The sequence below is a fragment of the Pseudoalteromonas sp. XI10 genome, from assembly GCF_001469895.1.
In the GTDB taxonomy this organism is placed as follows: Bacteria; Pseudomonadota; Gammaproteobacteria; order Enterobacterales; family Alteromonadaceae; genus Pseudoalteromonas.
The window spans coordinates 1-91,320 of sequence record NZ_LOPY01000008.1 but is presented as its reverse complement, the minus strand read 5'-3'; the positions used below and the strand labels follow the sequence as shown (position 1 = coordinate 91,320).

Genomic DNA, 91,320 nt, shown 5'->3' with positions numbered 1-91,320 from the left:
CTTTCACGGCGGTAACAGGGGTTCGAATCCCCTTGGGGACGCCACTTACTAAAAGTGTTGTGTTATTAAAAGCTCGTCTGAATCGAGTTTAACTATTCAGTTGTCCTAGTGACACAGAAACTTTCTGTTTAAGCTAAGGCCATTCGCCTCGCAGGCTCGGTCTCATCTTACGCAGAAATAGCAAATCAGTGATTTGCAAACCAATTTCTGCGTCCCCATCGTCTAGAGGCCTAGGACACCGCCCTTTCACGGCGGTAACAGGGGTTCGAATCCCCTTGGGGACGCCACATTACTTTAAGTAAGTAATGTGTTGGAAAGACTATCTATATATCATTTCAAATATAACTAAGATTTTTCAACTTAATATTCCTTATTCTCCATATATCTTTACGATATAGACTCCATATATTTCTAAAACTTTAATTCCTATAGATCACTTTTACAGATCATTTTAATACTTTATAGTATCTAGCAACTCATCAGCTAACCATAAGGAAATTAAAATGTTAGCTAAACGTGTTGTACTCATACTAATTTCTTTAGTCATTACTGCTTGTTCAGACTCAAATGAGGGAGTAGCGCTAGGAACGCTTGAGCGTGAGCGTGTGATCCATCCTGCAACGACTAACGAAATACTGATCGATTTACCCGTTTCAGCAGGCCAGTTGGTCGAAAAAGGGCAGGTGATTGCAAAGTTCGATGCCGAACTACAACAAGCGATTGTTGCTAAAGCACAAGCTCAACTAGCTCAAGCCACTGCATTTCTTGAAAAAACCTTGAATGGTGCTCGCCCCGAAGAAGTTGCTGCCGCATCAGCCAAAGTAGCAGCAGCTAATGCTGCATATACGCAAAGCGAAGCTAATTTTCGCCGTGCAAAAACCTTAGTTAAGGATAAACTCGCAAGCCAAGAAACCTTAGATAGTGCAACCGCTGCACGTGATGAGACTTTCGCTAATTTAGAATCAGCAAAGCAGAACTTAAATGAATTAACAAATGGTTCTCGCGTTGAAGATATTAATAGTGCGAAAGCGCAAGTTCAGGCGGCAGAAGCAGAACTAAAAGTACAGCAAAAATACCTCTCAGACCTGACAATTAAAGCGATGCGTGCTGGCAGGGTAGATAATTTACCTTGGCACGTAGGTGAGCGAGTTACCAAAGGCAGCCCAGTCGTTATCGTTCAAGCAAACAGCGCACCTTATGCGCGCGTATATATCCCTGAACCATATCGTGCCAAGCTCAATCAGGGCATGACACTTACGGTTCGTGTCGATGGCATAGATAAAGAAATACAGGGTGAACTGACCTGGATTGCCTCAGAGCCTGCGTTCACGCCTTTTTATGCCCTTAATCAGGAAGAGCGTGCGAGATTAATGTATCTTGCTGAGGTAACACTACCGGTAAGTGAAAATAATTTACCGACAGGCGTACCTGCTCAAGTGATTATGCCATGACTGAATCGGTGATCCATGCCAAAGGTTTGGTAAAACAATTTGGCGATTTAAAAGCGATTGATAACCTTGATCTAGACGTTGAGCAAGGGCAAATTTATGGCTTTTTGGGCCCTAATGGCTGTGGTAAAACGACTGCAATCCGTATGCTTACGGGTTTATTGAAGCCAACTTCTGGTGATATCAATGTGCTTGGCTTGAGTCTGCCAAAAGATGCTGAAAAGCTCAGAACGCAACTTGGTTATATGACGCAAAAGTTTTCACTTTATAGTGACCTGACCGTGCTTGAAAACCTAAAGTTCATGGCGGCGCTTTACCCGTTTAAAAAGCAACAAAAACAACAAAGAATTGACGAATTGCTCCATACTTATGGTCTTGATCAAAGAGTAGATCAAATGGCCGGAAGTATGAGTGGGGGCCAACGGCAGCGCTTAGCATTGGCTGCTGCAGTGATTAATAAACCGAAAATTTTATTTCTTGATGAACCAACATCGGCAGTCGATCCACAAAATCGCCGTGATTTTTGGGAAACACTGTTTGATTTAAGTAATGCCGGTACCACGATATTAGTCACCACCCATTACATGGATGAAGCTGAGCGTTGTCATCGTTTAGCCATTTTAGAATCAGGTATTAAACGCGCGGATGGCTCTCCAAAGCAATTAATGACAGACATGCACGCTCATGTTGTAGAAATCGCAGGGGCGCAAACCAGAGAATTAAAAACACAGCTCGCAACAATCGACCATGTTATCTCAGCCACTCAATTAGGTGCACAGCTGCGAGTATTAGTAAAAAAAGATCTTCAAGACCCCGTTGAGTTCATAAAGCAGCAATCATTTTGTCAGGATACGTGGCAAGTAAATAGTGTGCGCCCAAGCCTTGAAGACGTGTTTGTCACCTGCACAGGGCAGGGCAGACAATGAGTATTATGACTTCATTAAGCCGAATAAAAGCAATTGTAAGCAAAGAATTATTACAATTACGCCGCGATAGAATGACATTTGCGATGGTGGTGATGATCCCCCTTATCCAACTGATTCTATTTGGTTATGCTATTAACACTAACGTCAAAGATATCCCTGTTGCAGTGGTCGATCATAGTCAAACTGCGCTCAGTCGCATTTTAGTACAAACAGTATCGGCGACAAATGTGGTTAAAGTGACTGATTATTACGACAGTATAGAGCAGGCACAAACAGCAATCGCCAGTGCGAAAGTGCGTGCAGTGCTGTTTATACCCCACGATGTGGCAAACCGACTTGCTCAACACCCAACAGTGGGTTTTGGGTTACCTGATGGCAGTAATGAGTCGTTAGTCAGGCCAATTGCGCATTGGTTAGTTGATGGCTCAGATACAATGGTAGCGTCGAGTGTAAAATCGCTTCGCAATATGCCGCTTGCAGAGCTTCTCGATAAGCCTGCGAATAGAACTTACCCAACCTTTGAAACGACCTTATTTTATAACCCAGAACAACGCTCTGCGGTGAATATTGTGCCAGGTTTAGCTGCTGTTATTTTAACCATGACGATGATTATGTTTACCTCTGCTGCCATTGTTAAAGAGCAAGAGCGAGGAAATATGGAGCTCTTAATTACCTTACCGTTAAGCTCACTGGAATTAATGATTGGTAAAGTGGTGCCTTATATCTTTATTGGTTTTATTCAGTTATTTATTATATTAGGCATGGGTAAGCTCTTGTTTCACATTCCTTTTGGTGGCGGTTTAGTCGCGTTGGTTGTCGCAACCTTTGCTTTTATATGTGCCAGTTTAGTGCTTGGCTTAGTACTTTCAACAATCGCTAAAAACCAGCTTCAAGCAATGCAAATGACAATTTTCATTCTATTACCTTCTATTTTATTGTCAGGTTTTGTATTTCCCTATGAAGGTATGCCAAAAGCAGCGCAATGGCTTGCTGAGTGTTTACCCGCAACGCATTACCTAAGATTAATACGCGGAATTGTGCTAAAAGATGTCAATTTAATAAGTATGAGCAGTGACTTACTTTGGCTTTTAGCATTTACTATTTTGGGCTTGGCTGTGGCTGCATTTAGATTTAAGAAAACCCTTGATTAGGCTGGGCAATATAAGGCATATGTGCTTAACTAAAAAGTAATTTTAATTCATTTTGAGTAGACATTAGCGTGTGGCGAGTATTTTGGCTGGCGGTGCTATTAGTTACGTTTGATGGCTATGCAGCAACGATAAACCTAGCCCATACCATGAAGCATGAACATTTTAACCAATTGCTTAGTGAGTTTGCAGAGCAAAGCGGTTTAACAGTTAACTCTGTATTGGTTGACCAAAAGGCGCTAAAGGTAAGGTTGGTACAAAATACTAGTACCAGCACCTCAACAGACGTAATTATTGTTCCCGCTGATCACTTAGGGCTTGATAAATATGCCAACTACAGCACCATTCCAGACTCACTCATAGCTGATACCACAGACAAGCGAACCTTAGAAACTGCAAAGTTAAACAATAAGCTTTTAGGTATACCCATCATTCAAGGGAATCACTTGTTACTTTTTTATAATAAGCAGTTTGTTAAAGAGCCAATAGAAAATTGGCAGGATATATACCAAATTCAACCATCATTGCCTGAAAAAGTGAAACTCGTTACATGGAGTTTTATGGAAATGTATTGGTTTATCCCGTTCTTATCGGCTTTTAATGGCGACCTAATTGTAGATAATCAAGTTCAGCTAAATACACCAGCAATGCAATCGGCTCTCAAATTTGTTTGGGGTTTAAATAAACAAAACCTGGTTGATAGGCAGTGCGATTACACTTGCTCAAATAATGCATTTAAAGCGCAGCAAGCCGCTTTCACCATTGATGGTGCATGGGCATTAAAAACGTATGAAGAGGCATTGGGTAATAATTTAGGAATACAACAATTACCGAAACTCAATGGTGAGTATATGCAGCCTTACTACTCAACCTTTGTGCTGGCATTTCCAAACCATGCTTTAAATGGCGTTAATAAAGAAAGCTTGATCAAATTTGCTAAATTGGTTCAAGCAGAAAAATTCCAAACACTGGTTTGGCAAAAGCTTCAAGATATCCCAGTTAACACTGAGGTTTTAAATAACCTTAAAGCACAACAAGGCACTGAGTTATCAACCTTAATTGATGCCATACAATTCACAAAACCTATGCCTTCTACCGCATCTATGATCATCGTGTGGGAGGTATTAAATAAAGGCTTTATTCGCTATGGTAGCGGTGCCTTAACCGCTGAACAAGCGGGGCTTTTTATGCAAGGGTTGGCAGAGCGTTCGATTGCCAATGAAGGGGATGAATGAGTAGTCCACGCTTTAGTCGCGCCTTATTTATCAGTGTATTACTACTGGTCATTATTCCCCTGCTGATACTTGCAGGTTTGATGATAGGGCGATTCTATTTAAGCTCAATTGACCAAGCAAATACGAGTTTGCAATGGCAAGCTAGAAATAATGCGGCCAGTCTTGAACAACTATTATTTAAGCTTGAGAAAAACAGCCAATTGCTGAGTAGCACTAAAGCGATTACAGAGTTGCCAAATAAAGTGGTGTACTCACAGTTCGCGCTTGTGCAGCTACAAGAGTTTGTTGCCCAGAATCCACAGATAAAAGCATCGATTGTAATTGATAATCAAGGGTTTATAGTTGAGGGATACCCTATTACCTCTTTAAATTTGAACTATAAACTCACAAAAAGTATTCTCGACAGCGCCAAGGCATCAACACAGCAAAACACAGTTCAAATTATCGATAACCCCCAAGTTAGTGAATTATTTGCGCCTGCAGAGGCAAAACAAAATGCCTTACTGGCAATTACATCTAAGTTGTTACATGAGCAAGATTCTCTTAGTGAGCCAATAATCAAAACGGGCGTGTTAGTGTCTTTTGTGCCTTTATCAGAGGCGTTAAAGTGGCTTGCAATTCATAATGAACAACCGGTTTATCAAGCGGGTAAGCAGGTACAAATTACTGCACAAGATAACATTTTATATAGCGTGGGCGATGCTGGCGATCACGGCAAATTAATGGAGCAAGCCTCAATCAGTACTGTTTATTTTCAAGGTAAGCCAACCCGTTTACAGTTCCAAATTAATGAAGCAAAAACCACATACACCGGCGCTGTAAAGCAAACGGCCATATTAGCAGGGTTGCTAATTGTAGGACTTTCTATTTTTTCATTTATATTAGTGCGCTGGCTGACTGCACGGCTCCATAACCCGCTAAATCGCATTACTGCTCTTAGTCGTGAATACGCGTTAGGTAATTACAAACAAGATACAGACGATTTTCATTATCAAGAGTTTAAAGATATTGCTGATTCGCTCAGCAGCATGGCCGATACCATTGATATACAAATTACTTCATTGCAATTAGAAAAACTTCGCGCTGAGCGCTCTGAGCAAGTTAAAAGCCAGTTCTTAGCCAATATGAGCCATGAAATACGAACACCGATGAATGGTATTGTGGGCTTTTTACAGCTACTTAATAAAAGCACGCTAACACAAGAGCAAGCAGAGTTTGTAAGGCAAATAAATAACTGTAGTGATGTGTTATTGACCGTGATTAACGATATTCTCGATTTTTCAAAAATAGAGGCCAATAAAATAGAGCTCGAGTCACGACAATGTGATTTAGTCGCGCTTTGCCATGACCTTATCTTACTATTTAAACCGAGCTGTGATGCCAAAGGGGTTGGCTGCCGGCTTGATGTCTCCTCATTACAATCGCTGAATGTAAAATGTGATGAAATACGCGTTAAACAAGTGCTGATTAACTTGCTCTCTAACGCCGTTAAGTTCACCAATCAAGGAGAGATCGTTCTTTCGCTTACTCTGCAAAGCCGAGATGAACACCAGACAGCCGTCGTGTTATCGGTAAAAGATACGGGCATAGGTATCGCTGAAGATAAAGTAACATCTCTGTTTAATCCCTTTGTACAAGCGCAAAGTAACACCACTCGTAAATATGGAGGGACCGGTCTTGGACTTGCCATTAGTAAGGGGATGATTGATTTGATGGGAGGTACTATTGCTATCGACAGTGAGCTTGGAAAAGGCACTGAGTTTACTATTAATGTTAATTTTAAATCACTAAACCCACAGGACGCTAGCGCAAAAGTACACCAACTTGATGAAAACATTCAGTTCGATTTTAAAGCCATCGACAAGCCAATATTAATTGCTGAAGACAACCCGATTAACCAAATTGTTATCACTAAGTATTTAACTCAATTAGGTCTAAATTATGAATTGGCAGAAAATGGACAAATTGCCTGTGAGAAAACCCTAACACAAGATTACGCATTGATTTTAATGGATATCCAAATGCCGGTGATGGATGGATTAACTGCCAGCGAAAACTTACTTGCAAGGCCAGATTTTGGTACGCCGATTATTGCCATCAGTGCTAATGCAATGAAAGATGACATCGAAAAAAGTGCAAAAATTGGTATCAGTGACCATATCGCAAAGCCAATTAATTTTGCTGAACTTGAAAAAGCACTCGCAAAGTGGCTATCTCAGCAATCGCTGAAATAGCCGGTATGAATCAAAAAGTGTTGTTATCTTTTTTCTGAATTAACTCAATCGCATAACCATCTGGGTCTTTAACAAATGCAATTTCAGTTGTGCCGCCTTTGACAGGACCCGGCTCGCGGCTCACATTACCGCCAGCAGCTTTAATGTCTTCGCAGGCTTTATAAATATCATCAAACTCGATAGCAATATGGCCGTATGCATTACCCAAATCATAGCTATCAGTATCCCAGTTATAAGTAAGCTCAAGCACAGTCGAATCTTTTTCGTCACCATAACCGACAAAAGCAAGGGTGTAGCGGTACTCTTCGTTGTCTGCACGGCGCAGCTCTTTCATACCTAATACCTGCGTATAAAATTCAATTGATTTATCTAAATCAGCAACGCGAAGCATTGTGTGTAATAAGCGCATTTTAAGCATCCTCTTTTTTGTCTTTAAATTCACACAACTTTAATAGCACAGCATGGTATGGGCTGCGTATTAAAATTATTAAAAGAAAATTATAAGTTATTTCGATTACTTGCACAGTAAGATTGAGATAAACCGTAAACACTATGCTGTTAAATTAACAATTAAGCTCATGATTTGGAGATATAATCAGGCCCTTGCAATTTTGCAATAGGATAGAGTACTACAGCACCTTTGTCGCAGACAGTTGAAATTACATCTTCTTACTGTAAAGGTAATAGGTGAATAACATAAAACTTGAAAAATAGGCTGACAAAGCATTCAAGACATAAATAGCAACGCTCTATTATCAAGCCCGATAAAGCTAAGCCTCCGAGGGAGAATAAAACATGGCGTATGTTGCCAATTTCAAAACTGTAGTCATCTCTACATTGTTTGCGTTTTGTACAAATGCGGTTAATGCAGATGAAACTTCAGAATCAAACAACAGTAAGAAGCTGATACCCGAAGCCACTAAATTTGTGACCCAGCATAAAGGTACTTTTAATGACAAAAGGCTGAAATACAAAGCTGTAGCCGGTGAAACCTATTTATTAAACAAAAACGAAGAGCCAACTGCTGCTATCTTTTCGTTTGATTACATAGCTGCAAGCGATAACAAAAACAGACCCGTTACATTTATTTGGAACGGTGGCCCAGGCTCATCGTCTAATTGGTTACATATGGGCGCCTATGGTCCTAAACGAGTTGTTGTACCAAGCGATGCTGCACATCCAGGAATGGCTCCTTACGAATTAAAAGATGCGCCTGAGACGATACTTGATGTGACTGATATGGTGTTTGTGGACCCTGTTGGCACAGGTTACTCGCGCGCCTTAGGTGACACTGAAAGCAAGGCGTTTTGGGGCTTAAATCAAGATGCAGCCTCTATCGCTGATTTTATTGCCCAGTGGCTAACAAAAGAAAACCGCTGGAATGCGCCAATATTTTTATTGGGAGAGAGCTATGGGACAACTCGAGCAGCAGCGGTTTCTAAAGTGCTTATGGATAAACACCTGATTAATGTAAATGGCATTATTTTTGTGTCACAAGCTTTAGACTATCAAGGTTCAAGCCCTTATGTTGATGACAACATCATTTCTTACATCACTTACATACCCACACTTGCTGCAACCGCTTGGTATCATAAAAAAGTAGACACATCTGGAGATTTTGAAGCATTTATAGATGCGAGCCGACAATTTGCAGTTGATGAATTACTACCAGCATTATTTAAGGGTAATACCCTTAGTAAAGCTGACAGAAAACAAGTTGTTGACGGCCTGCACCGTTATACAGGGCTAAGCAAACAATATATTGAGCAGGTTGATTTACGCATTAACGCCTTTAGATTCGCTAAGGAGTTATTGCGTGATGAGGGCGTCGCAGTAGGCTTTCTTGATGGACGCTATAAGCTTGATGAACGAGACGATTTAACAGCAGCTCCTAAGCAAGACGCGTCAAAAGTGATAGGGCCGGCATATAAAGCAGCACTAATGAAATACATGCGCACAGATTTAAACGTACAGTGGAAAAGAAAATACTTAAACCCTGGCGATCCTGATTTATCAGATAACTGGCGCTGGCGCACTGCTCCTGATGGACAAGGCTGGGAGCCAAGATACGTCAATACAGCGCCAGATTTATCTTATGTGCTTCGCAGCAATCCGCAAATGAAAGTGATGGTCGCCTCTGGTTATTACGATATTGTCACGCCATTTTTTGATGCTGAATACACCTTAAATAGACACGGTATATACGCTGATAAAATTGACTATCACTATTATCACGGCGGTCACATGATGTATGTTCACGAACCAGCAAGAGTAGCGCTGTTAAGAGATACGCGAGAATTTATTAAAAAGCAGGTGAGCCAAAACCAGCGATAATGGCTAGGCTATGTGTGCCAAACTCTGTGTTTGGCACATTTAGAAAATGAGATTATGGTGTGATGGGGGAAGGTGAAGAGCATCACCTTTAGATTTTAACTACTCAGTCTTTTCCTTAAACTCACACAAATCTTCGATAATACAACTGCCGCATTTAGGTTTACGAGCAGTACACACATAGCGACCATGCAGAATTAACCAGTGGTGTACATCGACCTTAAACTCTTTAGGTACCACTTTTTCTAATTTTTGTTCTACAGCAACTACATCTTTACCCATAGCAAACTTAGTGCGGTTAGATACGCGGAAAATATGCGTGTCTACGGCAATTGTTGGCCAGCCAAAGGCACAGTTTAAAACAACATTCGCGGTCTTTCTGCCAACACCCGGTAATGCTTCGAGCGCTTCACGATTCTCTGGTACTTCTGAGTTATGTTTATTGACCAGAATCTCACACATTTTATAGACATTATTGGCTTTAGAATTAAACAAACCAATGGTCTTGATGTAATCGCGAAGGCCTTCAAGGCCTAAATCAAGAATCGCTTGAGGCGTGTTAGCAACAGGGAATAGCTTACGGGTTGCTTTATTAACACCCACATCTGTTGCTTGTGCTGATAAGGTAACCGCAACTAATAATTCAAACGGGCTTGTATATTCAAGCTCTGTTTCTGGGTGCGGGTTTTGCTCACGTAAACGAGATAAGATCTCATAGCGCTTTTCTTTATTCATGGTGGCGTAAAGCACGCAGTGACGGTGCGTGCTCTCCTTTAAGTTAAACTTGTCACTCGGGCTCTAGGGCCTTTTTCTGCTTCTGGAGTAACAACTTGCTTAGATTTTATTTGTGTATCAATGACATTTTTTGCAGCAATCAATAAACCAAGCCCTAAAAAGGCACCCGGTGGTAAAATTGCCAATAAAAATTGGTTATCAAAACTGAATACTTCAATTCGAAGTGCAGCAGCCCATGGCCCTAATAATAAATCGGCGCCATCAAACAGCGTACCTTGACCAATAAGCTCTCGCATAGCCCCTAGCACCACTAAAACTAACATAAAGCCAAGTCCCATCATCAGGCCGTCAAAGGCTGAAAGTGGCACCGTATTTTTAGAAGCGAATGCTTCTGCGCGACCGATAATGGCACAGTTGGTAACAATCAGTGGAATAAAAATCCCCAGTGATTGATAAAGGCCAAATGTATAGGCATTCATCATTAGCTGCACGATGGTTACAAAGCCTGCGATGATCATCACAAAAACAGGAATACGAATATCTTTAGGTACCCAGTTACGCACAATCGATACGGTGACGTTAGAACCAACCAGAACCAATAAAGTTGCTAAACCTAGGCCTAATGCATTGGTAATCGTAGAGGTAACGGCAAGTAGCGGGCACAAGCCTAATAACTGCACAAGGGCAGGGTTATTGGCCCACATGCCATCTTTAAATAAAGTTTTAACTTGGCTCATTACTTGGCTCCTTGACAGATGTTTGGCGCAGCAAACAAGTTATCAAATTCAGCTTGGGCAAACAGCACAGCTTGTTTTACTGAGCCGACAACGGCACGCGGTGTAATGGTTGCTCCAGTAAACTGATCAAATTGGCCACCATCTTTTTTAACAGCCCAGCGGCTATCATCTTCACCCAGTACATGTTGGCCTTTGAAAAGGGTGATCCAGTCTGATTTTTTGACCTCAACTTTATCGCCAAGGCCCGGTGTTTCTTCGTGCTTAGTGACACGAACACCCGCTATTTCACCATTGGCAAAAACCGCCGTTAATAAGTTGATATCGCCGCTATAACCACTTGGTGTTACATGGCGCATCACTAAAGCGTAAGGCTTATTGTCTTTGTAAGCGCGATAAATAACTTGCTCTGGGCGTGGACCTAAGCGCTCATCGGTGATCACAACACAATCTTTGTACAGTTGATTGTCGTAATGATGGGCATCAAGTACTTGTTGAAGTTGCTCTGCAAGCTGTTGCTTTTCTTGCTCTTCAATACGCTCAGCAGTCAGGCTATGAGTCAGGGCCACAGTGCCTGTGGTAATGAGCGCAAATGCTGTAAGAATAGCGCCGTTTTTAGTCATTGAGGAAAGGATCATTATTTCACCCCATGGCCGTAAGTACGTGGTTGCGTGTAGTAATCAATTAAAGGCACCGCCATATTTAACAGCAATACACTAAATGCCATAGCATCAGGGTAACCACCGAAAGTACGAATTAAGTAAACAAGTAGACCAATTAACGCACCGTAAATTAAACGGCCTCTATTCGTTGTTGATGCAGAAACTGGATCGGTAGCAATAAAGAATGCCCCTAACATTGTTGCACCACTGAATAAATGAAATACCACGCCCGGCTCTGTGCCAGGAGCTGCAATATAACCTATACCACTGCACACGGCTAATGAGGCTAAAAAGCTAACAGGGATATGCCAATTAATGATTTTAGCTTTTAATAAATAAAGCCCCCCGATTAAAAAGCCGAGGTTAACCCAGCCCCAGCCAAGACCAAACCAGTCATTAAAAAGAGGCTTACTCATACTCTCAGCCACCGTTAAGTGATGGGCTACATCTGTTTTAACGGTATCAAGTGGTGTTGCCATGGTTGTTCCATCAATTGCTACACGTAATTGATCGACACTAAACCCAGCGCTGGTAAAACCATTGAAAATAACAGACAGCTGTTGTGAGAAGCTGATCGGAGATGCAAGTAAATCACTAACAGGTAACCAACTGGTCATTTGCACCGGAAACGATACAAGTAGTAATACATAAGCTGCCATAGCAGGGTTAAATAAGTTAAAGCCAAGGCCGCCATAAAGCTGTTTTACAATAATAATTGCAAACATACAGCCAATTACGATGATCCACCAAGGCGCTAAAGGCGGAATACTCAACGCCAGTAATACGCCCGTTAACCAAGCACTGCCATCACTAAGTGTTGGCCAAACTTTGCGTTTACGAAGTAGTAAAACAGCAGCTTCACAGGCGCTAACAGTAATAAGTGCGAGAACAAGCTGAATTAACACAGCGCTACCAAAAAAGAAAACTTGCGCGATTAAGCCTGGAATACACGCAGCAATCACTGTCATCATTAATCGGCTTAATGATTTATGGCTATGATTATGCGGCGAACTCGCCATGGTTAGTTTCATGACTTATCGTTTCCTTCTTGTTGTAACTTTTTGGCTTTAGCTCTTGCAATGGCACGAGCGACCGCTGCTTTTTTCTTATCTTCGCTAGATTCAGGAGCATCAGACTGCGGCTTGGCATCAGCCTCATCATTTGAATCATTTATTTGCTCTGAAGAATCGTCACTCTGTGCTTGCTCTTTAGCGGCTTTTTTCGCTTTGGCTCGAGCTATGGCAGCTGCAACAGCTGCTTTTTTCTTATCTTCGCTAGATTCAGGAGCATCAGACTGCGGCTGGGCATCTGCCTCAGTACTTGAATCATTAGTTTGTTGTGAAGAGTCGTCACTCTGCGTTTGCTCTTTAGCTGCTTTTTTTGCTTTAGCACGGGCGATAGCAGCTGCAACAGCAGCTTTTTTGTCATCAACTGGCGCGCTATCTTCTTCAGCTTCAGTTTGATTCTCAGCAGCTTGCGCTGCTTTTTTGGCTTTAGCACGGGCGATAGCAGCTGCAACAGCAGCTTTTTTGTCATCAACAGGTGCACTTTCTGCTTCAGCTTCAGTTTGATTCTCAGCAGCTTGCGCTGCTTTTTTCGCTTTAGCACGAGCGATTGCAGCAGCAACAGCAGCTTTTTTGTCATCAACTGGTGCACTATCAGCTTCAGTCTGATGTTCAGCAGCTTGCGCCGCTTTTTTCGCTTTGGCTCGAGCGATTGCAGCTGCAACAGCAGCTTTTTTGTCATCTTTTGGCGCAGCCTCAGTTTCAGCAGAAGCGTTTTCTTCTGTAGCTTGTGCGGCTTTTTTCGCTTTTGCGCGGGCAATAGCGGCAGCAACAGCAGACTTTTTATCGTCTTTATCGACGCCTTCTTCACCTTGCTCTAGTGCTTTTTGCTCTTTGTATTTACGTGCTTGTTCTTTACGTGCTGCACGTTCTTTAGCCACTTCAGAGTTATCAGGCTCAATCTCTGCACCTTGCTTTTTCGCTTTCGCACGGGCAATAGCTGCAGCGACAGCTGACTTACTGTCTTTATCATCAGATTTAGATTTAACACGCGCGAGTGCATCGGCCACTTTTTGTTTTTCGCCATCTGACTTAGCAGCCGGCTTACGTTTATGGCGGTTTTGACGCTCTTCTTGTTCGCGCTCTAAGCGCTCTTTACGTGCTTCAAAACGTTCTTTTGCTCGTTCTGCTTTAATTTGCTCTGCTTGCTGCTCTTTGATTTCAGCCTTAGCAACACGATAGTACTGCACCAAGGGGATTTCGCTTGGGCAAACATAAGCACAGGCGCCACATTCAATGCAATCGAATAAATTGTGCTCGTTGAGTTTGTCGTATTCTTTAGACTTAGCAAACCATTGTAATTGCTGAGGTAACAATGAAGCAGGGCAGGCGTCAGCACAGGCACTACAACGAATACAGGCTTTTTCATCACCCGGCTCAGCAAGTTCATGGTGATCTGGCGCTAAAATACAGTTCGTCGTTTTAACGACACCAATGCGAACTGTTGGCAGAGTAAAGCCCATCATTGGACCGCCCATAACCACACGCTGCTGTGGAACCGGAGAAAAGCCTTGGCAGTCTAATAAATGTTTAATTTCAGTGCCTAGTAAAGCCCACACATTACCTTGTTTATGAATGGTGTTACCGGTTACCGTTACTACACGCTCTATAAGAGGTTTACCTTCATGTACGGCTTGATTTACCGCAAACAAAGTACCGACATTTTGCACCAACATACCAATATCGGCAGGAATACTACCACTTGGGACTTCTTTGCCCGTTAGCAGTTTAATTAGCTGTTTTTCACCGCCAGAAGGGTAAACCGTTGGCACTGTTTGCACTATGATGCTGTCGTTATGTTGTGCTGCTTGTTTCATGGCAGCAATAGCATCGGGCTTATTATCTTCAATACCAATAATTGTCAGCTGTGGACTTAACAGCTGCTGCATTAATTCAATACCGGCAATTATGCCATCGGCATGTTCGCGCATTAGCATGTCATCAGCAGTGATATAAGGTTCACATTCAACGGCATTAACAATTAAAAACTCGATGGCTTTACGGGTATCTGCTTTTACATAGGTTGGGAAACCTGCGCCGCCCATACCTGCAATACCGCTTTGATGAATGATATCTACAAGCTCATCATGGGAAAGTGCTTTGGCATCAGGCACAGGGTTAAGCTCGCACCAGTTATCTTTACCATCAGGTTCAATAATAACGCTAAGTTCAGGCAACGCCGACGGGTGAGCAGAGGGCATTGGGCAAATATCGCTGATCAACCCTGATGTTGGCGCGTGCACAGGCACTGACCAATTACCGCTTGGTTTAGTTAAAGCTTGGCCTTTTAGAACCTGCTGGCCTTTTTCAACAATAAGTTTACCGTTAGCACCAATATGTTGTTTTAGAGATACAACGAGCTTGTCTGGTAGTGGCAGTCTTGCAATGGCTTGTGTTGTTGATTGCAGTTTTTGACCCGGTGGGTGAATGCCCCCAGGTATAGACCACACTTTGCCTTGTTTAATTTGATCTATTAACTTTTCCATCTGTGCTCCTAATCTACCTGAGTCACAGGGATTGCGTTTAATTGCCATTTCCAGGTTTGTTTGGTTTCTTTTACAGGCAGCATATCAATACAGTCTACAGGGCATGGTTCAACACATAAGTCACAACCGGTACATTCATCAATTAATACAGTGTGCATTTGGCGGGTTGCGCCAACGATGGCATCAACAGGGCAGGCTTGAATACATTTGGTGCAGCCAATACATTCATCTTCACGAATATAGGCAACAGTTTTAACAGGATCTGCTTGCTCACCGCCAGCCAGCGGTTTTGCTTCTACACCCATTAAATCAGCGAGTTTTTTTACCGTGGCTTCGCCGCCTGGCGGGCACTTATTTATTTCGTCACCATTGGCAATTGCTTCTGCATAGGGACGACAGCCAGGGTAGCCACATTGGCCACACTGTGTTTGCGGTAAAATGGTATCAATTTGGTCAACAATAGGGTTGCTCTCAACGCGAAAACGCACGGCGGCAAAACCTAAAATTAAACCAAATATTAGCGCTAATGAACCTAACGCTATCAAAGCATAAAACAAGGTCATATTAAAACTTCACTAATCCTGTAAAACCCATAAAGGCCATCGACATAAGGCCTGCGGTGATCATCGCAATTGAAGCACCTTTAAAAGGAGCAGGGACATCAGCCGCAGCTAAACGCTCACGTAATGCGGCAAACAGTATTAACACCATAGAGAAGCCCACTGCGGCACCAAAGCCGTACACAGCCGATTGTAAGAATGAGTGGTCTTCTTTGATATTAAGTAGAGCAACACCTAAAACAGCACAGTTAGTGGTGATAAGCGGTAAGAAAATCCCTAATAAGCGATAAAGTGTCGGGCTGGTTTTTCTCACCACCATTTCGGTAAATTGCACGACAACAGCGATAACCAAAATAAAGCTCATGGTACGCAAAAATTCGATATCCAGCGGGATCAAAATATAATGATTCACCAGATAACTGGTCACGGAGGCAAGTGTAAGTACAAAGGTTGTGGCTAAAGACATACCAATCGCGGTATCTAACTTACCCGATACACCCATAAACGGGCATAAACCTAAGAATTGAACTAAAACGAAGTTGTTGACTAGTACAGTGCCAATCAATAACAAGACATACTCTGTCATGCGTGCCTCACGAGAATAAAAACGGCTCTATTATCCTTTTTTATGGGGGCCGACACAACACATGAGGGACGAATAGCTAAAATTAACAAAGCTGTTTACGATTAAAGTGTTAAAGCAAAGTTAATAGATGGAATAGGCCCAAAAATAGTAAGGTTTTTTGGGCCTTAAAGAGAGGTTAGATATCTTTTGGCTTTTCGATGTAATAGCCTTGCACACCATCTAAGCACAGTGTTTCGATGATATGTTTTTCTTCTTGGCTTTCTACGCCTTCAGCAAATACACTCACACCAATACGGTGAGCAAGATCTACCATTAAGCGCATAAAGTATTGATTGTTTTTATCTTCTTCGAGGCCGCGAGTATAGCTTGCATCCATTTTGATAAAGTCAGGTTTTAAGTCTCTAAAGAATTTAAATGAGGTTAACCCCACACCAAAACGTTCTACAGTAATGCGTGCGCCCACGCGATGTACCATATCGATAAAGCGTTTACTTGCTTTAATGTTTTGTTGTAATCCAAACTCACTGACTTCAAAAATAAGTTTTGATGCAATGTTACTGTCTTTCAGTAAGCGGCGTTCAAGCCAGATCACAAACTGATCATTGTGAGCGCTTGATGCCGTAACATTAATACCAAAGAATTTTTCAGAGAAATTACGCGTTTTAACTTTTTCTAAAGTGGTATCGATAATTAAGCGGTCAATTTCCATTGCCATTTCTAGCTTCTCTGCCATAGCAAGGAAAGAGGCTGTTGGCAGCATTTGATTTTCTGCGGTTTTAAAACGAACTTGAATCTCGGCATAGGCTTTAACACTTTTACCTATTGGCATAATGTTCTGCATAACCAAGTGAACACGTTTCGACTCAATCACTTCGCTAATAACTTTACGCCAGTTTTGGTTACCAAAACCTGCGCTGGCGTTATTAACTAAGTCTGTTTCGCGCTGCACATGCCATGCATTCGCTTGTTTTGATTGCGCCATACTCATAGCATTATCAACAATCGATAATAACTCACCAAGCGGCTTACCTTTTTCGTAGCCAACAATACCTGTGTTAGCAACTGAACTTAATTCTTGGTTTTGCTGATACTGAGTAAATCGCGATTGTAAGTTATCGCCAAAGCGTTCAGCTTCTTTAAGAGGGGTATTAGGCAATACTACTGCAAAGTCAGAGCTGTTTAAACGAAAAACCTGACTGCCTGTATAGGTGCCGCTAATATGTTTAATAATATCGGCCACACCTTTTACGTATTCATCACCTTTTTGGTAACCACGGGTTTGGTTGATGGTTTGCAATTCGCTACAACGAACCATGGCAAGCGAACCAAAGGTGCTCTTTTCTGCGTTTTCAATATTCTTTTCGTAGTACTCAACAAACATATTTCGATTGCCAAGGTTTGTAACTACATCTTTATACGCTTCTTTTTTAATATTTAGCGCATTATTTTGAATGTCATCATGCTTGGTCTGTAAGAAATGCGATAGGCGATTGAACGATGGAATTAAATCTTTGCTTAGCTTCTTTAAGCGGGTGGTATCCATCGCTTGCTCAAGGTCACCGTTAACCTGATTTTGGTTGATATAAATATCAACAATATCTGAAATGGTCGTACTAATTTTGCGATTTAGGCGGCGGAACATGCTCTTCATATAAATAATAGGAAGTAGGGCAATAAGGCCTGAAATTAAAACGACAATAAATAAAGACTGTTGTAATAGGCTAGCTAGATTGTGTGCATTAATCGTAAACTCTACTTTAATGTCAGATGTTTGATTAACGGCGAACTGAGGGCGAATAGAATTAAAACTGTTATTAACTATTTCAGCAAACAAGGGGAGGGGTTGGCTAGATTCTACCATGCTTACCACTTGACCTGATTGATCACGGATCACAAGTTTAGAAAAAGTACTGCCATCGGCAAATGCTTTTTGTATTTTCTCTGGTGCAAGTTGCTCAATGGTTTGTGTATTTATATATGCGTTTACTACACGCTGTGCTTTTTGCTGTGCATCACTGACTGCGCTATCAAAGCTAAGCGCAATAAAGTACCCACCTAATAATGCAAACAGCAACCAAGATATAAGTTGTATGAAAATAAGTTTTTTAAAGCCAGCCATGTTCTTATCTTTTAAAAGCCTAAAGGAAGGAATCAATTCCTTGATTGATTGCTTTAAGTATAGTCGTTGTATTCTAAAGCATAATATAGAATAAACTTAAATTAGGTTAGATTATAAGTGCTTTAAAGTCTAATACAATCGACGAATAGTAGTAGATAAAATTTTAATAGATTCGTGGAGTTGGCTCCCCCTCCCCGACTCGAACGGGGGACCTGCGGATTAACAGTCCGTCGCTCTAACCAACTGAGCTAAGGGGGAACTAAATAGAGTAGTGTGGTGCTATGATTTGGCTCCCCCTCCCCGACTCGAACGGGGGACCTGCGGATTAACAGTCCGTCGCTCTAACCAACTGAGCTAAGGGGGAACAATCATATTCATAAACTTGGCTCCCCCTCCCCGACTCGAACGGGGGACCTGCGGATTAACAGTCCGTCGCTCTAACCAACTGAGCTAAGGGGGAATCGTTTATGATTGAAAAACTTGGCTCCCCCTCCCCGACTCGAACGGGGGACCTGCGGATTAACAGTCCGTCGCTCTAACCAACTGAGCTAAGGGGGAAGCGTCATGCCTTTCAACGGGGCGAAATATTAATGACAGCATTGCAAAGTGTCAACATAAAAACTTCATAAATTCAAAAAAGAAGCTTATTCGATGTTTTTATGTTCGATCTGAGCAAAATGTAGCTGAAAAGCTCAACATTTTTTGCTTAGCAGCGGGGGATCTATGTCGAATGCATCACTTTTTTGCATGCTTTTTGAGCTGAGTCATTTTTTAAAAATATAAAAAAGGTTTCTTTGCTAAGTCATTCTTTACCAAATCGAGGAAATAACTATTTATGTAATGTTTTTTTCGGATGGCAAAAAATAGATCTAATTCTTTTCGAGGCAGTTCCCACTCCTGATATTTTTTCGTGTATTTCCTTAATGAGGTAAAGCTAGGCTTCCCCGATTTTTGAAAGAAAATTCTAAAATTAGTTGGCTTCAATTATACACAAGGTAATTTTAGTTCTTTTTATCAGATGTTTAGCTTGTAATCTTTCTTTGTATTTTAATTGTCATACTTAAGTTCACGTTGCTGTAGAACATTTTTTGCGCCTTCTTTTCACTAAACTTATAAAACGGTTAAAACAAGATGCTTTGCTATTTATAGTATTGTGCGTTTCAGGCTAGCCTTAAAAGCCTTTATATTTGCGGCTTCTAGAGAGTTATCCACGGTTTCTGTGGATAACTCTGTTTATTAAACTTTAAGAACAGCTATAGTGCTAGGATTTTCGAGGGCTACAGCAATTTCAAGTATTTAATTAACTTTTTTTAATTCATTTTAAATCAATGTGTTAGTGTTTTTATCTGAAGCCTTGCTGAATTGATGAGTAAATTTATTCGTGACGATGAAATGGTGCTATTTATTGTGTAAAAAAACAGCGAATACTGCCTTTTAAATGTAACAAAGCTATTAAACTTGTTTTTATATTGTTTTTTATGAGGGTTAGTGGTTATTTTTATGTCAAAGCGTCAAAAGTAATAGTTTTGTGTATGAATTTTGATTCTGTTAATAAAGCATAGCTTGCAAGAGAAGGATGCTTTAAACTTACAGGTTCAGAAAAAGAGGCAAAGTATTCCCATGAGCGTGAAACCGCAGAGCAAAACTAAACCTGATCTTTTAAACTCACCCATTCTCCCAACCTTGAAAAAAATGACCATCCCAATGATCTTTGGCATGATCACCCTAATGATGTTTAATTTGGTTGATACCTTCTTCATTAGTTTGTTAGGTACAGAGCCTCTCGCCGCTGTCAGTTTTACCTTTCCTGTTACTTTTACTGTTATTAGCCTTGCAATTGGTTTAGGGATAGGTACCTCTGCGGTGATAGCTAAAGCACTTGGTAGTGATAAGTTAGATGAAGCACGTTTTGATGCCAGCATGTCGTTGTTGGTATCGGTGGTGATGGTGTTTAGCTTATCTGTAGTAGGTTATTTATTAATAGATCCGATTTTTAAGTTATTGGGTGCTGGCGAATTAGTCTTACCGCTTATTCATGAGTATATGAGTGTGTGGTTCTTAGGCAGCGTATTTCTAATTACCCCTATGGTTGGCAACTCTGTACTTAGAGCCAGTGGCGATACTAAAACGCCAAGTATTGTTATGGGGGGAGCAGGGCTGATTAATGCTATTTTAGACCCTATACTTATTTTTGGTTTTGGACCTGTTCCGGCATTAGGTATTCAAGGCGCAGCTATTGCTAGTGTTATTGCATGGTCAGTTGCTGTCGTTATCATTTTATACATTCTTGCGGTAAAAAATGGACTATTGAGTTTGCATGCAGGTGTACAAACGCCGCTTAGCTCGATTCGTAAAATTCTTAAAATTGGTTTACCTGCGGCTGGCGCAAATATGCTGACACCTATTGCCATGGCGGTCATGACAGCATTAGTGGCTAAACATGGTCCTGAAGCGGTTGCGGCGTTTGGTGTAGGCAGTCGCATTGAATCTATCGCAAGCCTTGTGGTGCTTGCTTTGTCGATGACCTTACCGCCATTTGTGAGTCAAAACTTTGGGGCAGGTAAGTTTGAGCGTGTTAAAGAAGCCTACACAAAAACCTTGAAATTCGTGATGATTTGGCAGTTCGCTATTTATATTTTACTGCTGTTAACCTCTGGCTTTATCGCTGATGTATTTGGTAAAGAGCAAGCAGTAATGGATGTAATTAAGTTATTCATTTATATCTTGCCATTGAGTTATGGCTTGCAAGGGGTGATTATTTTATCTAACTCTTCATTTAATGCCCTGCATAAACCAATGAATGCACTGATTTTAAGTGTGGTACGCCTGTTTGTTTTTTATGTACCTTTTGCTTATATAGGCAGCGAAATTGCAGGCTTAACCGGTTTATTTATTGGTGCGGCGATTGGTAACTTATTCACTGCAATGGTTGCCTATAAATGGTTTATCAAAGAAGTTGATGGGTTAAGTGAGTCATATATGAAGGAGTGTCATTCATGAGCGACCATTTCCAACTAGTTTCTAAATTTCAGCCAAGTGGTGACCAACCAACGGCAATAGCACAATTAAAAGATGGCCTAGAGGCTGGGCTGGCGCATCAAACATTATTAGGGGCTACGGGAACGGGTAAAACCTTCACCATGGCCAATATTATTAATGATTTGAATCGTCCAACTATCATCATGGCACACAACAAAACGCTCGCTGCACAGCTTTATGGCGAAATGAAAGAGTTTTTTCCTCATAATGCGGTTGAGTATTTTGTATCTTATTACGATTATTACCAGCCAGAAGCCTACGTTGTTGCTAGCGATACCTTTATTGAAAAAGATGCGTCTATCAATGAACATATTGAACAAATGCGTTTAAGCGCCACCAAAGCGCTGCTTGAGCGACGCGATACCATTATTGTAGCTTCGGTGTCTGCCATTTATGGTTTGGGCGATCCTGACTCATACATGAAGATGATGCTCTTGCTAAAAGTGGGTGAAACCGTCGATCAGCGCGATATGCTGCGCCGTCTTGCTGAGCTGCAATATACACGCAACGATATTGAATTTAGCCGTGGTACTTATCGCGTTCGTGGTGAAGTGGTCGATATATTTCCTGCAGAATCGGACACTTACGCTGTTCGTGTGGAAATGTTTGACGATGAAATTGAACGTTTGAGTATTTTTGATCCGCTTACAGGGGCTGTTGAAAAGCATATTGTGCGCGCAACTATTTATCCGAAAACGCACTATGTAACTCCCCGTGAAAAAATTCTTGATGCCATTGATAAAATTAAAGGTGAGCTTAAAGACCGCCGAGCTCAGTTACTTAGTGCCAACAAACTTGTGGAAGAGCAGCGTATTGCTCAGCGCACCCAGTACGATATTGAAATGATGACCGAGCTTGGTTATTGCTCAGGCATTGAAAACTACTCGCGTTACTTATCAGGTAGAACACCAGGCGATCCACCGCCGACATTATTAGATTACCTACCTGATGATGCATTGATGATTATTGATGAATCACACGTTACTGTGTCGCAAATTGGTGCTATGTATAAAGGCGATAGAAGCCGTAAGGAAAATCTTGTTGAGTATGGCTTTCGCTTGCCATCGGCATTAGATAACCGCCCATTACGCTTTGAAGAATTTGAAGCCATTGCGCCGCAAACTATTTATGTGTCGGCAACACCTGGTGACTTTGAGCTTGAGCGCTCATCAGGGGAGGTTGCTGAGCAGGTCATTCGTCCAACCGGGCTTATAGACCCTGAAATTGAAGTGCGCCCTGTGGGCACCCAGGTTGATGACTTACTCTCAGAAATCTATAAACGAGTTGAAGTGAACGAGCGAGTACTTGTCACTACTTTAACTAAGCGCATGGCAGAAGATTTAACCGACTATCTCAACGACCATGATGTAAAAGTTCGCTACTTGCACTCAGACATCGACACCGTTGAACGAGTCGAAATTATCCGCGATTTACGTGCCGGTGTGTTTGATGTGTTAGTGGGCATTAACTTATTGCGAGAAGGTCTCGACATGCCAGAGGTTTCACTTGTTGCGATACTTGATGCTGATAAAGAAGGCTTCTTACGTTCGACTCGCTCACTTATTCAAACCATTGGTCGTGCTGCGCGTCACTTAAATGGTAAAGCGATTCTTTATGGCGACCGCATAACTAACTCGATGCGACAAGCCATTGATGAAACAGACCGTCGCCGTGAAAAACAACAAGCTTATAACCTTGAGCATGGTATAGAGCCGCAAGCACTGGTTAAAAGTATCACCGATATTATGGATGTGGGTGAAGAAGCAAGTCCGAAAGATAACCTTAAGTTGGTGCGTAAAGAGTCTAAACAAGTGCTCAGCGCGAAAGATATTGCTAGCCAAATCAAAACCCTTGAAGCGAAAATGCATGCTTATGCTAGCGATCTTGAGTTTGAAAAAGCGGCGTCTGTGCGTGATGAAATTCACGAATTACAACAACAGTTAATTAACTAAAGATGATGACAAACGATTTTTCTGCCATTTTAAATGCTTTAGCAGAGGCTCCACTTGCTGCTAATGAATTATGTCGTGTATTCCATGGCCGTGGTCACTCAGTCGCTGAGCTGAGCCACATAAACTTAGACTTTTATCCGCCAGCACTCTTTTTAGTTTCATATAAAGAAATAGATGAACAAGTGCTTGCACAATTAACTGATACCCTGTGGCAATGGGCGCAACAGAATGCGCCAGAGCTTGTAAGTGCATTGGTTTACCAACAACGTAGCGGCATTAACACTCGTAACGCCCTGATGTTTGGTGAATTACCCCAAGAGCACCACGTCAGTGAAAATGGTATTAAGTTTAAAGTCGATTTATTGAGTCGCCAAAATACTGGGATTTTCCCTGATATGCGCCGTGGCCGCGAGTTTGTTCAAGCCAATAGTAAAAATGCAAAAGTGCTCAACCTATTTTCATACACGTGTGGCTTCTCTGTTGCAGCAATGCAAGGCGGTGCTGACCAAGTTATTAATATGGATATGAATAAAGGGGTGCTGCGAACAGGTAAACAAAACCATCAGTTAAATGGTTTTTCTCAAGGTGTTAGTTATTTTCCGCACGACATTTTAAAGTCATTCGGTAAGCTTAAAAAATCAGCGCCGTATGAATTAATCATTGTTGATCCACCGAGCTTTCAAAAGGGCAGCTTTATATTGACCAAGGATTATCAAAAAATCTTGCGTCGTTTACCTGAGCTGTTAAATGAAAACACCCAATTATTACTGTGTGCCAATAGCCCAGAGCTTTCAGAGCAGGCGTTTAAAGATCTCATTAGCGATCATACACAAGGAGCAATTAGTTTTGTTGGGAGATTAGCTCCTACCGATGGTTTTATTGAAGTAGACAGTGATCGCAGCTTAAAAGCGTTAGTTTATAAAACAGTAAACTAATGGCACTGAGTAAACGACTATCAGCCATCATTGATGTGGTAGATCCAGGTTATGACGAAATCTGGGATTGTTGCTGTGATCACGGTTTGTTAGGCATTGAGCTGCTACTGCAAGATAAAGCACCGCTTATACATTTTGTTGATATTGTGCCTGAGTTAATGCAGGCACTAAGTGATAAACTCGAACGTTTTGCTTCAAGAGAGCAACGCGGCCGTTGGCAGGTACATTGCCAAGATGTAGCAATGATTTCACCAGACCCTAAAAAACGTCATCTTGTTATTATTGCTGGAGTGGGTGGTGAGTTGTTAGTGCGGTTCTTAGCGAAGATTGTAAGCCAACAGCCAAATACGCATATCGACTTTATTATTTGCCCAGTGCATCACAGTTATCAAGTTCGTAGCTATTTACAAACATTGCCATTGGGGCTCGTCTCTGAGCAGTTAGTGTGTGAAAACAAACGATTTTATGAAGTTATAGCCATGAGTGCGTCATCCTCGCAACAGATCACTCGAGTAGGGCACTCAATGTGGCAGCTAACAAGTAAAGAGCACCAAACGTATTTAAAGCAGTTATGTGCTCATTACCAACGCATGTTAAATCAAGACGCCGATTATTATCAGCCAGTGCTTGAACAATACAGGGCATTATTGTCTTAATTAGAGTTAACTTAATTAAAGTTTATTAATCTCTTGTTTTACGTTGTAGCTAGAGTCAGTGACAATGGCTTCGAGGGTTTGTACACGCTCTCTTAGCTCTTGCAACTCTTTTGTTACTTCGGCTACATGTTCGTTTGCTTCTTTTGAATTTTTTAAAGTTCGTGATTTAAACTCAAGGTGTTTTTTATACATATCATAAATTACCCCAGAGCCGACTGATATCAGCACGATTAACACCACCATGGTAGTACCTGACATACACTTCTCCTTCCTTTTTTAGTACCTAATAGAGTATAGATTGTATTTAAAAATGCAATTTGCATTCTGTTACAAGGTGTTTCGTTTTAGAAACGGCTTGATGCGAATAAAGCCTGTAACGAGCATGGTACCTGCGATAACACACAGTGCGCCAACCAAGGTATTGGGACCAATTTGCTCATCTAAAATTAAATTTCCCCACACTATGCCAAAAAGTGGAATCAAAAAAGTAACAGTCAACGCAGAGGTTGGGCCAATGTCATCAATCAAGCGAAAGAACAAGATATATGCTACAGCAGTGCACAGTACTCCGAGTGCCACCACACCAAGCATAACTTCGTTAGTTGGCATTTCTCTAGCAGGAATAACAAAAATAAGCGGCAGCACCATGATACTCGCCGCCCACATACTGCCATGGGCATTATCAAAAGCAGATAACTTAGGTGCATGTTTAGTGTAATGAGATGCGATGGCGTAGCTGAGTGAAGCACACAATGCTGCAACAATTGCTGTGATGGCTTGGCTGTCGATAGTGAGGCTATTTTGCCCCACTAAAATTGCTACGCCTGTTAAGCCTAATAGCAAGCCAAGCAGCATACTTTTAGTGGGTTTAGTTTTACTCCAAATAATACCAACAAGGGCACCCCAAATTGGCGTTGTTGAATTTAATATGGATAAAGTTGAGGCATTGATTGTTTGTGCTGCATAGGCAAACAATAAGAAAGGAATGGCAGAATTAAGCGCGCCAATAATGAAAAAATGCTTTTTGTGGGTCGCGAACGCAAGTTTCTTGCGTAAGTACAACGCAAAAATAAACAGTGTTATTGCTGCAAAGCCAACTCTTAACTCAATTAATACCGCAGGGCCTAAGCTATTCGCTGCCATGCGCATAAATAAGAAGGAAGCGCCCCAAATAGCAGCAAGGATGAATAAGCGTAATAAACTTGGCAATGACATGGTTTTACATTCTTAAATTATAAAACCTGAGCATACCAAATTTATGCCCCAATACTCGCCATTTTCGGACTATTAATCAGTTGATTGTGGGAGTTTCTTTTCGAAGTCAGACTTTACGATTTCTAAAGCAGCTAATACATCTTCGGCGGGAACGTCGTTTTGCTCTAAGAGCATAATGAGATCAACAGCAATTTTTATATAGTTAGGCGCGCTTTCTAACTCACTGCTCATGCTTGTAGTTCCTTTTTCTTAGCAACTTGGCTGATGGCCACATCGATAGCAGTTTGTACTTGTTGCTCCATTTTAATGCGCTCTGTTTGCGGCAAATAAAATTCCATATCAACATCATAGCGAATGTAGCGGGCTGGCAGTTGATTTAATACAGTGCAGCATAAATCTGCCATAACATCATCACTATAGGTTGATTCTAAGTTGCGCTTAGTGATGTCTTCGACAACTAATTTTTCATAGTAGTTGTGAATGTCGTCATGCAATTTCATACAGATTGAACCTAATTAAAAAGTCACTTTAAGTGTATACCAAGCTTTAAAATAAATCGACAGCAGCCCTAAAAAGCTGACCATGAACATCAACCAAACGGCTTACATTTCGTTGATAGCCACCGCCCATAGCTGCAAACACTGGGATTTTAGCTTTCTTAGCTTGATTTAATACAAAATAGTCACGTTGATACACTCCCTCTAAACTAACTTGAAAGTGCCCTAACTCGTCATCTGTTGCGATGTCTGCGCCGGCGTTATACAAAATGATATCTGGCTGGTGGAGTCTAGTTGTTAGGGCTAAAGCTTGTTTGACGGTCTCTAGGTATTCAGCATCTGTAGTGCCATGCTCAAGTGCAAAATCGTAGTTTGATTGCTGCTTAATACGCGGGAAGTTTTGCTGACAATGAATTGAGCAGCTAATTATTTGAGGATGTACTTGCGTAACTTCAGCTGTGCCGTCGCCTTGGTGAACGTCACAGTCAAAGATTAATACGGTGTCGGCCTGCTCAGTATCAATCAAGTGTGCAGCAGCTATCGCTAAGTCATTAAAAATACAAAAGCCACTACCATAGCCTGTAAAAGCATGATGATAACCACCACTTAGGTTAAAAGCAGCACCCTGTTGTAAGGCAAACTCAGCGCCTTGAATACTCGCCCCAACAGAGTAAAGTGTTCGCTCAACCAATTCAGTGGACCAAGGAAAGCCCATTTTTTTAATGGCTTTGCTATCAAGACTACCAGCTAAAAATGCGTCGACATACACGGGGTTATGGCACAGAGTAAGCTGAGCTTTAGTGGCTTGTTGTGGGGTAATGAAATACTGTTCATCAATAAAGTTGCTGACAAGCTGTTTTAACAAGCGATATTTATCAATGGGAAAGCGGTGACGCTCAGGTAAAGCTAACGCTGAATAACTTGGATGGTAGTAAAACATTATCTCAGCTGCTGTTTCTCGACCTGTTGAATTTTGTCTTCAGTGGCAGAAATTGCCTTACGACAACGGCCAAGTCTTGCGTGTAATGCGAGTATTTCTTTGTTAATTTCGGCTGCTTGTTGTGTATTTGCAGCTTCTAGTTTTAGTTTTCGCTCTTCGATCATCAATACTAAGCGGCGTTCAAACTCATGGTTTTGCTTTAGTTCGTCATACAGTTCATGGGATGACTGCATGATTTTTTTAACTGCTTGTTTATAAACCTGTGGTTTAGCTTTTGGCTTAAAACTGTACTTATTTTCTTTAGCCCATACCGGGGTTGATTTGATCACATTAAATACCGCCTCTACCTGAAGGGTAATGCGCTCAAGTGCATATTGGTAAGCATGGCGATGCTCAGCAGGCGGCAAGCTGTTTAGCTCATCTTCGATTTCGCTTACGTAGTCAGCAAGCTTCATACTTTTTGTGCTAAACACGGCTTTATCAAACAAACTTGGTTGGGCTTGCATATAGCGATTTTTAGCAAATAAATTACCCTTATCAAATTGTGTGGCTAATTGTTTGAGCCTTTCAATTTGTGAACGTAGTTTATCTAAAGCAGTCGATTGCATTTATAAATAAGCCTCATAGATTAACTTTAATGCTAACACTATAACCACAGTGTTAAACACTGGGCGGATCATTTTACTACCAAACTTTATTGCTGAATGTGCTCCTAACCATGCTCCAAGCATCAAGAAAAAGCCCATTGTGATACCAAGTAAAAAGTTCACATGGCCAAGCGCCACGAATGTGATCAAAGAAATAAAGTTTGAAACAAAGTTCATTGAGCGGGCAAGGCCACAGTTAAGCAATAAGCTCATTTTATATAATAGGCTATTTGAGGCTGTCCAAAATGTGCCAGTTCCTGGGCCTGCTAAACCATCAAAAAAACCAAGCCCAAGACCTTGCAGCCATTGTTTAATTTTAGTTTTGCTATCAAGCTTTGGTAACTCGTTATGCTCAGTTGTACTCAAACTGCCAAATAAGCTGTAACAAGCAACTAAAATAATCACCACAGGTAGTAATTTATTTAAAAACTCAATACTTAAGTAATCAACCACTAAAGTGCCTACGAGAGCCCCAATGGCTGTTGCTAAAATGGACGCAGCCCAAAACCGTGGGTTGAACAACTTTTTACGAAAATAGGTCACGCTGGCCGTCAATGAGCCAAAACTCGCTGCAAGTTTATTTGTGCCTAAGGTGAGGTGGGGCGGTAAGCCTGCAGTTAATAGCGCTGGCACAGTTAACATCCCGCCACCGCCTGCAATTGCATCAATAAAGCCCGCTGCCAGTGCGACTGCGCATAATAGTGCCCAGGTTGCTGGGTCTAAAGCTAATTCAAACATTAATAATCAATTTGTCTTTTAAAAGGTGGCAAGGTATCGAGCATGGCTTTGCCATATCGCTTGGTCACTAAACGGCGATCAAGGATAGTAATGCGACCCTGATCATTTTCTTTGCGCAGCAGTCTACCACAGCTTTGTACTAATTTCTTTGCCGCATCAGGTACGGTTATCGAAAGAAACGGGTTGCCACCTTTACTTTGCACAAACTCAGCCTGAGCTTCTTCTATTGGTGAGGTAGGCACCGCAAATGGAATTTTTGTAATTACCAGGTTTTCTAGGTACTTACCTGGTAAATCAAGACCCTCAGATAAACTTTGAGTGCCAAATAAATAGCTAGCACGGCCTAAATCTATATTAGCTTTATGCTTTTTAAGCAGAGCTTCACGAGACATTTCACCTTGCACTAAGACCTCAATTCCTTTGCTACGAAGCGCTTTAACAACATGATCCATCTGCCAGTAAGAGGCAAACAACACTAAATTTGCTTTTTTATCATCAAGGAACTTAGGTAATTGCTCAGCCAAGTGGTCGCTAAACGCTTTATCGGTCGGCTCAATATGGCTGGCAGGGATATGTAGCGTCGCTTGTTTTGGGTAATCAAACGGAGAAGGGACTTTTATGTATTTTACGCCTTCTTCTTTGGCAAGACCGCATTCATAGGCAAAGTGATCAAATGAACCCAATGCAGTTAAGGTGGCTGAACAAAGTACGGCACCCGCACATTGATTCCATAATTTATCTTTTAGGTAATAGCCAACTTCAATAGGGCAATCACTGAGTAAGTGGTCGTGATGGTTCTTATATTCTAAGCGTTTGATCCATCGCGCATGGGGAATACCTTCGCCTTTTGTGGCGTAACTAAACCACAGCTTGTTTAATAACTCTAGACGATTAATGTACTGACCACTTTCAGCCAAGATTGGATCGGCCACATAAGGTTTTATATCGCCATCACTTACGTCTTGCACTAGGGTATCGTGCATCTTGTTGAGTGCTCTTAGGGCATCAAGGGTGGCATCGCTAATATCTTTTGCTTTGGTATGTAAAGATGCTGGGATTTCACCGTGCTCAAAACGATAGGTGTCATCACTGTTATAGTTAAAGTCTGCGTTATCAAGAATATCACGCACCACTTTTAAGTTTTTGCCGGCATCATTGATACTGTCACTGAGCTTAAAATTTTGCCCAATTGCTTTTTGACCTACGAGCACATTGGCCATTTTACCTGCAAATTTTACCAGTTTGTCGAGCCAGTCTATGGTGCCTTTAATGGTTGCTGCAGCAGAAGAAAAATCGCGGGTGATATGCGCTAAATGGTGTGCTTCATCAATCACATAAATTGTATCGTCAGGCTCAGGTAGAATTTTACCGCCACCCAAATCAAGATCAGCCAATAATAGAGAATGGTTGATCACTAGCACATCCATTTGCATCAGACGCTGACGCGCCATATGAAAAGGGCATAGCTGGTGAGCACGCATTTGTCGTTGGCATGAATGCTTATCACAGGCAATTAAATTCCACACTTTATCAGGGATGGTATCAGCCCAGCTATCGCGGTCACCTTGCCATTGCTTTTTTGAATAAGCATCATAAAGTTGCTTTAAGCATTTGGTTTCCATATCAGATAGCGGCGATGACAGGGTCGGCATAAACTCCATTTGCGTTTGACTGTCGCCATTTACAGCAGCACTGAGTTTTTGTGCACAGATATAGCGCTGTCGACCTTTCACTAAATCAAACTTGATGTCTAGACCAGAGTGCTCTTTAAAAAAAGGCAGCTCCTTACTAATTAACTGCTCTTGTAGGGCAACGGTTGCCGTCGAAATCACTAATTTCTTTTTCTTGGCCATCGCTAAGGGCAATGCCCCTAAACAATACGCTAACGATTTTCCGGTCCCGGTGCCTGCTTCAATAACACAAATTCGTTGGCTCTTGTGATATTCGCCAGCCAGCGTTTTTGCTATCTCGGCAACTAAGTAGTTTTGACTGCTTCTAGGGCGGTAATCGGTGAGGTTATCAGCAACATGCTTATGAATTTGCCGAATTGTTTTTTTTAAAGAGTCAGAAAGCATGCCCAGAAAACCTAAAGTATGTATATAATTACAGTAATGAATTTTAGAGATTTAACTGGGCAACTACAAGCGACTTGTTTGATTATTATTTTATTAGCTTGAGTAGGGGCTCCAAATGAACTTTATAATTTGTCCATTGCGTTAGAGCATCTTTGTAAATCGGTTGTCTTACTTGCTCTGAGCTTGGTGTCATTATCGGACGCTGATGAGTATAAAAGCTCATGCAGCTTTCATGCATTTCTAAACTACAATAATCAAGCAACTCAGAAACTGTATTGGAAAAATCATTAACAAGGCTTTGATAGTCAACGTTGAAGATTTCATCTGGATAAAGAGCATGCCAGTGCGACATTAAATCTGCGTAATCATTTATATATTGTGCAAGCGATTTGAAATCGTAGCTATAGGCGTGGCCCTCAGAAAAAGAATGCTTGTATAAACTCCATGCTGTTGCAGCTTTATCTCTTGTTACTTCGAGAATTTTAGCGTTTGGAAATAGAGTTTTTATTAATGCGATATGGTGAAAATTTGCGGGTTGTTTGTCGATAAAGACCTTATTTTTTCCGCGTAGTGGAGCAATAAAATTTAAATACCTTGCGGCATAATGAGCCTTATCTTGTTCTGAAAGTTTATCAAGGCCATAAGGTACATCTGAGAGTTTTTTACTCTCAAGCTCTCGCGCAATTGCGTTAATTTCTGTTAATTCATAACTTGCATCAACATCAGGGTGGCTTGCTAAAATTTGCTCAACTAAGGTAGAGCCACTGCGAGGTAGACTGACGATAAAAATCAGCTGTAACGACTCATCAAATGCATTATGAGCCATTGGCTTCTGAGTTAAATGTTGCGTGCAACGAGAAGTGAAATTACTAGGCTTGTAGGGCGTTAGTGACTTTTGAATACTGTTCGCTTTTTCTAACATCGCAAATGATAAGCTGAAGTTACCTTGTTGTTCATATGCCTTTGCGAGCGCAAAATAGAATTGAGCACTATTAAGGTTTGGCTTAGCAGCTTGCGTGAGCTGTTTTAGAAAGTCTACATCCTTACTGTCAAAAATGTAGGTCTTTAAGTTTGCTAAATTCCAGTAAGCCTCACCAAGTTTTTTATCTATTTGCAGTGCTCGCTTGTAGTGATCAATTGCAAGCCCAGTATTACCTTTTATTTTTTCAATGTTGCCGAGGCGAAGGTGGCATTGGGCTGCGTAATAGTTTGCATCAAGTAACTTGTTATAGATGGTTGTAGCTTCATCAAATTGCATTAATTTTACATGAGCGATCGCTAATAGGCTCTCAATGTATAATGTCGGTGAAGATATCGACGAGTGGTAAAAAGAGATTAACTCATCAAATTGCTTGGTATTGAGTAGGGCTTTACAGTAGCTTTCTTTAACAGTTTGTCTTTGCGAGTTGTTCTCAAGGTTATGTTTTGATATTGCAAAGTAAGCTTTGCTATCACCCACTTTAAATGCGATCTCAGCCAGCGTTTCGAGTGCTCTATATTCATTTGGAACTAATTTTAATAATTGCTGAATGGTTTGCTGCGCTTGCAGAGGGTTTTGGTTGGTTAATTGTTGTTTAGCCGTGTCTAATTGTTTATTAAACCAATAAATCATTTCATATTGTTTGAGTGCACTTTGCTGTTGTTCATGCTCTTGCAGTAGTTTGTGAATATTAGCAAGTAAAGCCCAGCCATCGTGATATTCTGGATTTTCATTGAGTACCTCTAACAACATAACTTTAGCTTTATGTGGTTCTGTAGCAACGAGTGTCTTTGCGTTATTAATCGCATCAATTGGGCTCATAATTGGCTCTTATAATTTTATGTAGTTAGGGTGTACTATACCCCTTCCGTAATAGATATTTGAAGTAAATGGTTACAGATACAGGTTTTATCCTTTCTAAAGAAGCGTTTGATAGCTCATCAGGGGTTAGTTTTGTGTTTTGGCTCTGGAGTGAAAACGGCCCTTTAAAAGTACAGGTTGAGCACCAAGAGGTGGTATTTTTCATTCCTGAAAACCAAGTAACTGCTGCTAAGCGACTATTACAAAATCAAAACATTCATGCTCGTTTTGCTGATGCCAAACTAAAAAACTTCCAAAATCAGTCGGTGATATGTTGTTATTTTAAATCGTTAAAAGATTACTACAGCGCCATTAAGGTTTTAAAAAGTTCACAACTAGTTACTTTTGAAGATGATGTTAGGCCAATTGACAGATTTTTGATGGAGCGTTTCATTAAAGGCTCAGTATGGGTAAAAGGTGAAATACAAATACGAAGCGGTTTTCGACTGTTAAAGAACGCTAAATTAAAACCAAACAATGAATTTAGGCCTTTTTTCAAACATGTTTCTATTGATATTGAGTGTAATGGCGAAGGCGTACTATTTTCTATTGGATTAGTCGGAAAAGGCATTGATAAAGTCTTAATGATAGGTCGCCCAGAGCCAACGACTCATCTAGATTATCAAATCAATTGGTGTGAAGATGAAATAGATCTGCTTACTCAGTTTGAAAATGAAATTCAGCGAATTGATCCTGATGTACTGATTGGTTGGAATGTTATTGAATTTGACTTCAGTGTGCTTCACGCAAGAGCTGAGGCGTTAGGTATATCTCTAAAGCTTGGTCGCAACAAAGAAATAATGCGCGTGCGCTCGGGAAACATTACTCGCATAACAATGCCTGGTCGCGTAGTTATTGATGGTATTGATACCTTAAAAAATGCCACTTATCACTACGACAGTTTCAGTCTTGCCAATGTAGCGAGTATCGAACTTGGTGAAGAGAAGCTGATCAGCACAGATAATCGTCTTGAAGAAATTATTCGCCAGTTTAATGAAGACAAGCTGTCTCTTGCTAATTACAACAGGCAAGACTGTATTTTAGTTTTGCGGATTTTTGAGAAATTAAAGTTACTCGATTTTGCAGTTGTAAGAAGCCAACTCACCGGACTTGAATTAGAACGAATGGGCGGCTCAGTAGCGGCCTTTACTAATCTTTATCTACCGCTATTGCATAGAAGTGGCTATATAGCCCCTAATTTAGGCGATCATGGGTTAAGTTTTGACAGCCCAGGTGGTTATGTCATGTCATCGCAGCCAGGTCTTTACAAGAATATCCTGGTGCTTGATTACAAAAGCCTCTATCCATCAATAATGCGTACATTTTGTATAGACCCTCTTGGTCTAGTTGAAGGGTTAAAAAAGCCAGATGACGCAATCGAAGGTTTTAATCAAGCACAGTTTTCACGTACTGAGCACCATCTGCCTGAGCTTATTCGTGAACTTGCAGCTACAAGGCAAATGGCCAAAGATAAAAACCAACCTATGCTCTCGCAGGCAATTAAAATCATCATGAATAGCTTATATGGTGTACTTGGCTCTAAAGGTTGTCGCTTTTATGACCCGAGATTGTCGAGTTCAATCACTTTGCGTGGCCATGAAATAATGCAAACAACCAAGCACTGGATAGAAGAGTGGGGCTATAACGTCATTTATGGTGATACAGATTCGACCTTTGTTAAGCTTGATGATGATCTAAATTCACTAAACTGTAATGAAATCGGTACGAAACTGGCGGAGAAAATTAACAAACGCTGGCAGCAGGTTTTGCAGAAAGACTATAAAATAGACAGCTTTTTAGAAATTGAGTACGAAACTCACTATAGCCCATTTTTTATGCCCACTATTAGAGGCAAAACAATGGGTTCAAAAAAGCGTTATGTAGGAAAAGTCGAAAAAAATGGTGCTTCAAAATTAGTTTTTAAAGGTATGGAAACCGTAAGGAGTGATTGGACAGAACTTGCTCATGAGTTTCAAACAGAATTATTTGAGATATTATTTGCTGAAAATTATAGCCAAGAATTAATTTTTCAAGCCTTTGATACGTATGTTAAAAAATTATATGCAGGTGAGTTTGACGCTAAGTTAATCTATCGCAAACGCCTGGGTCAGCATTTAACCGATTACCAAAAAAACATCCCTCCCCACGTTAAAGCAGCGAAACAGTACTTAGCTGACAATCCTCATCTTGCATTTCAGCGTGGACAAATAATTAAATATGTTTACACCCCTAACGGCGCTGAGTACTACACAGGTCACCATAATTACGATTATGGCATTTATGTTAACAAACAATTGTTGCCAATAGCTGAAATGATTGTTGTTGATTTGGGTACTAAAGTTTCGTCACTAAGTGACCGTCAGATACAGCTTTTTTAGAAAAATTAACATTTTTTTGACTCTTTGTTGCGATGAATGATCGGTAAGCTCAGTTTAAACGCTTATTTGTGTGTTTTTTGTCCATAAAACAAGAAAACGTAAACTTTTTGCTGCTTCATTAAAAAATTGTAAATAAAGGGCTGGATATTTTGTTTTATTTGTTTATTATTTGTTTGTCGCAGTCCTGATGCGATACAAATAATAAACAAGCTTATGCTAAATATAGCCACAATATAGTGGTCCAGGGAGAATCAAATGTTAAATAATAAAGTTTCAAAAGCAGTTCGCTTAGCGCTTGCTTTTGGTACAGCTTCAACAGCTGCGTTTTCTGTAAACTCTTATGCTGCTGAAGAAGAAGCAGTAGAAAAAGTTGAACGTATTGAAGTTACAGGTTCACGTATCAAACGTACTGATATCGAAACTGCAAGCCCAGTACAAGTTACAACAGCTGAAGAAATCGAAGTAGCTGGTTTCACTCGTGTTGAAGACATGATGAACAGCTTGCCTCAACTAGAAGCTTCAAGCACTGCATTCCAATCAAATGGTGCTTCTGGTACTGCTACTCTTGATTTACGTGGTATGGGTTCACAGCGTACTCTAGTACTTATCAACGGCCGTCGTATGCAAGCTGGTGGTATCTACAGCCAGTCTGCTGATATTAACCAAATTCCAGCTGCACTTATCAAACGCGTTGACGTTATGACAGGTGGTGGTTCATCAACTTACGGTGCTGACGCGGTAGCGGGTGTTGTAAACTTCGTGATGGACGATCAGTTCGAAGGTTTCGAAGTAAACCTTGGTTCAACAGCTTATCAACACGATAACGACAACGAGTATATCCAAGGTTTAATGGATGACCGTGATTTTGATTACCCTGATGGAAGCTCAGGCTTTGACGGTTCATCGTTTGATTTCTCTGCTACTTTAGGTGGTTCATTCGATAGCGGTAAAGGTCACGCTGTAGGTTATTTCACTTACAACAAACAAAACGAATTACGCCAAGGCGCACGTGATTACTCTTCATGTGCTCTTAATGCTGCAGGTACAGCGTGTGGTGGTTCTGGTAACGCGGTAGTTCCTAACTTCTATATCTCAGGTGTAACTGACACAGGTGCATTTGATTGGGATGACTACGATTACTGGACACTTGGTTCTGATAGTAGCTTCATTCCTTCAAGCGGTAACGTTTATAACTACGCACCAGTAAACCACTTTATGCGTCCGGATGAGCGCCACACAATGGGCTTATTCGCTAACTATGAAGTAAACGATAACTTCCACCCATTCATTGAAGCTATGTTCATGCGTGACCGTACTTCTGCACAAATCGCAGAATCGGGTACGTTCTTTAATGAAAACTACGTAATCGATTACGATAGCCCTCTTCTTACAGATGCACAGCGTCAAAACCTAACTGACCGTTTCGGTCTAACTTCTGGTGACCAATTTGCTACTTACATTGGTAAGCGTAACGTTGAAGGTGGCCCACGTGTTAACCAACTTGAGCACAGCTCATTCCGCTTAGTACTAGGTAGTAAAGGTGAAATCAGTGACCTTTGGTCATATGAAGCGTTCATGCAATATGGTTCAACTTCTTCATCTTCTGCATACGAAAATGACTTCTTCGGTCCACGTATCAGTACTGCGCTTTCTGCAAATGGTGAAGACTGTGCCGCAACTGATGGCTGTATCCCTTACGAAGTATTCACATACCAAGGTGTTTCTGCTGAATCAGCTGGCGCATTAACTGGTACTGCGATTCTTAACGGTGTTACTGAACAGTTCATCGTAAGTGGCTTCGTAACAGGTGAATTTGAATTTGGTCTTCCTTCTTCAGATTACCCACTTGCTGCAGTATTCGGTGCTGAGTACCGTGAAGAAACATTTGGCCGTACAGCGGATGAAGTTTACGCACAAGGTCTATTACTTGGTCAAGGTGGTCCTACTAAGAGCCTTAACGGTGAGTACGATGTAACAGAATTCTTCGGTGAGTTAAGTATTCCTATCGTTGAAGGTATCACTGGTGTTGAAAGTCTATTAATTGACTTAGGTTATCGCTGGTCTGATTACAGTACTTCAGGTTCAGAGCCTACTTATAAAGTAGCAATGAACTGGGACGTAACTGAGAACTGGAAAATCCGTTCAAGCTACAACCGTGCGGTTCGTTCTGCAAACAACGGTGAGCTATTCGCTCAACAAAGCCAAGGTTTATGGGCAGGTGTAGATCCATGTGCGACTGCAACTCCAGAACTTAGCCAAGCAGCTTGTGCTAACACAGGTATTACAGCGTCTCAGTACGGTAACGTAGGTAAGAGCCCTGCAGATCAGTATAACGGTTTCTTCGGTGGTAACCCTGATCTAAGCCCTGAAATCGCAGATACAATCACTCTAGGTGTTGTTGGTAACCCATTTGAGAGCTTTAACTTCTCAATCGATTACTGGGATATCGACCTTGAAGATGCAATCGGTGCAATTGACCCAGAGTTAATCGTTCGTCAGTGTGGTCTAACAGGCGATGCTCAATTCTGTGATAAGATTGAACGTACTCCTGGTAGCGGCAGCTTATGGATTGGTTCTGGTCAAGTTGTAGCAACAAACACTAACTTAGGTAACATTCATTTTGAAGGTGTTGATTTAAGTGCTAACTATGACATGGAAATCGGCGGTGGTACACTTTCTACAAGCCTAATCGGTACTTACATGATGACTAAAGAATATGAAGATATTCCAGGTGTAAGTGAACCGTATGACTGTGTTGATACACTAGACAATGGCTGTTTCCCACAACCAGAATGGCGTCATGTTCTAACTGCAAGCTACGACACAGGTAGCTGGTGGAAAGCTACTGCTAAATGGCGTTACTTCAGTGCAGTTAATGACTACACAGGTTCTGACACTTTAGTTCAAGACGGCATTGGTTCACAAAGCTACCTTGACCTTAAAGGTTCATTCACTATCAATGATTACACTCGCGTACTTGTTGGTGTGAACAACGTATTAGATAAAGAGCCACCACTAGTAGGCGGTACATTATCTACAAATGGTAACGCAGTTGCTGGTTACTACGACACTCTAGGTCGTTACTTCCACGCAAGCGTTTCATTAAAATTCTAATTTGAATTAATTAATGTATGATAAAGCGAGCTTCGGCTCGCTTTTTTTATGGGGAAGCTTTTTATATGGGGAAACAATGACATCAGAACAACACGCGTTTACCCAAGCTGTTGCTTTACTTCAGCAAGGTAAAGTTAACCAAGGGATAGAATTATTAAAACCGTTAACACATAACAATGAGTTTGCTGAAAAAGCGTTACAGATCCTTTTCAAAGTTGCTATGCAGCAACAAGATACTGAAACAGCCATTGCCTATTGCCAAAAACTGGTATCGATAGCTCCAAACAAGTTTGATTATGTACTGACCTTAGTACAATTAAGTATAAGTTGTGGTGAGTTCAAAATTGCAAAAAGCGCGCTATTACCTTTATATGAGACAAATCCGCAGCAAGCTGATATTTGCTTTCAGCTAGGAAAAATAGAAAGAAAGCTTGATAACCACGATTCAGCGATGCGTTTCTTTGAACAAGCTCTAACATTATCTGAGCAGTTTAAAGCACCCGCTCTAATAGAAATTGCTTTTATGCATAATGAGCAATTACATCAACCCGATGATGCCGTACGTTACTTACAACAAGCGATTAGTCATGATGAAAATAATCTTCAAGCTCACTTTTCATTGGCAAATATTTACGAACAGCTTGGTGATAAAGAGAAAGCGAAAAAAGGCTTTCAACAGGTTTTAAAAATAGATGCATTTAATGCGATGGCTCAAGCAAGATTGGCCGATATTGAAACCTTCACTGAACGCGATGCAATTGACTATGAACAAGCAAGCTTAGCCATTTTAAAGCGAGAGTCAGATGATATAGCGTGTGCTGATATTTATTATGCACTTGGTAAAGTATTTAATGATTGTAAAAACTATCAGAAAGCTTGGTATTATTATGTAAAAGCTAATCATTACAATAAAAAGTATTTACCAGCCTATGATCGCCAATCTGCTGAGAAGATTACTGACTACACCTTAGCTCGTAATATTGCTTTGCAAGAAGCGAATAGTTCAATAACACCAATTATAATTTGCGGTATGTTTCGTTCTGGCTCAACATTAATTGAACAAATCATCAGCTCTAACGAGCAAATAGCGGCAGGTGGTGAAATTGCCTATTTACATTCATCGTTATTCAATTTGATTGGCGATGAAAAGGCACTTGTTAATAAGGCTAAAGAGCCTGAATTTATTGATGGTTATAAAGAACAATTAACTTTAAGAGCTGAAGGTGCGCTTTATGTAACAGATAAACGCCCTGAAAATTACCTTTACTTAGACATTATCAAGCAGCTCTATCCAAAAGCTAAGATTATCTGGACGGAACGAGATATTAAAGACAATAGCTTGTCAGCTTTTTTCCAGCATTTGGGTCCGAGCTTAAACTATGCTGTATCCCTTAGTGATATTCTACATCACTATGAGCAGCAGCAACGTATTAAGTCACATTGGCAGTCGTGTTTCAGTAAAGATATTTTTACTCTGAATTACGATCAGCTCGTTTGCTCACCCGAGCAGATTTTAGAACAGCTGTTTAGCTTTCTAGGGCTTGAATATACTGATGAGGCCCAGCGATTTCACAATAAATCTGGCACTGTAAGTACAGCGAGTGTATGGCAGGTTAGAAAGCCACTTTATAAGTCATCTTCAGGACGATTTGCAAATTACCTTGAACACATACAGGCCGATGAAAAATCCTACCAAGATGCCAAAGCGTTGTTAAATAAGTAATTGGTAATAAAAAAGACCATCATTTAGATGGTCTTTTTTATTATTTTAAGGGCATGATATCACATGGAATAGTTAGCCGAGGGCTAGTGCTTTCTAGTTGGTATGTACCATGCCAAATATAGCTTGGAAATATAATAATTTGACCTTCCTCAGGGCATATTTCACGAGCTATAGACTCACGCTCACCTAAGTTAAGACTGGTTTCTCCTAGCTTAAGCCAGCCATTTTTAGTTTCATCATCTTTACTCATCTCATTAGGAATAGAAATATAGCTCGGCGCTGATAACCAACCTTGAGGGTGGATATGATTAGCATGAAAACCGCCTTCTTCTAGTTTCACCGACCAACTACCTCTGGCAACAAAGCGTTTATGATTACGCGCTAATAGAGGGTGGTTAGCATCCTCTGGTAGCTGCATCAGGTATTGATTAATGCATTCATTCATAGATGACTTAAATAAATCAATAAGTTGGTTTGAACGGTGTAACAAGTGACCTTGTGTTTGGCTGCCACTGCGCACACTTTGATCTAATGGTTGTAGTTTATTTGTGTGAAGGCTGAACATTAATTCCTGCAACTGCTTATTAAAATCAGCAAAGGTCTTAAAACTAGGCGGAGCAGGTAGCTCCATCACTTTAACGAATTTATCTAGGTTAGTTAACCAGTGATATTTATCATTATTTGATAGTCGCCAAGCAATACTTAAATATGCCCAAAGCTCTTGGTTATTAGGATTAAATTTTACTGCGGTTTCTAAATGAGATATCGCTGAGCTGTAATCGCCTTGTTGTATGTAAAAGTTTGCTAAATCAATACAGTAACGAGCATTTTGAGGGGCTGCTTTAACGAGTTGCTGAAGGAGTGAAAATGCTTTTTCTTCGTCACCTGTTCTATCTAGAATTATACTGTGTGCATGATGTAAATCTAAATTTTGTGGATGGTTTCGTGTTGCATCACTGCTTACTAATAATGCTTCTTCCAGCTTATCTAGTTGCAGTAGTTGGCCAATTTGAGAGTGGATCAGAACAGGGTTTGCATCATAATTTTTGAAAGTTTGAGCATATGAACTCATTAATTGACTCTGCGAGTGTTCCCAGTAGAGCTTGTTAAGGCTTTCATGCGCTGGTACATAGTTAGGAGCAAGTTCTAAGCATGCCTTAAGGTGAGCTTGTGCTTGTTCATATTGCTGTAAATCATAGTATGTACAACCAACTATGTAATGCAACTCGGCGCTTGGTTGCTGTTTTAAAAGCATTTGCAAAAGCGCTAAGGCCTCGGCAAATTGACCTAAATTTCGATAATTACAAGCATGTTTATAAACGAAATGAAATTGCCCCTTTAATTGAGCTGGCAATTTTGTTTGAAAATACTCTTCGATACGTTGTAAGTCACCAAAGCGCTCGAAAAGCTCTAAAGTGAGCCAATGGTAACGAACGAATGTGTTCTGCGAGGGCGATGTTTTGCTCAATAAATGTTCGGCTTTTAATAATTCATCTTGATTAATTAGGCTTTCAATGTAATTAAGTCGTGGCTTTTCGAGTGATAAAGAAGCTGTGTTGTATTCACAAAACTGAATACACTCTGCATACTTTTTTTGTTTACAAAGTAGATTTGTGTAGTTGTCTAAAAGGCCAACATGATTGCTAAATTGGCTAAGGCCTTGTAAATAACACTGCTCTGCTTCAATAGTTTTGTTTACAGCTGATAAACATAAGCTATTTAATGTATACCAATCAGCGGTTTTATTTGTATGTAAAGAAAGGAGTTGTAATGCCTGCACATATTGTTGTTGATTGAATGCGTGCAAAGCTCTTTGCAATGAATTATTCACTCGTACACCCTGTTTTTGCTTTATGTTAACAGGGCGTACAGTAAAGTAAAATATTACTCTTGATTTACATCAAGGTCTTTGATTTCTACAGTACCTTTAATGCGTTCTCTTTGTTTATAAAGCTTGCGAATTTTCTTCCAAACTTGTGGTGGGTATCGACCAAATTGAGCTAGCCGCTTCGTTAAGGGATCGGTGATATAGCTTCCGTCTGCTGCACGATATCCATATGTCATTCCTCCTATACCCTCTAGCGCGGCCCTGTTAATAGCAGAAGAGGCGCCATAGGCTCTATGCGTGCGATATAAATCCACAATATGCCAATCATCTATTGTAAGCTTAAACCCTTTAGAAGACTCTACAGCATCTTTTAAAGAGCCATTAGTATAGTGTTCAATATGAGACTTTAAATCTTGCTCAAAGTCGTCAAACAAGGCTTCTGTTTGCTGGTAGTAAACGGATAGGTAAAGTCTATCTTTCCCTTTAATTTGCATACCTCGGTTAGAATTAACAAATTCCTCACCATTGTCTGCTAGTTGGTAATACACTTTGCTTCCTACATAGGCCTCTGGGCGAAGATTTGGGCTGCCTATATTTCCTTGGTGAAATCCATACATAACAATCGGTTTATTTTTACCAAACTTTTTAAAGACAATGTTGTGTTGAATATCATTTAAAGACAGGCTATGCCCCATAACAGTAATAAATTCCTCATCAAGTAATGAATTATCACCAAATAATAAATCTTCAGTACTGAAGATAGGGTAGTGCTCAATGAGTTTCTCTAATAATGCTGTGGTATATAAATTTAGCCAATAAGTCAGTTGCTCAGATAAAACGAGCTCATTAAGTGGGATTTGTTCAGGAACTTGTTCAAGGCTCAGACGTATTTTTTTAAAACCAGTTTTCAGGTCTGCCTTTACAACTTCTTCATAATAAAAACGATTTGCTTCTAGAGCTGTATCGTTATTTTTGTGTGCTCGGGTGCGTGTGCCAATGCCTGATTGGCCTTTTCGAAAACCTCGGTCTGAGCGGCCTAAGTCAATAACCGTGATTTTAAGTAACTGATCTAAATCACCATAAGATATTGTTAAATCACTATCTAAGCCGAAATCGGCAAATTCTTCAGGTAGAGTGTCTAGTTTTGCTGACGAGTGTGCAGTAAAGAAAATTGCGGTTATTAATAAGAGTGGTTTAAGCATAGCGAACTCCCTGTTCAGAAAAAGCCACCCGTCACATTCTTTTGACGAGTGGCCTTCTTATTTTAATTGTTAGAATCAAGATCCTTAATCTCAACAGATCCACTGTTGTCTTGGCGCTTTAAGTTAAGTTTTTTGATTTTCTCTAACATTTCAGGAGAAAAACGACCAAAATCCATGGTGCGCATCATAATTGAATCCGTAATATGACTCACATTAACCGCTCCAATACCTGAGCCACTACCTTCAGGACCGATTGGTACAGCTGAGTTGCTTACAACAGCATTAAGCATTGCTGCAGGGTTAGTTGATGCAGAACCGCCATAGTCACGGTCGGTACCATATAAATCAGTAATACTCCAATCTTCGATATCAACTTTGAAGCGTTTGGCGTATTTAACATCGCTTTTCATTTGACCTTCAGCGTAGTCTTCTAAGTGCTCACGTAAGTCACTTTCGAAATCTGAAAATAAAGACTCAGCTTGCTCATAATACTTAGATACATAAAGGCGGTTTTTACGTTTAATTTGCATGCCTCTATTTGAGTTTACAAATTCCTCTCCATTTTCAACAAGTTGATGGTAAACCTTGCTACCTTTATACGCTTCATCTCGAAGGTTTGGGCTACCAATGTTACCTTGATAAAAGCCATACATAACTATCGGCTTTTTTTTACCAAATTTTTCAAAAACAATTTTATGTTGAATATCATTGAGTGAAAGTTTGTAACCGGCAACGGTTAAAAACTCATCTTCTAAAATCGAATCATCACCAAATAGAAGGTCTTCTGTATCGCGAATAGGGTAGTGTTCAATTAATTTTTCGACCATGGCTGTATTATATAGGTTAAGCCAGTAAGCTAACTGCTCGTCTAGGCTTAAATCATTCAGCGATACTTCGCTAGGTACCTTCTCTAAGCTAACTCTAATCTTGTGAAAGCCATCCTTTATCTCTGATTTAGAAACACCTTCGAAGAAAAAACGATTGGCTTCAAGCGCAGTATCGTTGTTTCTGTGCGATTTCATGCGGGTGCCAATGGAGGATTGAGATTTGCGAGAGCTTCGGTCTGACATCCCCATGTCGATAACAGTCATTTCAAGTAAGTTATCAAGGTCCTCATACGAAATTTTAATATCTCGATTAAGGCTAAAGTCTGAAAATTCTTCTGGTAGTTCATTTATTTTTGCATACGAAGAAAGTGAGCAAAACGTAAATGCAATTAGTAATAATTGTTTAAACATGATTTTTCCTTGTTGTTTTAACAATCTTACTATCAGTGATTGTTACAGTTTTTTCAAGTTTATATGTACCGAATTTGTTCTAGTTTTACTTATTTATCTTCAGAAAATATAAGGGGTTAAATGTTTTTCTGCACTTTCCGTTAGTTATTGCTAGTTAATAGAATGTTCATTCTATTAACTTTTGCATCATTTTGTCCTTTTTCTACATGTATTAATCGTTTTGACCATGTTTGTTGTGGTTTCACCTTAATTGTAAGGTCTTAAAATTTTATTTTTTTATTTTTAAAGATAAAAAATGCCATTTATTGGTGTTAAGTTTTGTTGCGGAAACTGCAATTAATGGTGGGTTTTGCTTTAGTACCCATATTAATACTAAAAAATTAAATTCTTTTTGACCTTTGTAACTTGTTGTAAATGTTGCTGTGCCTATTGTATTTAAAGGGGTTTGAAGGTGTTAATTATGTTTTATTATTTTGGTTAGTGTTTTATTTATTGTTAAAAATTGAACTTTTGAGTTAGCGAAGTGTTGACCTTTAAGAGTGGCGAGTATTATTATCAAAGCTCAAAATTAATGCCTAATATGCATTTTTTTTGAATAACTATAAATATTCCATGAATAACATGGTCCAGGGAGAATCAAATGTTAAATAATAAAGTTTCAAAAGCTGTTCGCTTAGCGGTCGCTTTTGGCGCAGCTTCTACAGCTGCATTTTCTGCAAGCACATTTGCTGCAGATGAAGAAAACGCAGAAAAAGTTGAGCGTATCCAAGTTACTGGTTCACGTATCAAGCAGGTAGATCTTGAGAACAGCTCTCCAGTTACCGTTTTATCAGCGGCAGAAATCAGCCTTTCAGGTGAGCCTACAGTTGCTGACGTTTTAAATAACCTTGCTTCTAACTCTTTCGGTTCTTGGAAAGGTGTATCTGGTTACGGTGCTGGTGGTGCAGCTTCTTCTAACATTAACTTACGTGGCCTTGGTTCTGACGCGACACTTGTATTATTAGATGGTCGTCGTATGCCTGGTACAAGTTCATCTTCTGGTTCATCGGCTGATACATCAATCATTCCAATGGCAGTTGTTGAGCGTGTTGAAATCCTTCGCGATGGCGCATCAGCTGTTTATGGTTCATCTGCTGTTGCTGGTGTAATCAATATCATTACTAAAAAAGACTTTGATGGTGTTAGCGTAAAATACGATTACGAAGTACCTAAAGTTGAAGGTGGCGAAAGCAAAACTTTCTCAATTACTTCAGGTTACACATCTGAAAAAGGTAACATCATCTTCACGTATGAAAACTCACGTGACAATGCAATCTTCGACAAAGAAATTTGGGCGATGGACGATCCGACTTACGGTGCTTACAGCGGTTATAGCCATGTTCCAAACTACCGAATCGGTGGTGCGGGTAGCTATATCTCTAACCCTGAGCTTTGTGACCAAACAGCTGACGTCGTAAATTCTATGGATGAGAACGGCGTTGGTGGTTGTTTATACAACTACGGTAACGTTACAAAGTTCTACCCAGACGTAGAAAACAACTCATTCTTAACTAACTTTAACTATGAATTGACTGACAACATTCGCTTTGTTGGTCGTGCAATGGCAAGTTTCAACGAAACAAACTCTCGTTACGCAGGTACGCCAGTATCTACCGGTGCAGTTTGGATGGATGCTGACAACCAATATAACCCAGAAGATGAAGATATCCGTCTTTACATGCGTTCTGTGCCAATTGGTAACCGTGATACAAAAACAGAAGTTGTAACTACAGACATCGTATTAGGTCTTGAAGGCTTCACTGATATTGGTAATGGTTTTGATTGGGAAATCAACTATCAAAACAGCATCTCTAAAACAAATGTTTTTGGTAGCAACCTAGTTAATGACGTAATGTTACAAAGCGCAATTGACTCTGGTGAATATGATATTCTTAACACTACTGGCATGAGCTACGAAGAGTGGAATACTCAACTTACAGACTTATACCAATATGCAGCGCATACAGGTACTTATGAAGGTCGTTACGAAAGCCAACAAATTGATGGTTTAGTGTCTACTACATTCGTTGATAACGGTGATTTCGTTATTGCTGGTGTTGTTGGTGCAGAATTTGAAGAAATTGATTTCACTCAAGTATCTGACCCTGAGTCTGCAAATGGTTTCATCTCAGGCGGTTCAGGCGGCGATGACGTATATGCAACTCGTGACCGTACTGCTGCATACATGGAAATTCAAGCAAGCTTACCTTACGAAATTGATGTAACTGTTGCTGGTCGTTATGAGAAATACGAACAGTCAGGTATGACTAACCTTGGTGAAAAGAGCACTACATTTGATAAGGTTGTTCCAAAAGTAGGTGTTACTTGGCGCCCAACTGACACATTATTAATCCGTGGTTCTTGGGGTGAGTCTTTCCGTGCTCCTAACATGGGCGAAATGTTCCAGTCTTATGCATTAAGCTTCCCAACTGTTCGTGATACAGCATGGTGTGATGCTAACCCTGGTCAATCATTAGAAGGTTATTGTTCTGACGCTGGTGAGCAAGTAGCGACATGGTTCGGTGGTAATGCAAACCTTACTGAAGAAACGGGTGACTCTACGACGCTTGGTTTCGTATGGGATATCGTTGATGGCTTAGCAGTAGAATTAACTTACTACGATATCAGCTACGAAAACCGTATCGATGACGTAAGCACAACTGAACTTCTACGTATTGAACAAGAAGAAGGTGGTTTAGGTTCTACACCAGATGCTATCGACCGTGCTAATGGTACTGGCCAAATTGATTACATCTACACAGGTTATATCAATAAAGCATCACTACAAACGTCTGGTTTCGATTTCTCAACTCGCTATAAGCATGAAACTAGCTTCGGTGACTTTGGCGTAATGCTAAACGTTTCAAAAGTTATGGAGTTTGAAGAAAAAGCTGATAAAGATGCAGAACCGTTTGATTATGCTGGTCTTCAAGACTACCCAGATTGGAAAGCTGATTTAGGTGTTAGCTATTCTTATGAAGATTACAGTGCTTCTTGGACTATGTTCTACGTAGGCGCTCAAGAGTCAGGTAACGAAGAGTGGGGTGTTGATTACCTTGCTGACGTTCCTTCATACTTCAAGCATAATGCTCAGTTCACATACACTGCACCAACAAATACTAAAATTTCTGTAGGTGTTAACAACGTATTTGATAAGAAAGCACCTTCTTGGTATGACGGCTTCCGTGATTACCGTGATTCAAGCTGGTCATTATACGATCAAACAGGTCGTTCAATGTACCTTCGTTTAGAACAAAAATTCTAAGCTAAAATAATTAGTATAAGCTCTTAAAACCCTGCTGTAGCAGGGTTTTTTTATGCAAAGTACTAAGTTATAAATAACCCAAACATTTATCGTCATAATTAAAGGGAATATTAAAATGAAAATAATATGGTTTTTACTTTTGAGTAGTTTGCTCAGTTTATCTATGAGTGTCGGCTCCAAAACGCAAGACATCCCAATTGAGGACTTCTTTAAAACACCTAAATTTTCTAATTTGCAACTTTCTCCAAATGGTAAGTACCTTGCGGTTTTATCGCCAATTAACGAGCGTAGAAATATTGTTGTAATGGAAGTTGATGGCTTTAAAAATGCGAGGCCAATAACAAAGTTTGATGAGCAAGATATCAATAGTTTCTCTTGGGCGAATAATGATGACATTATTTTTACACTAGACAGTAATGGTAATGAAGCATTCAGTATTTATACAATTGATGCCCATAAGAAACGTGCGAAGGTCGTGCAGTTAGTCGGATCAAAAGTTGGCGCATCAGGTATCCGCTCTGCATCAGTTGTGCATTTATTACCAGATGATCCAAAGCATATTCTGGTGCAATATAACGGCCGAAACATTGTTGCTCCAGATTTATATAAACTGCCAATCGACAGCCGTTGGGATCGTAAACACGAACGTAATTACAAGATGGACTTACTTGCAAAGAACCCTGGTAACGTTCAGGGGTGGATGCTTGATCATGATGGTGAGGTACGTGGCGCTTTAACGATTGAAGGTTTAAAAGGTACTTTACTATATAAAGGAAAAGGCGAAGAAAAATTCAGAGTATTACGAGAGTACAATGCCGAAGAAGCAAATATTGAACCATTGGCATTTGATTTCGATAATAAAAGGTTGTTCGTCGCTTCTGATTTAGGTCGTGATACCAAAGCTGTTTTTTATTTCGATCCAGAAACGAATAAGTTAGGCGAACAAATTTTTGCCCATGATAACGTTGATGTTACATCGCTTAGCTTTTCGAGAAAGCGTAAAAAGCTTACTTCAATTAGTTTTTATGACAAATACCCTGAGGAAGTATACTTCGATGAACAGACTGCAAAAATGATGACCTCATTAAAGCAGGCATTTCCCGATAAAGTTGTGACAATTACCAGTCGCTCTGATGATGAAGTGCTCAATATTGTCTATGCAGCGAGTGACACTGATCCCGGCCAATATTATTTATTCAATAAAAATGACAATAGCTTAAAAGCATTATTAAGCCCAATGTCATGGATAGATCCTAAAGCGATGTCGCCGATGCAGCCTATCGAATTCAAAAGTAGAGATGGTTTAACATTAAATGGTTATATCACAATTCCTAAAAACTCATCGGGTAAACAGCTACCTCTTATCGTAAATCCACATGGTGGTCCCTTTGGAATTCGAGATTATTGGGGATTCAATCCTGAAGCGCAGTTTTTTGCAAGTAGAGGCTATGCCACAGTCCAAGTTAACTTTAGGGGGTCTGGCGGTTATGGTCGCAAATTCCAGCAAGCGGGCTATGGTGGTAAATGGGGCGCTGAAATGCAAAATGATATTACAGATACCGTTAAATATTTGGTTTCAGAAGGTATCGCAGATGCGAATAAGGTCTGTATTTATGGCGCGAGTTACGGTGGCTATGCCACAGTAGCAGGCCTTGCGTTTACACCTGAACTTTATAAATGCGGAATAGATTACGTTGGCGTAACAGATGTGTCTTTATTATTTGATACATTACCAAAGCATTGGGAGTCACAACGTGAAGTGCTTGAAATGCAGATTGGTGATCCATCTGATGAAGCACTAATGAAACGAATGTCACCGTTGCAACATGTTGATAAAATTAAAGCGCCACTAATGATAGTGCAAGGTGCGAAAGACCCGCGTGTAGTTAAGCAACACGCAACTGATTTACGCGATGCTTTGGCAAAAAAAGGAGTAATTTTGTCAGATGATGAATGGATAATGAAAGAAAATGAAGGTCATGGCTTTCAGAAGCAAGAAAATAAAGTTGAGCTTTACACAAAAATGGAAAAGTTTTTGGCTAGATATTTGAAATAATAAATTATCAAAAAAATACAAAAAACCCAGAAATTAAGACTCAAACCTTATTCTGGGTTTTTTATTGTTTCGAATATATAAACTAATGTGAAATATATGTAATCAAATTTTTCTTTAATCTTATATACACCTGAAACTTAAAATTTACATTGAAAAACAATGGTTAAAAAACTGTTGACCAAAAGTTGTCCCTAATATTAGTATTTAATTCCCTTATGAGGTACTAGTACCTCTTTAAGGGGTAAAATAAATTAATAAAGTCATAACATGGATATGACCAGGGAGAATCAAATGTTAAATAATCAAGTTTCAAAAGCAGTTCGCTTAGCGATTGCTTTTGGTGCAGCGTCAACTGCTGCATTTTCAGCTTCGTCTTTTGCTGCTGAAGAAGAAGGTGTAGAAAAAGTTGAGCGAATCGAAGTTACAGGTTCACGTATTAAACGAACTGACATTGAGGGTGCAAACCCTGTTGTTGTAATCGACCGTGCATCTTTAGATAATTCAGGTCAATTAAGTGTTGCAGACGTATTAAACCGTTCAACATTTAACTCATTTGGTTCGATTCAACCATCATCAGGTAGTACTGCGCAAAGTCAGGCAACAGTAAACTTACGTGGTTTAGGTTCTTCAAGAACACTTGTTTTAATTAACGGTAAGAAAATGCCAGGTTCACCTGTTATGGGTGGTGGTGCAGCTGACTTAAATACCATTCCTTTTGCTGCTGTAGAGCGCATTGAAGTTATGGGTGATGGCGCATCTGCGGTATATGGTTCTGATGCGATCGCCGGTGTAGTTAACATTATTTTAAGAAAAGATTTTGAAGGTGTTCAAGTTCAGGGTCGTATGGGTACTCCGAGCCGTGATGGCGGTGGTGATGAGTCATCATTCTCAATTATCACAGGTCTTAAATCAGAAAACTCTAATCTAGTATTCAGCTATGAGCATGATGAGCGTGATATTATTTTTGCTCGTGATCGTTGGTTCTCACGTGCAACAGACGATGGCTCAGGTACATTCGCTGGTACAACAGGTCAAAGCTGGTATGGCCGTAACATTCTAGATATGCAAACATTTGAGTTTAACCCAATGATCACTGGTCAAGACTGTTCGCAGTACGGTGATTCATTTGCTTATCATAATGATGCACCAGATTTCCCTGCTGACGACGGCTGTCACTATGATTATACTGCTGTTGCTGCTGACGCTGCTTCAACAAAGCGTGACTCAGTATTTGTTAACTTTGATTATGACATCAATGATGATTTAATCTTTAACTTCCGTTCATTACATTCGCGTAATGAAAGCTTTGGTCGTTTCGCACCAGCAGCAGGTTGGTTTACATTCCCTATTGCGCTTGCTGAAGACACAGAAAAAGGCTTAATGGCTGTTAATGAAGGCGACCGTGGTTATTACCGCTTTAATAACGTAGGTACTTCACGTGATACTTGGCAAGTTAGCAACATGGCTGATTGGAGTGCATCTTTAAATGGTATGGGTGATATGCTTGATTGGCATGTAGATGCACACTATAACCGTTATGAAATGAACGAGTGGGGTCAAGGCTATGTTCATCGTCCAAGCGTTGAAAATGCGATCATTGATGGTTGGGATCCACGTGACCCAGATCAATCTGCGTATGCTACTCAATTAGCAAATATTGCTGCAAATAGTAACCGTCGTTCTGGTAGTACATTACGTGAAGTAACTGCAGGCGTAAGCTTCAATGAGTTAGCTACTTTACCTGCAGGTGAACTAGGCCTATATGTTGGTGCAAGCTACCGTGAAACTGATTACTTTGACCAAGCGGAAGCTCAAAACGAAGCGAAAAACATCATTGGTACTGCTGGTGGTTCAGCGTCAGGTGACCGTACAGAATCAGCTGTATTTGCTGAAATGTTAATCCCCGTAGTAGACACATTAGAGTTAAACTTAGCTGCTCGATATGATGATTACAGCGATGTAGGTTCGTCATTTGTTCCTAAAGTTTCACTTAAATACCAGCCATTTGATGAGTTAGTTTTACGTGCTGCTTGGGGTGAAGGTTTCCGTGCTCCAACGCTGGAAGATCTGTATAAAGCACCACAAGAGTCAGCTTCATCAGCTAAAGATGTTGTGGTATGTACATCAGCAGGTACATCACGTTCTGATTGTCGTACTCAACAACATACAACTTACTTCATCGGTACTGATTCATTAAAACCTGAAGAATCAGAAAGTGTAAGTTTCGGTATGGTTTATAACATCACTGATAATATTGATATGTCAGTTGATTACTATGATATCGAAATCACTAACCAAGTTAGCTCGTTATCTACACAAGACGTATTTGACCTTGAGTTAGCTGGTCTTTTAGGTGACCCTGAAGATCCAAATGATAACGCTGCTGGTTATGACCAAGTATCTGTAGACCGTGGTGGTAACCCAACTGGTCGTTCGTTACTTGTTACTGCACCAATGGCTAACATCCCTGGTTTCTCTACAGATGGCTTAGATTTCAAACTTAACGCAGTATTTGACTTAGGTGGCGCAGGTTTACTTCGCTCTAAGTTTGCTTGGTCAGAAGTACTTAGCTATGAAGAGCCAGATATCATCGGTTACCCTAACGTTGATAAAATTGGCCGTGCTGGTTTACCAGAAAGAAGAATCAGCTGGGGCTTAACATGGGATATCGAAGCTCACATGTTAAACGTAAATTGGAACCACATTGCTTCTACAGCTGAAGAAACTGAAGATGCAAATGATGAAGGTACTAAGTTCAAAGCAGTTGGTGAGTTATCTTCGTATAACATTATCGATATTAACTATACTTACGCAACGCCTTGGAATCTTGATCTAACACTAGGTGTTAATAACTTAGCTGATAAAGATCCAGTATTGAACTCTGAATTAGACTACGACGATACTCTTTATAGCCAAGTTGGTCGTCTGTACTATGCAGGTTTCAAATTTAAGTTCTAAACGAACGATTTAAGTACATGTATATTAAAACCCTGCACTTGCAGGGTTTTTTCTTTTATAAACAGATTCACTATAAGCTTTACAGTTATAAAATAATTTATTTTTAAGGTTTAATTATTTACTTAAGCTCTTGCTCAGATTTATGTGCAGTTGTTTAAATCAATTTATGCTCTTATACTTAAAAAACCTTAATAAAAGCGATGTTTCAGTTGAGTTATTTCCATAAAATCATAGTGTTGTTTTTGACGCTGTGTCTTTCATTCGATGTCTTAGCCACACAACTCAAAGCGGGTATCGTTAACTATAATTTTTTTCCTTACCATACCCGTGATGCTGATGGGCAGTTTTCGGGGGTTATTGTTGGTTATAGTAATGAAATCGCTCGCTTAGCTGAAGCCGACCTTGAATACCGTGTTTACGACAGTTTAGATGAGTTGTTAGATGCGCTTAAAGTTGGTGAGATCGATTTTGCTGTAGGTCTAAACAAAACCGCACAACGCAAAAAGCATTTTTTATTTTCAACACCCTTCATGGAAGCGCCAAGAGGCATTGTCGCAAATCAGTCTATCGCAAATGATGCTTTGAAAAACTTAGCGAGCTTGCGTTGGGTGTGCATTACGGGGAGTTCACATTGTGAATATTTAGTTGAAAATGGCGCGCTATTTATCAATCGTTTTATAAAACCCGAAGACGCCTTTAAAAAAGTAGCAGATGGCTCGTTTGATGCCTTTATGGGTGATTACTCAGTATTATCTCATCAACTAAAAAATCGCTCTCAAGAAAACCTAAAAGTTGTGAGCCCAGTTTGGTTATCGAGCGAAACCTTGCATGTAATGTTTAATAAAAACAAAACAGCATTACGCAATCAGGTTAATTCGGTATTAGCCTCTATTTCACCAACCACGAAACAACTATGGGAAAGTTCTGCTAGTGAAGAATATTTAGCCGCTAAAGCGTATAGTCAATTTAAGCGTGATTTTAACCGTATTGATAAAAAAGAAGAAAACAATTACTTACTGACATTTTCTTTTGTCGATGGTTTGTATCCAATTCATGCGACAAGTAATTTAGGAGAAGCAGACGGCTATTTAAACGATACTCTTGAGCTTTTAGCGCAGCGCAGTGGCTTTCAGTTTAAGTATATACCTGCGGCTAATTCGAAAGAGTTGGAACGACTATTTTTAGCCAATAAAATTGATTTAATTCCGACCATGAACCCCACGAAAATTGATGAGGGGGTGTTGATAGCACTGCCAGCTCATTACAGTTTAGAGATGGTGTTAATCTCTAAACGAGCAAGCCAAACTAAACGAATTGGTTATTTAGAAGCGTTTGCTGACCCTAAGCAAAAGCTTGTAACGAATGAACTCGTTGAAACGGTATCATTTGACTCAATTAAAACGCTATTTTATGCACTGAGAAATGACAACATTGATGCTGTGATATTGCCGCAAAGTATTGCGGCATACCAATTAAACCAATTCTATATTGGCGAGTTTTATATTAATCCAAAATACCGTTATACCCAGCCTATTTATTTTTTAGTCAATAAGCACTTTTCAGAGTTTGCGACTTTGCTAGACAGCTTATTTAAAACATTGACCAGCAACGATTTTAGCCATGTTGTGAACCGGCATGGCATTTTTAGTATTGAACGTGGCTACGACCGTAAAACAGTGAATACCACGGCAATTCTTATTTTAATTTTAATTGCTGTGTCGGTGATTTATTTTATTAGCTGGCGGTTAACTATTAATCGTGAAATTGCAAAGCGTAAAGAAGCTGAAGAAGTGGCATTGATTAAGCTTAACTTTACCCAAAAACTCATTGACGACTTACCCACTATGGTGGTGATACAAGATCAGCATCAAAAACGCGTTATGTGGAATCGTGCCTACAAAGAAAATTTTGCTCATTTATGGGATGAAAATAACCAATATCTGCGCGGTGATATTAAAGTCGTAAAAAAACTAATTTCACAAAATGAACAAAGTTTAAATTCAGGCAAAGTCATTAATCAGCATATTAATTACACTAACAAAGCTGGCAAAGAACTGGAGCTGCTTTACACTAAAAAGCCGTATTTGGGGTTAGATGGTGAACTAGCAGGCATCATGACAGTACTTACTGATGTTACCGAGCACCGCCATTTACAGCGTGAGAATCAGTCAGTTCAACTGCTTCTGCAAACTATTACTGATACCATACCCGGCGGCGTATTCCAGTATGAGTATTATGACAATGGTGAGGGGTGTTATACCTATATAAGTAAGGGCGCGCAGAGCTTGTTAGGTGTCACTTCACGAATGATTAATCAGCGGGGTATGACGGGATGTATCTCGCCATTTATTGTTGATGAAGACCGCGTGCAAATCGCCAAAAGTTTTAAAGCAGCGACAAAGTTTAACAAACTGATTGATATTGAGTTTCGGATAAATAATCTCGGCCAGCAAATTTGGTGTCGATATATTGCTAATGCTGAAATTAATAAACGAGACGATAAGCAAGGCGTGCGTTGGAACGGGATCTTGCTGGACATCAGCTTACTTAAACGTCAACAAGCAGACTTAAGTAAAGCTACTCAGCTTGCACATCAAGCTGATCTAGCAAAAAGCCGCTTTATTGCCACTATGAGTCATGAATTAAGAACGCCAATGTCTGGGGTAAATGGCTTTATAGAGTTGTTAAAATCATCCCCCCTTGATGAAGAGCAGCATTACCTCGTTGACCACATTGACAGCTCTGTAACCAAGCTTCGCACATTAGTGGATGATATTTTATATTTTGCTAACACCACGACAGGCAATATTGAAGTTGAATTACGTGAGGTCGACCTAGAAGCACATTTATGTCGTGTTTTGCGTGCCCATGAATACCTAGCTAAGCAAAAAGGGCTTAAGTTTAACGTGATATGGCGCACAGCTGCTTATACCTTAGCTTCTGTTGACATAAGCCACTTGATGCAGGTTCTCTCTAATGTTTTAAATAATGCTGTGAAGTTTACTGAAAATGGTTCAATAAGCTGTGATGTGTTATTTGAGAAGCAGTCTTTAAAAATTGAAATATCAGATACAGGTAAAGGTATGACGGCTGAGCAGTTGGCGAATACATTTACCCCTTTTGAGCAAGCTGACAACTCAATTCAACGTCGCCATGGAGGTACAGGCTTAGGCTTGAGCTTGGCAAAGCAACTTGTTGAAGCAATGCAAGGTGAAATATCCATTTCAAGTACTTTTGGTAAAGGTACCAATGTTTACATTGCTGTGCCACTTAAAAGCGTCAGCAAACAAAAACTGCAGGCTGTATCAGTGAATTGGGCTGTGTGTTCTCAAGACCATCAGTTATTAAATAATCTAGCTAATATGGGGGTAAAGCATCATCAATTAAGTTGGCCAATAGATATAGAGGCATTTACACAGGAAGATAATATTCTTATTGATGAAAGCTATATTAAAACGTTGTGGGGCGCTAACTGGCTGCAATCAATCAGTACTGCAACCAACAACTACATTTTAGTCGCAAGTGCAAAAAAAGAGCATAGGCCGGCTAATTGTAGCTGTCATATTTTACCTATAGAGCCATTATATCCAGATACTCTAAGAGAGCTTTTAGATAATGTACATACCAGCAATGATGAGGGGTTGGCTGCGCAAAATGCTCAGTTACATGGGCAAATATTAATTGCTGAAGATAATAAAACAAATCAATTATTACTCGAAAAACAATGCCAGAAGCTCGGTATCAAAGCAGTGATGGTTGATGATGGTATTGCTGCACTCAGAGCACTTGAAACAGGACAGTTTGATTTATTACTAACCGACTGTCATATGCCTGACTTAGATGGGTTTAAATTAACGGAGCAATTACGCAATCAAGAAAAGTTTAAACATTTGCCAATTATTGGCTTTACCGCTGATGATTCAAAAGAATGTTTTAACAAAGCATTAAAGTCAGGAATGAATAGTGTTTTATTTAAGCCTTATAAACTTAATGAATTATATAATCGTCTAGCTGAGTTTATAGATTTAAGCTCTAATGATTTGCCTAATAGCAGTGAAGGCGTTGATATCAGTTTACAAGGTATAAAAGATAAGCAGCATTGGTTAACTGTTTTTGGTAATGAGAGTGATGCGAAAATGCTTGCCGACGTATTTATTAACAGTTTGCAAAGTGATTTAAATACTCTGCAAGAGCACTTGGAAGCTCAAAATTTAGAAAAGGTTTCTGCTGCAATACATAAACTTAAAGGCGCTATTGTTATGCTGCAATACCCACCTTTATCTGAGCTAATAGTGACAACAGAAAATACCTTTAATCAACAGCAAGATACATTAATAGTGGAACAGTTAATTACTGAGTTAAGGGATGTAATAGATAAAATAAAGCTATGGCTATAATAAAAAGATAGGATAAAAAATAAACATGGAATAGATTATTTCATTAAATCCACATATACTAGCTACTGTTGAACATTTAACTTAACTTTTAATACTTAAGAGAGCTCTCAATGAAAGAAATCCGATCTTTTGTGAAATCTGCGTCATTATCTGAATTAGAAAAAGCAAAACAGCTAATTGACACAGCAATCGAGAAATATACTCAACAGCAAGAAGCTAAAAAAGAAGTACTCGATCTACTAAAAGAAAAAGGACTTACATTAGAAGATTTACAAGATGTTGCTTCAACAGATAAGCGTACTAAGGTTAAACCAAAGTACCGCATCGAATTTAATGGCGAAATTGTTGAATGGACAGGCCGTGGCAAACGTCCTAAAGCATTCCAAGGTGTCGATTTAACAAAACACCTCGCTTAATTTTTGCTTTAAAGAATATCAAGGGAAGCGTATGCTTCCCTTTTTTATGTCGTTTATAGTCCGATAACATGAAGTACGTACTCAGACCCTACCAACAAGAGGCCGTAGCACGCACGGTTGCTCACTTTCGACAAACAGATGACGCCGCACTGATTGTTTTACCAACAGGGGCTGGAAAAAGCCTTGTTATTGCTGAACTTGCGCGCATTGCTAAACAAAAGATTATGGTGCTCGCGCATGTTAAAGAGTTAGTAGAGCAAAACGCCGAGAAATATATTAGCTTTGGTTTTAAGGCGAGTATTTTTTCTGCGGGGTTAAAGCAAAAGTCTTTAACAGAGCAAGTCACCTTTGCGAGTGTGCAATCACTGGCACGCAATACAGAAAAGCTCACTGATGCATACTCTTTGTTGATCATTGATGAATGCCACCGTGTAAGCGGTGATGAACAAAGCCAGTACGGGCTGGTGATAGCGAGTCTAAAAAAACAAAATCCCAATCTTAAAGTACTTGGCTTAACCGCAACACCATTTCGTATGGGGATGGGTTGGGTTTACCATCATCACTATCATGGTTTTGTTAGAGGTGATAAAGATGCACCGTTTAAAAAGTGTATTTTTGAGTTACCACTGCGCTATATGATCAAGAACGGCTATTTAACGCCGCCCCATGAAGTCGATGCAGCCATTAGCCATTATGACTTTTCATCATTACCGAGTGATTCATTTGGTCGGTATAGTATTGAGAATATGAATGCGTTATTGAAAGATAATACACGCGCAACAAAAGCGATTATCAAGCAAGTTATAGAATACAGTGAACAGCGTCATGGCGTGATGATCTTCGCAGCAACCGTAATGCATGCCAAAGAAATTACCAGTTACTTACCTGAGGATAGTACGGCACTTATCACGGGTGATACTGATAATAACGAGCGTGATCGAATTATTAATCAATTTAAAGCAAAAAAAATAAAGTATTTAGTAAATGTATCTGTACTCACGACGGGTTTTGATGCGCCTCATGTCGATTATATTGCGATTTTACGTCCCACCGAGTCGGTCAGTTTATACCAACAGATTGTTGGTCGAGGCCTTCGTTTAAGCGAAGGAAAAAAAGACTGCTTAGTTATTGATTATGCAGGTAACGGCTTTGATTTATTTTACCCTGAAGTAGGGAGTAAAAAAGCGCAAAGTGATAATGAGCCTGTTCAAGTGCTGTGTCCAGGCTGTGGATTTGCGAATATTTTTTGGGGTAAAACAGACAGCGAAGGCAAAGTGGTTGAGCATTTTGGTAGGCGTTGCCAAGGCTTGCTGGACGATGGTGAAGAACAAGTACAGTGCGATTATCGTTTTCGGTTTAAAGAATGTGAACAGTGTGGTGAACAAAATGATATTGCTGCAAGGCAGTGTCAGTCCTGTGGTGCCATGATGGCAGACCCTGATGATAAACTACGAGAAGCACTAAATTTAAAAGATGCCTTGGTATTAAGGTGTAGTGGTTTGTCAGCTCAAGTGCTCGCAAAAGGTTTACTTAAAATTAGCTATTATGATGAAGATGGAGCCAGTTGTGATGAGGTATTTAACTTAGCAAATGACACCGGACGATTTATTTTTAATAAGCAGTTTGGTAAGCGAGCAGCACCTGGTTTTACCCCAATGGATTGGCAAAGCGCGGAGCAGGTTGTCAATTTACAACAGCAACTACTTGCACCCGATTTTGTGATTGCGCGTAAAAATAAAAAATACGGTTGGAAAGTGGCTGAAAAGCTATTTGATTATCAGGGCAATTTTCGTAAGGCGAATCAATTAAATTGATCCCCTTACGAGATTGTGGGAATGGCTTATTCTTCTTCGGCCATCAACCCCCAACCATCGCCATAACCATTATGGCTATTAGCAATGCTTTCTAAGTATTGTTCTGTTTGGCTAAGTAAGGTGTGATCTGGCACCATCTTCACACGAGTAATTACTTCCCACACCCCTGTATCTGGGCATTTGGCTAACTCTGTTGAAGGGGCAAGTTCATCACTTGTAATGGCTTCAGCAAATTTTTCTGCTTCAGGCTTTTGTTCAAAAAGAATATAGAAATCGATAGTTTGCATACTGGTTAAATCGACACCAGCGTCAGCAATTTCAGCTAATAATTGACCGTTTTCGTCATCAGGGAAGTGCATTTAGTCGCTCATTCATTATAAATCTAGGTATTATCCGCTATTGTAGCGAAAATAATTGTTTAACGCGTACTAATTTTAACATTTCAATTATGTCAGTGGCTATGGCACTGTGCTAGTATCATTTTGTACTCATTTTAGATTATGATTCTTCCAAAAAAGTAAGGATATTTTTTGTATACTCGGCATTTCTTTTTTGTCTTTGTGTTTATCTGCTTTTCATACAGCCAGCACGCAATTAGTGCCTCAACTGTTATTAAAGATTATAAAATTCAGGGGATCAGTGATGAGCTCGAAAAAAACGTTGAGCTTTACATCAAGCAACTGGTCGATGAAAAAACTTCCAAGGCGTTAAGGCGTCATGCAAAAAGCCAAGTTGAAATGAGTTTAAAGGCGCTTGGTTATTATAAGCCGATAATCAAAATTAGTTTCGATGATGCTCAGCAGCTTTTAATTGTTGATGTTCAACGTGGTCCTGCTACCCGTATTGCAGATATTAACGTGACTATCACGGGTACCGGTAAAGATGACGCTGAATTCATGTCTGCCGTCAACAGTATCAAAATCAAACAAGGTGACTTTTTAAATCACGGTAAATATGAGGCCGCAAGAAAACGCATTGAAAGCCAACTATTAGACTTAGGTTATTTTGATGCAAAATGGCATGAGCATAAATTGGCAGTTTCGCTAAAAAATAATAGCGCAAAAGTCATTTTCAATGTCGATACTGGGCCCCGTTATCAGTTTGGTGACATCACAATTGGTAGTGAAACCCCAGCCGAAAAATACATTCGTTCGCTGGCTGAATTTAAACAAGGTCAACCTTATAAAGCGACCGAGATTTCTGATTACAACCTAGCACTGTCGAGTACCCCTTACTTTGCGAGTGTTCGTGTGTATGCAGACATCGCAAAACGTAAAAATAACCAAGTACCTGTGAATGTTGATGTATTACATAAACCTGCCAATAGTTATGAAGTAGGTGGCGGTTATAGCACTGACCTTGGACCAAAAGTCCGTTTCAAATGGACCAAGCCTTGGATCACTGAAGATGGCCACTATTTAGAAAGTAACCTCAATGTATCTGAGCGCCAGCAAGATATTTCACTTGGCTATACGGTGCCAGTTGACGACCCTAATGATGATCTTTGGCGCTTTTCTGTGGGTTACAAGCTCGAAGATGAATTAACCAATGATTTATACAGTCGTATATTCACGGGACAGCTTCAGCGGCAGTGGCTCACTGATGACGATTGGGTACGTACTGCTTTTTTAAGACGCGATTACGAGACCTATCGAATAGGGGATGAAGAGCAAAGCGCAAAAATGCTGATGCCTGGTATTAGTTATGCAAAAAAAGACACCGAGGGGGGCACAACGCCTTATGAAGGCTATCAATGGATGATGTCAGTAGAGTTTGGTTTAAAAGATATGATGTCTTCAACCAATATTTTGCGCTTACAACTGCAAAATGCCTGGTTAACTACTTTTGCAGATCGCCATATGCTGTTTTTAAGAGCCAACCTAGGTGCCATGCTGGTCGATAATATAAATGATGTGCCGTTATCACTGCGTTTTTATGCCGGTGGTGATCAGAGTGTACGTGGTTTTGCCTATGAATCTATCTCCCCTGAAAATGAGGAAGGGCGCTTAATTGGTGGTAAATATTTAATGAGCGGCACTGTTGAATATAACTATCAATTTGCTGAGCATTGGCGCGCAGCCTTATTTGTCGATAGTGGTACTGCGACAAATGATTTTAGTGACCGCGTTGAAGTCGGTGCCGGTTTTGGTGTTCGGTATTTAACGCCGGTTGGCCCTGTGCGTATCGACCATGCTTGGGGTTTAACAAAAGAAAGTAAAAGTACCCGATTAAGTATTACCATAGGGCCTGAAATCTAATGAAGATGTTAAAAAAGATAACCAAGGTTCTATCAATCACGTTGGCAAGTTTGCTAGTTATTGTGTTTTGTTTATTATTCACCGCACCCGGTAATCACTTTATTGCATATACAGCGAATAAGTTAGTTGATGGCTTAAAAATCAACCTGCCATCTGGGCGTTTTTTATATAACGATGCGTTTGATGTTCACTTTGAAAATCAAGGTATCAAGCTTGATGCAAAGCAGCTAAAAATTGATTTATTCTGGTGGCGTTGTGATGGTATCTGCCTAGATAATTTAAGTGCCCAGTCGATTGATCTAAGCATTAAAAGCCAAGCTGTATCAACTGAGCAGAGCACTGAAGCAGAGCCTGAAGCTGAGCAAGTTGGTCAAATCAACTTACCAATGAAAGTTGCTGTTAAGCGAGTTGCAATTAATCGCTTTAATCTTGCGCATCCGAGTGCCGATGTAACAGTCAACAAATTAAACTTAAGTGGTCGCGGCGAAGCATCGGATATTACAGTGGATACACTGACCATTGCTGATGTTGCTGTGATGCTACACGAAGCAAAAGAGCAGCCTAAATCAGCCCCATTAACTGAGCTGCCAGCATTACAAGCAATTGATATTACGCTACCGATTAATATTGAATTAAAGCAATTTCAAATCAGTAAAGTTGCTGTTACCCCTTATGGTGCTGAAGAGGCTCAGCTAGTCGAAAATATCGAATTAGTTGCGTCTGCTAAGGGGAGCGATATTAATCTTGAAAAGCTTGCTGCAAGTTATCAGCAATGGCAATTGCACTCTAATTTAATGGCAGAGCTTTCTGGTGAAAATACAATTGAGGGAGCAGTGTCTGTAAAAAGCACTGAGCATCAAGCGAAGTTATCGCTTTCAGGCCCGCTTGAGGATTTAACGTTAGATTTAGTAACGCAAGGAACGTACCCAGCAGAGTTGAAAGGGGCTGTGAACCTAAAACAAACAAATTACCCATTTGATTTAACAGGCCAGATAGCAAAGTGGCAAATTACGACAGATACACAACAGTTGCAATTATCAGACTTTGATTTAAAAGCGAAAGGCCATGCCGATGCTTATGCTGTCGATTTGAGCTTAGTCACGCAGTTAGGTGCATTACCTGCGATGACCGTGAAATCGCAATTACAGGGTAGTTTAACAAACGCAAAACTTGAGCAGTTAAGCCTCAATGCGAATGACAGTAAAGCAGACATTAACGCATCAGTTGATTGGTCGAACGGGGTAAAAAGCGAGTTTAAAGGGGTTTTAAGCCACTTAAAAGCCCAGTACTTAACGGATGCACTAAGCAGTGATTTATCTGGTGAATTTAATGGTTCATTTAATTTACAGGCAGGTGAGTGGCAGCTTGCCTTAGATAACACGCAATTAAATGGTTCAGTTAATGAAGTGCCAGTGACCTTGTTGTCGGATTTTGAACTTGATAGCAGCCTGCATGCGAGTTTTAAAAAACTTGAAGTGAAAAGCGGCAAAAATGAAATTGCGCTATCGGGACAGGTTGATGACGTATGGCGTGTAGACGGTAAATTGCGTCTAGATGCCAGTGGTCAAGATATCTTGCCTATGCAAGGCAAGGGCTTTGCAGATTTGAGCTTACGTGGTGAGCGCCTTGCGCCAACGGTTGATTTAAATCTAGTTCTTAATACATTGAGCTATCAAGATATTCAGGTTGATGGTTTAACATTAAAAGGGCAATTTGATTACGCTGCAGACTGGCAAACGGATGTGTCACTGGTGCTTGATTCTGCATCTATTAGCGAACACAAAATTAATCAAATTGAGTTAGATGCCAGTGGCGATAGAACAGATCACCATTTAACGTTTTTACTCGATGCAGATCAAGGCAAGGCATCATTTGATGTAGACGGTAAATTTAATAAAGAAACCTGGCAAGGTGCGCTGAGCCAGATTCTTGTCACCGATAATCAGGTGCGCTTTGGCACTGATAAACCGTTTAATATTCAAGTAAATACCAAAACCTTTGACTTTAATGTAGGCGCGCATTGCTGGCAAAGTGATAACTCAAAACTATGCTTTGAGACCTTGCAGCAAACTGAGCAATTAGGCCAGTTAAATGCACAGCTTGCAGCGCTATCTATTGCTGAATTTAAACACTTCTTACCGGATAACTTGAAAGTAACAGGCGATGCAAATGGGGAGTTTGTTGCTAATTGGAATAATGGTGCATTGAAAACGATTCGTGCCAATATCAAAACTCAGCAGCTGGAAGCATCTTTAATTGATGACGCAAATGTTTATAAATTACCGATAGAGGTTTTAGATATCTCGGCAATGAGCGATGCGCAAACGGGTAAACTTAATGCCACAGTTGATTCATCTGTATTAGGTAAAGTGACGTCAGAGCTCAATATTGATGATATTCAAAATCAACAGACCTTAGCGGGCGACTTGGTTATTGAGAAAGTTGAGTTAACAAATCTACGTCCTTTTATTGCTTCACTTGAGCAACTAACAGGCGACATAAAAGGCCGGTTAGCAATCGCAGGTACTTTAAAAGAGCCATTACTCAATGGCGATTTTGATGTCGAAAAAATCAATCTAGAAGGGGCAACCTTACCGGTGTCGCTGCAAAACTCTTATGTGAACATTGCCTTTAATAACCAAAGTGCGAAGCTCACGGGAGAGCTTAAAGACACGGAAGGGGGCGCGCTTAATTTATCTGGCGGTGTTGATTGGCAGCAAGACTTACCGGACGTTGACGTGAGATTAAACGGTAAAGAGTTTTTTGTGCGTGCTCAGCAAGATGTCACCTTTAAAGTGTCTCCAGATTTAACTATGTCGTTAAAAAATAATGCGTTTAATCTTGATGGCCAAGTCGTCGTGCCATGGGGACGTATTGCGATTGAAGAGCTACCAGAAGGTGCTGTGCAAGTCAGCGATGATGAAGTCATTGTTGATATTGAGCAGCAACAGTCAGAAAAAGTTCCCTTTGATTATGCTATTAACTTAAAGGTGTTGGTTGAGAATGATGTGCGCGTTGACTCGTTTGGCTTACAGTCGAAAGTTGAAGGTGACATAAACATCAGCATGGACCAAGTTACGCCGATGATAGCAACGGGTGAGTTGAACCTAGTTCAAGGTACCTATCGTGCTTTTGGTCAAGACTTGCAAATTCGTACCGGTCAGGTGGGCTTTAGCGGCTCAATTGATAAACCGTACTTGAACATTAAGGCAATTCGTAATCCAGACAACACCTCGAATGGCGTGATTGCGGGTATTACCTTAACTGGTAATGTTGAACAGCCTTCATTAAAAGTATTTTCAGAGCCAGCGATGGACCAAGCCCAAGCATTGGCTTATTTATTAAATGGTCAACCTCTTGATGAAGGAGATAGTTCAACCGATGCGATGCTCACCCAATTACTGCTTGCCCAAGGTGTAAACCGTAGTGAAGGTGTGGTATCTAAAATTGGTGAAAGCTTTGGTTTGTCTGATGTCAGCTTAAGTTCAAGCGGCAGCGGGGATGACACCAAAGTCGAAATATCTGGTTACGTTACTCCGGGTATTCAAGTGAAATACAGTGTTGGCATCTTTGATTCACTAAGTGAAGTGGCAGTTCGTTATCAATTGTTGTCGCAATTGTATATCGAGGTCACTAGTGGCCTTTATCAAAATGTTGATATTCTTTATAAATTTGATTGGGACTAATACCTCTACTTGTGATCAAACATCGCTTTTACTTGCTTATTAGGGCATAAGTTAATAGGCTGAATTGTCAATTACTTAAAAGATAATAACAATGAAATTAAGTCTATTAACTCTGTGCCTTAGCGTAGTTTTAGCTGCACCAATTGCTGCAAAAGAAACAAGTCAAAAACGTTCTGCTGGCGAAATCATTACAACCGCAAATAGTAGTGAGTGGCGAAAAGTCAGTGCCGAAAACGTCATTAAATTAACCTTACCTACGGGGGCTGCTTATATCGAACTCAACGATACACTAGCGCCCATTCATGCAAATAACATGCGACAGCTTGCCAAAGAAGGGTTCTATCAAGGCCTAAGTGTGTACCGATTTGTTGAAGGTTTTGTCGCGCAGGGCGGGGATGTAAGTGAAAATAAACCTGTTAAAAATGCCAAAAAAGGGTTACCCGCTGAGTTTTATCTACGCACTGAGACTCCCTTAGTGATTACAGAGCTGAAAGGGCCTGATGGCTATGCCGCTAAAACGGGCTTTTTAAATGGCTTTGCTGTGGCACAAAACCAAAGCCAAACCGAAACATGGCAAGTACATTGCCCAGGAATTTTTGCTATGGCCCGCGGTAATGATATTAATTCCGGTGGTACCGAGTTTTATGTCACTATCGGCAATAGCCAGCGCTATTTAGACCGTAATATCACCGTGTTTGGTCGTGTTTTAGAAGGCATGGAGCATTTTAATCTATTGCAGCGTAAAGCTATTGAAGGTCAGGCATTTAATCCCATCACAGATATGCAAGTTTTAGCAGATATCAAAGACACAGATAACAGTGAATTTCGGGTGATGAAAACAGACTCAAATGCGTTTAAGGACCTCATCGAAGCGCGTAAAAATCGAGTAGAAGCGTGGTTTGTTGAAAGCCCTGATTTTATCGACGTTTGTGCAATGCCAATCCCAACCGAGAGGACTATGCCAACTCGCAATAATACTTAATCATTTTGAGGGATTAAATCTGTCGCTAACTGCGTTAAAAATCTCTCATTTAGAACAACTAAATAACGAAATTTTTGCCTTGTTATCAACGAGATTTTATTGCCTCAAAACTGTTCACTTAATTAAGCGAATTGGCATAAATAAAGCCATGACCACCTGATAGATTATTTGATACAATATCAGTCTATTGGTTAAGAAATATAAGGGTATCGGGTGGTTAACCTAGGTCCGCTGTTCGGCGAATTAAAAACGTGTTTACGCAAAGATCAATTCATCTTCAAAAAACGCCTTCATGGCATTAAAAAAATCAACGATGAAACTAAGCAAGCAAACATAGCGCAAAAAATCGCAGAAGATATTAGTCGTTCGCAGCAATTGCGCGAGCAACGTTTGGCTGCATTGCCTAAAGTGACCTACCCAGAGCAACTTCCTGTTAGCCAAAAGAAAGATGACATTAAACAGGCGATTGCCAATAACCAAGTAGTGATTATCGCCGGTGAAACAGGATCTGGTAAAACGACGCAGATCCCAAAAATGTGTTTAGAGCTTGGCCGCGGTGTTGATGGATACATTGGCCACACCCAGCCTCGCCGACTCGCGGCTCGAAGTGTCGCGAATCGTATTGCAGAAGAAATGCAATGCGAGCTAGGTCAACAAGTGGGTTTTAAAATTCGTTTTAGTGACCAAGTTTCTGACAATAGCTATATTAAATTGATGACAGACGGTATTCTGCTGGCTGAAATTCAACAAGACAGATACCTAAATCAGTACGATACTATCATCATCGATGAAGCCCACGAACGTAGCCTGAATATCGATTTCATCTTAGGCTATTTAAAAAATTTACTGCCAAAACGTCCTGACTTAAAAGTTATTATTACCTCAGCGACGATTGACCCAGAGCGTTTTTCTAAACATTTTGATGATGCACCCATCATCGAAGTATCCGGTCGAACTTTCCCTGTAGAGGTTCGTTATAGACCAACCACTGAAATCAACAAAGACGAGATGGAAGCGGATGGTGACCAATTACAGGGGATTTTTGATGCCGTTGATGAGCTGTGCGATGAAGGCCCTGGCGATATTCTGATTTTTATGAACGGTGAACGAGAAATTCGCGATACCGCCGATGCGTTATCAAAGCGAAACCTCAAAGGAACTGATGTTTTACCGCTTTACTCGCGTTTATCAAATGCTGAACAAAACCGAATTTTTGCGCCGCATAGCCGCCGTCATATTATTTTAGCTACCAACGTGGCTGAAACATCACTAACGGTGCCGGGTATTCGCTATGTTATCGATCCAGGTACCGCGCGCATCAGCCGTTATAGCTATCGTACTAAGGTACAACGATTACCGATTGAGCCTATTTCACAAGCCAGTGCCAATCAGCGAAAAGGCCGCTGTGGTCGTATAGAAGCGGGTATCTGTATTCGTTTATATAGCGAAGAAGACTTTAATTTGCGTCCAGAATTTACTGATCCTGAAATTTTACGCACCAACTTAGCCTCTGTTATTTTGCAAATGCTTGGTTTAGGGCTTGGCGACATGCAACAGTTCCCGTTCGTGCAAGCGCCAGATAGTCGAAATATCAACGATGGTTTAACGCTACTTGAAGAACTCGAAGCAATTAAACCAGCTAAACGTCATAAAAAGACTGAGCTTACGAAATCAGGCAGAAGCTTAAGCCGTTTACCGGTTGATCCACGTTTAGCGAAAATGGTGCTGACTGCCGATGGCTTAGGTGCACTGCGTGAAGTGATTATTATAGTTGCGGCATTGTCTATTCAAGACCCAAGAGAGCGACCACAAGAAAAACGCGGTGCAGCGGATGAAAAGCATGGCCGTTTTGACGACCCTGATTCAGATTTTATCGCCTTTTTAAATCTCTGGAATTACCTTGAAGAGCAGCAATCTGAATTGAGCAATAGCCAATTTAGAAAGTTATGCCAAAAGGACTTTTTAGCCTATATGCGTATTCGCGAATGGCAAGATATTGTTTATCAGCTATCAACGGTATGTAATGAAATGGGCATGAAGGCCACTACCAATGTTGCTGACAGCGAGCGAATTCATCAATCTTTATTAAGCGGTATGTTAAGCCATATTGGTTTTAAAGATGAAAAACAAATTTATAAAGGCGCCCGCAACAGTCAATTCCATATTTTCCCAGGCTCTGGGTTATTTAAAAAGAGCCCAAAATGGATTATGTCGGCAGAGCTTGTTGAGACCAGTAAGCTTTATGCTCGCATCAACGCGCGCATAGACTTGAAATGGGTTGAAGGCTTTGCACAGCATTTAGTAAAGCGCAGCTACAGTGAACCGCATTGGGAGAAAAAGCCGGGTGCAGTTATCGCGTTTGAGCAGCAAACCTTGTATGGCCTATTAATTGTTAATAAGCGCCGCTGTGTATACAGCAATATTGATCCAAAAGTAAGTCGCGAGTTGTTTATTCGCACCGCTTTAGTAGAGCAAGAACTGGGTCAAACTGAAGGCTTTTTACAATTTAACCAAGAGTTAATTGAAGATATTCAGGTTCTTGAAAATAAATCTCGCCGCCGTGATATTTTAGTTGATGAACAAACCCTATTTGAATTCTACGACAAGAAAATTCCACAAGATGTAAATAATCGTGCCGCGTTTAATAAGTGGTGGAAAGGGCAAAAACAAAAAGATAAACGCTTTTTGCATATGTCTCGAGAAGAGCTAATGCAGCATGGTGCCGATCATGTCACTGAGTTTGATTACCCAGATACTTGGCAGCAAGAGAACTTGTTATTACCACTGGCATATCACTTTGATCCAGGCCAAGCCGTTGATGGTGTTGCGGTACAAATTCCGGTAGCGCTGTTAAACCAAGTTCAAGAAACCGGTTTTGATTGGCACATTCCTGCATTTAGGCATGAGTTAATTTGTGCGCTTATCAAGTCGCTACCAAAAACAATTCGTCGCAACTTTGTGCCTGCGCCAAACTACGCCGATGCGGTACTCGCTGCAATTGAGCCGATGCAAGGTAACCTAATTGATGCAATTAGCACGCGTTTATTGCGCATGACAGGAGTGCGTGTTGAGCCTGATGCATGGGATTTATCAACCCTTGCTCCGCATTTACGCCTGCAGTTTGAAGTGCGCGATGAACACGACAAGTTACTCGCTCGCGGGTTAAATTTATCTAAACTAAAAGAACAGTTACAAGGTAAGGTAACGGATACCTTATCGAAAGTAGCCGACAAAGGCATAGAAAAAGCTGATTTGACCGAGTGGAGTTTTGGTGAACTACCAAGCTCTTACGTGAAAAAGCAAGGTCAATACGAGATTAAGGCGTTTCCAGCGCTGGTGGATAAAAAAGACACAGCAGCGGTTGAGCTATTTGATAATGAACACAAAGCACAGCAGGCGCACCAACAAGGTTTACGCCGCTTAGTGTTATTAAATGTGCCATCACCGATTAAGTATTTACAACAAAACTTACCAAACAAATCTAAATTAGGTTTGTACTTTAATCCGTTTGGTAAGGTCAATGACTTAATTGATGACTGTATCGCTGCAGCCGTCGATAGCCTATTAACTAAATACGGCAACATTCGCACAGCAGATGCATTTGAAAAAGCGAAAGAGCAAATTCGCGGTGAGCTTGGTGATACGGTTGTTGAGATCGCTACCCAAGTAGAGCAAGTGCTAAGTATTGCTCATGGCTTAAATAAACGTATGAAAGGACGCGTTGATTTAACCATGATCACGGCGCACGGTGATATTAAATCACAGTTACAAAGCTTAGTTTTCAAAGGCTTTGTTAGCCAGCACGGCGCAGCAAAAATGACGGATTTAATTCGTTACTTAAAAGCCATTGAACGCCGCCTAGAAAAGCTCCCTGTTGATCCTAATCGTGATAGGTTGTGTGTGCTTGAGCTTGAAAAAGTAGCTGAGCAATATCAAAAATTGGCTAATAAAATTCCTAAGGGTATGCCAATTCCTGAAGAGATCAGTGCGATATTTTGGATGCAACAGGAGTTACGTGTTTCTTTATTTGCACAAACACTAGGGACACCTTATCCTGTATCTGCTAAACGTGTTTTAAACGCAATTAAAGAATGTGAGTTATAATACTAAGGAATGAGCAATGAGGTTAGTGCCTCCTTGCTGTAAGTTACAAACACTGGTGCTAAAAGGAGATTATGTGGGTATTGAAAAGGAAAGACCTATCTCAGTTTCTGAGCGTGCGGTAAATCGACCGCGACCAACTATTTTGGTCGTTGATGATGAATACTTTAATTTTGAAATGCTCAAAGCAAGCCTTGGGGATGAGTTTTCATTAAGTTATGCTAACTCAGGCACATCGTGTTTAACTTCTGCCATTGCGGAGCCACCAGATGCTATACTGCTAGATGTTTGTATGCCAGGCTTAGATGGTTATGATACTTGCCGCTTACTAAAAAACACCCCAGAAACAGAGCAAATTCCTGTTGTCATGGTGTCTGGCCTTGAAACCGAGCTTGAACAAAAAGCGGGGTTTGATGCCGGGTGTGACGCCTATGTAGTGAAGCCTTTTTCTGTTAAAACATTAATAGAGAAAATAAAAACACTGGTATAGGAGGCCATATGTTTCATGAGGAGAAACGCGACTTTCGCCGCATGCAAATTCATACCCCTGCAAAACTAATCCCATTAGATGTTGTTAATGGCGAAGAAATTCAGGCTATGTGCACTGATTTAAGTGCAACAGGGCTGGCAATTCACCTTGATGAAGTTTTAGAAATAGGCAGTCTGTATCGGGTGTTAATTGCTTCGACTAGCACGGCTATTACCTCATTTGATGCAACAGCCCGTGTGATACGAGCAACCAAGGAGCAAGATGGCTCCTTGAGTGCCGGTTTAGAAATTGTAAGCTTTAACTAGTAAACCTTACAGATCAAGCCTTTAAGATAAAAGCCTTCTGGGTAGCTGCCAGCAATCGGGTGGTCGGCAGCTTGGTTTAGTCGCTCCATGATCAATAAGTCTTTACCTGCATCAAGGGCAGCATCTGCAACCACTTTTTGAAATAAATTTTGCTCCATTAATCCAGAACACGAGAAGGTGAGTAAGGTTCCACCTGGTTTTAAGATTTGCATCGCAATCATATTAATATCTTTATAACCACGGCAAGCACCGGTTAACTGCGCTTTGTTGTCAGCAAATTTTGGTGGATCCATAACGATAGTATCAAATTGCACACCTTCATCACGGTATTGGCGCAATAACTTAAAAACATCTTGTTTCACAAAATCAACTTTAGATAAGTCAAGGTTGTTATGCTCAACGTTACGCTTAGCCGTATCGAGCGCTGGCTGTGACACATCGACGTTAGTAACGTGTTTACAACCGCCACGCAAAGCATAGAGCGAGAAAGTACCTGTGTAGCTAAAGCAGTTTAATACTGTTTTGTCTTTAACAAAGCGCTCAAGAGCTGCACGACTATCACGTTGATCTAAGTAAAAGCCTGTTTTGTGGCCTTCAAGAATGTCTACTTCGAGTTTTAAGCCATTTTCTTCAATGACGACTGGCTCTGTTGGTTCTTTACCCCAAAGTAGGCCCTTGATTGGCTCAAGACCTTCTTTGGTACGGACATCAACGTCTGATCGCTCATAAATATCGCAGCCTGGGAAAATGGCCATAAGTGCAGCAACAATTTCACCTTTATGGCGTTCTGCACCGGCACTAAGTAGTTGACACACCAGTACATTATCAAATTTATCGATAGTGATGCCTGGCAAGTAGTCAGATTCTGCAGCGCTTAAACGAAAACCTGTTAAGCCTCCTTCGCTGATCACCTGTTCGCGCGCAGCATAGGCACGGCGCAAACGTTTTTCAAAAAATGCTTGGTCAATAACTTCGTTTTGATCGAAGCTCCATACGCGAGCGCGAATTTGCGATTGCGGGCTGTAAGCTGCAATCGCTAAAAACTTACCGTCATTGTCATAGATAGTGACAGTGTCACCTAGTCCTGGCTTACCTTTTACTTTTTTAATGGCTTTAGAGAACACCCATGGGTGTTTTCTTTTTAATGATTTTTCTCGTCCAGCTTGCAGGTAAATAGCAGATGACATAGGGATTCTCGCGTCAAACAAAAGGGGGGCATAGTTTAATGAAGCACTGGCAAACATACAATGAATGTTTTGAACAAATCCAGTAAGCACGCTAAAGTAAGCATAATTTCAATCAGTTAATGGTGATAGCCAGTATATGCAGCCAGAAATAGACTTTGCAGCTTTAGAAACTCAGTGTCGAGACTTTATTTTGTCTTTACTCCATGCCGATGTCGCACACGATATTAGTCATATTGAGCGAGTCGTGAGGGTTGCAAAACAATTATGTATTGCCGAGCAGGCAGAAATGGCTGTGGTGTTACCCGCAGCTTGGTTACATGATTGTGTTGCGGTTGCTAAAAACCACCCAGACAGGGCAAAAGCATCGACCATGGCTGCAGATAAGGCGTTAAGTTTTTTAGCCTCAATTAATTATCCTGAGCAGTATTTTAGTGCTATTCATCATGCTATTGCGGCACATAGCTTTAGTGCCAATATCAAAGTCCAAAGTGTCGAAGCGCAAATTGTGCAAGACGCGGATCGAATGGATGCTTTAGGTGCAATTGGTGTGAGTCGCTGCATGAAAGTAGGGGGCTCAATTGGTCGTTATCTGTATCATAAAGACGACCCATTTTGTTTAAACCGCGAACCTGACGATACAAAATATACCCTCGATCATTTTTTCATTAAGCTGTTGCACATTAGCGAGAGTATGAACACGCCATCAGCAAAAGATGAAGCTAAACGACGCACAGATTATATGCTCGAATTTTTAGAGCAGTTAAAAACAGAAATTGGTGAGTAACATGGCTATTCCATCTTTACGTGGTGTTGATCATTGCCACTTAAATGTTGATGATTTATCGGCTGCGCTTAAGTGGTATCAGCAAGTACTTGGTTTTAATGTTGTACCAGAGCTTGCTTTTTGGGATGAAGGAAAAGGGCCTTTAACCTTAGAGGACCAAGCAAAGACAATTCGTTTAGCACTCTTTGAAGCAGACGGTAGAAGCAAAGGTATTGCTTTTGGCGCAAATGCAGCACAGTTTTTAGCATGGCTTGAGCATCTCGCTCAGTTTGATGTTAAAACATTTGTTGCTGACCACGGTGTTACTTATTCAATGTATTTTAAAGATTGTGCTGGTAATAGCCATGAAATTACTTCGCATGATTACGATGCAATTAAAAAAGGCCTCAAATGAGGCCCTAAGATATTAGCTCGTATAAGTATTTTTGATTTCTATGATGCTATCTATTTGACCGATAAATAAATCAACTAGTTGCGGGTCAAAATGCTTACCGGCTTCGTCTTTCAATAAGTCGAGGGCTTCTTCAACCGACCAAGCTTTTTTATAAGGGCGTTTTGAGGTTAAAGCATCAAACACATCTGCAATTGTGACAATACGCCCTTCTATACTGATCTCTTCGCCTTTCAGACCATACGGATAGCCCGTACCATCCCATTTTTCATGGTGTTCAAGGGCAAGCTTATGAGCAAGCTGTAATAGCGGCGAAGTTGAGTTCTCTAAAATCTTCGCGCCGATTAAGGCATGTTGTTTCATGTGCTCGTATTCGTTTTCGTTTAAGCGCCCAGGTTTTAAAAGTACTGAATCAGGAATACCTATCTTACCTACATCATGCATAGGGGCAGCTTGCTTAAGTTGCTCAGCTTCGTACTCACTCATACCATAGGCAAGGGCGAGTATTTTACTGTAACGGCTCATTCTTGCAATGTGCTCACCAGTGTCGGTGTCTTTATATTCGGCGGCACGGCCTAAACGTTGAATCAAATCAATATGGGCTAATTGCAGTTGTTCAGCTTGCACTAAAGATAAATGATTTTTAACCCGTGCTCTGACAATCGCAGGGCTAATTGGTTTGGTAATATAATCGACTGCACCTAGAGCAAAGCCTTCAGACTCATCCTGCTCATGGGAAAGTGCGGTAACAAAGATAACAGGAATATGAGCGGTTTTAGGGTTTGCTTTTAACACTTTACAGACTTCGAAACCGCTCATATCTGGCATCATAATATCGAGCAAAATCAACTTAGGAGGTTCATTCTCAATAAGCTGAAGAGCAAGCTCGCCAGATTTTGCAAACGATAAGCGATAATCGTTAGCGAGTACTTCACGGATCACTTTTAAATTGGCTGGTTCATCATCGACGACCAAAATTCTTTCACGTTCTGAGATTTGCGTCATAGGTGTTCCTTAGCAGCTTGGAGAGTGTGCTTTAAAGCTGATAAAGCAGTGCTTGCTGCATCAAAGTCAAAGTTTTCAAAATGCGCACAAATTTCAACAACCTGATCTTGGTAGGTTGCAGGTGCTTGGGATTGCACTTGGCTTAATAAATCATCGTCTATCTCTGCATGCTCAGCTTGAGCTTGCAGTGCCTCAATTTGGCTAATAAACGCGCCCAGCGACGTTTCGTGTATGGGTTGCTGTTGTGAACTAGACTGCGGCTGTTCTTCAAGTAATGCAATCAGCGTTTGCCATTCTTGTTCGCACTCGGCAACGAGTGTAGGGAAGCTTTCCTTTTCACGTTCTTTCTCAGCGTTTGATAACAAGTATAATAATTTGGCTAGTGCTAAATTACCCGCGACTCCTTTAAGAGTATGCAAAATTGCTTTTTGTTCGTCTTCACTGAGTTTCTGATCCTTCAGTCGTAGAATACTCTGTTGATGATTACTAAGGAATAAGCCAATTTCCGTATTTAATTTCTCTTTGCTTCCCCACATCAAAACACCTTTGTCGTAGTTGATGTGCTTTTTTTCATCACCGACTTTATTGCTAGTAATTTTATTTACTTCTAAACCAAGCACTTTCGCAATTTCATGGTTCAGCTGGTTAATGTCAACGGGTTTATTTGCAAAGCCATTCATACCGGCTTGTTTAGTGGTAATTTTATCTTGCTGTAAAACACTTGCCGTCAATGCGATGATAGGTGTAATTTTTAAGCATCTTACTTTCTCTATTTCGCGAATTTCTTTACAGGCCATAATGCCGTCACATTCCGGCATATGAATATCCATTAAAATTACATCAAAGTTTTGCTGCTCGAATGCTGAAATGGCTTCAAGGCCATTTTGAGCCGTACTAATGGTGTGCCCAGCTTGCGATAATAAAATGTTCAGTAGCTCAACATTCTGCTCAATGTCATCAACCACTAATATGCGAAGTTTCGGTAAGTTTAATTGATTGCCAGGTAAGGTATCGACTTGGCTGATATCACCTTCTTGTAATGGTAGGGTAAAGTAAAAGCAGCTGCCTTTGCCTTCTTCACTGATAGCACCAATTGAACCACCCATTAACTCAACAAGCTGCTTACTAATAGTTGTGCCAAGACCTGTGCCACCAAATCGGCGTGTCATGGTGCCGTCGGCTTGTTCAAATGGCTGGAAAATAGCTTCTAAGCGGTGCTTGGCTATGCCAATACCGCTGTCTTGTACTTCGAAAAACAATTGTTTATTTTGAGTTTGACTCACAGTAATTGTTACAGACCCTTGCTCTGTAAATTTAATGGCATTACCGATGAGATTATTCATCACTTGGCGAATACGAGACTCATCGCCAATATAAATAGGCGCAACATTTTCAGCTATAATCAAATCAAGCAGGATATCTTTTCGCTTAGCCTCGAGCCAAAAGGTCGATACTATGTTGTCGAGTAGCGCTTGTAAGTTAAAGTGCTCAGCCTGAATATCGAGTTTGCCTTTTTCTAACTTTGCAGAATCTAGTACTTCATTGAGCAAATGCAGCAGTGAACGAGCTGACTTATTCACAGTAATGATATGCTTTTGTTGCTCTTTACTGAGCGGGCTATCCATTAATATGTCGCTAAAGCCGATTATGGCATTCATTGGCGTGCGTATTTCATGGCTCATATTTGCCATAAATGATTGTTTTGCTTGTGCTGCAGCTTCAGCTTCTTGTTTTGCTTTTTTGAGTGATTCTTCATATTCGTGACGAGCGGTGATATCGATAAGTACGCCATCGATCCACTTTTGTTCAGAATCACTACTTTCATTAATTGTTCCTTGGTCTAAAACCCACACAACGTTTCCATTTCGATGGCGAATACGGTACTCAACCGCATATTGGTTTTTTTCAGCTATGGCTTTTTCCATAACTTCATCAATATGCGCTACATCATCGTTATTAATGATTTGAGCAAATGTAACTGTGCCATCGGTAAACTCTTCAGGGCTGTAACCAGTTAAGTCAGCAACACTGGGGCTTATAAATTTCATTGTCCAGTGCTCATCTAACAAACAACGAAATACAGCGCCGGGAGTATTGTTCATTAAAGTACGATATTGCTTTTCTTTTTCTTCGAGACTTTGCTGCAGTGCACGTTGCTCAGTTAAATCGGTTATAAAGCCTACAAACAATGTTTCTGCGTTAGGTTGCTTCACTTCACCAAGACCTAACCGAATCGGGAATAAATGACCATCTTTATGTTTTGCAAATACATTGCGGTTAACGCCAATCACTTTTTTAACTTCATGCTTGCTACTGTCAGCTAAGTAACCATCATGTTGAGCGGCTATATCGTCGTTCATTAATAGTTTTACGTTTTTACCTAACACTTCATCTTGTCGCCAACCAAAAATAGTTTCTGCGGATTTATTAAAGCTTAAAATAATGCCATGAATATTAATTGTTACGATGCCATCTATTGCAGTGCCTAAAATGGCATCCAAGCGCGACTCTTCTGCTGATTTTTCTGCCAGTAATAAGCGAAAACGTACCATGCCGTTAATAATACCAACCAGAGCGGTTAATAATACGGTGGCAAATGAAACGCTAATGGCGATAAAAGTGAGTTGTGAGGTTTGAACGTTTTCAGATAACAAAGGTGAGGTTGCAACAAAGCGAGTGGCGGCCATTCCCATATAGTGCATACCAGCCACAGCAAAGCCAAAGATAATGGCGCAAATGACGCGGGTTTGTAACACAGTGAGTTTTTTAAAATACTCACCTAGGTGAAAGCGCGCATATAAGCCGACAAAAGATAATGCAACAGCCACCACAATTGATGCTGCAAACCAAGCTGGGTCGTAGCGAAGCAGCGGACTCATTTGCATGGCTGCCATCCCCGAGTAGTGCATCGCACCTATGCCAGAGCCAAGTAATACAGAGCCAATGAGTAGCTTTATTGTTGTTGGTATTTGCTTTAAATCTTTGCGTTTCAAAAATGAAAATGCGGTATAGCAGGCTAAAAATGCAGGAATAAATGAAAAAAATGTCAGTGTAGGGTCGTACTCCACGGTGGTGCATAATGAAAAAGCTAGCATGCCGATAAAGTGCATACTCCAAATCCCACCTGACATCACCAAGGCACTTGTTGCACTGCCTAATTTACGGTACGAATCAAATTGAGTTCTATTTGCTAGATCAATGATATGGAGTGAAAAATAAGCAGCAAAAATAGCCGTAGCAATAGAAAGAGCAACTAAGCTTGGATCATAGACACCACTTACTATTAAGCTGGGGTCTTGATCGGTGATAAAAAATTTCGCGAGCATAATATTTTTTTGAAACGGCTTATTATAGCAGTCTAATACAAATTGTTCTGAATTTAGAGAAAAACCTATCACTTAAGTACGTAGGATTCAAAACCTTGGCTATATTTAATTAAAAAGGAGTAGTTCGAGGTGGGTAGATGAGAAGAACCGAGCAAACATTAGTTGAGCAAATGCAGATTAATGATGTAGAAATCCAACACAGAATGAGCTTATTAGGGCTGACTTCAAATAGTCTGTCATCTCTTTTGAACTATAAACCTATAATCGAATCAGCCATCGAAAATGTAGTGAATGAGTTTTATAAAAAACAAACTGAAGTTGATGAAATTTCGTTATTAATTGGCGATGCAGATACTTTAACCCGGCTAAGAGATGCACAACGGCAGTATATAATCGATTTATTTTGTGGTCGTTACGAACATGAGTATGTTAACAACCGCTTACGGATTGGTATGGTGCATAAGCGTATTGGTGTTGAGCCTAAGCTTTACTTATCGGCAGTGTGCACTTTAAAAGAACTAATTTTTAATGTGCTTAAAGAGACTATAAACGATCAGACTGAACTACATCAAACACTTAATATCATAGATAAGCTAATTTACTTTGATACGACATTGGTCTTTGATACCTATATCGACAGTTTGGTGGGCGAAATTGAAAATGCGAAGCGCCGCACCGAAGTCTACGCGAAGGGCCTTGAAGAAAAAGTCGCTCAGCGTACTCAAGAACTTGAGAAGCTCGCTAAACTCGACCCTCTCACTAACTTATATAATCGCCGTGTAATGCAAGAGTTACTACAACGTGACCTTGCCAGAGCCAGACGTCACAAATCGCCACTAACTGTTGTTTATTTTGATTTAGATGACTTTAAGTCAGTGAATGACACACAAGGTCACTTAAAAGGCGACGAAGTCCTTAAATATATAGGGCAATACTTACTTGAAAATATTCGCGAGATTGATATACCGTGCCGTTATGGCGGCGATGAATTTTGCATCATCTTACCCGATTGCGAGTTAGATAGCGCCTTTACTATTTGTGAAAAACTTATAGCCGCATTTGAACAACAATACCCTGAGCTTCATCTAAGTTTTGGTCTTATTGCAGCGCCACTTGATAGCACGGTAGATGCTGAAGAGTTAATTAATCGAGCCGACAAAAAAATGTATCAGGCAAAAGAGCATAAGGGTTCATACATTATGCGTTAGCGAGTCATACGCTTTACAAAAACAACGACGAATAAAGCAAGCGAAAAGCTACCACAAAATGCTTCTATGGCTGCGATTAACCTCGAAAAACCTATTGGCGTAATGTCACCATAGCCAAGGGTTGTAAAAGTCACCACGCTGAAATAAAAACTATTCAGTAAGGCCGACAAATTGCTTTGAAATGAGTTTTCAAAACTTAGTTGCATCACAGAATCTTGATAACTTACCCCAAATAAGAAATAACAAAATGCACAGCAAATAATGAGTGACAGACTAAAGCGAATGACGTTTTCGGGCTTTTCACCATAACCACATAACATATCTATAAAGCTGGAAGTAATTTGCTTGGTTGAGCCTTTTCGGTATTGCGCATGACGCATTCTTAATTCTTTGTAGGTGAAGTTGCCGGCGAGCTCAAATAGCCCTTGATGTTCAGAGGCTTTTCTTAAATTGCGATATATTTCTTCAGATTGCTCAAATAAGTCTCGTGCTTCATCATGCTGCTTATTTTTACGTGCTTTAAATGCAGCCGCTTCTTGTAATAATTGGTCACCCAATTCGATATTATCAATTCGGCTGTCGTTGAGCTTAATACCTAGTAAGTTGGTATTTTTTAAATCACAGTAATGCAAACTCGCGCTATGTAAGTTAGCTTTCATTAATGAAGCATTGGCGATTTTATTATTAAATAGGTGAGCGCCAGTTAAATTCGCACGATAAAAATTACAATAGGAGAGATCATAACCTTCTTCGTCATCCTGCTTTATTAAGTTAAGTCCTGAAAGGTTTGCTCTTTGCAATTGCAGGCCTTCTAATAAGCCACCTTTTTTTGCATAGCGCTCTAATTTTTGGGTTAGATCTAGCCCTGATTTATCAAATTTACTATCATGCCAAAAGCAAAATCCAGAGCCCATATCTGTTTCTTGGCACTTGTTACCTGTTGGTGAGGTATAACTACAACATGGTTTTTCAGGCATAAAGGTGAAAACTTATTTGTGAGTCATCTTTATAGATTAGCAGCTATTTAGCAGGGTAAAATGGAATCTCTCATTTTTTATTAATCGAATTGGCTGACCTTTGTTGGATTACACCCTAAAGCGTAGTAAGCGCAGAACAACCGTCGCAATTAAAGTTGCCGAGCAGAAATTGACCGTTTATGCGCCTTTTTATGTTCCACAAACTGAAATAGATGCTTGGCTAAAGACCAAACAAGATTGGGTGGCTGAACAAATAGCCAAACAATCCATTCATGCTGAGCGCCGTCAACTACCATTAGTAAACGCCACTATTAAGTTGTTTGGGCAAAACGTGCCGATAGTATTCGCTAAAGGCCCGAAAAGCATGTGGCAACAAGATGCTCAGTCTGAGCTTACCTTATCAATATCATCACGTGTCAAACATCAAGAAGCTAATTACCTAGCTTTGCTGGAGCAGTTTTTACATGAAAAGCTTGAGAGCTATATCGAAATGCGTGTTCATGATTATTGTTTACAGATGTCTGAATCGCTCCCTACAAAGCTTAAAATTCAACATTATAAACGTCGTTGGGGCAGTTGTAATAAACGCCGCGAGCTGACTTTTAACTTACATTTAGCAAGTGCGCCAACCTGGGTGATTGATTATGTGGTTGTACATGAGCTTGCGCATCTTTTACATATGAACCATAGCGCTAAGTTCTGGCAACGTGTGAACCAGTTTTATCCAAATTATAAAAAAGCCGAGCAATGGTTAAAAGCAAATGGTAGTAGTTTGAGTTGGTAGCTTAAGTTAGCGAGAGTAAAGCTAGAAAGAGTAAAGCTAGAAAGAGTAAAGCTAGAAAGAGTAAAGCTAGAAAGAGTAAAGCTAGAAAGAGTAAAGCTAGAAAGAGTAAAGCTAGAAAGAGTAAAGAGTGGTGGAGGGAGCTGGATTCGAACCAGCGAAGGCTGAGCCGTCAGATTTACAGTCTGATCCCTTTGGCCGCTCGGGAACCCCTCCAATGCAACGGCGCTGATAATAGCAAACTTATTATTTAAGTAAAGAAAAAAACTAAAGAAAAATGCATAAATGCCGATAACTGGTTAATCAAGAAACTATTTGGCTAAAGACTATGCAAGTTGATGGTTTGTTGCTCACAGAGAGCCAACTCGATAATCGTCTAAATAAAAGTGTTCACGAGCACCGCTCTGGAGAATTTGCTTTATTACTAGCAATGCTTTCTCATGATGCGCTCGATTTTAGCCAGTTTCACCTGCCAAAAACTGAATTAAGCAATCCTGAAGTATCTGAATCTGCTTTGCGCACCGAGTTAGGTGCAGGCCCCACACAACCATTAGCTCCCGAACAGTTTGATATCCTGATTGGGCAAGAAAATGCACTTAGACTATTGCAAGGTGGTTTATCAGACATCAGATTACGTCATTGTTTAAACCCAGAGCCACTGAATGTTCGTGATGATAAGCAACATGTGCCGCTAGAAGTGATTGATAACTGTGAGCCTGCAGTTAGAAAACGCTTTTATGAAAAAAATAAACCCGTTGAGCGCCCACAAATCGATGCAGCTGCATTTTATGATAGCCTTACTGACGAGGCGATACATCAACCTCTTCATTTAGCTACAGCTTAGGTATAAGTGGCTTAATCGAAATGTCATAGACTTCGAATACACTAAGAATAGACTTATATTTAAGTAAAACTGCAAAAAGTACAGCTAAATTAAGATGTGCTTGTTATAATAGCAGTCTATGGCTTAATGCCATTGTCATTGAACCAAGTTACTAGGACTATAATGAAGAAAACATTCACGCTAAACCACGAGAAAATTAAATATCCTCGTATGGTTGATGCAGCCAAGCACGAAGTAAAAAAATACTTAAAACGTGAGCGTAATAAAACACTCCCAGCAGGCGCCGACTATTGGGCGTTTGACTGTAAGTTTGGTGAATCAGCGGATGAGGCCAATGTCGTTCACGTGGCAGAGATTAATAAATGTATTAGCGATATCGAAGCAAAACAGCTTACATCGTTTTACGTTGAAATCTTAGCGCGTCCTGCACAGCGTCAACATCAAGAGTTTGACGAAGAGTAATATCCATACTGTTCTGCAGTAATACTCTTTCAAAAAAAGGGCCCTTCAGGCCCTTTTTTAGTTTTCGTAATTAATTATCGCGCAAATGGATCTGCATTAATTTTTTCAATGTACCACTTGCCTTTTTTACGCATCATTTTCACACTGCGCATATCATCAATTTTCTTACCATTAAAATAACCCGTAAAAATTAAATTGATGTTAGCTTTATCGCCATATTGTTCACGTAGACTCATGTTAGTCATATCGACTTCAATCACCACTTCATCGTATTGCATATTAACCAAGTTACGAGCGAACTGCCCAGCGGTGCCATAAGATTTCATAATTCGCGCCATTTTCGGCGTGGCATATTCCATCGCAAGATTTAAATCGTTTTGGTTGTATAAAGCATCAAAATAGAGAGTCGCTACATTACCTGGGGTGTTTTTTTCGCCCTTTGGTGCGTCTTCAGAACCGCAACCGAAAAGAATGCTGCTACTTAGAAGGATAAAAGTTAAAAGTATATTTTTCATTGTTGTAGTTTTTCGAGTGAACTTAAAATTAAGTGTGTGACTAAATGAGCATGATGTAAAGTTAACTCGGTAAAATTATTGGTTTTATTTATTTTAGGTAATAAAAAAGGACGCATGTATGCATCCTTTTTTTAAAACTAAGAGGTTCTTAGTGATTACTGAACTAGCTCTTTATCGCTGAACTCTTCAGCAAATAATGGGCTAGATAAGTAACGCTCAGTCGCACTTGGTAAAATTACCACAATGTTCTTGTCTGCGTTCTCAGGTTTTTCAGCAAGGCGTTTTGCCGCAACTACTGCTGCACCAGAAGAAATACCCACTAAAATACCTTCGTTTTTCATTAGTTCATGAGCCATAGCAATCGCATCTTCATTTGATACTTGCTCTGCAGCGTCTACTACTTCTAAATCAAGGTTGCCAGGGATGAAGCCTGCACCGATACCTTGGATTTTATGAGGGCCCGGTTTAACTTCTTCACCAGCTAATGTTTGGCTAATAACTGGAGAGTTAGTTGGTTCAACAGCAACCGATTGTACATTTAAACCTTTTTCTAGTTTAAGGTAACGGCTAACACCCGTAATAGTACCACCAGTACCAACACCCGCTACGAAGATGTCGATTTTACCGTCCATTGCTTCATAGATTTCAGGGCCCGTTGTTTCAAAGTGAATTTTCGGGTTAGCTGGGTTTTCGAACTGTTGTAAAAGAATATATTTTTCAGGCTCACTCGCTTGAATTTCTTTTGCTTTTTCAATCGCGCCATTCATACCCTTAGCGCCATCAGTCAATACTAGGTTAGCACCTAAGGCTTTTAATAATTTACGACGCTCTAAGCTCATTGTGTTAGGCATAGTCAGGGTTAACTTATAGCCACGAGAAGCCGCTACGAACGCAAGTGCGATACCTGTGTTTCCTGAAGTCGGCTCGATTAACTCTTTTTCTTTGGTTAATACACCTGACTTTTCTGCTTCCCAGATCATTGAAGCGCCAATACGGCATTTAACACTGAAGCTTGGGTTACGTGATTCAACTTTAGCAAAAACATTACCTGAGGTTACGCGGTTAAGCTTTACAATTGGTGTATTACCAATCGTTAATGAATTATCTTCAAAAATGTTAGACATAGTGTTCCCTTGGAAGCAATTTATTCAATCGTTGATCAACTAGCTTAGGCTAGCGATCTGTAATAGTCACACTTTACTGTGGTGAAATAAAAACGAAAGTAAAGTTTGGCTATAACATATAGCGAATAGGCTTATAGCATTTAGTAATAAGGTGGGAAAAGAAGGGCGCGCACCAAAAGGTGCGCTAGTAGGGTCTTAAAGTAACCAAGCGTAGCTAAATTTAGCAAATAACGTACGCTGCTCTTTAGTAATTGATGATAGCTCATCATCTTGATAGCCATTATCTGAGTAACCAGCAAAGAATACCGTTTGCGGGTTCAGCTTGTAAGAATACAACAGCTGAGTGGCTAACTTTTTATATTGGCTATCTACATCATCAATGTAATTAGCCTGATTGCGTTCTAAATCGGTATAAATTACTGCAAGGCGTAAAAAGCTATTCACGTTGAATTGGTAAGTAAAACGTACATCACTTAAGTTGGCGGTAAATACTTCACTGCCATCGGCTTCAAGCTGCTCATAAGTATGACGTAAACGCACTTCAAAATGCTTACCAAGGTTCATATTCAGCACAGGGCGTATATGGAACTTATCACCAACGCGGTTATTCGCTAAATCAACGGCATTACCTGTGTACATATATAAAGAAGCAAATACCCCAGCTTTTGGTTTAAAGTCACTGTAAAAACCAACGCCATTTTCGCTAAACAAGTCTGTGTTGCCGTCGATATCTAAACGTGATTTATCGTGGCGAAGGCCAGTGCGGTTACGGTGCTCAACAGAAACCTCAAAAAAGCTCTGTAACGGGCCGCTGACTGAAAAACTAGTTTGTGCTTCTTTTTCAAGAAGTTCGTTATTTTCGTTGTGGGTAATATCCCAATCGGCGAAAAGGTTAGCGCGATTCCACCAATTGCCTTTATCCCCATACCAGCGGTATTCGCCACCAGTTGTAAACTTTTTAAAATCAACTTGCGAGATAAAACCCAAGTCAGCTCTTAAATCAGCATCACGGTAATTATAATCAGCGAAGGCACGCCAGTACTTCTCGTCGTGTTGATACTTTAGGTAGTAGCCAGTACCTGATTGCTGTTCTCTACTTAAAACACGAAGTACGCCTTCGTTATAGTCGCAGTCACTATGTAATTCACAGATTACTTGCTCGGGCTGTAAGCAGTTATCACCATCACATAACTCATCGATAAAATCTTGGCTGTATTGCGTTTGTGACTTTAATACTTGTACTAAGAAAACATCGTTCACTGTTGGTTTGTATTTACTATCAATACTGTAAACCGTGTTTTTATAATCATCACTTTGTCTGTGTGTTGCCGTTGAACCGAGTGATAACCCAGATTCAAAATCGTATCGATAACGCAGGGCACCGTTTTCACTTTTCTCGTCAAGGGCGACAAGCGATGAGCCTAAATTGCCCGGGATCAACACATTGGTTTGTGTATCATTGGCAATGAAGCCGGCAAATGTATGGCCATTTTTACTTCCGGTGATTTTCGTGCCGTAATCTGGCTGGGCAATATTACGGGTATGAATAAGGTTAAGTGTTGAGGCAAAGTAGTCAGCGTTATCTAAAAAGAAGGCACGCTTTTCTGGGAAGAATAAACTGAAATTATTGTTCACACTCAATTGTGCTACATCCGCTTCAACCTGAGAAAAATCAGGATTAATCGTCGCATTTAAGGTGATATCTGGGGTGATCCCCCATTTAACATCGAGGCTGGCTTCAGTGTTGTTCTCTGACTCCCAGTCATCAACTTGTGCGCCATCAATATCACGTGTCTCATTTTTGCCAAGCACCACAGATGGAATAATCGCCACGTTATTGCCTTGCTTTGCTTGTTCAAAACCTTGGTAAGTTGGCATTTGGCAAATCCAACAATTGTTACCGTGGTCAATTTGCATATTTGAGATACGTAACCGTTCACTGCGCGGTAAAAAGCGTAAAAACTCCATCGCCATAGTTTTACTTGCTACGCTGTCGTCAAAATTCAATACGCGTAGCGGAATGGCAACTTCAACTGTATAGCCTTTATCATGAATAACACCGACGCTATCCCAAATACCGTCCCATGATGAGCTTTCATGTTTGGTCAGTTCGTTTTCTATTGAATCTTGTTGTACGCCAAGTGGGTTAATAAAAAATTGATAAGCTAATTGAGAATTATTGTATGAATCAATTTTTAGCCCGACTAGGTCATCATCCCAGGCTGCGTCACGGTCACGGTAAAAAGCACGAATGAGTTCTGGGTTTGGATCATTCGCTTCAAAGCCAATAAAAAGTGTTTCGCCATCTTCATAAACATAAGCGTGGGTGGTAACTGGGCTTTTACTGTTTTCGTAAGGCCAAGTAACGTTGTCTATGGTAATTTTTTTGGCACGTTGCCAACTTGGCTCATTGAGCTGGCCGTCAATTGTTGCCTGCTCAGCAATAAAAGGAAGGGTGACAGGTTGGCTGGTGGCCAAGCTGGTGAAAGGCACGCTTAATAGAGCGGCACTTAACATTGATTTATACATAAGCACTATACGGGTATTCAAAACTGCGAGCATGTTATTAATTTGCAACTTTGTTAACAAATGCAACGCGACAGGGCGCATATATTTACGTTCAAATTAGATTCTAACAAGCTGTGGTGGTAATTTGCGCAGTTAAACGTTAATTTGGCTGTTTTATAACAAAAGTAAACTAAAACGTGGTAAAAGATTACCACCTAAAAATTGAAGTGATCGTTATGAATTTAATTCTAAAATTAATTGCTGGTATTGTTGCCGGTATTTTAGTGGGCTTATATGTGCCACTAACAGGTGTTGAACTCCTTTACACAGTAAAAGAAATAATAGGTCAGTTGATCACCTTTACCATCCCGTTAATTATTTTATTTTTTATCGCATCAGGTATTGCTGGTTTACCAAAAGGGTCAGGCCATTTGTTAGGAAAAACAGTTGGCTTTGCATATGGTTCAACCGTTATTGCTGGAACCTTAGCTTTTTTACTTGTCAGCGCTATGATCCCATTATTTGACGGCGGTCTAACGTTTGAAGCAGAAGTTGCTACCGAAGTGGGCAGCTTTATTGATTTAGAAATTCCACCACTTATGAGTGTAATGACAGCACTTGCTGCGGCATTCATTTTTGGTATTGGTATGAGCCAATTACAGCTTGATACTTTAAAGAAAGTATCTGATCAGGGCCGTGATGTGATTGATGGCTTATTAGCAAAAGTAATTATTCCTGCGTTACCTTTTTACATTGCCGGTGTTTTCGCGGAAATGACAGTTGCTGGCACCGTGGTTGATACGCTGCAAACATTTGGTATTGTTTTGCTAGCTGCATTAATTATGCACTGGCTATGGCTAACTGTTTTATATGTATCTACAGGTCTTTTACTAAAGCGTAATCCTTTAGAGCTTGTAAAAAATATGCTACCCGCTTATTTTACTGCTTTAGGTACAATGTCGAGTGCAGCAACCATTCCAGTTTCACTTCGCTCAAGCAAAGCAAATAAAGTAAAAGAAGATGTTGCTAACTTTACAGTGCCTTTATGTGCAACCATCCATTTATCGGGCTCAACAATTACGATTGTGACATGTGCAATGGCTGTTATGTTCTTATCACCAAATATGGATGTACCATCGTTATTTGGTATGTTGCCATTTATTATGATGCTAGGCGTTGTAATGATTGCTGCGCCCGGCGCACCAGGTGGGGCAGTTATGTCGGCATTGGGTCTTTTAACAAGTATGCTTGGTTTTAATGAAGGTGCGGTTGCATTAATGATTGCACTTTATTTAGCACAAGATAGCTTTGGTACTGCCTGTAATGTAACAGGTGATGGTATCATTGCCCTATGGGTTGATCGTTTCAGCGAGAAAGCATCAGCTTAAAATTAATTAGTGAAACGATATTTTGATTTATCGTTTCACTTTTTCTGTGCTAATGTGGCACATTAAATTGTGCGAAAGCAGCTATTTGGGTTATTTGAGGGTGTTCCATTGATTAATGTACTTTTAGTTGATGACCATGAACTTGTACGGACAGGGATCAGACGTATACTTGATGATGTTCGTGGTTTTAAAGTGGTGGGTGAAGCTAAAACCGGTGAAGAAGCGGTGCAATTTTGCCGTCAACATTCACCTGATATCGTGTTGATGGACATGAATATGCCAGGTATTGGCGGTTTAGAAGCGACAAAGAAAATCTGTCGTTATTGCCCAGATGTGAAAATTATTGTGCTTACCGTGCATTGTGAAGATCCATTCCCAAGCAAAGTAATGCAAATCGGTGCTCATGGTTATCTGACAAAAGGTGCCGGCTCTGATGAAATGGTTAACGCCATTCGTGCGGTTAATGCAGGGCAACGTTATATTGCACCTGAAATTGCACAGCAAATTGCCCTTGCTCAGGTAAGCGGCCGCACAGATGAAAACCCATTCCAGAGTTTGTCTGAGCGTGAGCTGCAAATCATGCTGATGATTACTAAAGGTGAGAAAGCGCAAGATATTGCGGATCGCTTGAACCTGAGTTCAAAAACAGTGAATAGCTATCGCTATCGCATGTTTGAAAAGCTAAATGTAGGGGGTGATGTTGAACTTACCCATTTAGCAATTCGTCATAAAATGATCGACATTGATAGCTCGCATTAATTTGCTCAATGTCTGATTTCGAACCAGCCCGTTTTCTAAAAACACTATCAAGTGAGCCCGGTGTCTACCGAATGCTTGATAGTGAAGGGCAAGTTATCTATGTTGGTAAGGCTAAAAATCTAAAAAAGCGCGTAAGTAGTTACTTCCGTAGTAATGTAACTGATAGCAAAACGCGTGTATTAGTAAGTAATATTTGCGGTATTGAAGTCACCCTGACCAACACTGAAACCGAAGCCTTATTACTCGAAAACAACCTAATTAAAAAATATCAGCCTCGTTACAATATTTTGCTGCGAGATGATAAGTCATATCCGTATATTCTTTTAACTGATCATAAGCACCCGCGACTTGCTTTTCATCGTGGTAGCCGAAAAATTAAAGGCGAATATTTTGGCCCATTCCCAAGTGCGGGAGCGGTATCTGAAAGTTTGCGTTTAATGCAAAAAATCTTTCCGGTTCGCCAATGTGAAGATGCGTATTACCGAGCTAGAAGCCGTCCATGTTTACAATATCAGTTAAAACGCTGCTCAGCGCCGTGTGTGAATAAAATCTCCGATGAAGAATATCAACAAGAAGTTGATTTTGTTCGCAAGTTTTTGTTGGGCAAATCTCATGAAGTCATTGCCGATTTAGTTACTAAAATGGAGCAAGCAAGTAAAGAACTTAAATTTGAGCTTGCGGCCAAAGTGCGTGACCAAATCATGTTGCTTCGAAAAATGCAGGAGCAGCAATCTATTTCAGGTAACCATGCGGAGATGGATGTAGTGGGTTTTGCGCATTTAAATGGTTTAAATGCGGTTCACTTATTAATGATCCGCGACCACAAAGTGCTAGGCAGTAAAACTTATTTTCCTAAAGTGCCAAAAGACTCAGGTGAAGAAGAAATTCTAACTTCTTTTTTAGGCCAATATTATCTAGCCCCGGGTGCAACAGGGCGTATTGCTAAAGAAATTATATTACCGTTTAGTATTGAAGAAAGTGAGCCATTAAGCGAAGCGCTTACGGCAATCTCTGAACGTAAAGTGAGTCTAAAAGTTGCTAATCGCGGTGAGCGGGCACAGTATTTAAAACTTGCTAATAAAAATGCACTTAACAGCATTAGTGTTAAGCAAAGCACGCAGGATTCAATCAACAAACGTTACGCACAATTAAAAGAAACATTACGCCTAGATGATATTAATCGCATGGAATGTTTTGATATCAGCCATACAATGGGTGAAAACACGGTAGCAAGTTGTGTGGTGTTTGATTCGCAAGGGCCTAATAATAAAGAATATCGTCGATTTAATGTTACTGGCATCACCGGCGGTGATGATTATGCTGCGATGGAATTTGCACTTAATAAACGCTACAACAAAGTAGTCGATGAAGAAAAAATTCCAGATGTCATCTTTATCGATGGTGGTAAAGGTCAATTATCTCGTGCTGAGCAATATTTTGAAAACTGGCCGCATAATAAAATGCCATTGCTGGTGGGTGTTGCAAAAGGTACTAGTCGGAAACCAGGTTTAGAAACGCTATTAATTGATGGTGGACGTAAAACAATACCACTTGATTCAGATGCACCAGCGCTGCATTTAATTCAGCATATTCGTGATGAGTCGCACCGTTTTGCCATTGCAGGGCATCGTAATAAACGACAAAAACAACGTACACAATCATTGTTAGAAGAAATTACCGGTGTAGGACAAAAACGCCGACAAGCATTATTAAAATATTTAGGGGGCATGCAAGGGGTAAAAGCTGCTAATATAGACCAATTAAAACAAGTTCCTGGGATCAGCCCTGAAATGGCTGAAAAGATATTTAATCATTTGCATGACAAGGCGTAGCCTTCGTGCGAATATAGTAAAAAAAGACATCTCCAAGTAGTTATGTGGAATATTCCAAACACACTCACAACCTTTAGACTTTTTCTTATCCCCATTTTTTTGGTGATATTTTATTTGCCTTTCTCATGGGCGTTTTTCGCAGCTGCGTTTGTTTTCTGGCTTGCGTCAATCACAGATATCCTTGATGGCTATCTAGCGCGTCGTTTAAATCAGTCAACGCCTTTCGGTGCATTCTTAGATCCGGTTGCCGACAAAGTAATGGTGTGTGCAGCACTGGTTGCTTTATCAAGCCACTACCAAAGTTTGTATATGACTATTCCAGCATTAGTTATTATTAGCCGTGAAATTGTTATCTCTGCATTACGCGAATGGATGGCAGAGCAAGGTAAACGTGACAACGTAGCTGTATCAAACATGGGTAAGTTTAAAACTGCAGCACAGATGCTAGCCATAATTGGTTTGATCTGGCAGTTTGATACATGGATGATCTACTTAAGTTATGGCCTTTTATACATCGCAACATTCTTAACGCTTAGTTCTATGTTGCAGTATTTAATAGCGGCATGGTCAGAATTGACCAAAAATTGATCCTAAACGTTTAATTACACACCGTTTTAGATAAAAAATAAGCAAACAGTTCAAAACTAGCATTTTTTATATTGACGCGTTTAATAATCTCTGTAGAATGCGTCCGTGTTGAGAGGGCATAGCCCCCAAGATAAAGAAAGCGGCACTAGCTCAGTTGGTAGAGCGCAACCTTGCCAAGGTTGAGGTCACGAGTTCGAGCCTCGTGTGCCGCTCCAATTATCTATCTTGGCGGAATGGCAGAGTGGCCATGCAGCGGATTGCAAATCCGTCTACCTCGGTTCGACTCCGGGTTCCGCCTCCATTCAACACTCCACGCGCTCTATGAGCAACCCGATGCCCGGGTGGTGGAATTGGTAGACACAAGGGATTTAAAATCCCTCGCTGGTAACAGCGTGCCGGTTCAAGTCCGGCCCCGGGCACCATTTTGTGGTTAACTACAATACCAAATGTAGTTATAAAAATGATATTAGAGTTAATATGATGCGGCACTAGCTCAGTTGGTAGAGCGCAACCTTGCCAAGGTTGAGGTCACGAGTTCGAGCCTCGTGTGCCGCTCCATATTAGCTTTATCCACTTGCTTTAAATAGCA

At 40.4% G+C, this 91,320-nt stretch carries 64 protein-coding genes and 10 tRNA genes; 40 read left to right on the top strand and 34 right to left on the bottom strand.

Going from position 1 to position 91,320, the window contains the following annotated elements:
* The first annotated feature begins 211 nt into the window (after nt 1–211).
* The 6 genes from AUR67_RS01055 to AUR67_RS01030 all read left to right on the top strand — a co-directional run bounded on the left by AUR67_RS01055 (nt 212) and on the right by AUR67_RS01030 (nt 6,991).
* A tRNA-Glu gene (locus AUR67_RS01055) sits at nt 212–287 on the top strand.
* A gap of 216 nt (nt 288–503) precedes the next feature.
* The gene (locus tag AUR67_RS01050) at nt 504–1,451 is read left to right on the top strand and encodes an HlyD family secretion protein (RefSeq protein ID WP_058583772.1); all 948 of its coding nucleotides are present in this window, start codon (nt 504–506) and stop codon (nt 1,449–1,451) included.
* Nucleotides 1,448–2,374, top strand: coding sequence for an ABC transporter ATP-binding protein (locus tag AUR67_RS01045; RefSeq protein ID WP_058583771.1), 927 nt, complete (start codon nt 1,448–1,450; stop codon nt 2,372–2,374). The genes AUR67_RS01050 and AUR67_RS01045 overlap by 4 nt, the downstream gene beginning before the upstream one ends.
* Before the next feature lie 5 nt (nt 2,375–2,379).
* Entirely contained in the window at nt 2,380–3,525 is a 1,146-nt protein-coding gene (locus AUR67_RS01040) for an ABC transporter permease (protein WP_058583779.1), read from the top strand.
* A gap of 68 nt (nt 3,526–3,593) precedes the next feature.
* Nucleotides 3,594–4,757 (top strand): extracellular solute-binding protein, encoded by a 1,164-nt coding sequence (locus AUR67_RS01035; RefSeq protein WP_058583770.1) that lies wholly within the window; start codon nt 3,594–3,596, stop codon nt 4,755–4,757.
* The gene (locus AUR67_RS01030) at nt 4,754–6,991 is read left to right on the top strand and encodes an ATP-binding protein (RefSeq protein ID WP_058583769.1); all 2,238 of its coding nucleotides are present in this window, start codon (nt 4,754–4,756) and stop codon (nt 6,989–6,991) included. Before AUR67_RS01035 ends, AUR67_RS01030 begins: the two co-directional genes overlap by 4 nt.
* A 10-nt stretch (nt 6,992–7,001) precedes the next feature.
* On the opposite strand, the gene gloA is transcribed toward AUR67_RS01030, so the two are convergent.
* Nucleotides 7,002–7,400: a lactoylglutathione lyase gene (gloA, locus tag AUR67_RS01025; RefSeq protein WP_054553771.1), complete on the bottom strand. Its 399-nt coding sequence runs from the start codon at nt 7,398–7,400 to the stop codon at nt 7,002–7,004.
* A gap of 386 nt (nt 7,401–7,786) precedes the next feature.
* Here gloA and AUR67_RS01020 point away from each other — a divergent pair, with 386 nt between their 5' ends.
* A complete protein-coding gene (locus AUR67_RS01020; RefSeq protein ID WP_082665541.1) occupies nt 7,787–9,325 on the top strand; it encodes a S10 family peptidase in 1,539 nt (512 codons plus the stop codon).
* 99 nt (nt 9,326–9,424) lie between these two features.
* On the opposite strand, the gene nth is transcribed toward AUR67_RS01020, so the two are convergent.
* The 12 genes from nth to AUR67_RS00960 all read right to left on the bottom strand — a co-directional run bounded on the left by nth (nt 9,425) and on the right by AUR67_RS00960 (nt 18,826).
* Nucleotides 9,425–10,057 (bottom strand): endonuclease III, encoded by a 633-nt coding sequence (gene nth, locus AUR67_RS01015; RefSeq protein WP_058583768.1) that lies wholly within the window; start codon nt 10,055–10,057, stop codon nt 9,425–9,427.
* Nucleotides 10,058–10,095: 38 nt separating this feature from the next.
* Nucleotides 10,096–10,794, bottom strand: coding sequence for an electron transport complex subunit E (locus AUR67_RS01010; protein WP_054553694.1), 699 nt, complete (start codon nt 10,792–10,794; stop codon nt 10,096–10,098).
* The gene (rsxG, locus tag AUR67_RS01005) at nt 10,794–11,429 is read right to left on the bottom strand and encodes an electron transport complex subunit RsxG (protein ID WP_058583767.1); all 636 of its coding nucleotides are present in this window, start codon (nt 11,427–11,429) and stop codon (nt 10,794–10,796) included. Before rsxG ends, AUR67_RS01010 begins: the two co-directional genes overlap by 1 nt.
* Nucleotides 11,429–12,484, bottom strand: a complete 1,056-nt coding sequence (rsxD, locus tag AUR67_RS01000) for an electron transport complex subunit RsxD (RefSeq protein ID WP_058583766.1) — start codon at nt 12,482–12,484, stop codon at nt 11,429–11,431. The genes rsxG and rsxD overlap by 1 nt, the downstream gene beginning before the upstream one ends.
* Nucleotides 12,481–15,003 carry an electron transport complex subunit RsxC gene (gene rsxC / locus AUR67_RS00995; protein WP_058583765.1) on the bottom strand — a complete coding sequence of 841 codons (2,523 nt, stop codon included), beginning with the start codon at nt 15,001–15,003 and terminating at the stop codon, nt 12,481–12,483. Before rsxC ends, rsxD begins: the two co-directional genes overlap by 4 nt.
* Nucleotides 15,004–15,011: 8 nt before the next feature.
* Nucleotides 15,012–15,566, bottom strand: coding sequence for an electron transport complex subunit RsxB (gene rsxB, locus AUR67_RS00990; RefSeq protein ID WP_054563643.1), 555 nt, complete (start codon nt 15,564–15,566; stop codon nt 15,012–15,014).
* 1 nt (nt 15,567) lies between these two features.
* Nucleotides 15,568–16,149 carry an electron transport complex subunit RsxA gene (gene rsxA, locus AUR67_RS00985; protein WP_054553689.1) on the bottom strand — a complete coding sequence of 194 codons (582 nt, stop codon included), beginning with the start codon at nt 16,147–16,149 and terminating at the stop codon, nt 15,568–15,570.
* Nucleotides 16,150–16,324: 175 nt separating this feature from the next.
* Nucleotides 16,325–18,268, bottom strand: a complete 1,944-nt coding sequence (locus tag AUR67_RS00980) for an EAL domain-containing protein (RefSeq protein WP_058583764.1) — start codon at nt 18,266–18,268, stop codon at nt 16,325–16,327.
* A gap of 181 nt (nt 18,269–18,449) precedes the next feature.
* Nucleotides 18,450–18,526, bottom strand: a tRNA-Asn gene (locus AUR67_RS00975).
* Nucleotides 18,527–18,555: 29 nt separating this feature from the next.
* Nucleotides 18,556–18,632, bottom strand: a tRNA-Asn gene (locus tag AUR67_RS00970).
* Nucleotides 18,633–18,651: 19 nt separating this feature from the next.
* A tRNA-Asn gene (locus AUR67_RS00965) sits at nt 18,652–18,728 on the bottom strand.
* Nucleotides 18,729–18,749: 21 nt separating this feature from the next.
* A tRNA-Asn gene (locus tag AUR67_RS00960) sits at nt 18,750–18,826 on the bottom strand.
* A gap of 1,062 nt (nt 18,827–19,888) precedes the next feature.
* On the opposite strand from AUR67_RS00960, the gene AUR67_RS00955 reads away from it, so the two are divergent.
* From AUR67_RS00955 to AUR67_RS00940, 4 genes are read left to right on the top strand one after another with little or no spacing between them, the layout of a single operon-like run.
* Nucleotides 19,889–21,268: an MATE family efflux transporter gene (locus AUR67_RS00955; protein WP_058583763.1), complete on the top strand. Its 1,380-nt coding sequence runs from the start codon at nt 19,889–19,891 to the stop codon at nt 21,266–21,268.
* A complete protein-coding gene (uvrB, locus tag AUR67_RS00950) occupies nt 21,265–23,259 on the top strand; it encodes an excinuclease ABC subunit UvrB (protein WP_054563646.1) in 1,995 nt (664 codons plus the stop codon). The genes AUR67_RS00955 and uvrB overlap by 4 nt, the downstream gene beginning before the upstream one ends.
* 5 nt (nt 23,260–23,264) lie before the next feature.
* Complete coding sequence (locus tag AUR67_RS00945; RefSeq protein ID WP_058583762.1) at nt 23,265–24,194, top strand: class I SAM-dependent methyltransferase; 930 nt, start codon at nt 23,265–23,267, stop codon at nt 24,192–24,194.
* Complete coding sequence (locus AUR67_RS00940; RefSeq protein WP_058583761.1) at nt 24,194–24,850, top strand: tRNA (adenine(22)-N(1))-methyltransferase; 657 nt, start codon at nt 24,194–24,196, stop codon at nt 24,848–24,850. The genes AUR67_RS00945 and AUR67_RS00940 overlap by 1 nt, the downstream gene beginning before the upstream one ends.
* 15 nt (nt 24,851–24,865) lie before the next feature.
* Here the strand turns inward: AUR67_RS00940 and AUR67_RS00935 are convergent, their stop codons facing one another.
* The 9 genes from AUR67_RS00935 to AUR67_RS00900 all read right to left on the bottom strand — a co-directional run bounded on the left by AUR67_RS00935 (nt 24,866) and on the right by AUR67_RS00900 (nt 32,763).
* Complete coding sequence (locus AUR67_RS00935) at nt 24,866–25,108, bottom strand: hypothetical protein (RefSeq protein WP_058583760.1); 243 nt, start codon at nt 25,106–25,108, stop codon at nt 24,866–24,868.
* Between the two features lie 69 nt (nt 25,109–25,177).
* Nucleotides 25,178–26,065 carry a DMT family transporter gene (locus AUR67_RS00930; protein ID WP_058583759.1) on the bottom strand — a complete coding sequence of 296 codons (888 nt, stop codon included), beginning with the start codon at nt 26,063–26,065 and terminating at the stop codon, nt 25,178–25,180.
* Between the two features lie 72 nt (nt 26,066–26,137).
* Complete coding sequence (locus AUR67_RS20840; protein WP_082401733.1) at nt 26,138–26,296, bottom strand: YbaM family protein; 159 nt, start codon at nt 26,294–26,296, stop codon at nt 26,138–26,140.
* The gene (locus AUR67_RS00925) at nt 26,293–26,565 is read right to left on the bottom strand and encodes a late competence development ComFB family protein (RefSeq protein WP_058583758.1); all 273 of its coding nucleotides are present in this window, start codon (nt 26,563–26,565) and stop codon (nt 26,293–26,295) included. The genes AUR67_RS20840 and AUR67_RS00925 overlap by 4 nt, the downstream gene beginning before the upstream one ends.
* 46 nt (nt 26,566–26,611) lie before the next feature.
* The gene (locus tag AUR67_RS00920) at nt 26,612–27,505 is read right to left on the bottom strand and encodes a histone deacetylase (RefSeq protein WP_201024567.1); all 894 of its coding nucleotides are present in this window, start codon (nt 27,503–27,505) and stop codon (nt 26,612–26,614) included.
* A complete protein-coding gene (locus AUR67_RS00915) occupies nt 27,502–28,110 on the bottom strand; it encodes a primosomal replication protein (RefSeq protein ID WP_058583756.1) in 609 nt (202 codons plus the stop codon). Before AUR67_RS00915 ends, AUR67_RS00920 begins: the two co-directional genes overlap by 4 nt.
* On the bottom strand, nt 28,111–28,887 hold the full coding sequence (locus AUR67_RS00910) for a TSUP family transporter (protein ID WP_055021493.1): 777 nt from the start codon (nt 28,885–28,887) through the stop codon (nt 28,111–28,113). It abuts the gene before it with no gap.
* The gene (gene dinG, locus AUR67_RS00905; RefSeq protein ID WP_058583755.1) at nt 28,887–30,962 is read right to left on the bottom strand and encodes an ATP-dependent DNA helicase DinG; all 2,076 of its coding nucleotides are present in this window, start codon (nt 30,960–30,962) and stop codon (nt 28,887–28,889) included. Before dinG ends, AUR67_RS00910 begins: the two co-directional genes overlap by 1 nt.
* An 85-nt stretch (nt 30,963–31,047) precedes the next feature.
* Nucleotides 31,048–32,763 (bottom strand): tetratricopeptide repeat-containing sulfotransferase family protein, encoded by a 1,716-nt coding sequence (locus AUR67_RS00900; RefSeq protein WP_058583754.1) that lies wholly within the window; start codon nt 32,761–32,763, stop codon nt 31,048–31,050.
* A gap of 68 nt (nt 32,764–32,831) precedes the next feature.
* Between AUR67_RS00900 and AUR67_RS00895 the strand changes: the two genes are divergently transcribed.
* From AUR67_RS00895 to AUR67_RS00885, 3 genes are all read left to right on the top strand, one after another.
* The gene (locus AUR67_RS00895; RefSeq protein ID WP_058583753.1) at nt 32,832–35,180 is read left to right on the top strand and encodes a DNA polymerase II; all 2,349 of its coding nucleotides are present in this window, start codon (nt 32,832–32,834) and stop codon (nt 35,178–35,180) included.
* Between the two features lie 255 nt (nt 35,181–35,435).
* Nucleotides 35,436–38,294, top strand: a complete 2,859-nt coding sequence (locus tag AUR67_RS00890; protein WP_058583752.1) for a TonB-dependent receptor domain-containing protein — start codon at nt 35,436–35,438, stop codon at nt 38,292–38,294.
* Between the two features lie 76 nt (nt 38,295–38,370).
* Nucleotides 38,371–40,017, top strand: a complete 1,647-nt coding sequence (locus AUR67_RS00885; RefSeq protein ID WP_161936919.1) for a tetratricopeptide repeat-containing sulfotransferase family protein — start codon at nt 38,371–38,373, stop codon at nt 40,015–40,017.
* Nucleotides 40,018–40,057: 40 nt separating this feature from the next.
* Here AUR67_RS00885 and AUR67_RS00880 read toward each other — a convergent pair whose 3' ends face one another.
* The 3 genes from AUR67_RS00880 to AUR67_RS00870 form a co-directional block, all read right to left on the bottom strand.
* A complete protein-coding gene (locus AUR67_RS00880; RefSeq protein WP_058583750.1) occupies nt 40,058–41,848 on the bottom strand; it encodes a putative 2OG-Fe(II) oxygenase in 1,791 nt (596 codons plus the stop codon).
* A 53-nt stretch (nt 41,849–41,901) separates the two neighbouring features.
* Entirely contained in the window at nt 41,902–43,047 is a 1,146-nt protein-coding gene (locus AUR67_RS00875; RefSeq protein ID WP_058583749.1) for a DUF547 domain-containing protein, read from the bottom strand.
* Between the two features lie 62 nt (nt 43,048–43,109).
* Nucleotides 43,110–44,285, bottom strand: a complete 1,176-nt coding sequence (locus AUR67_RS00870) for a DUF547 domain-containing protein (protein ID WP_058583748.1) — start codon at nt 44,283–44,285, stop codon at nt 43,110–43,112.
* 640 nt (nt 44,286–44,925) lie between these two features.
* Here AUR67_RS00870 and AUR67_RS00865 point away from each other — a divergent pair.
* The 6 genes from AUR67_RS00865 to AUR67_RS00840 all read left to right on the top strand — a co-directional run bounded on the left by AUR67_RS00865 (nt 44,926) and on the right by AUR67_RS00840 (nt 59,230).
* The gene (locus AUR67_RS00865; protein WP_058583747.1) at nt 44,926–47,589 is read left to right on the top strand and encodes a TonB-dependent receptor; all 2,664 of its coding nucleotides are present in this window, start codon (nt 44,926–44,928) and stop codon (nt 47,587–47,589) included.
* A 115-nt stretch (nt 47,590–47,704) separates the two neighbouring features.
* Nucleotides 47,705–49,645: a S9 family peptidase gene (locus tag AUR67_RS00860; RefSeq protein ID WP_054564039.1), complete on the top strand. Its 1,941-nt coding sequence runs from the start codon at nt 47,705–47,707 to the stop codon at nt 49,643–49,645.
* A 291-nt stretch (nt 49,646–49,936) separates the two neighbouring features.
* Nucleotides 49,937–52,603 (top strand): TonB-dependent receptor plug domain-containing protein, encoded by a 2,667-nt coding sequence (locus tag AUR67_RS00855; protein ID WP_058583746.1) that lies wholly within the window; start codon nt 49,937–49,939, stop codon nt 52,601–52,603.
* 242 nt (nt 52,604–52,845) lie between these two features.
* A complete protein-coding gene (locus AUR67_RS00850; RefSeq protein WP_058583745.1) occupies nt 52,846–57,000 on the top strand; it encodes an ATP-binding protein in 4,155 nt (1,384 codons plus the stop codon).
* Nucleotides 57,001–57,110: 110 nt separating this feature from the next.
* Entirely contained in the window at nt 57,111–57,416 is a 306-nt protein-coding gene (locus AUR67_RS00845) for an H-NS family nucleoid-associated regulatory protein (protein WP_054564036.1), read from the top strand.
* A gap of 68 nt (nt 57,417–57,484) precedes the next feature.
* Nucleotides 57,485–59,230 (top strand): DEAD/DEAH box helicase, encoded by a 1,746-nt coding sequence (locus AUR67_RS00840; protein WP_058583744.1) that lies wholly within the window; start codon nt 57,485–57,487, stop codon nt 59,228–59,230.
* A gap of 26 nt (nt 59,231–59,256) precedes the next feature.
* Here the strand turns inward: AUR67_RS00840 and AUR67_RS00835 are convergent, their stop codons facing one another.
* Complete coding sequence (locus AUR67_RS00835) at nt 59,257–59,589, bottom strand: ribonuclease E inhibitor RraB (protein WP_054564034.1); 333 nt, start codon at nt 59,587–59,589, stop codon at nt 59,257–59,259.
* 171 nt (nt 59,590–59,760) lie between these two features.
* Here AUR67_RS00835 and AUR67_RS00830 point away from each other — a divergent pair, with 171 nt between their 5' ends.
* From AUR67_RS00830 to AUR67_RS00805, 6 genes are all read left to right on the top strand, one after another.
* A complete protein-coding gene (locus AUR67_RS00830) occupies nt 59,761–61,488 on the top strand; it encodes an autotransporter assembly complex protein TamA (RefSeq protein WP_058583743.1) in 1,728 nt (575 codons plus the stop codon).
* Nucleotides 61,488–65,174 carry a translocation/assembly module TamB domain-containing protein gene (locus AUR67_RS00825; RefSeq protein ID WP_058583742.1) on the top strand — a complete coding sequence of 1,229 codons (3,687 nt, stop codon included), beginning with the start codon at nt 61,488–61,490 and terminating at the stop codon, nt 65,172–65,174. The genes AUR67_RS00830 and AUR67_RS00825 overlap by 1 nt, the downstream gene beginning before the upstream one ends.
* A 91-nt stretch (nt 65,175–65,265) precedes the next feature.
* The gene (locus AUR67_RS00820; protein ID WP_058583741.1) at nt 65,266–66,156 is read left to right on the top strand and encodes a peptidylprolyl isomerase; all 891 of its coding nucleotides are present in this window, start codon (nt 65,266–65,268) and stop codon (nt 66,154–66,156) included.
* 213 nt (nt 66,157–66,369) lie between these two features.
* Nucleotides 66,370–70,260 (top strand): ATP-dependent RNA helicase HrpA, encoded by a 3,891-nt coding sequence (gene hrpA / locus AUR67_RS00815; protein ID WP_058583740.1) that lies wholly within the window; start codon nt 66,370–66,372, stop codon nt 70,258–70,260.
* Nucleotides 70,261–70,276: 16 nt separating this feature from the next.
* The gene (locus tag AUR67_RS00810) at nt 70,277–70,747 is read left to right on the top strand and encodes a two-component system response regulator (protein ID WP_082665537.1); all 471 of its coding nucleotides are present in this window, start codon (nt 70,277–70,279) and stop codon (nt 70,745–70,747) included.
* Nucleotides 70,748–70,755: 8 nt separating this feature from the next.
* A complete protein-coding gene (locus tag AUR67_RS00805; RefSeq protein WP_054564030.1) occupies nt 70,756–71,052 on the top strand; it encodes a PilZ domain-containing protein in 297 nt (98 codons plus the stop codon).
* On the opposite strand, the gene AUR67_RS00800 is transcribed toward AUR67_RS00805, so the two are convergent.
* Entirely contained in the window at nt 71,049–72,239 is a 1,191-nt protein-coding gene (locus tag AUR67_RS00800) for a class I SAM-dependent methyltransferase (RefSeq protein WP_058583776.1), read from the bottom strand. The two genes, AUR67_RS00805 and AUR67_RS00800, sit on opposite strands and share 4 nt — an antisense overlap.
* Before the next feature lie 136 nt (nt 72,240–72,375).
* Here AUR67_RS00800 and AUR67_RS00795 point away from each other — a divergent pair, with 136 nt between their 5' ends.
* On the top strand, nt 72,376–73,023 hold the full coding sequence (locus tag AUR67_RS00795; RefSeq protein ID WP_058583739.1) for an HD domain-containing protein: 648 nt from the start codon (nt 72,376–72,378) through the stop codon (nt 73,021–73,023).
* A complete protein-coding gene (locus tag AUR67_RS00790) occupies nt 73,016–73,417 on the top strand; it encodes a VOC family protein (protein ID WP_201024566.1) in 402 nt (133 codons plus the stop codon). Before AUR67_RS00795 ends, AUR67_RS00790 begins: the two co-directional genes overlap by 8 nt.
* Nucleotides 73,418–73,429: 12 nt before the next feature.
* On the opposite strand, the gene AUR67_RS00785 is transcribed toward AUR67_RS00790, so the two are convergent.
* Entirely contained in the window at nt 73,430–74,419 is a 990-nt protein-coding gene (locus AUR67_RS00785) for a two-component system response regulator (protein WP_058583737.1), read from the bottom strand.
* The gene (locus AUR67_RS00780) at nt 74,416–77,745 is read right to left on the bottom strand and encodes a PAS domain S-box protein (RefSeq protein ID WP_058583775.1); all 3,330 of its coding nucleotides are present in this window, start codon (nt 77,743–77,745) and stop codon (nt 74,416–74,418) included. Before AUR67_RS00780 ends, AUR67_RS00785 begins: the two co-directional genes overlap by 4 nt.
* A 137-nt stretch (nt 77,746–77,882) precedes the next feature.
* Here AUR67_RS00780 and AUR67_RS00775 point away from each other — a divergent pair, with 137 nt between their 5' ends.
* A complete protein-coding gene (locus tag AUR67_RS00775) occupies nt 77,883–78,953 on the top strand; it encodes a GGDEF domain-containing protein (protein WP_058583736.1) in 1,071 nt (356 codons plus the stop codon).
* On the opposite strand, the gene AUR67_RS00770 is transcribed toward AUR67_RS00775, so the two are convergent.
* Nucleotides 78,950–79,930 (bottom strand): ion channel, encoded by a 981-nt coding sequence (locus AUR67_RS00770; protein WP_058583735.1) that lies wholly within the window; start codon nt 79,928–79,930, stop codon nt 78,950–78,952. The genes AUR67_RS00775 and AUR67_RS00770 overlap by 4 nt on opposite strands.
* A 103-nt stretch (nt 79,931–80,033) precedes the next feature.
* On the opposite strand from AUR67_RS00770, the gene AUR67_RS00765 reads away from it, so the two are divergent.
* Nucleotides 80,034–80,714: a M48 family metallopeptidase gene (locus AUR67_RS00765; RefSeq protein ID WP_058583734.1), complete on the top strand. Its 681-nt coding sequence runs from the start codon at nt 80,034–80,036 to the stop codon at nt 80,712–80,714.
* Between the two features lie 128 nt (nt 80,715–80,842).
* On the opposite strand, the gene AUR67_RS00760 is transcribed toward AUR67_RS00765, so the two are convergent.
* Nucleotides 80,843–80,927: transfer RNA gene (locus AUR67_RS00760), tRNA-Tyr, on the bottom strand.
* A 112-nt stretch (nt 80,928–81,039) separates the two neighbouring features.
* Here AUR67_RS00760 and AUR67_RS00755 point away from each other — a divergent pair.
* Nucleotides 81,040–81,555: a VC2046/SO_2500 family protein gene (locus AUR67_RS00755; RefSeq protein WP_058583733.1), complete on the top strand. Its 516-nt coding sequence runs from the start codon at nt 81,040–81,042 to the stop codon at nt 81,553–81,555.
* A gap of 162 nt (nt 81,556–81,717) precedes the next feature.
* Entirely contained in the window at nt 81,718–82,017 is a 300-nt protein-coding gene (locus AUR67_RS00750; RefSeq protein WP_054564021.1) for a DUF6172 family protein, read from the top strand.
* Between the two features lie 74 nt (nt 82,018–82,091).
* Here AUR67_RS00750 and AUR67_RS00745 read toward each other — a convergent pair whose 3' ends face one another.
* The 3 genes from AUR67_RS00745 to AUR67_RS00735 form a co-directional block, all read right to left on the bottom strand.
* The gene (locus tag AUR67_RS00745; protein WP_054564020.1) at nt 82,092–82,532 is read right to left on the bottom strand and encodes a hypothetical protein; all 441 of its coding nucleotides are present in this window, start codon (nt 82,530–82,532) and stop codon (nt 82,092–82,094) included.
* A 155-nt stretch (nt 82,533–82,687) separates the two neighbouring features.
* Nucleotides 82,688–83,656, bottom strand: a complete 969-nt coding sequence (gene cysK, locus AUR67_RS00740; RefSeq protein WP_058583732.1) for a cysteine synthase A — start codon at nt 83,654–83,656, stop codon at nt 82,688–82,690.
* Between the two features lie 195 nt (nt 83,657–83,851).
* On the bottom strand, nt 83,852–86,185 hold the full coding sequence (locus tag AUR67_RS00735) for a carbohydrate binding family 9 domain-containing protein (protein ID WP_152996452.1): 2,334 nt from the start codon (nt 86,183–86,185) through the stop codon (nt 83,852–83,854).
* A gap of 215 nt (nt 86,186–86,400) precedes the next feature.
* Between AUR67_RS00735 and AUR67_RS00730 the strand changes: the two genes are divergently transcribed.
* The 8 genes from AUR67_RS00730 (at nt 86,401) to AUR67_RS00695 (ending at nt 91,289) form a co-directional block, all read left to right on the top strand.
* Nucleotides 86,401–87,552 carry a dicarboxylate/amino acid:cation symporter gene (locus tag AUR67_RS00730; protein ID WP_058583773.1) on the top strand — a complete coding sequence of 384 codons (1,152 nt, stop codon included), beginning with the start codon at nt 86,401–86,403 and terminating at the stop codon, nt 87,550–87,552.
* Nucleotides 87,553–87,660: 108 nt separating this feature from the next.
* Nucleotides 87,661–88,311 (top strand): UvrY/SirA/GacA family response regulator transcription factor, encoded by a 651-nt coding sequence (uvrY, locus tag AUR67_RS00725; protein WP_054564041.1) that lies wholly within the window; start codon nt 87,661–87,663, stop codon nt 88,309–88,311.
* An 8-nt stretch (nt 88,312–88,319) separates the two neighbouring features.
* Entirely contained in the window at nt 88,320–90,143 is a 1,824-nt protein-coding gene (uvrC, locus tag AUR67_RS00720; RefSeq protein WP_054553646.1) for an excinuclease ABC subunit UvrC, read from the top strand.
* A 42-nt stretch (nt 90,144–90,185) separates the two neighbouring features.
* Nucleotides 90,186–90,731, top strand: coding sequence for a CDP-diacylglycerol--glycerol-3-phosphate 3-phosphatidyltransferase (gene pgsA, locus AUR67_RS00715; protein WP_058583731.1), 546 nt, complete (start codon nt 90,186–90,188; stop codon nt 90,729–90,731).
* Nucleotides 90,732–90,870: 139 nt separating this feature from the next.
* Nucleotides 90,871–90,946 (top strand) — tRNA-Gly (locus AUR67_RS00710).
* 12 nt (nt 90,947–90,958) lie between these two features.
* A tRNA-Cys gene (locus AUR67_RS00705) sits at nt 90,959–91,032 on the top strand.
* 34 nt (nt 91,033–91,066) lie between these two features.
* Nucleotides 91,067–91,153: transfer RNA gene (locus AUR67_RS00700), tRNA-Leu, on the top strand.
* 60 nt (nt 91,154–91,213) lie between these two features.
* Nucleotides 91,214–91,289, top strand: a tRNA-Gly gene (locus tag AUR67_RS00695).
* Nucleotides 91,290–91,320: the final 31 nt, after the last annotated feature.

Coding starts and splice junctions, on each gene's coding strand:
- AUR67_RS01010 (WP_054553694.1), bottom strand. CDS start 10,794: ATGAGCCAAGTTAAAACTTTATTTAAAGATGGCATGTGGGCCAATAAC.
- uvrB (WP_054563646.1), top strand. CDS start 21,265: ATGAGCGACCATTTCCAACTAGTTTCTAAATTTCAGCCAAGTGGTGAC.
- AUR67_RS00775 (WP_058583736.1), top strand. CDS start 77,883: ATGAGAAGAACCGAGCAAACATTAGTTGAGCAAATGCAGATTAATGAT.
- nth (WP_058583768.1), bottom strand. CDS start 10,057: ATGAATAAAGAAAAGCGCTATGAGATCTTATCTCGTTTACGTGAGCAA.
- rsxG (WP_058583767.1), bottom strand. CDS start 11,429: ATGATCCTTTCCTCAATGACTAAAAACGGCGCTATTCTTACAGCATTT.
- AUR67_RS00835 (WP_054564034.1), bottom strand. CDS start 59,589: ATGCACTTCCCTGATGACGAAAACGGTCAATTATTAGCTGAAATTGCT.
- AUR67_RS00860 (WP_054564039.1), top strand. CDS start 47,705: ATGAAAATAATATGGTTTTTACTTTTGAGTAGTTTGCTCAGTTTATCT.
- AUR67_RS00795 (WP_058583739.1), top strand. CDS start 72,376: ATGCAGCCAGAAATAGACTTTGCAGCTTTAGAAACTCAGTGTCGAGAC.
- rsxD (WP_058583766.1), bottom strand. CDS start 12,484: ATGAAACTAACCATGGCGAGTTCGCCGCATAATCATAGCCATAAATCA.
- AUR67_RS01050 (WP_058583772.1), top strand. CDS start 504: ATGTTAGCTAAACGTGTTGTACTCATACTAATTTCTTTAGTCATTACT.
- AUR67_RS00930 (WP_058583759.1), bottom strand. CDS start 26,065: ATGTCATTGCCAAGTTTATTACGCTTATTCATCCTTGCTGCTATTTGG.
- AUR67_RS00910 (WP_055021493.1), bottom strand. CDS start 28,887: ATGTTTGAATTAGCTTTAGACCCAGCAACCTGGGCACTATTATGCGCA.
- AUR67_RS00785 (WP_058583737.1), bottom strand. CDS start 74,419: ATGACGCAAATCTCAGAACGTGAAAGAATTTTGGTCGTCGATGATGAA.
- AUR67_RS00730 (WP_058583773.1), top strand. CDS start 86,401: ATGAATTTAATTCTAAAATTAATTGCTGGTATTGTTGCCGGTATTTTA.
- AUR67_RS00750 (WP_054564021.1), top strand. CDS start 81,718: ATGAAGAAAACATTCACGCTAAACCACGAGAAAATTAAATATCCTCGT.
- AUR67_RS01030 (WP_058583769.1), top strand. CDS start 4,754: ATGAGTAGTCCACGCTTTAGTCGCGCCTTATTTATCAGTGTATTACTA.
- rsxC (WP_058583765.1), bottom strand. CDS start 15,003: ATGGAAAAGTTAATAGATCAAATTAAACAAGGCAAAGTGTGGTCTATA.
- AUR67_RS00780 (WP_058583775.1), bottom strand. CDS start 77,745: ATGCTCGCGAAATTTTTTATCACCGATCAAGACCCCAGCTTAATAGTA.
- AUR67_RS00810 (WP_082665537.1), top strand. CDS start 70,277: ATGAGGTTAGTGCCTCCTTGCTGTAAGTTACAAACACTGGTGCTAAAA.
- AUR67_RS00825 (WP_058583742.1), top strand. CDS start 61,488: ATGAAGATGTTAAAAAAGATAACCAAGGTTCTATCAATCACGTTGGCA.
- AUR67_RS00855 (WP_058583746.1), top strand. CDS start 49,937: ATGTTAAATAATCAAGTTTCAAAAGCAGTTCGCTTAGCGATTGCTTTT.
- rsxB (WP_054563643.1), bottom strand. CDS start 15,566: ATGACCTTGTTTTATGCTTTGATAGCGTTAGGTTCATTAGCGCTAATA.
- AUR67_RS20840 (WP_082401733.1), bottom strand. CDS start 26,296: ATGAGCAGTGAGTTAGAAAGCGCGCCTAACTATATAAAAATTGCTGTT.
- AUR67_RS00885 (WP_161936919.1), top strand. CDS start 38,371: ATGACATCAGAACAACACGCGTTTACCCAAGCTGTTGCTTTACTTCAG.
- AUR67_RS00980 (WP_058583764.1), bottom strand. CDS start 18,268: ATGGCTGGCTTTAAAAAACTTATTTTCATACAACTTATATCTTGGTTG.
- AUR67_RS00925 (WP_058583758.1), bottom strand. CDS start 26,565: ATGAAATTGCATGACGACATTCACAACTACTATGAAAAATTAGTTGTC.
- uvrC (WP_054553646.1), top strand. CDS start 88,320: ATGTCTGATTTCGAACCAGCCCGTTTTCTAAAAACACTATCAAGTGAG.
- AUR67_RS00800 (WP_058583776.1), bottom strand. CDS start 72,239: ATGTCATCTGCTATTTACCTGCAAGCTGGACGAGAAAAATCATTAAAA.
- pgsA (WP_058583731.1), top strand. CDS start 90,186: ATGTGGAATATTCCAAACACACTCACAACCTTTAGACTTTTTCTTATC.
- AUR67_RS00845 (WP_054564036.1), top strand. CDS start 57,111: ATGAAAGAAATCCGATCTTTTGTGAAATCTGCGTCATTATCTGAATTA.
- AUR67_RS00840 (WP_058583744.1), top strand. CDS start 57,485: ATGAAGTACGTACTCAGACCCTACCAACAAGAGGCCGTAGCACGCACG.
- AUR67_RS00945 (WP_058583762.1), top strand. CDS start 23,265: ATGACAAACGATTTTTCTGCCATTTTAAATGCTTTAGCAGAGGCTCCA.
- AUR67_RS00900 (WP_058583754.1), bottom strand. CDS start 32,763: ATGAGCCCAATTGATGCGATTAATAACGCAAAGACACTCGTTGCTACA.
- gloA (WP_054553771.1), bottom strand. CDS start 7,400: ATGCGCTTATTACACACAATGCTTCGCGTTGCTGATTTAGATAAATCA.
- AUR67_RS01020 (WP_082665541.1), top strand. CDS start 7,787: ATGGCGTATGTTGCCAATTTCAAAACTGTAGTCATCTCTACATTGTTT.
- AUR67_RS00890 (WP_058583752.1), top strand. CDS start 35,436: ATGTTAAATAATAAAGTTTCAAAAGCAGTTCGCTTAGCGCTTGCTTTT.
- AUR67_RS00865 (WP_058583747.1), top strand. CDS start 44,926: ATGTTAAATAATAAAGTTTCAAAAGCTGTTCGCTTAGCGGTCGCTTTT.
- cysK (WP_058583732.1), bottom strand. CDS start 83,656: ATGTCTAACATTTTTGAAGATAATTCATTAACGATTGGTAATACACCA.
- AUR67_RS01040 (WP_058583779.1), top strand. CDS start 2,380: ATGACTTCATTAAGCCGAATAAAAGCAATTGTAAGCAAAGAATTATTA.
- AUR67_RS00755 (WP_058583733.1), top strand. CDS start 81,040: ATGCAAGTTGATGGTTTGTTGCTCACAGAGAGCCAACTCGATAATCGT.
- AUR67_RS00770 (WP_058583735.1), bottom strand. CDS start 79,930: ATGCCTGAAAAACCATGTTGTAGTTATACCTCACCAACAGGTAACAAG.
- AUR67_RS01045 (WP_058583771.1), top strand. CDS start 1,448: ATGACTGAATCGGTGATCCATGCCAAAGGTTTGGTAAAACAATTTGGC.
- AUR67_RS00745 (WP_054564020.1), bottom strand. CDS start 82,532: ATGAAAAATATACTTTTAACTTTTATCCTTCTAAGTAGCAGCATTCTT.
- dinG (WP_058583755.1), bottom strand. CDS start 30,962: ATGCTTTCTGACTCTTTAAAAAAAACAATTCGGCAAATTCATAAGCAT.
- AUR67_RS00955 (WP_058583763.1), top strand. CDS start 19,889: ATGAGCGTGAAACCGCAGAGCAAAACTAAACCTGATCTTTTAAACTCA.
- AUR67_RS00935 (WP_058583760.1), bottom strand. CDS start 25,108: ATGTCAGGTACTACCATGGTGGTGTTAATCGTGCTGATATCAGTCGGC.
- AUR67_RS00870 (WP_058583748.1), bottom strand. CDS start 44,285: ATGTTTAAACAATTATTACTAATTGCATTTACGTTTTGCTCACTTTCT.
- AUR67_RS00875 (WP_058583749.1), bottom strand. CDS start 43,047: ATGCTTAAACCACTCTTATTAATAACCGCAATTTTCTTTACTGCACAC.
- AUR67_RS00915 (WP_058583756.1), bottom strand. CDS start 28,110: ATGCAATCGACTGCTTTAGATAAACTACGTTCACAAATTGAAAGGCTC.
- AUR67_RS00735 (WP_152996452.1), bottom strand. CDS start 86,185: ATGTATAAATCAATGTTAAGTGCCGCTCTATTAAGCGTGCCTTTCACC.
- AUR67_RS00820 (WP_058583741.1), top strand. CDS start 65,266: ATGAAATTAAGTCTATTAACTCTGTGCCTTAGCGTAGTTTTAGCTGCA.
- AUR67_RS00805 (WP_054564030.1), top strand. CDS start 70,756: ATGTTTCATGAGGAGAAACGCGACTTTCGCCGCATGCAAATTCATACC.
- rsxA (WP_054553689.1), bottom strand. CDS start 16,149: ATGACAGAGTATGTCTTGTTATTGATTGGCACTGTACTAGTCAACAAC.
- AUR67_RS00940 (WP_058583761.1), top strand. CDS start 24,194: ATGGCACTGAGTAAACGACTATCAGCCATCATTGATGTGGTAGATCCA.
- AUR67_RS00895 (WP_058583753.1), top strand. CDS start 32,832: ATGGTTACAGATACAGGTTTTATCCTTTCTAAAGAAGCGTTTGATAGC.